The organism is Nocardia terpenica (assembly GCF_013186535.1).
GTDB lineage: Bacteria > Actinomycetota > Actinomycetes > Mycobacteriales > Mycobacteriaceae > Nocardia > Nocardia terpenica.
In genome coordinates, this window is the sequence record NZ_JABMCZ010000001.1 from 1,370,558 (window position 1) to 1,484,855 (window position 114,298).

The 114,298-nt window shown below is 67.3% G+C and carries 115 protein-coding genes, 1 tRNA gene, 1 pseudogene and 1 riboswitch (2 of these 118 cut by a window edge); of the genes and pseudogenes, 78 read left to right on the forward strand and 39 right to left on the reverse strand.

Annotated elements, in window-relative coordinates; translation table 11 throughout:
- On the reverse strand, positions 1–502 hold the 5' portion of the coding sequence (locus HPY32_RS06435) for a hypothetical protein (RefSeq protein WP_156674646.1). It extends 101 nt beyond the left edge of the window; only the first 502 of its 603 coding nucleotides appear in the window; it begins with the start codon at positions 500–502; the stop codon falls past the left edge of the window.
- On the reverse strand, positions 499–825 hold the full coding sequence (locus tag HPY32_RS06440) for a hypothetical protein (RefSeq protein WP_231951816.1): 327 nt from the start codon (positions 823–825) through the stop codon (positions 499–501). The genes HPY32_RS06435 and HPY32_RS06440 overlap by 4 nt, the downstream gene beginning before the upstream one ends.
- 170 nt (positions 826–995) lie before the next feature.
- Here HPY32_RS06440 and HPY32_RS06445 point away from each other — a divergent pair, with 170 nt between their 5' ends.
- Both HPY32_RS06445 and HPY32_RS06450 read left to right on the forward strand, forming a co-directional pair.
- Positions 996–2,348 carry an NsdA family TPR-like regulatory protein gene (locus HPY32_RS06445; RefSeq protein WP_067596147.1) on the forward strand — a complete coding sequence of 451 codons (1,353 nt, stop codon included), beginning with the start codon at positions 996–998 and terminating at the stop codon, positions 2,346–2,348.
- A 372-nt stretch (positions 2,349–2,720) separates the two neighbouring features.
- Positions 2,721–4,085, forward strand: a complete 1,365-nt coding sequence (locus HPY32_RS06450) for an NsdA family TPR-like regulatory protein (RefSeq protein WP_067592616.1) — start codon at positions 2,721–2,723, stop codon at positions 4,083–4,085.
- On the opposite strand, the gene HPY32_RS06455 is transcribed toward HPY32_RS06450, so the two are convergent.
- The 5 genes from HPY32_RS06455 to HPY32_RS46065 all read right to left on the reverse strand — a co-directional run bounded on the left by HPY32_RS06455 (position 4,069) and on the right by HPY32_RS46065 (position 7,345).
- Positions 4,069–4,605 (reverse strand): NUDIX hydrolase, encoded by a 537-nt coding sequence (locus tag HPY32_RS06455; RefSeq protein ID WP_067592613.1) that lies wholly within the window; start codon positions 4,603–4,605, stop codon positions 4,069–4,071. The genes HPY32_RS06450 and HPY32_RS06455 overlap by 17 nt on opposite strands.
- A gap of 90 nt (positions 4,606–4,695) precedes the next feature.
- Positions 4,696–4,953 carry a hypothetical protein gene (locus HPY32_RS06460; RefSeq protein ID WP_067592611.1) on the reverse strand — a complete coding sequence of 86 codons (258 nt, stop codon included), beginning with the start codon at positions 4,951–4,953 and terminating at the stop codon, positions 4,696–4,698.
- A 42-nt stretch (positions 4,954–4,995) separates the two neighbouring features.
- The gene (locus HPY32_RS06465; RefSeq protein ID WP_067592609.1) at positions 4,996–5,520 is read right to left on the reverse strand and encodes an XRE family transcriptional regulator; all 525 of its coding nucleotides are present in this window, start codon (positions 5,518–5,520) and stop codon (positions 4,996–4,998) included.
- A gap of 1,040 nt (positions 5,521–6,560) precedes the next feature.
- Entirely contained in the window at positions 6,561–7,028 is a 468-nt protein-coding gene (locus HPY32_RS06470; RefSeq protein ID WP_067592606.1) for a hypothetical protein, read from the reverse strand.
- Between the two features lie 116 nt (positions 7,029–7,144).
- Entirely contained in the window at positions 7,145–7,345 is a 201-nt protein-coding gene (locus tag HPY32_RS46065; RefSeq protein ID WP_231951963.1) for a hypothetical protein, read from the reverse strand.
- On the opposite strand from HPY32_RS46065, the gene HPY32_RS06475 reads away from it, so the two are divergent.
- From HPY32_RS06475 to HPY32_RS06675, 41 genes are all read left to right on the forward strand, one after another.
- Positions 7,301–7,465 carry an HNH endonuclease gene (locus HPY32_RS06475; RefSeq protein ID WP_231951953.1) on the forward strand — a complete coding sequence of 55 codons (165 nt, stop codon included), beginning with the start codon at positions 7,301–7,303 and terminating at the stop codon, positions 7,463–7,465. The genes HPY32_RS46065 and HPY32_RS06475 overlap by 45 nt on opposite strands.
- Before the next feature lie 44 nt (positions 7,466–7,509).
- A tRNA-Trp gene (locus HPY32_RS06480) sits at positions 7,510–7,583 on the forward strand.
- 110 nt (positions 7,584–7,693) lie between these two features.
- Positions 7,694–8,221, forward strand: coding sequence for a phage terminase small subunit (locus HPY32_RS06485; protein ID WP_067592600.1), 528 nt, complete (start codon positions 7,694–7,696; stop codon positions 8,219–8,221).
- A 6-nt stretch (positions 8,222–8,227) separates the two neighbouring features.
- The gene (locus HPY32_RS06490; protein ID WP_067592597.1) at positions 8,228–9,931 is read left to right on the forward strand and encodes a terminase large subunit domain-containing protein; all 1,704 of its coding nucleotides are present in this window, start codon (positions 8,228–8,230) and stop codon (positions 9,929–9,931) included.
- A 19-nt stretch (positions 9,932–9,950) separates the two neighbouring features.
- Positions 9,951–11,477 (forward strand): phage portal protein, encoded by a 1,527-nt coding sequence (locus tag HPY32_RS06495; protein ID WP_067592594.1) that lies wholly within the window; start codon positions 9,951–9,953, stop codon positions 11,475–11,477.
- Positions 11,477–12,526: a hypothetical protein gene (locus tag HPY32_RS06500; protein WP_067592591.1), complete on the forward strand. Its 1,050-nt coding sequence runs from the start codon at positions 11,477–11,479 to the stop codon at positions 12,524–12,526. Before HPY32_RS06495 ends, HPY32_RS06500 begins: the two co-directional genes overlap by 1 nt.
- 101 nt (positions 12,527–12,627) lie before the next feature.
- Positions 12,628–13,323 carry a hypothetical protein gene (locus HPY32_RS06505; protein ID WP_067592589.1) on the forward strand — a complete coding sequence of 232 codons (696 nt, stop codon included), beginning with the start codon at positions 12,628–12,630 and terminating at the stop codon, positions 13,321–13,323.
- 19 nt (positions 13,324–13,342) lie between these two features.
- The gene (locus HPY32_RS06510; protein ID WP_067592586.1) at positions 13,343–13,738 is read left to right on the forward strand and encodes a head decoration protein; all 396 of its coding nucleotides are present in this window, start codon (positions 13,343–13,345) and stop codon (positions 13,736–13,738) included.
- Between the two features lie 49 nt (positions 13,739–13,787).
- Complete coding sequence (locus HPY32_RS06515; RefSeq protein ID WP_067592583.1) at positions 13,788–14,825, forward strand: major capsid protein; 1,038 nt, start codon at positions 13,788–13,790, stop codon at positions 14,823–14,825.
- Positions 14,826–14,838: 13 nt separating this feature from the next.
- Positions 14,839–15,084 (forward strand): hypothetical protein, encoded by a 246-nt coding sequence (locus tag HPY32_RS06520; RefSeq protein ID WP_067592578.1) that lies wholly within the window; start codon positions 14,839–14,841, stop codon positions 15,082–15,084.
- A 5-nt stretch (positions 15,085–15,089) separates the two neighbouring features.
- Positions 15,090–15,473, forward strand: a complete 384-nt coding sequence (locus HPY32_RS06525) for a Gp19/Gp15/Gp42 family protein (protein ID WP_067592575.1) — start codon at positions 15,090–15,092, stop codon at positions 15,471–15,473.
- Complete coding sequence (locus tag HPY32_RS06530; RefSeq protein WP_156674644.1) at positions 15,470–15,823, forward strand: hypothetical protein; 354 nt, start codon at positions 15,470–15,472, stop codon at positions 15,821–15,823. Before HPY32_RS06525 ends, HPY32_RS06530 begins: the two co-directional genes overlap by 4 nt.
- A gap of 10 nt (positions 15,824–15,833) precedes the next feature.
- On the forward strand, positions 15,834–16,298 hold the full coding sequence (locus tag HPY32_RS06535; protein ID WP_156674643.1) for a hypothetical protein: 465 nt from the start codon (positions 15,834–15,836) through the stop codon (positions 16,296–16,298).
- Positions 16,295–16,684 carry a phage tail termination protein gene (locus HPY32_RS06540; RefSeq protein ID WP_067592565.1) on the forward strand — a complete coding sequence of 130 codons (390 nt, stop codon included), beginning with the start codon at positions 16,295–16,297 and terminating at the stop codon, positions 16,682–16,684. The genes HPY32_RS06535 and HPY32_RS06540 overlap by 4 nt, the downstream gene beginning before the upstream one ends.
- A 3-nt stretch (positions 16,685–16,687) precedes the next feature.
- On the forward strand, positions 16,688–17,059 hold the full coding sequence (locus HPY32_RS06545; RefSeq protein WP_067592562.1) for an endonuclease VII domain-containing protein: 372 nt from the start codon (positions 16,688–16,690) through the stop codon (positions 17,057–17,059).
- 47 nt (positions 17,060–17,106) lie between these two features.
- Entirely contained in the window at positions 17,107–17,769 is a 663-nt protein-coding gene (locus HPY32_RS06550) for a phage tail tube protein (protein WP_156674642.1), read from the forward strand.
- A gap of 59 nt (positions 17,770–17,828) precedes the next feature.
- Entirely contained in the window at positions 17,829–18,083 is a 255-nt protein-coding gene (locus HPY32_RS06555; protein ID WP_156674641.1) for a hypothetical protein, read from the forward strand.
- Positions 18,084–18,141: 58 nt separating this feature from the next.
- Positions 18,142–18,534, forward strand: coding sequence for a hypothetical protein (locus HPY32_RS06560; protein WP_067592554.1), 393 nt, complete (start codon positions 18,142–18,144; stop codon positions 18,532–18,534).
- A 158-nt stretch (positions 18,535–18,692) separates the two neighbouring features.
- On the forward strand, positions 18,693–19,007 hold the full coding sequence (locus HPY32_RS06565) for a hypothetical protein (RefSeq protein ID WP_067592551.1): 315 nt from the start codon (positions 18,693–18,695) through the stop codon (positions 19,005–19,007).
- A 31-nt stretch (positions 19,008–19,038) separates the two neighbouring features.
- Entirely contained in the window at positions 19,039–27,597 is an 8,559-nt protein-coding gene (locus tag HPY32_RS06570) for a transglycosylase SLT domain-containing protein (RefSeq protein ID WP_156674640.1), read from the forward strand.
- A 51-nt stretch (positions 27,598–27,648) separates the two neighbouring features.
- On the forward strand, positions 27,649–28,539 hold the full coding sequence (locus HPY32_RS06575) for a phage tail protein (RefSeq protein WP_197696584.1): 891 nt from the start codon (positions 27,649–27,651) through the stop codon (positions 28,537–28,539).
- Positions 28,536–30,179: a Gp37-like protein gene (locus HPY32_RS06580; RefSeq protein WP_067592545.1), complete on the forward strand. Its 1,644-nt coding sequence runs from the start codon at positions 28,536–28,538 to the stop codon at positions 30,177–30,179. Before HPY32_RS06575 ends, HPY32_RS06580 begins: the two co-directional genes overlap by 4 nt.
- Positions 30,180–30,207: 28 nt before the next feature.
- Positions 30,208–30,648, forward strand: a complete 441-nt coding sequence (locus HPY32_RS06585) for a phage gene 29 protein family protein (protein ID WP_067592542.1) — start codon at positions 30,208–30,210, stop codon at positions 30,646–30,648.
- A gap of 159 nt (positions 30,649–30,807) precedes the next feature.
- Entirely contained in the window at positions 30,808–32,139 is a 1,332-nt protein-coding gene (locus HPY32_RS06590; protein WP_067592539.1) for a peptidoglycan DD-metalloendopeptidase family protein, read from the forward strand.
- A gap of 23 nt (positions 32,140–32,162) precedes the next feature.
- The gene (locus tag HPY32_RS06595) at positions 32,163–32,372 is read left to right on the forward strand and encodes a holin (RefSeq protein WP_067592536.1); all 210 of its coding nucleotides are present in this window, start codon (positions 32,163–32,165) and stop codon (positions 32,370–32,372) included.
- A 3-nt stretch (positions 32,373–32,375) separates the two neighbouring features.
- Complete coding sequence (locus HPY32_RS06600; protein ID WP_156674639.1) at positions 32,376–32,789, forward strand: hypothetical protein; 414 nt, start codon at positions 32,376–32,378, stop codon at positions 32,787–32,789.
- Positions 32,786–33,622: a hypothetical protein gene (locus HPY32_RS06605; RefSeq protein ID WP_067592530.1), complete on the forward strand. Its 837-nt coding sequence runs from the start codon at positions 32,786–32,788 to the stop codon at positions 33,620–33,622. Before HPY32_RS06600 ends, HPY32_RS06605 begins: the two co-directional genes overlap by 4 nt.
- A 3-nt stretch (positions 33,623–33,625) precedes the next feature.
- Positions 33,626–34,009: a hypothetical protein gene (locus HPY32_RS06610; RefSeq protein WP_067592527.1), complete on the forward strand. Its 384-nt coding sequence runs from the start codon at positions 33,626–33,628 to the stop codon at positions 34,007–34,009.
- Positions 34,002–34,319, forward strand: a complete 318-nt coding sequence (locus tag HPY32_RS06615; protein ID WP_067592525.1) for an LtfC-like domain-containing protein — start codon at positions 34,002–34,004, stop codon at positions 34,317–34,319. Before HPY32_RS06610 ends, HPY32_RS06615 begins: the two co-directional genes overlap by 8 nt.
- Before the next feature lie 6 nt (positions 34,320–34,325).
- Positions 34,326–36,104 carry a phage upper tail fiber protein gene (locus tag HPY32_RS44430; protein WP_156674638.1) on the forward strand — a complete coding sequence of 593 codons (1,779 nt, stop codon included), beginning with the start codon at positions 34,326–34,328 and terminating at the stop codon, positions 36,102–36,104.
- Positions 36,104–36,646, forward strand: coding sequence for a hypothetical protein (locus HPY32_RS06625; protein ID WP_156674637.1), 543 nt, complete (start codon positions 36,104–36,106; stop codon positions 36,644–36,646). The genes HPY32_RS44430 and HPY32_RS06625 overlap by 1 nt, the downstream gene beginning before the upstream one ends.
- Positions 36,647–36,683: 37 nt before the next feature.
- A complete protein-coding gene (locus HPY32_RS06630) occupies positions 36,684–37,382 on the forward strand; it encodes a hypothetical protein (protein ID WP_156674636.1) in 699 nt (232 codons plus the stop codon).
- A 137-nt stretch (positions 37,383–37,519) separates the two neighbouring features.
- Positions 37,520–38,239, forward strand: coding sequence for an FAD-dependent thymidylate synthase (gene thyX / locus HPY32_RS06635; RefSeq protein ID WP_171982729.1), 720 nt, complete (start codon positions 37,520–37,522; stop codon positions 38,237–38,239).
- Between the two features lie 36 nt (positions 38,240–38,275).
- On the forward strand, positions 38,276–38,779 hold the full coding sequence (locus tag HPY32_RS06640; protein ID WP_067592515.1) for a hypothetical protein: 504 nt from the start codon (positions 38,276–38,278) through the stop codon (positions 38,777–38,779).
- 98 nt (positions 38,780–38,877) lie between these two features.
- Complete coding sequence (locus HPY32_RS06645) at positions 38,878–39,024, forward strand: hypothetical protein (protein ID WP_156674634.1); 147 nt, start codon at positions 38,878–38,880, stop codon at positions 39,022–39,024.
- 35 nt (positions 39,025–39,059) lie between these two features.
- A complete protein-coding gene (locus tag HPY32_RS06650) occupies positions 39,060–39,482 on the forward strand; it encodes a hypothetical protein (RefSeq protein WP_067592508.1) in 423 nt (140 codons plus the stop codon).
- Between the two features lie 71 nt (positions 39,483–39,553).
- A complete protein-coding gene (locus HPY32_RS06655; RefSeq protein ID WP_067592505.1) occupies positions 39,554–40,453 on the forward strand; it encodes an SPFH domain-containing protein in 900 nt (299 codons plus the stop codon).
- Complete coding sequence (locus HPY32_RS06660; RefSeq protein WP_156674633.1) at positions 40,450–40,608, forward strand: hypothetical protein; 159 nt, start codon at positions 40,450–40,452, stop codon at positions 40,606–40,608. The genes HPY32_RS06655 and HPY32_RS06660 overlap by 4 nt, the downstream gene beginning before the upstream one ends.
- Position 40,609: 1 nt before the next feature.
- The gene (locus tag HPY32_RS06665; protein ID WP_067592502.1) at positions 40,610–40,942 is read left to right on the forward strand and encodes a hypothetical protein; all 333 of its coding nucleotides are present in this window, start codon (positions 40,610–40,612) and stop codon (positions 40,940–40,942) included.
- A complete protein-coding gene (locus tag HPY32_RS06670) occupies positions 40,929–41,630 on the forward strand; it encodes a hypothetical protein (RefSeq protein ID WP_067592498.1) in 702 nt (233 codons plus the stop codon). The genes HPY32_RS06665 and HPY32_RS06670 overlap by 14 nt, the downstream gene beginning before the upstream one ends.
- 40 nt (positions 41,631–41,670) lie before the next feature.
- Positions 41,671–42,195, forward strand: a complete 525-nt coding sequence (locus tag HPY32_RS06675; protein ID WP_067592497.1) for a hypothetical protein — start codon at positions 41,671–41,673, stop codon at positions 42,193–42,195.
- 35 nt (positions 42,196–42,230) lie between these two features.
- Here HPY32_RS06675 and HPY32_RS06680 read toward each other — a convergent pair whose 3' ends face one another.
- From HPY32_RS06680 to HPY32_RS06695, 5 genes are all read right to left on the reverse strand, one after another.
- The gene (locus HPY32_RS06680) at positions 42,231–42,572 is read right to left on the reverse strand and encodes an XRE family transcriptional regulator (RefSeq protein WP_067592488.1); all 342 of its coding nucleotides are present in this window, start codon (positions 42,570–42,572) and stop codon (positions 42,231–42,233) included.
- 337 nt (positions 42,573–42,909) lie between these two features.
- On the reverse strand, positions 42,910–43,467 hold the full coding sequence (locus tag HPY32_RS06685) for a DUF2637 domain-containing protein (protein WP_067592486.1): 558 nt from the start codon (positions 43,465–43,467) through the stop codon (positions 42,910–42,912).
- Between the two features lie 193 nt (positions 43,468–43,660).
- A complete protein-coding gene (locus tag HPY32_RS06690; RefSeq protein ID WP_067592484.1) occupies positions 43,661–44,986 on the reverse strand; it encodes a site-specific integrase in 1,326 nt (441 codons plus the stop codon).
- A 313-nt stretch (positions 44,987–45,299) separates the two neighbouring features.
- Positions 45,300–45,479: a hypothetical protein gene (locus HPY32_RS43800; RefSeq protein ID WP_067592482.1), complete on the reverse strand. Its 180-nt coding sequence runs from the start codon at positions 45,477–45,479 to the stop codon at positions 45,300–45,302.
- Positions 45,480–45,556: 77 nt separating this feature from the next.
- On the reverse strand, positions 45,557–46,528 hold the full coding sequence (locus HPY32_RS06695; RefSeq protein WP_197696583.1) for an MFS transporter: 972 nt from the start codon (positions 46,526–46,528) through the stop codon (positions 45,557–45,559).
- Positions 46,529–46,628: 100 nt separating this feature from the next.
- Between HPY32_RS06695 and HPY32_RS06700 the strand changes: the two genes are divergently transcribed.
- Both HPY32_RS06700 and HPY32_RS46070 read left to right on the forward strand, forming a co-directional pair.
- Positions 46,629–47,147 (forward strand): ArsR/SmtB family transcription factor, encoded by a 519-nt coding sequence (locus HPY32_RS06700; RefSeq protein WP_082871660.1) that lies wholly within the window; start codon positions 46,629–46,631, stop codon positions 47,145–47,147.
- Positions 47,148–47,434: 287 nt separating this feature from the next.
- Positions 47,435–48,832 (forward strand): lipase family protein, encoded by a 1,398-nt coding sequence (locus HPY32_RS46070; protein WP_067592466.1) that lies wholly within the window; start codon positions 47,435–47,437, stop codon positions 48,830–48,832.
- 10 nt (positions 48,833–48,842) lie between these two features.
- On the opposite strand, the gene HPY32_RS06710 is transcribed toward HPY32_RS46070, so the two are convergent.
- A complete protein-coding gene (locus HPY32_RS06710) occupies positions 48,843–49,304 on the reverse strand; it encodes a hypothetical protein (protein WP_156674631.1) in 462 nt (153 codons plus the stop codon).
- A gap of 104 nt (positions 49,305–49,408) precedes the next feature.
- Between HPY32_RS06710 and HPY32_RS06715 the strand changes: the two genes are divergently transcribed.
- Positions 49,409–50,050, forward strand: coding sequence for a LysE family translocator (locus HPY32_RS06715; RefSeq protein WP_067596144.1), 642 nt, complete (start codon positions 49,409–49,411; stop codon positions 50,048–50,050).
- A gap of 7 nt (positions 50,051–50,057) precedes the next feature.
- On the opposite strand, the gene HPY32_RS06720 is transcribed toward HPY32_RS06715, so the two are convergent.
- Both HPY32_RS06720 and HPY32_RS06725 read right to left on the reverse strand, forming a co-directional pair.
- Positions 50,058–51,674, reverse strand: a complete 1,617-nt coding sequence (locus HPY32_RS06720) for an amidohydrolase (protein ID WP_067592461.1) — start codon at positions 51,672–51,674, stop codon at positions 50,058–50,060.
- Between the two features lie 37 nt (positions 51,675–51,711).
- Positions 51,712–52,251 carry a winged helix-turn-helix transcriptional regulator gene (locus HPY32_RS06725; RefSeq protein WP_067592459.1) on the reverse strand — a complete coding sequence of 180 codons (540 nt, stop codon included), beginning with the start codon at positions 52,249–52,251 and terminating at the stop codon, positions 51,712–51,714.
- 94 nt (positions 52,252–52,345) lie between these two features.
- Between HPY32_RS06725 and HPY32_RS06730 the strand changes: the two genes are divergently transcribed.
- The 5 genes from HPY32_RS06730 (at position 52,346) to HPY32_RS06750 (ending at position 61,398) form a co-directional block, all read left to right on the forward strand.
- Positions 52,346–53,740 carry an MFS transporter gene (locus HPY32_RS06730; RefSeq protein ID WP_067592457.1) on the forward strand — a complete coding sequence of 465 codons (1,395 nt, stop codon included), beginning with the start codon at positions 52,346–52,348 and terminating at the stop codon, positions 53,738–53,740.
- A 426-nt stretch (positions 53,741–54,166) separates the two neighbouring features.
- Positions 54,167–55,978 carry a hypothetical protein gene (locus tag HPY32_RS06735; RefSeq protein WP_156674630.1) on the forward strand — a complete coding sequence of 604 codons (1,812 nt, stop codon included), beginning with the start codon at positions 54,167–54,169 and terminating at the stop codon, positions 55,976–55,978.
- A complete protein-coding gene (locus HPY32_RS06740) occupies positions 55,972–58,782 on the forward strand; it encodes an ATP-binding protein (RefSeq protein WP_067592455.1) in 2,811 nt (936 codons plus the stop codon). Before HPY32_RS06735 ends, HPY32_RS06740 begins: the two co-directional genes overlap by 7 nt.
- Complete coding sequence (locus HPY32_RS06745; protein WP_067592453.1) at positions 58,779–60,398, forward strand: hypothetical protein; 1,620 nt, start codon at positions 58,779–58,781, stop codon at positions 60,396–60,398. The genes HPY32_RS06740 and HPY32_RS06745 overlap by 4 nt, the downstream gene beginning before the upstream one ends.
- Positions 60,391–61,398, forward strand: coding sequence for a nucleoside hydrolase (locus HPY32_RS06750; protein ID WP_067592451.1), 1,008 nt, complete (start codon positions 60,391–60,393; stop codon positions 61,396–61,398). The genes HPY32_RS06745 and HPY32_RS06750 overlap by 8 nt, the downstream gene beginning before the upstream one ends.
- Here HPY32_RS06750 and HPY32_RS45595 read toward each other — a convergent pair.
- Positions 61,392–61,514 (reverse strand): hypothetical protein, encoded by a 123-nt coding sequence (locus HPY32_RS45595; protein WP_269456522.1) that lies wholly within the window; start codon positions 61,512–61,514, stop codon positions 61,392–61,394. The genes HPY32_RS06750 and HPY32_RS45595 overlap by 7 nt on opposite strands.
- A gap of 172 nt (positions 61,515–61,686) precedes the next feature.
- On the opposite strand from HPY32_RS45595, the gene HPY32_RS06755 reads away from it, so the two are divergent.
- Positions 61,687–62,679 carry a hypothetical protein gene (locus HPY32_RS06755; protein ID WP_067592449.1) on the forward strand — a complete coding sequence of 331 codons (993 nt, stop codon included), beginning with the start codon at positions 61,687–61,689 and terminating at the stop codon, positions 62,677–62,679.
- Here the strand turns inward: HPY32_RS06755 and HPY32_RS46490 are convergent.
- The 3 genes and pseudogenes from HPY32_RS46490 to HPY32_RS46075 all read right to left on the reverse strand — a co-directional run bounded on the left by HPY32_RS46490 (position 62,659) and on the right by HPY32_RS46075 (position 65,577).
- A complete protein-coding gene (locus HPY32_RS46490) occupies positions 62,659–64,548 on the reverse strand; it encodes a glutaminase domain-containing protein (RefSeq protein WP_331713398.1) in 1,890 nt (629 codons plus the stop codon). The two genes, HPY32_RS06755 and HPY32_RS46490, sit on opposite strands and share 21 nt — an antisense overlap.
- A pseudogene (locus HPY32_RS46495) lies at positions 64,525–64,698 on the reverse strand (DUF4964 domain-containing protein); the annotation flags it as partial. The pseudogene HPY32_RS46495 and the gene HPY32_RS46490, both read right to left, overlap by 24 nt.
- Before the next feature lie 30 nt (positions 64,699–64,728).
- The gene (locus HPY32_RS46075; protein WP_067592444.1) at positions 64,729–65,577 is read right to left on the reverse strand and encodes a toprim domain-containing protein; all 849 of its coding nucleotides are present in this window, start codon (positions 65,575–65,577) and stop codon (positions 64,729–64,731) included.
- Between the two features lie 189 nt (positions 65,578–65,766).
- Between HPY32_RS46075 and HPY32_RS06770 the strand changes: the two genes are divergently transcribed.
- Positions 65,767–66,363 (forward strand): GNAT family N-acetyltransferase, encoded by a 597-nt coding sequence (locus HPY32_RS06770; protein WP_067592442.1) that lies wholly within the window; start codon positions 65,767–65,769, stop codon positions 66,361–66,363.
- Here HPY32_RS06770 and HPY32_RS06775 read toward each other — a convergent pair.
- The gene (locus HPY32_RS06775; RefSeq protein WP_067592441.1) at positions 66,326–67,267 is read right to left on the reverse strand and encodes an EamA family transporter; all 942 of its coding nucleotides are present in this window, start codon (positions 67,265–67,267) and stop codon (positions 66,326–66,328) included. The genes HPY32_RS06770 and HPY32_RS06775 overlap by 38 nt on opposite strands.
- A 38-nt stretch (positions 67,268–67,305) precedes the next feature.
- On the opposite strand from HPY32_RS06775, the gene HPY32_RS06780 reads away from it, so the two are divergent.
- Positions 67,306–67,836, forward strand: a complete 531-nt coding sequence (locus tag HPY32_RS06780; RefSeq protein ID WP_067592440.1) for a CGNR zinc finger domain-containing protein — start codon at positions 67,306–67,308, stop codon at positions 67,834–67,836.
- A gap of 7 nt (positions 67,837–67,843) precedes the next feature.
- Here the strand turns inward: HPY32_RS06780 and HPY32_RS06785 are convergent, their stop codons facing one another.
- Positions 67,844–68,431: a TetR/AcrR family transcriptional regulator gene (locus tag HPY32_RS06785; RefSeq protein ID WP_067596142.1), complete on the reverse strand. Its 588-nt coding sequence runs from the start codon at positions 68,429–68,431 to the stop codon at positions 67,844–67,846.
- A 68-nt stretch (positions 68,432–68,499) separates the two neighbouring features.
- On the opposite strand from HPY32_RS06785, the gene HPY32_RS06790 reads away from it, so the two are divergent.
- Both HPY32_RS06790 and HPY32_RS06795 read left to right on the forward strand, forming a co-directional pair.
- Positions 68,500–69,336, forward strand: coding sequence for an alpha/beta fold hydrolase (locus HPY32_RS06790; RefSeq protein ID WP_067592439.1), 837 nt, complete (start codon positions 68,500–68,502; stop codon positions 69,334–69,336).
- A gap of 107 nt (positions 69,337–69,443) precedes the next feature.
- The gene (locus HPY32_RS06795; protein WP_067596141.1) at positions 69,444–70,628 is read left to right on the forward strand and encodes a MarP family serine protease; all 1,185 of its coding nucleotides are present in this window, start codon (positions 69,444–69,446) and stop codon (positions 70,626–70,628) included.
- Positions 70,629–70,631: 3 nt separating this feature from the next.
- On the opposite strand, the gene HPY32_RS06800 is transcribed toward HPY32_RS06795, so the two are convergent.
- Entirely contained in the window at positions 70,632–71,177 is a 546-nt protein-coding gene (locus tag HPY32_RS06800; protein WP_067592438.1) for a hypothetical protein, read from the reverse strand.
- 70 nt (positions 71,178–71,247) lie between these two features.
- Positions 71,248–72,207, reverse strand: a complete 960-nt coding sequence (locus HPY32_RS06805) for an SUKH-4 family immunity protein (RefSeq protein ID WP_082871653.1) — start codon at positions 72,205–72,207, stop codon at positions 71,248–71,250.
- 393 nt (positions 72,208–72,600) lie between these two features.
- On the opposite strand from HPY32_RS06805, the gene HPY32_RS06810 reads away from it, so the two are divergent.
- From HPY32_RS06810 to HPY32_RS06820, 3 genes are all read left to right on the forward strand, one after another.
- Positions 72,601–73,968: an APC family permease gene (locus HPY32_RS06810; protein WP_197696582.1), complete on the forward strand. Its 1,368-nt coding sequence runs from the start codon at positions 72,601–72,603 to the stop codon at positions 73,966–73,968.
- A 147-nt stretch (positions 73,969–74,115) separates the two neighbouring features.
- Positions 74,116–74,757 (forward strand): helix-turn-helix transcriptional regulator, encoded by a 642-nt coding sequence (locus tag HPY32_RS06815; protein WP_067592436.1) that lies wholly within the window; start codon positions 74,116–74,118, stop codon positions 74,755–74,757.
- The gene (locus HPY32_RS06820; protein ID WP_067592433.1) at positions 74,754–75,188 is read left to right on the forward strand and encodes a hypothetical protein; all 435 of its coding nucleotides are present in this window, start codon (positions 74,754–74,756) and stop codon (positions 75,186–75,188) included. The genes HPY32_RS06815 and HPY32_RS06820 overlap by 4 nt, the downstream gene beginning before the upstream one ends.
- Positions 75,189–75,404: 216 nt before the next feature.
- Here the strand turns inward: HPY32_RS06820 and HPY32_RS06825 are convergent, their stop codons facing one another.
- Together HPY32_RS06825 and HPY32_RS06830 are read right to left on the reverse strand one after the other, a co-directional pair.
- Positions 75,405–75,962: a flavoprotein gene (locus tag HPY32_RS06825; RefSeq protein WP_067592420.1), complete on the reverse strand. Its 558-nt coding sequence runs from the start codon at positions 75,960–75,962 to the stop codon at positions 75,405–75,407.
- Between the two features lie 22 nt (positions 75,963–75,984).
- Positions 75,985–77,142, reverse strand: a complete 1,158-nt coding sequence (locus HPY32_RS06830; RefSeq protein WP_067592417.1) for a helix-turn-helix domain-containing protein — start codon at positions 77,140–77,142, stop codon at positions 75,985–75,987.
- 93 nt (positions 77,143–77,235) lie between these two features.
- On the opposite strand from HPY32_RS06830, the gene HPY32_RS06835 reads away from it, so the two are divergent.
- The 7 genes from HPY32_RS06835 to HPY32_RS06865 all read left to right on the forward strand — a co-directional run bounded on the left by HPY32_RS06835 (position 77,236) and on the right by HPY32_RS06865 (position 80,634).
- Positions 77,236–77,454: a hypothetical protein gene (locus HPY32_RS06835; protein ID WP_156674628.1), complete on the forward strand. Its 219-nt coding sequence runs from the start codon at positions 77,236–77,238 to the stop codon at positions 77,452–77,454.
- 7 nt (positions 77,455–77,461) lie between these two features.
- The gene (locus tag HPY32_RS06840) at positions 77,462–77,626 is read left to right on the forward strand and encodes a hypothetical protein (protein ID WP_156674627.1); all 165 of its coding nucleotides are present in this window, start codon (positions 77,462–77,464) and stop codon (positions 77,624–77,626) included.
- 343 nt (positions 77,627–77,969) lie between these two features.
- Entirely contained in the window at positions 77,970–78,311 is a 342-nt protein-coding gene (locus tag HPY32_RS06845; RefSeq protein ID WP_156674626.1) for a hypothetical protein, read from the forward strand.
- Position 78,312: 1 nt separating this feature from the next.
- The gene (locus HPY32_RS06850; protein ID WP_098693885.1) at positions 78,313–78,723 is read left to right on the forward strand and encodes a hypothetical protein; all 411 of its coding nucleotides are present in this window, start codon (positions 78,313–78,315) and stop codon (positions 78,721–78,723) included.
- The gene (locus tag HPY32_RS06855; RefSeq protein ID WP_067592414.1) at positions 78,720–79,175 is read left to right on the forward strand and encodes a hypothetical protein; all 456 of its coding nucleotides are present in this window, start codon (positions 78,720–78,722) and stop codon (positions 79,173–79,175) included. The genes HPY32_RS06850 and HPY32_RS06855 overlap by 4 nt, the downstream gene beginning before the upstream one ends.
- 154 nt (positions 79,176–79,329) lie before the next feature.
- The gene (locus HPY32_RS06860) at positions 79,330–79,710 is read left to right on the forward strand and encodes a hypothetical protein (RefSeq protein WP_067592411.1); all 381 of its coding nucleotides are present in this window, start codon (positions 79,330–79,332) and stop codon (positions 79,708–79,710) included.
- 60 nt (positions 79,711–79,770) lie between these two features.
- Positions 79,771–80,634 (forward strand): NmrA family NAD(P)-binding protein, encoded by an 864-nt coding sequence (locus tag HPY32_RS06865; protein WP_067592408.1) that lies wholly within the window; start codon positions 79,771–79,773, stop codon positions 80,632–80,634.
- 2 nt (positions 80,635–80,636) lie between these two features.
- Here the strand turns inward: HPY32_RS06865 and HPY32_RS06870 are convergent, their stop codons facing one another.
- Positions 80,637–81,113: a VOC family protein gene (locus tag HPY32_RS06870; RefSeq protein WP_067592405.1), complete on the reverse strand. Its 477-nt coding sequence runs from the start codon at positions 81,111–81,113 to the stop codon at positions 80,637–80,639.
- An 89-nt stretch (positions 81,114–81,202) separates the two neighbouring features.
- On the opposite strand from HPY32_RS06870, the gene HPY32_RS06875 reads away from it, so the two are divergent.
- On the forward strand, positions 81,203–81,817 hold the full coding sequence (locus tag HPY32_RS06875; protein WP_067592402.1) for a TetR/AcrR family transcriptional regulator: 615 nt from the start codon (positions 81,203–81,205) through the stop codon (positions 81,815–81,817).
- On the opposite strand, the gene dxs is transcribed toward HPY32_RS06875, so the two are convergent.
- The 3 genes from dxs to HPY32_RS06890 form a co-directional block, all read right to left on the reverse strand.
- The gene (gene dxs / locus HPY32_RS06880) at positions 81,749–83,671 is read right to left on the reverse strand and encodes a 1-deoxy-D-xylulose-5-phosphate synthase (protein WP_197696651.1); all 1,923 of its coding nucleotides are present in this window, start codon (positions 83,669–83,671) and stop codon (positions 81,749–81,751) included. The genes HPY32_RS06875 and dxs overlap by 69 nt on opposite strands.
- A gap of 109 nt (positions 83,672–83,780) precedes the next feature.
- Positions 83,781–85,181, reverse strand: coding sequence for a metallophosphoesterase (locus HPY32_RS06885; protein WP_067592395.1), 1,401 nt, complete (start codon positions 85,179–85,181; stop codon positions 83,781–83,783).
- Positions 85,182–85,479: 298 nt separating this feature from the next.
- On the reverse strand, positions 85,480–86,073 hold the full coding sequence (locus HPY32_RS06890) for a TetR/AcrR family transcriptional regulator (RefSeq protein ID WP_067592392.1): 594 nt from the start codon (positions 86,071–86,073) through the stop codon (positions 85,480–85,482).
- 95 nt (positions 86,074–86,168) lie between these two features.
- Between HPY32_RS06890 and HPY32_RS06895 the strand changes: the two genes are divergently transcribed.
- Genes HPY32_RS06895 through HPY32_RS06905 form a run of 3 tightly spaced genes read left to right on the forward strand, consistent with a single transcriptional unit; the run spans position 86,169 to position 88,634 of the window.
- A complete protein-coding gene (locus HPY32_RS06895; protein ID WP_082871651.1) occupies positions 86,169–86,603 on the forward strand; it encodes a nuclear transport factor 2 family protein in 435 nt (144 codons plus the stop codon).
- A complete protein-coding gene (locus HPY32_RS06900) occupies positions 86,596–87,417 on the forward strand; it encodes an NAD(P)H-binding protein (RefSeq protein WP_067592388.1) in 822 nt (273 codons plus the stop codon). Before HPY32_RS06895 ends, HPY32_RS06900 begins: the two co-directional genes overlap by 8 nt.
- Complete coding sequence (locus HPY32_RS06905) at positions 87,414–88,634, forward strand: alpha/beta hydrolase family protein (protein WP_067592385.1); 1,221 nt, start codon at positions 87,414–87,416, stop codon at positions 88,632–88,634. The genes HPY32_RS06900 and HPY32_RS06905 overlap by 4 nt, the downstream gene beginning before the upstream one ends.
- On the opposite strand, the gene HPY32_RS06910 is transcribed toward HPY32_RS06905, so the two are convergent.
- Positions 88,618–89,265, reverse strand: a complete 648-nt coding sequence (locus HPY32_RS06910) for an MBL fold metallo-hydrolase (RefSeq protein WP_067592382.1) — start codon at positions 89,263–89,265, stop codon at positions 88,618–88,620. The two genes, HPY32_RS06905 and HPY32_RS06910, sit on opposite strands and share 17 nt — an antisense overlap.
- Positions 89,266–89,294: 29 nt before the next feature.
- Entirely contained in the window at positions 89,295–89,966 is a 672-nt protein-coding gene (locus HPY32_RS06915) for a Clp protease N-terminal domain-containing protein (RefSeq protein WP_067592379.1), read from the reverse strand.
- A gap of 371 nt (positions 89,967–90,337) precedes the next feature.
- Between HPY32_RS06915 and car (HPY32_RS06920) the strand changes: the two genes are divergently transcribed.
- Together car (HPY32_RS06920) and car (HPY32_RS06925) are read left to right on the forward strand one after the other, a co-directional pair.
- Complete coding sequence (car, locus tag HPY32_RS06920; RefSeq protein ID WP_171982731.1) at positions 90,338–93,841, forward strand: carboxylic acid reductase; 3,504 nt, start codon at positions 90,338–90,340, stop codon at positions 93,839–93,841.
- 437 nt (positions 93,842–94,278) lie between these two features.
- Positions 94,279–97,782: a carboxylic acid reductase gene (gene car, locus HPY32_RS06925; RefSeq protein WP_067592375.1), complete on the forward strand. Its 3,504-nt coding sequence runs from the start codon at positions 94,279–94,281 to the stop codon at positions 97,780–97,782.
- On the opposite strand, the gene pnuC is transcribed toward car (HPY32_RS06925), so the two are convergent.
- The 7 genes from pnuC to HPY32_RS06960 form a co-directional block, all read right to left on the reverse strand.
- Positions 97,783–98,412, reverse strand: coding sequence for a nicotinamide riboside transporter PnuC (gene pnuC, locus HPY32_RS06930; protein WP_067592368.1), 630 nt, complete (start codon positions 98,410–98,412; stop codon positions 97,783–97,785).
- 101 nt (positions 98,413–98,513) lie between these two features.
- A riboswitch (FMN riboswitch) is annotated at positions 98,514–98,642 on the reverse strand.
- A 358-nt stretch (positions 98,643–99,000) separates the two neighbouring features.
- Positions 99,001–100,287: a dihydrolipoamide acetyltransferase family protein gene (locus tag HPY32_RS06935; protein WP_171982732.1), complete on the reverse strand. Its 1,287-nt coding sequence runs from the start codon at positions 100,285–100,287 to the stop codon at positions 99,001–99,003.
- A gap of 16 nt (positions 100,288–100,303) precedes the next feature.
- Complete coding sequence (locus HPY32_RS06940; RefSeq protein WP_197696581.1) at positions 100,304–101,308, reverse strand: alpha-ketoacid dehydrogenase subunit beta; 1,005 nt, start codon at positions 101,306–101,308, stop codon at positions 100,304–100,306.
- Positions 101,309–101,331: 23 nt separating this feature from the next.
- Positions 101,332–102,411 carry a pyruvate dehydrogenase (acetyl-transferring) E1 component subunit alpha gene (gene pdhA / locus HPY32_RS06945; RefSeq protein WP_067592364.1) on the reverse strand — a complete coding sequence of 360 codons (1,080 nt, stop codon included), beginning with the start codon at positions 102,409–102,411 and terminating at the stop codon, positions 101,332–101,334.
- Positions 102,412–102,420: 9 nt separating this feature from the next.
- A complete protein-coding gene (gene lpdA, locus HPY32_RS06950; protein WP_067592362.1) occupies positions 102,421–103,875 on the reverse strand; it encodes a dihydrolipoyl dehydrogenase in 1,455 nt (484 codons plus the stop codon).
- Positions 103,876–104,023: 148 nt separating this feature from the next.
- Complete coding sequence (locus HPY32_RS06955) at positions 104,024–105,214, reverse strand: PucR family transcriptional regulator (protein ID WP_067592359.1); 1,191 nt, start codon at positions 105,212–105,214, stop codon at positions 104,024–104,026.
- A gap of 31 nt (positions 105,215–105,245) precedes the next feature.
- The gene (locus HPY32_RS06960) at positions 105,246–105,632 is read right to left on the reverse strand and encodes a RidA family protein (RefSeq protein WP_067592345.1); all 387 of its coding nucleotides are present in this window, start codon (positions 105,630–105,632) and stop codon (positions 105,246–105,248) included.
- A gap of 155 nt (positions 105,633–105,787) precedes the next feature.
- Between HPY32_RS06960 and HPY32_RS06965 the strand changes: the two genes are divergently transcribed.
- Entirely contained in the window at positions 105,788–108,007 is a 2,220-nt protein-coding gene (locus HPY32_RS06965) for a UvrD-helicase domain-containing protein (protein WP_067592342.1), read from the forward strand.
- A complete protein-coding gene (locus HPY32_RS06970; RefSeq protein ID WP_067592339.1) occupies positions 108,004–108,915 on the forward strand; it encodes a tellurite resistance/C4-dicarboxylate transporter family protein in 912 nt (303 codons plus the stop codon). Before HPY32_RS06965 ends, HPY32_RS06970 begins: the two co-directional genes overlap by 4 nt.
- Positions 108,916–108,925: 10 nt before the next feature.
- On the opposite strand, the gene HPY32_RS06975 is transcribed toward HPY32_RS06970, so the two are convergent.
- Positions 108,926–110,425: a PucR family transcriptional regulator gene (locus HPY32_RS06975; protein ID WP_067592337.1), complete on the reverse strand. Its 1,500-nt coding sequence runs from the start codon at positions 110,423–110,425 to the stop codon at positions 108,926–108,928.
- A 207-nt stretch (positions 110,426–110,632) separates the two neighbouring features.
- Here HPY32_RS06975 and HPY32_RS06980 point away from each other — a divergent pair, with 207 nt between their 5' ends.
- The 4 genes in view from HPY32_RS06980 to HPY32_RS06995 are tightly spaced (each overlapping or abutting the next) and all read left to right on the forward strand, a layout consistent with a single transcriptional unit that may run on beyond the window.
- Positions 110,633–111,502 (forward strand): FAD binding domain-containing protein, encoded by an 870-nt coding sequence (locus HPY32_RS06980; RefSeq protein WP_067596137.1) that lies wholly within the window; start codon positions 110,633–110,635, stop codon positions 111,500–111,502.
- On the forward strand, positions 111,502–111,987 hold the full coding sequence (locus HPY32_RS06985) for a (2Fe-2S)-binding protein (protein WP_067592335.1): 486 nt from the start codon (positions 111,502–111,504) through the stop codon (positions 111,985–111,987). Before HPY32_RS06980 ends, HPY32_RS06985 begins: the two co-directional genes overlap by 1 nt.
- Positions 111,984–113,336: an 8-oxoguanine deaminase gene (locus tag HPY32_RS06990; RefSeq protein WP_171982733.1), complete on the forward strand. Its 1,353-nt coding sequence runs from the start codon at positions 111,984–111,986 to the stop codon at positions 113,334–113,336. The genes HPY32_RS06985 and HPY32_RS06990 overlap by 4 nt, the downstream gene beginning before the upstream one ends.
- Positions 113,333–114,298: the start of a molybdopterin cofactor-binding domain-containing protein gene (locus tag HPY32_RS06995; protein ID WP_171982734.1), read on the forward strand. Its footprint extends 1,365 nt past the window's final position; only the first 966 of its 2,331 coding nucleotides appear in the window; it begins with the start codon at positions 113,333–113,335; the stop codon falls past the right edge of the window. Before HPY32_RS06990 ends, HPY32_RS06995 begins: the two co-directional genes overlap by 4 nt.

Consider the following 114,298-nt stretch of genomic DNA (forward strand, 5'->3'; position numbering starts at 1 on the left):
GGTCCGCCGCTCGTTGCCGTGGACTGAGGGTCGCCGGCTTGACCCTCCCTGCACCGACGAGCGTCTTCAGCGCGGCGGCTTTCCGCGAGCAATGCATGGCTCGGCAGGTGATGTGTACCTGCATAGTTCGGTGAGCGTCCTTCACCGTCATCTCTTCGCACGGGTCGCTGTGGAGAGGCAGCGCGCGTGCCCAGGTTTCTTCGGGGAACACGGTGATCAGGTCGCACAGGTCGCAGACAAGGCCCGGCTGGTTGTCGACATGTTCCAGGTCGGGAACGATCACCGCGGCGGCATCCAATCCCGCGGCGATACCGAGTACGTGTCGAAGCGGCTCCGGCACCGACTGCGGCCACAGCCGCACGATGTAGATCAGCTGATAGCCCATTCGTCGCGCCAGAAGCGCGATCTCGTTGGCATGCCTGTCCAGGTGGTGACCGGCCACATCGCCGCGGATGTAGCCAACTGCCTTGGGCCTCCGCGGTTTCGGCCCGGTAGCCGTCATCGCTGCGTCTCGTTCAGGTCGGGCACGTCGCCGGTTGCCCTGCGCGCGTAGGTGCCTTCCGGGTCGACGGTGACCACATCGGCGATCTGCACGATCTCGACGGGAATCCGCTGACCTTCGAAATGTTGTGGCCCGGGGACGAATACCGCTTCCGCCCCAACCTTGCGAACCGTCTCCACGAGCTTCTCGATCGGCTGGTCCTGGCGGTTGCTGAACGCCACAGTCTTGGCGAGCTTGTAGCCCAAACGCGCTGCGCGGTTACGCATTCGGGTTTCATCCCATTGCTGGTGTTGTCCGCTGATGTCGGTGCGGAGATACCCCACAGCGGTTGGTGTGTCCCTCATTGTTGCCCCTCTTGTGCGGGCTGGGCGGCCTGCCTACCCCCAGCCAGGATTATTTGAGTGTGGAAGGTGTGACCTGCGACGAGTAAGTTCTTTGGGGGTGTTGAAGAGGTGTTGAATCTGCCGGCCGCGAGATCTGAACAGGTGGTGTGATGAAGGCTCCGAATGTGAAGCTTTCGGACTGGCTGGCTCGCTCGGGCTGGAGCCGTGGCGAGTTCGCGCGCAAGGTGCGTGCCCTCGCGATCGAATGGGGTGAGCCGCAGATTCGGCCGGACACCTCGAGCGTCCGCCGTTGGGTGGAGGATGGGGAACAGCCTCGGCCGCCGGTGCCGGCGATCCTTGCGGATTTGTTCTCGTCCCGGTTTGGCTACCGGGTGACCGTGGCCGATCTCGGCTTCGCCGATCCGTATGCGGTTGACCGAGCCCTTACCTACAGCCCATCGTTGACACGAACGATCGAAGCAGTAACCGACCTGGGAAGGGCCGACGTGGACCGCCGCAAATTCCTCACTGCCGCACCCTTCGCCTTGGCGGCTGTTGTCGAGCCCTCGCGCGATTGGCTGCTCAACACCCTCGACCAGCTGCCTGACGAGCGTCAGAAAGTGCGACTCGAAGACGTCACCGCGGTGAAGAACATGTTCAGCACCTTCCAGGAGATGGACATCTTCCAGGGCGGCGGCTCCGGTCGGCTGGTCCTGGCCGCATACATGAACGAGCATGTGTATCCCCTTCTCGGGCGGACACACACCGAAGAGACCCGCCGTGCGCTGTGTGGCGCAGCAGCCGAGCAGACATACTTGCTCGGCTGGATGGCATTCGACAACGGGGAACACGGGACCGCGCAGCGGTACCTGATCCAAGCCCTTCGATTCGCCGAGGAATCGCGCGATCCCGCCCTTGGCGCTCATGTGCTTGCGGGTATGGCGGACCAGGCAACGCTGCTGGGCCACCCCGAAGAAGGCCGCCGCCTCGCCCAAGCCGGTCGGCAAGGTCTCGCGCGAGCGAATTCCCCTGCATGTCTGGCAGATCTGTGGACGCTGGAAGCGCGAGCACTCGCAACCTTGGGCGACAAGTCCGGCACCAGCCATGCGGTCAACGAGGCCGAACGCGCCTTCTCTTCCGTAAATCCGGAACAGGAACCGGAATGGGCTCGATTCATCGACCAGGCGTACATCTGCGGCGAGTGGGCCAATGCGTTCCGCGACCTCGGTTTGCCGGATCACGCTGAGCCACACGCCCAAAGGTCGATCAGCTACGCCCGAAACCAGAACCGGGCGCGTCGCGGCGCCCTGTCGCACGCTGCATTGGCAGTCGCTCAGATCCAGAAGCGCGACCTTGAGGCCGCGTACGCCGCCGGCGTGCAGACCCTCGATCTTTCCCGGAAGGTCAAGTCCTCGAGGTCGATTGAGGCCGTCCGTGATGTGCAGCAGAAGATGAACTCGTTCGGCGCACACCCGCTGGTGGCGGAGTTCAACGAGCGGACGCGGGTTCTGCTCGCGGCGTAAGGGACTCCGGCGGGCGGGGCTTCCGTTCACTGCATCCGTCCCGAGCCTGGTCCCCCTTTGTCTGGCTTGCCTTCCGGCGGAACGTCACTCACGCGGCGCTTCCCCGGGGGCCCGGTCACATTCATCGTCATTTCCTGCTCCGAATCCGGTTGTGAGTCGACAGCGCGTTGCTGAAGCCGTTGGGACATCTGCGTTATGGCTTCACGAAGGATCTGCGCCACGTCCATGCGCTATAGGAGACGCGCAACGGGCCCGTCGCCGTAACGGGTGGGGCGGGGGTAGTTGTGCGTGTTGGGGGTGGGGGTGTGAGGAGGGGGCGTGGGATACGAACTAGAGATGGCGCGATCGTGTAGCCCGTGCAACACTCCCGCTATGGGACGCCCACCCAAGCAACCCAACGTCGAGCTAAACGACTTGCTGTGTGAGTCCGGGATCAGTCGTGGAGCGCTCGCGCGAATGGTGGTCGACCGGGCTTCCGCTGTTGGAGTGGAGCTGGCCTACGACTACCGATCGGTCGGGCGGTGGCTCGACGGTGAAAAGCCTTATCCCCCTGGACCGGTGCTGATTGCGGAGGTGATGACCGAAGCGCTCGGACGCCGGATAACCCCGCTTGAGTGTGGAATGGCCGGCGACCAGGAACCAGCGGACCTGGGACTGGAATTCTCACTGAGCTTGGTCGAAGCAACAGCGTCGGTGACGGCGCTGTGGAGGAGTGATGTGGAGCGCAGAAGGTTCCTGATCGGAGCCTCGTACGCGGTGGCGGTGTACCCCGCGGCATCAATGCGATGGCTGACGCTGCCTGGCCCGGAACATCCGGTATCCATGGGCGTGCGTCGAGTGGGTCAGAGCGACATCGACTCGATACGCATGATGACCGCTGCATTTCGCGAACTGGACAACAAGGCTGGCGGCGGACGAGTACGGGCGACAATCGTCCAGTACCTCCACGGATCGGTAGCCCCGCTTCTGCGCGGAAATTACGCCGAGCCGATCGGCCGCCAACTCTTCGCGACCACAGCCGAGTTAACGAAGCTGGCCGGCTGGGCAGCATATGACCAAGAAGAACATGGGCTTGCGCAGCGATACCTAATCCAGGCGCTGCGTCTTGCACGAGCAGCCGGGGACGCAGGACTCGGAGCCGAAATCCTCGCCGCCATGAGTCACCAGGCCACGTACGTCGGTCGCCCAGGCGATGCAGTCGACCTGGCCCGTGCAGCACAGATCGCCGCGCGCAGCGCGGGGTTGGCGGCGCTGGAGTCCGAATGCCACATGGTCGAGGCGCATGGTCATGCCGCCCGGACGGATGACTCGATGTGCGCCAAATCCATCAATGCCGCAGAGCGCGCCTTTTCCAAGGACGTGGCCTCTGATCGACCGGCCTGGCTGAGCTATTTCGACGGGGCGTACATGTCCGCGAAGGTCGCTCACTGCTTCCGCGACTTGGGCGACGATGCCCGCACAGCGCATTTCGCCGAGCAATCGCTCGATATGTCGGACGGCTACCTCCGAGGTCGAGCCTTCAACCTCGCCCTGCTGGCCTCCGCACGCGTAGAGGCCGATCCACACGAAGCTGTGCGAGTCGGACGGCAAGCACTCGACATCGCCACTGGTTTGGCTTCACGCCGCAGCTATGCCTACCTGCGGGAACTGAGGACCCGCTTGAGTCCGTACACTCAGCTCCCGGACGTGGACGACTTCCGGAACCAGGTCCTTGAGCTGACTAAACGTCGAGAGTGAGAGCCCGGTACACCGCGACTACGGTAGCGGCGCCGACAATTTCGCCGCGCTCGATCATCTTCGCGGCCTCGCTGAGGGGGAACCAGCCGAGTTCCTCCGCCTCATTGATATCCGGTTCGCTGCCAGTTGGATCGGCACCGCGTGCGAGGTAGATCTCCTGGGGCTGGTCGAGACTGCCGATTGAGGGCTGGTAGGTCACCAAGTGTTCCATCGACCTCGGGCGCCAGCCTGTCTCTTCCTCGACTTCGCGGGCTGCTGCCGCGGCTACATCCTCGGCGCCGTCGACATATCCGCCCGGCAACTCCCACACCCACTGGTCGATGATGAACCGGTGCCGGTACATCAGCAGCGCCTCGCGATTGTCATTGAGCACCAACGTCATTGCGCAGCGCGGCATCCGCGCGACGTACTGGGTGAACCGCACTCCATCGGGAAGCTCAACATCGACGGTCGTCAGTCGGATATGCCGGTTCTCGTCCACCAGGTTTTCGCCATGGATCTTCCACTGGGTGCGCCTCACACCCTCGACCGTATCGCGGAGAGTCGGGGCAAGCCTGCGCGACGCGAAATCTGGTCTGTGAACGAGCCGGACTACGCAGCCGGGTCGCCGCTAATGGTCATCCGCACGGGTCAGCACCGTGGGTTGATGGCCCTGGTCGGGCCGAATTGTCGCGATATAGACGCCTGCGGCCGGGGCGCGGCATTCCACCAGGCATGCAACCACTCGATTGGGTTCGGTCGGATGATGGTGCACGCTGACCACCCGTCCCGAGCGGAGAACCGCCTTGGGATCGTGGGCTTCGACACCGCGACCGTGGCTGTCCGCCCACCAGGCAACGCTGTCGCCGACCGCGAGTTTATCGAACATGCATTCGAGAATAGCTGGTCGATCCTCGCGCTGGCGTGGGGCTCAAGCGGAGCGGGCGGCAGGCGATGCGGTGATGTCGACCTGGAGGCCGAACCTTGGGGCGTAGTCGATCAGAGTGTCCAGCTTGAAGCGATCCAGGCGCCGATTCTTCAGGGTGGAGATCGTCGACCGCGGCAGCCCCTTCTGGATGGCGAAGTCAGATTGCTTGAGGGGCGACGTTTCGATCTCGTCGGCGATGGTGTTGCCCAACTGGCGGATCAACCGCCCGGCCTCGGTGTAGTCGGTCTCTGGGATTGCCTTTGTGCTCAATCGCGTCGACGGCCCCGACACCTTCGATCTGTCGTTCCGCCCGTCAACGCGCATCCGAAGCTTCAGCCCGAATAGGTGGCAGTAGTTCACGAGTCGCTCTGCGGAGAAATCCTCGATGAGCCGGTTTGCAAGACGGCTGACGTCCCCCTTGTCGATGCCGACCTGGAGAGCGATGTCCTGGTACTGCTCACCGCGTTCGGCGATGACATCAGCGATAGCGCCGATGAGCTGCTCGCGGAGTTCCAGGCTGGAGGGCACGCCCGACAGTGTAGCCCGATTCCCATTTGACCAGCTCGACTCCAGCAAGCGTTCCATCCTATCCGCGTTCCATGGAATGCATGGTACGGTTGTTGGCGCGCCACGGTCTATGGCGCGCCCCTCTGCGCCCGTAGGGATCCAAACGGGTGGGACGCCTCACCAGCGTTGCGGAGCCGTTAAACGGGGACTCTGCACCTATTTCGATCCAGGCAGGTCCACCCGGTAAAGGCAGACTCGAGCGGGCGCGGCGTGGTAGCCGCAGCTGACCGCCTGGGATAGCTCCCAGTCCTGGGGCTCCGAGTAATTCCCGCGAGCCCGTTGCTTAACCAGGCCACACCGTTCCGACCGACCGGGCGAACCCGCGTTAGGCATCCCGTAACCCTTGCAGTTACGGGGTTACTCTGCCCGCAACCTCCCGAACGCTCGGTCCCAGGCGATTCCCGGATGGGAAGGTGCGGGGCTGATTCAAGCTGCCGAGCGTCAGACTCGGGGGTGAAGACCGTACTGCGTTCCAAACACCAAGGTCTGCCTGGAACGTAGAAACTGGCCAGGGGGCGATAGGTGCAACCAATCAATCAAGCCGGGCGGGCGGGGTGTAAACCCGGGGGGTGTCGCTGCGGGTGGCTCGTAAGGTTGGTGTCGCGGCTGGAGCTTCGGCTCGGGCGCGCTTCCCCGGTCGGGCGGCTGCTACGACCAGCCGGGGCGCTTCTCCTTCGGTGTTTGGGACGCAGAAAGGCCCTGGCGGTTCGGTGGATCCGCTGGGGCCTTTCTGTATCCGCGGCCGGCCGCGATCGAATCGGTGGCGTCGCTGGTTGGGTGAGCGCTCGGTGCCGACATCCGAATGCCCCGCGCCTGCAATGTTCCGCGGGTGCTATGCGTCGACCGCGGCGGTTTGCTTGTGGCGCTGATGTGGGGTTTCATTGAGGAGTGAATTGCCCGCTGCTTCAGCATCTTTCGATGTGATTCGGGGAAAGTGGGATCATTTCATCTGATTCGCTATGAGATGATTTCACTTCGGCGGATTCCCGTGGTTTCCGGCGTCAGGCCGCGCCCATTCGGATGAACGTCTGTAGGCCGTTCGCGGCGGCGTCGCTGCCCAACCTGGAGATGCTGCACGCTCCGATCGAGTCCATTCCGCCAATGACGAGGCACCCGGTGTTGGTCATGCTGGTGTGGATGCCGAGGAAGTTGGTCATGGCCTGCTCGGCGTCGGTCCGGGTCTTGTTGGCGGGCAGCTGCTTGACGTCGGCGAGCATGGTGTTGACCTGCTGGGCCTGCCAGTTCGCGCAGCTCGCGAATTCGTCGCCTTGCTTGGCTTTGCAGTCCGCGGTGAGGAAGTGGTCGTAGGCGGTCCGGAAGGTGTTCCAGGTGTACTCGGCCGGCGCGGTCGTCGTCGCGGTCGTGGTCGCTGCGGCGGGGGTGGTGTGGTCGCTGCCGCAGCCGGCGGTCGTGCTGGCGATGGCGGTAGCGGCGAGGACGGTGCCCACGATGGCCGGGATGCGCTTCACATTCTTCTTTCGGTTCAGCTCTTGATCTTGGAGACCAAATCCTAAAGGCCGCACCCACGGCGAGTCATATCATCTGGAAACCGTGCGAGCCGCTGGGACAATGCCAAATAGATGATTCAGGCGGTGGTGTTGTGGCTTGGGGTTCCGGGGGCACCCGCGAGGTAGGTGCGGAGTACCGGCGAAATCGGCCGGATGTATTGGAGCGCGACGAATTTCAATGTCAGCTCCGCTTCCCTGTGTGCGTCGGCCGTGCCACCGAAGTCGACCACATCGTGAACTTCGCCCGGCATGGCTCCGATGAAATCGACAACCTCCAAGCGGTGTGCGCTCCATGCCATCGGGTCAAGACCGCGCGCGAATCCGCCGAGGCGCGCGCGGCATCCAGGCTCGCCGCACGGCATCCGGATTCCCTGCGTAAGCACCCGGGGTACTGCTGATCATCTTGCGCTCTCCCATGGTCCCCATACCGTGGGAGAGGTAGTGGGGCGTAGCTCAATTCGGTAGAGCAGCGGTCTCCAAAGCCGCCCCGTGCAGGTTCAAGTCCTGTCGCCCTGGCTCTTTCCCCGAATCCACAGCTTGGCAGGGGCGCGTCTGCCAGCTCGCGTGTGTGAAGCGGGTGAAACCAACGCGCGAATCCGTACCGCCGTATCGCAGGTGGCGCCGCCATGGTGGCTGCCCGCGGTGGGGAGCGGCTCTACCCCGACACGGGAGCACAACTCAATATGGCTGGACGCAGAAGCGGTCCACCGCCGAAGAACCCGGACGAGAGGCTGCGGCGCAACGCCGATCCGTTCGTCACCGGTGACGGCTGGACCGAGATCGACCCGACCCCGCACGACGGCGAGATCCCCGAGATCCCTGAGTGGATCACCGTGGGGCCGACCGGGCGTGCGATCTACGAGCACCTCGCGGCGCTGCCGCAGGCCCGCCTGTATGGCGCCGGCACCTGGTTCCAGCTGTGGGTGACGCTTCCGCTGATCGAACGCTATCTCTCGCGACCCGGGAGCGAAAACTATAAGGCCGTCACCTCGACTCTCGGTGCGGCACTTCGTCTTACAGAGGATGACCTCGCGCGGGCGCGGGTTCGAATCAAGCCGGTCATCGACGAGGAAGACGAGGATGCGCCGACTGCCGGGAAGCAGGTGGTCAGCTTCGCCGAGGAGCGACGGGCACGGCTGCTGAAGGGCGCGTGAGCCCGGGTGCCGCACGACATCGTCACCCACCCCGACCACGACCGCGAACGCTCCCTCGGTTGGCTTGCAGTCGCCTGGCTCGAGCACTACGCCGTCCATGGCCCCGGCGACGTCGGCGGTGAATCCGTCGCGCCGATCGTCGATGAGTACGTCCGCTTCGTCGTCGACACCTACGCCCTCGATCGCGACGGCCGCCGGATCTACGACCACGTCTTCCTCAGCCGCCCAAAAGGGTGCGCAAAGTCCGAAGTCGCTGCTCTCATCGCGCTTTTCGAAGCCATCGGCCCTTGCCGATTCGCCGGGTGGGCACGCGGTGGCGAGGTGTTCCGCGACGACTGGGGCGGGGATTTCACGTACACGTACGCGCCCGGTGAACCCATGGGCAAGCGGCTCAAGAACCCCTATATCCGTTGCGTTGCAACAGAAGAGGGGCAGGCGGGGCTCGTCTACGACACCGTCCACCTGAACCTGACCGAGGGGCCACTGCGCCGTGCTCTGCCGCGCCGGGACGACGCCGGCCTGACCCGCATCCTGATTCCCGGTGGCGGAGAGATCATTCCGTCGACCAGCTCGGCGGCGTCCAAGGATGGCGGCAAGGACACGCTGACCCTGTTCGACGAGACGCACCTCTACAACAAGCCTGAGCTACGGCAGACGTACAAAACGCTGACTCGAAATCTGCGTAAGCGTCGACGGTCCGCGCAGACTTTCGCGGTCGAGACGACCACGATGTACGCGCCGGGCGAGGACTCTATCGCCGAGCAGACCTACAAGCTGATCCAGGACACCCTCGCAGGGAAGCTCAAATCCCATCCCCGCCAGCTGTTCGACCACCGATACGGAGCGATTACCCCCGAGGAGCTCGACGACGAAGAGCTGGTGCGCAAGGCGCTGCTGGACTCTTACGGCGACTGCGCGGCGTGGAACGACGTCGACGGCCTGGTGGAGGCGATTGCCGACCCGCGAAACGACGTAATCAGCAGCTTCCGCTACTGGTTCAACTCGCCGACCTCCGCGGAGAACGCATGGGTTGTCGCCTACGAATGGGACGCGGTCGGCCCGGACAACATGCCGGTCGAGCCTCTCGCCGCTGGCGATGTGATCACCCTCGGATTCGACGGTTCCCGGCGCCGCCGCCGCGGCGTCACCGATGCCACCGCTCTCGTGGCGTGCCGGGTCCACGACGGCCTGGTCGTGCCGATCAAGATTTGGGAACAGCCCCCAGGCGCGTTCACCGACGGATGGGAAGTCCCCGAGCACGAGATCGAGGCCGCGCTGCTCGAGACCTTCAAGACCTACAAGGTGGTGGCGTTCTACGCCGACCCGGCCCGGTGGGAGGCGAACGTCGCTGCATGGGAGGCCAAGTATGGTCCTCACTTGCTGGTGAAGTCCTCGGCGAGCCATCCCATCGAATGGTGGATGACCGGCAGCCGCGCATTCAAAACCGTTGAGGCGCTGCGGGAATTCGTGGAGGCGATCCTCGACCGGAAGCTGTGCCACGACGGCAATCTCACGCTGCGGGCGCACGTGCTCAATGCCCGGCGCGCGGAGACGCCGAAGGGCATTCAGATCCGCAAGGAGAACCCGGACTCGCCGAACAAGATCGACGGCGCTGTTGCCGCGGTGCTGGCGTGGCAGGCCCGGCTGGATGCGGTGGCCAAGGGAATCGGAAAGAAGAAGCGCCGCCGGATCGCCGTGCGCGTGCGATGACTGAAGGACCTAACTGAATATGGCTCAGCAGCAGCAGAAGACGCAGCCGCCGGAGTGGTGGTTCGAATACCTCATGAAGCGGTTCGACGAGAAGCTCGAATGGGAGCCGCGCGTCACCTCCACCAACACCCCCAAGACCAGGCGAGAGCGCCTGGACCTGCTGTGGAGCTACTACATCGGGGACGGCCCGCTGCCGTTCATCAACGAGAAGTACCGAGAAACCTTCAGGGAGCTGCTGCGCAAGTCGCGCCCGAACTACGCCATCATGGCCATCGACTCCATGTGCGACCGCAGCGTGCTCAAGGGCGTCTACACCGAGGCCGACAAGGATCTCGACGGCGACGACATCGCACGCAAGGTCCAGGAGGTGTCGGGTTTCGCTGCGTTGCAGCGGGACATGCAGACCTGGCTGTACACCCTCGGCGAGTCGTACGTGACGATCGTGCCGCCGCTACCGGGCGCACCCACAGGCAGCGTGCCGATGCTGCTGGCGGAGAACCCCAGATTCTGTGTGGGCGAGCCAAATCCGCTCATTCCACGGCAGCTGATCGCCTTCGTGAAGGTGTACCGGGACCGAATCGCCAACTGCCAGAAAGCCTTGCTGTTTCTGCCTGGCCAGCGGATCGAGTTCATCCGCGAGGAAGGCCAGTTCGGCACCAAGTTCATCCTCGACCAGTGGTCCAAGGGCGAAGTCGCAGCAATGGCCGGCCTCGAAGAGTTCGGTGGGATCCCCGTCGTCCGCTTCGAGAACAAGATGGGACTGGGGGAATTCGAACCCCACCTCGATACCCTCGACCGGATCGCCGACGGCATCCTGCACAGGAAGATCATCACCTGGTACCAAAGCTTCAAGCAGCGGGCCATCAAGGGGGACTTGGACGGCGGCGAGGACTTCAGCGACGACGAGAACTCGCTGATCCGCTCCCTCGGCGACGCCAAACTCGAGGACATCTTCCAGGCCGACCCGGGCACCCTGTGGATCGTGCCCGAGGGTGTGGAGTTCTGGGAAAGCGGCGCAACGGATTTGACGCCACTGCTGCTGGCCGAGCGTGACGATGTCAAGGAATTCGGTGTATCCACCCGTATCCCCATGCACATGCTCGCTCCGGACGGCAACAACCAGACCGCCGAGGGCGCCTCGATGCTTCGCGAGGGCCTGACCGACAAGATCAACGACCGCCAGGCGCGCCAGGAGCCGCAGTGGATGCTGTTGTGGCAGATGGTGTTCGCGCTGTCCGGGCAGGCCGCCCGCGCGGTGAACGTGCGCCTTCAGTGGGGCAGCACCGAACGCACGCCGCTGGCAGTGCGCGCGGACGCGGTACAGAAGACCCGCGGCGTGCTATCGCGCAAGCGGCAGGTGGTGGAGCTGATGGAGATGGATCCGCTGGTCGCCAAGCTCAACGAGACAGAGCTGATGGAGGAATCCATGGCCATGGACACCACTTCCGGTGGTGCGGTGCCGGCCGCGAATCCGGCTGCCGCGCAAAGCGCTCCCGCCGAGCCGGGTACGGACGCGGGCGGCGACGAGCTGGCGGTGGCCGCCTAATGGGGTCGGAGCTGTTGCTGCGGATCCTGCTGTCGCATTCGCAGCGGCGGCGTCTGCTTCTGCTCGATGCCCAGGACCGTGTGCAGGCGCTGTGGCGGATGACCGACCCGTTCGACGGGGCCGCGGTGGAGGACTTCTCTCAAGCCGCAGCGGATATCTCGATCGCCGCCCAGCGCAAGGCCGTGACCATGGTCGCGGCAGCTCAACGCCGCTATCTCGCCGAGATCGACACCGACCTCGGCGATTTCGTACCCGAGGTGCCCGACGAGGTGCGGATGTACTCGACGACGCGCCCCTACCGGTACGCGAAACCGAAGACGGTCCGCACCCGGGCTGGGGCGTCCGAGCGGTTGCCTGCCGCCGAGCCGTTCAACCGCCCTGCACGCCGGTATCGGCATGAAGTCGCTGGTGGACGTGATTCCAGTGATGCTCTGGACGCTGCGGCGAACCGTGTGAAAATGGAGCTAGCCACGAACGTCGCCCTCGCTGAGAGGGAGGCGGAGATGCAGATCATCGGCCAAGCCGGTGTCGTGGATCTCGACGTGATCGGATACCGGCGAGTCATCCGGCCCGAACGCTCCCGCACCGGTGTGTGCGGATTGTGCGTGGCGGCCAGCGACCGGATCTACAAGACCGACGAGCTCAAGCCCATGCACACGGGCTGCAACTGCACGGTCATGCCGGTCAAGGAAGACGCGGATCCAGGACTTCGACTCAACCGCGAGGACCTGACCAGACTGTATGACGATGCGGGTGGCACCGGCGCAAAGCTGTTGCACCGCACCAAGTACGGCGTCGACGAGCATGGCGAGCTTCAGGCGCTGCTGGTGCCCAAACGCCGCGGTGAGCCTGTGCCGCGTTTCCGGGATCCGGAAGTGCCCGCGGTGGTGGACCTGGATGCCGACTTCACCGAGGTCGCGCGACGCCAGTTGCCGCTGATGCGTAAGGAGTTGGCCAAGACGCGTTCCCAGGGCGTGCCGGACGACGATCCGCGTCTGCGCTGGCAGCAGTCGCAGGTGTACGCGTTCGAACAGCTCCTCGCGCTCTAGAACTTCCCACCTCCTGGGGTGGACGAGAACCGGGCCGGGTTCCGCCAAGGAGCCCTTGCCCACCACCAAACCATTTACCCGACAAGGGATCACAACTGAATATGAGCAAGCAGCAGCGCGCCGACACCCTTGCCTCCTCCGCTCCCGACGACGTCACTCCCGACGACATCGAGACGGTCGAAACTGCACCGGAGGCAGGCGAATCCGATGGTGTCGGCGAGGAGCAGGCCGTGAACAAGCACGGCTACCCCGACAACACGCCGCTGACGGAAATGACCGTCGAGCAGCAGGCCGCCTATTGGAAGGCCAAGGCCCGCATGCACGAATCCCGGTCGCGCGCCAAGGCCGGTGGCCTGAGTGCCGAGGAAGCCGACGCGCTGCGCAACGAACTTCAGGAGCTGCGCGACGCACAGCTGTCGGAAACCGAACGCGCCCAGCAGGACGCAATCGAATCCGCGCGGGAGGCCGGCCGCAGCGAGGCACGCGATCAGCTGATGCCGATGCTGCACGAGGCCCAGCTGCGCGGCTATGCATCCACGGTCATCAAGGGCGCCAAGCTCGACGGTTTCGTCTCCACGGTCAACATCACCGCGTTCAGCGCCGAGGACGGCTCGATCGACGGCGAGAAGGTCGTCGCGCACCTCAAGGCCATGTACGGCGAGGAACCGCCCTCCTCCGCCGCTGCGAGCACCTACCCGAATTTCGGACAGGGCAGCCCGGGGGCGACCTCCCAGAAGAGCACCCGCGCTGACGGCCTGGCCGAAGCGAAGCGGCGCGGATTCTCCCCGGCCGCCTAACCCATCTCTGGAGCCATTCATGAGCAACATCGCTACACGCAAGACCGGTACGTTCCGGGGTGATTCGCGGGCGTTCGTCTACGCCGACATCTCCGCGCAGGCGGGCCGTGCCTCGGTCACTCTCGACATGAGCAAGTTCACCTCGGTTCAGATGCCGGAAGGCTATCTGCCCTCGGGCATCGTGCTCGGCAAGATCACCGCGACCGGCAAGTACGGCCCCTACGACAAGACCGCCGCCGATGGCCGCGAGACCCCGGCCGGATTCCTGTGGGACGCCTTCGCTCCCACAGGTCCGGATGAGGCCGCCCCGCTGTGGTTCGGCCCCGGCGCGATCAAGGAGAACAAGCTGCCTGCCGGTAATGGCCTGGATGCGCAGGCCAAGAGTCTGCTGGCCGCTTGGTTCAAGTTCTTCTGAAACCTGGTCTCTCACAACTGAATACACAACTTAATACGGAGGCCATCCCATGGCTCTAGTCTTCGACGCGCCGGTCCATCCCGATTCGGCGACCGTCTTCGCGCGCGAAATTCCGCTGCCATCCGACCACAAGCTGGCCGCGTTCCTGCCTGACCAGCTGGTACAGGAGCAGACGATCAAGCTGGTCAACACGACCCGGGTGAATCGGACTGCCAGCTTCAGGTCGTTCGACGGCAACATCCCGCAGCTCGAGCGGGACTTCTTCGAGACCAAGGAAGTCGACCTGCTTCCGATCTCGGTGCAGGGCATGAAGGGCGAGCTCGAGCGGCTCCAGCTCGAGCGTGCTCGGCAGAAGGGTGGCTCGCTCTCGGCGATCACCTCGGCGATCTACAACGACATCGAGCTGGCGGTTCGCGCGATCCGCAATCGCATCGAGGTCGCGCGCGGCGAGTTGCTGCACACCGGCAAGATCGACCTGGCCGGCGAGAACGGCCTGTACCTGAAGGCCGACTTCGAGGTCCCCGGTGATCACTTCGTCACCGCGGGCAAGGTATGGACCGACACCGCCGCAGCCCAGATCGTTTCGGATCTGGCGACCTGGACCGAGAAGTACATCGCCGACAACGGTTTCGCCCCGGCAGGCATGATCATCTCCCGCAAGACCGCCTCGCTGCTCCAGCGCAACGCTGAGTTCCGCACCTACGCGGCCTCGATCGCCGGTTCGCCGCAGATTGTGTCCCGTTCGGTGGTCAACAACGTGCTGGAGGATTACAACCTGCCGCCGATCGCCGAGGTCTACGACACGGTGATCCGCGTCGACGGAGTCGACAAGCGTGTAATCCCCGAGAACAAGGTGATTTTCGTGCCGCCGGCCGGTCGCCTGGGCGGGGTGAAATGGGGCGTCACCGCCACCGCGCTCGAGCTGGTCAATGCCGCGCAGTCGGACATGACCTTCGAGGACGCTCCGGGCATCACCGGCGTGGTCGTCAAGAGTGGTCCTCCGTTCAAGGAGACCACCGTGGTCGACGCGTTGACTCTTCCGGTCCTCGAGGATCCGAAGAGCCTGTTCGTCGCAACCGTCTACTAGGCCGGGTGTTGTTGTGGCGAAGCTGATTTCGTGGGTGGCCGCCTACGACGAACACGGCGCGGCGCGCTGGTTCGGCCCGGCCGATGAAGTGCCGGAGTGGGCGGCCCGCCAGATCACCAACCCCGCCGCCTGGGACACCGTCCCGGCCCCCGCTGTCGAAGCGGGGGCCGGAGACGGCGCTACCAGTGGCGAGTCCGAGCCCGAGGCCGAGCCGGTCGCGCCCAAGCGGCGTACCCGCAAGCCCGCCGAGGGGGCATAACCGCGATGGGTGTCTTTGCTGGCCGAACCGATCTGATCGCCTCCTACGAGGGTCAGCTGACCGAACGGCAGCTGGTCTTCGCGGAGACCAAGATCCTCGAGGCCGAAGCGATGCTGATGTCGCTGGTGCCGCGGCTGGCCAGCAACCCCGCCGCGCTGCCGGAGCTGGTGCGCTACAACGCGCGTCGTGCCGTCTGCGCGGCCGTGCTGCGGGTGGTGCGAAACCCCGCCGGCGTCGCCTATCAGGCCGTCGGCGGGTCAACCACCCGGCTGCACGACAACGTTGCCTCGGGTGAATTGCATTTCACCGCAGAGGAACTCAAGCCGCTGCGCGCCCGAAAGAAGCGGTTCGGAGTCCTCGGAATCGCGCCGGTGAGGTGGTCGGCGTGATGCTGCTGCCAAACCTGCACGGCGACACCGTGATCGTGTGGCGTCGCCCGGCCCGCGACCGGTTCGGCGACACCTCCTACGTGGAGCACCACACGATTCCCGAAACGGTGATCGAGTACGGCTCCCAGGATGAACCCAACGCCAACGGCGCACCGACCGCCGATCGTGAGCTGGCGCGCTACGACGTGACCCTCTACTGCCCGGTCGGCGCCGATGTGCTGGCCAACGACCTGATCGAACTCCCCGACGGTGACCAGTACCACGTGGTCGGCCGCCCCCAGCGCCCCAAGCATCCGGTCACCGGATGGACCCCGGGCGTCGTGGTGCGGCTGCGGCGGATCGAAGGATAGAGACAACACAGTGCCTCGCTACAGCCGAATGGGTGAACTCACCTGGTACGGCGAACAATCCAAGCCACCGGTCAACCCCGCGGTCGAGGCCGTCGTGAACGGTCCGGTCATGGGCGGCATCCTCCAGGGCATCGCCCGCGAAGGCCGACAGATGTGGCGGTCCCGCACTCGCTGGCGGACAGGCCAATTGGCCAACTCCACCACCATCTCGCTCGAGATGCGCAAGAACGCCGGCTCGCTGCGCCCGCGCCGCGTGGCGGAGTTGACTGCCGACACCGACTACGCCGCAGCAGTCGAGTTCGGTCGCTGGAATCTGGCGAAGACCTTCCGCCGCCCGGCGGTCCGTGAACGGGTCAAGCCCGGCCAGTACCCACCACGCAACAGCCGCTACGCCCGCCACACCATGGGCGGCGACAACAGGCGAGTGCGCTCGATCGTCGCTGACCTCGAACGGCTCTACGGCGGCCGCAAATGAGCGAACCACTCGACTTCCCCGATGCCGAGCTGGTCACCATGGCCTTGCTCGACGATCTGGGCTGGACCTGCACCGCGCTCCCGGATCCTGCGGAATGGGCGAAGCTTGGCACCATCATCGCCATCAATCGCGTCGGCGGTGGCTGCGACGACGGCATCACCGACCGGGCCCTGATGTCGGTGGTGGTCGTCGACGCCACCCGCCCCAAGGCATGGGCCACCGCCGCCAAGGTGCGCTGCCGCATCCTGGGCGCCGCCCGGTCCCTTGCCGGCGGATTCCTCATCGACAACACCCGCGAGGAAGTCGGCAACACCCAGGAACCAGACCTCGCTGGCGACAACCGGTTCGTGGAATCCAGCTACTGGATCAGCTTCCGAGCGCAGTAGGCGATGACCCCACAATTTCAAACCTGCTCCGGCTGCCTGAAAAACAAGCCGACCGGTCACTTCCATCGCAACCCCAGCAAACGCCTCGGCATCGAGCGCCAATGCCGCGATTGCGCCGCCGACCGAAAGCTGCGGGGCCGCTACGGCATCAACCGCGACCGGTACATGCAGCTGCTCGACGACCAAGGCGGCGTGTGCGCGATCTGCGAAACCGACGACGCCGCACTCGTGGTCGACCACCAGCACGGCGGCACCGGACAGGTCAGGGGCCTTCTCTGCCACGGCTGCAACACCGGGCTGGGCCTGCTCAAAGATGACCCGGCGACGCTGCACCGCGCCGCTGAGTACCTCGAGTCGCGCTCGCAGGCGGCTTGAAAGTTCCACCCCCACAACTGAATACACAACTGAATAGGGAGGCCGGGATGCCGGATCTCAACGTAATGCGCGATCTGAAGCAGTCGCTGCTGCTCAAGCCGCTCTCCGGTGCGGTGTTCGTCGCGCCCATGTCGGTGGATGTCCCGGCCGCATTCACCACGGGCGCCACCGCGGACCTGCTGGACCTGAAGTCCGCGGGCTTCACCTCGCTGGGGCACGTCTCCAAGGAAGGCGCGCCCACCTTCACCCCGGAGACCGAGACCTCCGAAGTAGAGGCGTGGGGTCTGCTCGAGTCCGCGCGAACCGACGTCACCAAGCGAACCACCAAGATCGCCTGGACCGGCCAGGAAACCCACCGACACAACCTTCAGCTGTTCCACAACCGGGACCTGTCGAACGTGAAGTACAACCCGATCACCGGTGAGACCGAATTCGCGGACCCGACCGCGCCCTCGATCACCTACCACCGCGGCATCTTCATCGGCGTCGACGGTGCCGGCCCGACTACCACCTACGTGATCAAGGTGGTGCCCAAGATGACCATCACCGAAGTGAACGAGCAGTCCTGGAAGCAGGACGAGGTGATCTCCTACGGCTTCACCGCCTCGGCCAAGCTCGACGAGTCCACCGGCTACGCCATCAAGACCGTCCTGGCCGGCCCCGGCTGGAAGGCCCTGGCGGGTAAGGCGGGCTTCACCGCCGCGGCGTAATCCGCCCCCGCCCTGCCCGGAGCCGCACACGCGTTTGTGTGCGGCTCCAGGTGGGGCGTATGTCAATCACCCCCAAATCCTTTACGTACGAAAGGTTTCCGCTTCTCATGAGCGCTTTCACTCCCGTTGTCATGGTTCACCCCGACGGTATCGAGGTGACCGCCCACACTCCGACCTCGGTCAATGATCTGGCGTGCGCCGGATATGTCGCCAAGATTGGTAACAGCGCTGTCGCGCCGGTCGCAGATGTCGAGACCGATTCCAGCGACCGCAAGCCCAAGCCCAACACTGTCCGGCCTGCCGCCGGAAAGTAAACGGGCTCAAGGCAATCCACAACTAAATACATAACTGAATACAGGAGCCGCTCAAACCATGGCTGCCACCAAGGCCCAGAAGAAGTCGTCCGCATCGTCCGAGTCGAACTGGGCTCGCCTGGTCCGCGAGGCCACCAAGGACCGTAAGCAGTTCGAGCCGTACGTGTTCGACGCCTACGACCCGCCGGTGCTGATCACCCCGCCGACCGGCCTGGAGCGGCAGCTGATGCTGGCTCGCCTGTCTGACGAGGCCGGCAGCGTCGAACCCGATGACCTGCCGGAGATGCTGGCCGCGCTCGTCGGTGAGGCCGCCTTCGCCAAGGTCTGGGACGCGCTGCGCGACCAGCCCCTCGATGTCACCCTCGCGCTGATCGAGGACATCAACCGGCATTTCAACAAGGGCGCCGATGGCGGTGCCGAGGAATTCCCGGGGGGCGACTCGGCCTCGTAGCGCTCATCGAGAAGCACTACGAGGCCATCGAGTGGGATCTGCACGCCTACTGGGGCGTTGACCTGCTCGACTTCTTTCGCGGTGAGCTGCCGTGGGCCAAACTCTCCCGTTTCCTGCGGCAGCTCCCCGATGGCTCTCGCTACCGCGCCTCCCAGGCGATGGACATGGACCTGGCTGAGCACCTGGTCCGTCTCGAGGAAGCCAACGAAGCCCAACAGGCCGGGGCCACATCCGAAGACGCCGACCCGGTCATGCGGTCCTCGGCTGGCTACGACCTCAACGCTCACCTTCTGCTGACGATCGCGGATCTGTTGCAGAACCTCAACACCACTCTCATCGCGGTCAACCTGCCGCCGGGCAAGACCCCGCCGCGGCCCGAGCCGATGCCACGCCCGGTCTCCGCAGTCGACGTCATCCACTCCCGCCGCGAACGCGAACGCGCGAAGGCTGCCGAGGCCGCGTTCGGGTTCTGACCCAATCTCCCACTGCCACAAAGGGTTCGACATGTCTCTGATCGCTGGTCACGTAAAGATCGCTGTCGGCGCAGACATGACCGACTTCCTCAAGGACGTGGAGCGCGGTGTCAAGAACACCCCGGTCGCCAACGAAGGCAAGAACAACCGCGACCGCGAGGCCGCCGCCCGGAAGCAGGCCGACCGCGAGGGCGACATTGCGGGAAAGGCTCGCAGCGACGCCGACCACGCCAGGTCCAGCCGAGAACGCGAAAAGCATCTCGGCGACGAGCTCTCGCGTATCCGCCGCGACGCTTCCACCGAAGGTGACCTATTCGGCCGCACTTTCGCCAAGGCGTGGTCCAAGGCATTCAAGGACGAGGTCCGCAAAACGACGGGCAAGGGCCTCAATGTCCAGAGGATCCTCGCCGACGACCTGAAGATCAAGCAGGGCAAGGCGGCCAACACCACCAACGCCGCGAAGAACCGCGCGACCGGTCGTGAACAGATCAAGGCCCAAGAGGATCGCAACGACCAGGCCCGCCGGGCCGCCGCACGTGCAGCTCGGCGCGCTGACTCGCGTGCAGCGCGCCAGGAACGCTACGCCGACGAAGACGTCCGGGCCCAGAAGAAGAAGACCACCCGCACCCGCGAAGCGAACGACTTCGCCGAAAAGGTCGCGGGCAGGGAGAAGGAGCTTCGCGAGGCGCTTAAGCCCGCCGGCAAGCGCGCCGCCAAGGCGCTGCGCGGCTACGAGGCCAAGGTCGAAGACGAGATCGCCGGTGCCGGCAAGCTGACCGAAACCACCGAGCGCCGCGCCAAGGCATGGTCCAAAGCTGCCCGCACGCAAGACAAACTCGTCCGCGAAGCCGCCGTTGCGTGGACGTCGGTCAAGAAGGCCGATCACGCAGTCCGCCAGACGATCCGCGGCCTGGCAGAAGCTGAGGTCAAGGGCGACAGCGCCAAGCTCTCCAAGGCGCAGGCCGCATTCGACCGCACAAGCGACGCTGCTGCGGCCTCGCGCAAGCGCGCCACCGAAACCCAAGCCGCGCTCGTACAGGCCCGCAAGGACGCCGACAAACTGCGCGACCAGTTCCGACAGTCGGTGTCCACCAAGGACATCGACAAGAAGGCGATGGCGAAAGCCCGCCGCGACACCGAAGCCGCCATGCGCGCGCAGATGGGTCTCGTTCCCGCCGACGGTGACCCCAACGAGAACCTGCGCAAGATCTCCCAACGCGAGAACGCGCTGCGCACCAAGAGCAACGGCAAGAACCGACGGCTCAGCGGCGCTGACTACTACGCCATCAACCGCGCCAAACAGGCCGCCGCCGACCTCGATGTCCTTGAGCAGGAAGCCAAACTGCTCGAAGACCGCGTCAAGACCGCCAATGAGCGCGTCGCAGCCGCATCCCTGACCAAATACCAAGTCGACAACGACGCCACCTCCTCGATCACACGCCGCACTGCCGCTGAACGCGAGCTGAAGGCGGCCATCCTCGACCGCGACAAGGCCGACACCAGCCTCAAACGCAACGTCTCCCGTACTGCTGTCGCCCGGACCCGATACAGCGAAGCCAGCGGCGGACTCGACCGCCGCGAACGGTCCAACCCATTTCTGCGGCTCACCGAACGCCTCGACGCCGGTACCGGCAATTGGCTCGAAGAGCTCAACAGCAAACTCATCTACGCAGGTCGCTACCTGTCGTCGATCGGCCAGATCGCCACCACTTCCGCTGCGGCGCTGGCTGCCATGGGCGCAGTCAACCTGCTGCCCCTGATCTCCTCCGCCGCGCAGGCCGCCTCCGCACTGGCCACGCTGCCCGCCATCATCACCGCCGCCGGTGCCGGTATCGCCGCGTTGGCCGTCGGCGGCAGTGGCATCATCGGCGCGTTCAAGGCCGCCAAGGACGCGGGCGAATCGGCCGCTGATGTCGCCAACAAGCAGCAGGACGCCGCCGAAAAGGTGGCCGACACCTATGACTCGCTCGCGGACGCACGCGAAAACGCCGACCGCACAGCAGTTTCCGGCGCGCGCCAGATCGCTTCGGCCGAGAAGTCGGTGCAGTCAGCACTAGACCGCACGAAGACCGCGCAGGAGAACCTGAATAAGGCGCGAGAGAACGCGGCGGAAAAGATCCGCGACCTCAATGACGCACTGCGCGACAACTCCCTCGACGAACGCAGCGCCGCCCTGTCCGCGCTCAAGGCCGGCCAGAACGTCATCAAGACCGCCGCCGATCCGAACGCCAGTTGGATCGACATCGCCCAGGCGCAGATCGACGCCGAGCAGGCCAGCTTCAACCTCGAAGAAGTCCAGAAGAACAACAAGAAGGAAGTCGACGCCGCCGCCAAGGCCAACAAGGACGGCATCGAGGGCGACGAAGACGTTATCGCCGCTCGGAAGGCACTGGTTGACGCGAATGGCTCGCTGGTTGAGTCTCAGCAGCGGCTCAAGGACGTGGCCGAGTCGGTCGCCCAAGCCAACGAGGACGCCAACAAGCGCGCCGAACGGGCCGCCCGCAACTACCAGAACGCTCTCGACGACCAGAAACGAATCCTCGAGAAGCTCGGCAACTCCGGGCTCGGCGAGCAATTCGAGAAGGTCTACAAGAAGCTCTCGCCCAACGCGAAAGACCTCGTCGACCAGATCCGCGCGCTCGGCCCGGAGTGGACCCAGCTACGCAAGACCTCGCAGGACGCGCTGACCAACGGCCTCGGCAAGGCCATCGCCGACGTTTCGCGCAAGCAGCTGCCGACCCTGAGTCTGGGCCTGGCCGCGATCAACTCCGAGATCAACGGCGGAATCAAGAACTCGCTGAAGGTATTCAGCGAGCCGAAGTCGATCAACGACTTCAACACCTTCCTGTCGAACACCTCCGGCATGTTCCGCGGTCTCAGCAGCGCCGCCACCCCGCTGACGAAGATCTTCGTCGACCTCACCACCGCGGGTTCCGCAGTCCTGCCGAGCCTGGGCCAGGCCATCAACACCGTGGCTACGCGCTGGTCAGAAAAGATCGACCTCAAGCGCCAGACCGGCGAGCTGAACTACTCGATCAACCAGGGCATCGAGAAGATGCAGCAGCTCGGCCAGGTCGTCGGCAACACCTTCGGCGGCGTGCGCGGATTCTTCGCGGCACTGCGCGGCGAGGGCGACTCCATGATGGGCAGCCTTGTCCAATCGACTGCCCGATTCGAAGAATGGACCAAATCCGCTGAGGGCGCGGCGAAGATCCAGTCCGTCTTCGGGCGTGTCTCGGAGATCCTCGCCGATATCCGGCGGCTCGTCGGCGGCATCGCAGGGCTGTTCAACGCGCTGTTCGGCGACGCCATTCAGACCATGGGCGGCCAGACGCTGAAGGTCCTGGCCGACGTCGCGAACGCCTTCGCGACTCTCGCCACCGCCGTCATGAGCGTGACCGGGCTCGGCGATGGCCTCAACGCCCTGCTGACCGTGCTGGTCGGGTTCTTCGCGCTGCGCACCTTGACCGGCGTCTTCCAGAACCTCGGCCGCACCATCGTCGGATTCGTCAAGACCACCGAGGACTCCTCCCAGCGAGTTAACGGCCTGCCCGCGGCCGACGCCGACGCCGACGGCTCGCGCGACGGCAAGAAGAAGAAAAAGAAGAAGGGCAAGAAGAACAAGGACGACGCCGAGGGCGCCGGCGGCGAGCCCGGTTCCGTCCTGGACCTCGCTCTCGAATCCGAAGCCGAAGACAGCGACGACAAGAAGAAGACCTCCGCGGAGGCCGGTAGTGCTGGCGGTGCAGCCGATGGTGGAGACGACAGCGCCTCGTCGCCAACTGCCGACCAGAACGACCGCAAGAAGCGGACACCCCGCACCCCCCGCAAGAGCGGACCCAGCCAGACCCAGCAGGCGCAACGGCGTCGCCGGGGTCGCGCGGTCCGCCGCGGCCAGCTGCCCAAGAAGTTCGAGCCGGTCACCTTCATACCGACCGACTCCGCCGCCGGCCGGGCCGATGAGTTCGACACCAGCGACATCGTTACCGGCGTCCAGGGAACCGATGGACAGACCCCTCGGGGTGGAACTGGCACCGCACAACCCAATCCCGCTGCGGCACAGGCGAAGGCTGATCTGGACAGCACCAGCGGTGCCGCCAAGACCGCATCCGAGTCTGTTTCCCGGCAGGCCAGCACCGCATCCCAGGCGATCAACCAGCAGGCGGCAGCCGCATCCGAGGCAACCCGTAAACAAGCCGAGGGTGCCAGTCAGGCTGCCGAAAGCCAGGGCAAGCGGTCCAGCAAGGCCGTGCAGAATCAGGCCGACGCTGCCTCGCGGACGGGCCGCCGTCAGGCTGCCGAGACTGCTGCGACCGGCCGCCGCGAGGGCGCATCCCTCGGTAGCGCGATGGGCAGCGCGGCGCGCGACACCGCAAACGCTGCCACGAACGCCGCCCGCAGCGCCAGGAGCGGCCTTTCGGGGCTGCTGAGCGACTTCAAGCGCGTTTGGAGTGAAAGCCACACCGCGGCGCAGAATTCGTTCGACCGCACCACCAACGGCTACGACACCTTCCAGCGTGGCGTCCTCACCCGCGCCACCGCCATGCGCGATACCGTTGGCCGCAGCTTCGATGCACTGCCCGGCCGGGCCGCATCTGCGCTGTCCTCGGTGAGGTCCGGGCTTTCCGGTGTGGTTGAAACCCTCGGTGGCCCATGGACTTTGGCGTTCACCGCCGCGGCGGCCGGGTTCTCCTACTTCACGGGCAAGCTCGACGAGCTGAACCAAAAGGAAGCGGACTTCAAGCAGTCCATCAAGGACCACGCCGAGTTCCGCAAGACCTACGCCACCGACATCAAGAGCGCCCTGAACAACTCCGATGGACTCGTCGACGACGGCGTCCGCGGCACCCAGCTCGGCGCGGTCAAGGATTTCCGCGCCGAGATCGACGACCAGATCAAGGGCAAGTACAGCAACAGCGACCAGTTCTGGGACAACCTGCGCCCCTCGCACTGGATCGAGAAGCAGGAGGACTACCAGAAGCGCCAGCAGTTCTACCGGGACCGCAACAAGTCCGCGAAGGAAAACGAGGACATCAAGGGCGTCCTCGACGACTACAGCGACACCGAGATCAACGACGCGATCCTCGGTACCCAATCGAGGTTCAACGAGTTCGTCGCGGGCCTCAAACACGACGGTGACACCGACCAGGCGGTCAAGAACGCGACCGACCGGCTCTCCAAGCTCCGAAAGGAGTTCCTGGACAACCAGTCCGCGGCCAGCCGCCTCAAGGACACCATCGACAAGCTGCGCGACGGCAACCTCGAAGCCTCCGACGCGGTCGCGAAACTCGCTGGCGAACTGGCCAAACAGCGCGGCAACACCAACATCTTTCAGAACAGCCGCGCCGGCGCGTTCGCCGCGCTCGACAACCTCAAGGGCCTCCAGTTCGAGGACTCGGGTGGCGCTTCCTACACCGGCGGCAACCTCGTCAACGAGGAGTCGGCGAACGGTCGCGCCCTTCTCGAAGCGATCCAAGCCGCGCAGACCGGCCTGGACACGATGGCCTCCAGCGAGATCGTGCAGGCCCTCAACGCCGACCCGACCCGCAACGTCGAAGCCGCCATCAATACCGCCGAGGCCAAGACGCGGACCCTGCTCGCTGGCTACCAGGCGCAAATCGGCGCGAAGACCGGCATCACAGACGAAACGCAGCTCAATGCGCTGCTGGCCGCATACGGCCTCGATGACGCGTCACTGCGAAACCTGTTGACCGCCAAGGCAGGTAATGCCGCAGCACAGAACAACCCGCTGGGCGTGCCCGGGGGCCTGCCCGCCGTGGCCGCCCCGGCGGTCGGCACCGTCCCGAACGGTCAGCAGCAGCCCGCGAATGGTCAGGTCGCCCCGGCAGTCGATCCCAAGACCGGGCAGCCTGCCCCCGCGGTCGACCCCAAGGCCAGCCAGCCCGCCGCACAGCAGCAGCCCGATCTGGCGCCGACCACCAAGGCGTACAACGAGCTGCTCGACGTGGTCAACAAGCTCAAGACCTCGTTCGGCGACGTCGCCACCGAAATGGGCAAGGTCGCAAAGGGACTCGACGACACCAAGACCGCAACCGAGAACGCCAAGCCGAAAGTCGACGATCTCAGCGGCGCAATCGCGACGCTGCAAACCAAGTTCACCGAACATCTCGGCGAGACCGGAGCACTCAAAGCGTGGCAGGGCCTGGTCACCGGAATCGACGGCCACGTCAAAAATCTGACCGACACCATCCTGCCGACCCTGACCAAGGCCGTCGGCGACATGGAGACCAAGTTCTCCTCCGCGCCGACCAACATCACCACCTCATTCGCCGGGGTGAAAAAGGCAGTGGCAGATCCGATCAGCTGGATCATTACCACCGCGTTCGTCGCGCTGAAGAACGCCTGGAATTCGGTGCGCACGGTCCTGCCATCGCTGCCGCAGTGGGACGCAGAGCTGACGGGGATCAGCGGCGGCTACTGGACCGGCGGCATCATCCCCGGCTACACCCCGAACCGGGACACCACCACCATCGCTGTCGGCGGTGGTGAGGCGATCATGCGCCCCGAGTTCACCCGGGCGGTCGGGTCGGACTGGATCCACGGCATGAACGCCGCGGCCCGCGCTGGCGGCGTGCCCGCAGTCCAGGCTCAGATGGCGGGGACCACGTTCGGTGGTGCGTTCGCCACCGGCGGCATCGTCGGCTCGATGGAATCGGCCATCAAGGAACGGTTTCCCGGGATGCAGCTCACCTCGGGCTACCGCAACGAGCCCGGTTCATTTCATTCGACCGGGCAGGCCGGCGACTTCAGCGACGGCACCACCGACACCCCGGCCATGCAAAAGCTGGCGGCGTGGATCGCCTCCAACTTCTTGACCAGCACCCGCGAGCTGATCCACTCGCCGTTCAACCACAACATCGACGACTTCACTGATGTCGGTGACGGCATGGCCAGGTTCGGCGCCGACACGATGGCTCAGCACGTTTCCCACGTGCACTGGGCGTTGGAGAAGGCCCTAGGCGATGTGTCGGGCTCGGTCATGCCTACTGGCGACGGGTCCGCGCTCACCGCGGCGACGGGCAAGATTCAGGAGCTGCTGCTCCAGCCCATGGAGAAGGTCAAAGCGCAGATGCCCAAACTGGGCAACTCGGGCATCGAGCAGATCGCTGGAGCTGCGTTCTCGACCGTCATGGACGCCGTCTCTTCTGCGGTCGGCAAATCGCAGGATGCCGGAGTCACCCCGTTCGACATCAGCGCCGGCGTAGAACAGTGGCGGCCCAACGTTATCGCAGCGCTCGAGCGCGAAGGCTTCACCGCCGATGAGCGGAACATCCGCCTCACCCTGGCCCAGATCCAGTCCGAGTCCAGCGGCAACCCGAACATCATCCAGCAGATCAAGGACGTCAACTCTGGTGGAAACGAAGGCGTCGGCCTGCTTCAGCTGATCCCGGGAACCTTTGCCGCATACCGCAATCCGTCACTGCCGAACGACCGAACGAACCCGGACGCGAACATCAGCGCCGCGCTGCGCTACTACCGTGCCCGCTACGGCGACGACCTCGGCGCGCAGTGGGGCCAGGGTCACGGCTACGACCAAGGTGGCTGGTTGCCGCACATGGGTTGGGGCTGGAACATGTCCGGCAAGCCTGAGCCCGTGTTCACCAACGACCAATGGCAGACCATGGTCAGCCAGCTGAATGCGCTGGCGGGCTCGGTCACAGGGCTTGAGGGCTACACAACGCCCACCGGTCCGGCCTCGTTCGTGGAGATGCTGTCCAAGGTCATCGGGGCCGCGGCGAAGGCCCTGAAGAAGTCGGCCAAGCTGATCACCAAGCAGCAGGGCAAGCCGAAGCAAACCGATCCGAGCCAGTCCAAGGACACCAGCGGTGCGAGCGCCAGCAACGGCGGCAGCGGCGCGTCGGGCAAGGCGAACGAGACCGGTACCGGCGCAGGAACTCCCGCGACAGTGGACGCCGATCAGGGCCTGGTCACCGGCGAGCTGGAGAACGGCGAAACACCGACCGGTGACAGCAACGGCGATATCCAGCCCGAGAACCCGGATCCGAACGCGACCACCCCGGTGCTCAACGCCGACGGCACCACGACCGACGAGAACGGGAACACCGAGCAGCCGGCCACGGACACCCCGGCCACGACGGAAGCCCCGGCAAAGTCCGCGGATCAGCTGGCCGCCGAGGCGTACCAGAAGGCGGCCGAGACCACCCGCGACCCGGCGCACTACCAGGCGATCTGGAGCAAGGCCGGAAGCTCTGCGACCAAGGCGATCTGGGACCAGTTCACCAGCGACCTGGGCATCAGCGGCTCCGGATTCCTCTCGCAGGCGTACTCCGCGGCCACCGACTCCGACAACCAGCTCAACCAGGTCATCAACTACGAGCTGGGCAACCGGGTGCCCGGATACAAGGACGCCCGTGCGGCGCTGGCGAATCCGGGCGCAGCGATCACCACCGCCGCGCAGCAGGCGAGCGCAAATGCCCAGACCGCGGTGCAGAACGCCCAGAAGGTCGTGGAGGAGCACATCCACTACCACGTCACCAACATCGACGAGGCGCTCCGCAAGAACGCGTTGCGTCAGCAGCAGAAGGCCGCGGGGTTCATGACCCGCTGAAACCGCAACGCACACAACTGAATACGACAACTGAATAGGCGGCAACCCGCTGTGGAAGACAACCGAACGCTGGTCGAGGTGGAAGGCTGCATGGGCAGCTGGTTCACCTTGTCCGGCCCCGGCATGGGCGAGCAGGGCGTGATCCTGGGTACCGACGTCGACGGTATCTGGGATGCCCCGGTCAAAACCATCTGGACCGAACACGCCCATCAGATCGGCGGCAGCTACGCCGGGCACCGATACCTCAAGCGCGACATCGTGTTCGGCGTCTGGATCGACGACATCGACACCGGCTCGTGGCAGATCAACGACTCGGAATGGCGCAAGAACTGGGCCTACGATCGCGACTCCAAACTGTGGATCACCACCCCTGACTCCGGCCGGCGCTACCTGAACGTGCGGCTGCTCGAACAGCCGAGCTTCAAGCCGGAGAAGGACCCGAACCTGATCCGCTCGGGCAAGGTCGTGATGACCGTCTGCGCCGGCGATCCCTGGTGGTACGAGGAACAGCCCTACACCGACACCTGGGTGCTGGCCTCGGGTACATCGGGGTCCGGGTTCGTCACCATCGACAACCCCACCGATCAGCCGGTGTGGCTGGAGTGGATCCTCCAAGGCGGCGCCCGCTGGACCATCCCGGACTACTCGTTCGGAGACAACAGCTTTGGACGCGCCGAGGCCGACGCCGCCCGGCGGATCAGGATGCCCAAGCAGAAGCCGGGTCAGACGTTCTGGATCAACACCGATCCGTTCGAGGACATGTTGCGCGATCCGGCCGGGTCGCAGGTGTGGTCGCTGATGAACGGCGTGACCTACAACTACGCGATCCCGCCCTACACCAAGGCAATTCAGTTGCCGGTGTCGGTGGAGGAAGCCAGCCCGGGTGCGTCGGTGCAGGTGCGGGTCAAGCGCAACTGGTCGCGCCCGTGGGGCCTGGAATGAGCGCGCCCGCATTCGATTTCGAACTCGAGTACGCGAATTTCGTTGCGCAGAAACAGGACGAGCGCCGCCGCCGTCTCGCGCCGCCGCTGGTGCGGCTGTGGGACGGCGACTACAACCTGCGCGGCAAGGTGACTCGGATCCTGTCTGCGGCCATCACCGAGGTCAACAACGACACGGGCATGGCACACCTCGAGCTACCCATGGACTACTGGCTGGCCGAGTGGGTCGTCAACGTCGACGGCCGCGACACCTCCAACATCCACCTGACCGTCGACAAAGACGGAATCCGCTGGTCAGGGCGCATGGAATCGTTCTCGGTCCGGGTGGCTGACGACGGCACACGGTCACTGGCGATGGCCTTCAAGCACGACTACGAAGAGCTCAAACACATCGTCTGCTACCCAAACCCGTTCTTGCCCCCCGAATTTCAGTTCCCGCGCTGGTTCTTCCTGTTCGGTCCCTCCCGCTGGGCTCTGAAACTTCTTCTCTTCTTTAATATTTGGCGCTTGCAAACGCGGGCCTGGACGTTCCTGCCCGACGATCCGCTCGACCCAGCTACCTATGGGCACTTCGATCAGTCGCAGTGGACCATGGTCGTCAAACCCGACCCGATCGGCCTGGACACCTCGATGCCGGCGCTGGTGATCGCGCGCATGAAGACCGTGCACGACGCCAGCAAGAAGATCGTCGCCGACGCCCAGCTGACCTGGACGTTCCGCCGATACCTGCCCGGTGATCCACCGCCGTGGCCGGGCGCGGTGCTGCGTCCGGGCTGCTTGGTGATCGACCTCGAAGACAAGAGCTCCGCCTACAAGTCGACGTCGTTCTTCGGTGACCTGTTCGGCGGCCTGATCCACGGCGTGCTCGGTATCGACAAGGACGGCCTGGACAAGGGCATCGACATCGTCGCCGACCCGAATATCCCGCCGGAGTACTACGACCCCGAATGGCGCGGCACCCTCGCCCAAGCCCCCTGGGTCATCTACCGAGACTCCCCGCACACCGGAATCCAGACCGCGGACTTCACATTTCGGCCCGCCACCGACGTCGGCGTCATCGCGGGCGGCCACAGCGCCCCGGGCGTGAACGAGGTCATCGGAGCGGCGATCCAGACCGTAGGTGACCTGATTGCTGCTGCGGTCGTAATCCCGCCGGTTGGTGGGGCTTTGGACCGGCTGCTGGCGCCGCTGTACACGGACGTGCTGGCCGCGTTCGGCAAGTGGCGATTCCAAAGCCGCGCAAGGAAATTAGGCTACCACTTCTACCATGAAAAGTTTCAGGAAGGAGCTGATCGCGCCTACAGTCTCGGCTGGTTGCTGGCAATGCGCTCGGGGCAGTGGAGCACCCGCGAAACCACCAGCCACGAGCTGGTCGTCGCCGACGGCGCTCCCTTCCTCATCGGCGCTCCCGGCTACGGTCACTTCTACCTGGGCGACCGCATCGGCTCCACGATCCGCGGTATGCCCCCCGGTAGAGTGTTCGTCGACCGGGTATCGCAGATCGAATTGGCTTGGGACCGCGAGCGGGCACCCAGCTGGAAGATCACCATCGGTCAGCGCGAGATCCAAGACCCCGCTGTCAAGGCGTGGGAGCAGCTGCGCGAAATCATCTCCCTCATCCAGGATCTCGGCGTGCTGTGATGAAAACTGAATTAAGGAATCAACTTTCGTGTACTCGACCTTCGACACCGTCGACTTCAACGACCCCGAGCAGCACTTCGCCGCGGCCCTGATCAACGTGCCCGGCCTCGGTCCCGGCGGCGTCGGTATCCCGCCGGCCTGGGCGGCGATCATCTCCAAGCATCTCGTCGAGATCGGCTACGTGTGGGCGCCATGGCTGGCACGGTTGGCTGACGCCAACGGCAAGATCGACATCAACGATCTGCCCAAGCAGACCAAGAAGCTGCAACGGCCCATGCGTGGACCGGTCAATGTGTGGAACCCCGCCACCCAGTGGGTACCTATGGACACCCCCGATCCAGAGCTGATCGTGCTTCCCAGCCCGGACGCCATGACCGTGCAGGAACGCTCGGCCATGCTCGATCTGTTCAAGGCCGGCGGCTACCTACCCGAGCCAGAAGAGCCCACCAACTTCGCCGAAGAGCTGTAAGGCCCGCAGGCGGAGATCAAACATCTACCGTGGCCGAGCAGGGCGGGTGACAATCAGGACTACCGGCGTTGGGGGCGCGGGTTTCCTGATTCGACACGCGTCGCGCAGATGCGCGCGGCTGCGTCTGCCCTGGTGGGAGTTTCCTCGTTGGTTCGCTGCATGCCCCTCAAGCAGGGGACCTACTCGATCGCGTCCGGATTCGGGCCACGCTGGGGCACCAGCCATCTCGGCCTGGACTTCGCCGCGAATGACGGCACTCCGTTCTACGCCGCCCAATCCGGCACCGTCGCCTACATTGGCGCCGCGTCCGGGTTCGGCCAGTGGATCGTGATCGACCACCCAGCCGAATCCGGGGGCGGTACCACGGTCTACGGCCACATGTGGGACGCCGGCGCGACCGGGCTGAGCCGCGGTGACCGGGTCGAAGCAGGGCAGCTGATCGGCTACGTCGGCTCCAACGGCCAATCCACCGGCCCCCACTTGCATTTCGAGGTGCATCCCACCGTATGGGCGGCCGGCTCCCAGATCGACCCGCAGCCGTGGCTCTTGGGTGCCACCGAGCCCGGCAGCCCGGAGCCAGAACAACCCCAGGTTGGAGATCGCGTGCAGACACATTTCGGCATCGACATCGCGTCCTATCAGCGCGGCCTCGACATGGCCCGAGTGAAGGCCGAGGGTTTCGCCTACGTCATCGCCAAGGCGACCGAGGGCAGCGACTACGTCAACCCCGAATACGTCGCTCAGCGCGATGGAGCACGGGCCAACGGCCTGCTGTTCGCGGCCTATCACTATGTCCGCGAAGGCATCTCGGCGCGTGAGCAGGTCGACAACTACGCCGCTACCGAGCCGGACCGCGCCATTCCGGTGATGCTCGACGTCGAAGTCGGCTCCGGGGGAGTCGAACTCACCCGCGCGGTGGTCGACGAGTTCACCGCCCGCGGCTACCGCGTGATCCTGATTTACCTGCCGCGCTGGTTCTGGCACGGCCACATCGGGCGCCCGGACCTGTCCGGTCTGCCGCCGCTGATGTCCTCGCACTACGTCGACGGCACCGGCTACGCCAGTGAGCTCTACCCCGGCGAGGACCACCCCGGCTGGAGCGGCTACGGCGGCAACGTCGTAGCGGTCTACCAGTTCTCCGAAAAGGGGCAGGTCGCCGGATACGTACTCGACGTCAATGCGTTCCGTGGCACCCGCGCGGGACTAGAAGCGCTATTCAGCACACAGGAGGATGACTTGCCTTACTCCCCAGAAGCACTCAAGGCCCTGATCTACGAATGCCTGGCCACCTACGTCGGCCCCGTCGTCAACGACGTCAAGGACGTTCGTGAACAGCTGTGTGGCGCAGGCCAGCGCGACGCCGGACAGTACGGTGGCTGGCCGCAGCTGGGCAACAAGACCGTGGTTGACAAGCTCGCCGAGCTGTCCCCGCCCGAGTGCGCGCGTACCTGCGCGGTCACCGAGTGCCCCAATCGGGTTCCGACCAACTGAAACACCAGTAAGGACAACTGAATATGGCTGATGTATTTACCCGTGACGGTCTGCTCGACGTCGGCAAGCGGGCGGTGAAGACGTTCGCGCAGTCGCTGGCCGGTTCGCTGGTGGTGTTCACCGGCGTGCTCGACGCCGATTGGACTGCCAGCGTCAGCGCCGCCGGCCTGGCCGCGCTGATCTCGCTGCTGACCAACGTCGCTGGCGACCAGCTGGCGGACAAGGTTCGGTAACTGATGCCGGTAGACGGTCACCCCTGGGTGGTGTGGGCGTCGGTCGCCGTTGCGGTCCTCACGATCGCGGCGGCGGCCGTGCCGAAGGTCCGCGAGATCCTGCGCCCGGTCATCGAATTCGTGGCCGGGGCGCGGGTGCGGCGCATTCAACGCCAGGCCCGCATCGAGGCCGCTGCCGCCATCCTCAACGATCAACGTGTCGAGCTGCTATCGCTCCAGCTCTCCGGCGTCGCCGCACAACTCGACAGCGTGCTGGCCCAGGCCCGCGAAGACGCCGCCCGCTATCAATCCCAGATCGCAGAGCTACGCACCGAGCTTGCCGACACCAAGGCCGAACTCACTGCCAGCCGCGTCGAGATCGCCGAATTGCGTTCCGCGCTCGCCGAATACGCCGAGAAGCGAGGGATCACCCCGTGAGCTTCCCTATCGGCAATCCGCCCGACGGTGCATTCCGGTTCGGCACCAAATACGGCTTCGACATCGACAAAGACAAAGCCACCGCGTTCATGACCGGCGGTGTGAAGAAGTCCTACGCCGACGCACGCAGCGCCATGAAGCAGAACGTCGACGACCCGCTGTCGGACAAGCCCTCACTGTCGCAAGTGCCGATCAACTCGCCCATGTGGCAGTCACTAGGTGTCAACGAAGACACCACCTTCCCGCGCTCCCAACTCACCTTCGGTGCTGCATCGTCGACCTCCACCGGCGGCGGAAATAGCGGCAGCCACTCCCACTCGCTACGACAGGTCCCCGACTACCAGCCCGCCGGTCACGGATTCAACAGCCTCGAAATCGGATACATACAGGCGCAACGGGATCGGACCTACAAGGAAGTCGGGTTCATCACCGGCGGCTCGATCACCGCGTTCGGCATCAACGGCTTCTACATCGGCGTCTATTCGGTCGACACAAAAACCGGGAATCTGACACTGCTCAATCCCATCTCGGCCGCAGTAGACATGCGCGGAAGCTTCGGCGCCACCAACACCGAGTACCGATTCAACCTGGGCACCGCGATCACCGCCAAGCAGGGCGACGTGTTCGCGGTCGCCACGTTGCAGCTCACCGGCATCGGGCAGACATGTTCATCCTTCCTGTGCATCACGATGAACAAGATCAACCCCGCAGCTGGTCAAGCGTTCCCGCGCGCCCAGTACTGCTACTGCGGCGGCGGCATGGCGGCCTCGATCGAGGAGAAGGCGCTCAACTACAACGAATCGACGAAAGTCCCCTTCTACGTACTGCGATAGGCCATGACCGACAAGCTCAAGCACATCAAGGAATTCTTCGTCGCCAACGCGCTCGACGGATTCGGTTCGCGCCGCTACATCGGATTCCACGACCTCGAATCGGCGCGCAAGTACATCCACAACTACGCCGTACCCGGCCTGTATGCGGCGATCAAGTCCGACGACCCCGACTATGACCCCCAGGGCGCACCCACCGAGGCCGCGACCAACGCCGCCACCATCGCCTTCACCCGCCACATCGGCCGCGATATGGAGGCGCTCGAACGCATCGACAAATACGGCGACCTCTATCTGATGATGTGCACCCCCGGCCAAACCGGCTGCTTCATGGACGAGCTGCACGACGCGCTCACTGCCGATGACCCCGACTGGAGGACCCGTGGCTGACAAGTGGGAAATCGGTCTCGGCGTACCGAAACTCGTCGTACACATCAAGAAATACTCCGGGCTCGTATGGCAATTCCGGTGGGCCGCAGGCAATTACCCTCCCGGCTGCGAGCTGTACCTGCTTGTCGGCTCCGGTGCCTCACCCGTGCGGTGGCCGTTCACCATTCAGGAAGACCTCGCCACGCTGACCGTGAAACAGGCTGTGGCCGCGGCGATCCCGGACCGCTCCCCGGTCTATCTGATGTTCAAAGCCAACGCTGCCGCCGAACCTGACAACCTGGCGGCCGGGCAGGTCAAGGCGTGGAAGTGAAACCCAATGACTGACGTCATCATCGGCGTACCGCCGAACATCCCAACTCTTGGCGCCGCACCGACCCTGCCCACCGGGGGCGTGCTGGTCCCTGTCGCCGGCCGCGACGGTCACGGCATCGACCTCAACGGCGTCAAGAACCTCTACACCGAGCTACCCACCGGCCTCGGCCCCGACGACAACGGCCGCTGCTACCTCGTGCTGGAAGACAATCTGGTCTACTTCTGGAACGGAGCAGCCTGGCCCGCCAAAGGCAAAGGCTCACCGCTACGCGGCGACAAGGGAGACCCCGGTCGCGGTATCGACGCAATTGCGGCCACCTCAACCGGATTGCGGTTCAACATGTCGACCGCACCCACCGCCGTCGACGTGCCGGTCCCGGCACTGACCGTCGCCACCGACGCCGCAGCGACCGCCACCCGCAAGGCCGACGAATCGCTGATCAACGCCGGGGTTGCCGCCAACGCCGCCGCAGCGTCCGACACCTCCGCCAAGGCCGCCGACGCTTCGGCGAAGTCCGCAAGCACCGCATCGGCCACCGCCGTGACCGCACGCGACCAGGCTGCATCGTCAGCAACTGCGGCAGCCAGCTCGGCGCGCAACGCCGCTGACTCCGCCAATGCCGCAGCAGGCTCAGCCAGCGCCGCCGATGCCTCCCGCGCCGCCGCACGCACTGCCGCCGACGACGCGACCGCATCGGCGAACTCCGCAAGCGCCGCGCGCTCGGAAGCACAAGCCGCACGTGACACCACCCGCGCGGATGCCAGCGCCGCCGCGGACTCCAAGACCAAAGCAGGCGACCACGCCGCCACCGCGAAGTACTGGGCAGAGCACGCCAGCGAAACCGTCGGATCCGGAATCCCGAACGCCGACAAGACAATCAAGGGCGGCATCATGCTTCCCGGGGCCAACCCAGGCGAGTTGGGCGGCACCTTCGAACATCCCGTGGTGGTCGGCTGGAATACCAAGGCCGATGTCGCCGCGCTGGACAGCAAGTACGTAAAGCCTTCCGCTGGCATCCCGAAAGCCCATCTCGACACCGCGGTGCAGGCCGGCCTGGAGCGGGCCGCGACCGCCTATCAGAAGCCAGGTGCGGGCATCCCACGTACGGAACTGGATTCGGCTGTGCAGTCCTCATTGGCCCGCGCGGACTCCGCGGTGCAGGTCGACGGCACCGGCAAGCTGCCCGAGGCGCTCATCCCCGCGGTGGCTATGACCGACTTCCTCGGAGCCGTCGCGAACCAGGCCGCAATGCTGGCGCTGTCTGGGCAGCGTGGCGATTGGTGCACCCGCACGGACAAAGGCACCGACTGGCAGTTGATCGCCGAACCGGCCAGTCAGCTCACCAGCTGGCGAGAGCGCACCTATCCGGCCTCGCCAGTGTCGAGCGTCAACGGCCGGACCGGCGCCGTGACGACCGGCTCCGCCGACATCGTCGACGCCACCAATATCGGTCGTGCGGTGCTGACCGCCGCAACTGCCGCCTCTGCTCGTTCCACCCTCGGCGCTGGCACATCGAGCCTCACCCTGGGGACCACCTCCGCCACCGCCGCTGCGGGCGACGACCCACGCCTCTCCGATCAACGAGTACCGACCGACGGCAGCGTCACCAACGCCAAGATCGCCCCTGGTGCAGCCATCGCGCTGTCCAAGCTCGCCCCGGGGTACCTGTCCGGGCAAGACGCTGCGGGGCCAAGAACACTATCGCTGTGGGTGGGCACCGAGGCCCAGTTCAACGCAATCCCTACCAAGGACACCAACACCATCTACCTACGGACTGCCTGATGCCGACGAGCCTCGCGGCGGTCGAGATCGCCAAAATTGCAGTTGGCAACAACGATATTCAGACAGTAAGCCTCGGAGCTACACAGCTGTGGACCGCAGTCCAGTTCGTCCCAGCCGGAGCGGTCCTCGGCTCCAGCGCATCCTCGGGTACGTCATACGCGCCGGTTCAGGGCTGGAAGGCGGACACGAAATACCCCGGCTCCGCGGTGGCGACCAACAAACTCGTCATCCCGGCTGCCGGCAAGGGCGTCACCATCACGGCGTCGATCGTGTGGGGCCCAGCGAGTTCGTACACCTTCGACATCACCATGCGGCTAACCCTCGACGGCAAGACCATCGCCACAGGTTCCAAGTTCACCGTCCCCACCTTCGGCAGCGCTACCGCATCGGTCACCGCCACCGACGTCGACGTCAAAACGGGCAGCTTGATAGGCGTTGAAGCGCAGGGTAATTCGATGTTCAACTCCGGCCCCGCCGCGGCGGCGAGCCCTAACTCCTACGTACGCGCGTTCTTACCCGAAGGTACGAAGCGGCGCACCTGACCGAGACCCGAACTCCTCAACCTCAAGGATCGACGCGATGCCCGTCTCCACGGAATCTTCGGCCATCACCAAGGTTTCCATCGGATCAGCTGCCATCCAAAAGGTCAGCATCGGCGCAGATCTGCTGTGGTCGTCTGCAACCGAAATCCGCGACGACTTCAACCGCGCAAGCTTGGGCGGCAACTGGACTGCCAAGGCGTTCGGGACCAGTGGCAGCCCAATCCTGGCTTCAAACCGTCTGCGTGCCGGCGCGCCACCCGGAGGCATAAGCAATGCGTCTGAGCAGGTCGTCGTCTATACCGCCACCGCGGTAAGCACTGACGACCACTTCGTCCGCGCCACGCTCGCTGGAGCCCCCACCGATATCGCGGCCGGCCTGGTGGTCCGAGCCAACACAACGCTGCGAGAACTCGTCATTGCCAAGATCTGCACGGACGCGGAGAAGTCGGGCATCTTCACGGTGACCGCGGGCCAACAGAAGCTCCAAAAAGGCGGAGTCACATCGAATTTCAAATCCGGCGATATCGCTGAGTTTCGGGTATCGGGCAACGTCTACCAGCTCATCCGCAACCCAGACTCCTCACCAAAGGTGGTTGTCGCCTGGACCGACATCGAAAACGTCGCCACCCCGTCACCATCGCAGCGATACGGCGGCTTGGTGGTGTCGGCATCGAACAACTGGTCTGACGATCAGCTCTCGCCAGACTTGGACGACTTCAGCTTCAAGGACATCTAGCTTCCCACTCAGCGTTCCATTGATAGACGCCCGGCCATATACGTGGCCGGGCGTCTTCTGCATTGCAACACATAGACACGTCTTCAGGGTGTAAAGCCATCCGTTCCAAGCGTTCCATGGGATATAGGGTTCTGGCCGTGAGTTTGTTCGTGCAGCCCCATGTAGCCCTGATCGCCACCACCAGCCTGTGGCTCCCGGATACCCCGGACTACAGCCTCGGAGAGGACTCCCTCGACGACGGCGAAGAGCTGGCGGTGTTCGCTGGACGCACCTGCTACCAGTCCTGGGAGCGCCCGAACCCCGAGACCGCTACCACCCGCGGATACCTGAAAAATATTCTGCGCCAGAAGCATTGGAGCGTCCTTGAGCACGCAAACGCCACCTTCTATATCACCGGCGTCTCCCGCTCGCTGACCCACGAACTGATCCGCCACCGCCACATCCCGCGTTCGGAACTCTCCCAGCGCTACGTCGACGCCGATGAGATCAACTTCGTCATCCCGCCGCTGTACGAGAACGACCCCGAGGCCATCCACGACCTCGAACAGAGCGCCCGCGCAGCTCTGTCGAAGTACCACAAGTGGGTCGACATCTACCGAGGCCGCGGCGCGAGCCACAAGGAAGCCCGCGAAGCCGCACGCGCCCACCTGCCCGGCAACGCCGAAACCCGCATCGTTGTCACCGGCAACTACCGGGCCTGGATCGACTTCCTCATCCAGCGCGATGCCGACGGTGTCGATAAGGAAATGCGCCGCATCGCCGCATGGATCGGCCGCGAGCTACGCGACCAGGCCCCCAACGTCTTCGGGCCATCCGCCCGCGAAATCTGGCAGCCCAGCAGCACCCAAGCCGCCTGAGCCTCACCACATCCCCGCCACCGAAGGACCATCCGAATGAGTACGCCCACCGCCAAGGAACTCGAAACCGTCATCCGCTGGCTAGAAACCCACGCTGACAACGACCACACCAGCGTGCTGAAGGACTACCTCGCCACGGCCAAAGCTGACCTGTCCCAGGCAACCGCTGAGGAAGGGCGCGAATTCGCTTTCGCCAAAGCCATTTACGAAGCAGCGCCGCACCTGCACGCTCGCCCGTGGGACCTCGGCCTGCCCCGCAAGTGGGCGGACCTGACCGACACCGACCGCCGCAACCATGTGCGCCGCTCTGCGCCGCTCGCCGAAGCGCTCGTGAAGGCTGGCTGGACCAAACCGGCCACCAAGCCGCGCACCTGGGAAAACCTCGCAGACATACCGGCCAACGTCATCGTCGTCGACCAAGAAGGCGACCGCTGGGAGAACCGCAACGGCAAATGGGGCCTGGGCACCGGCGGCAACTGGGGAACCTACGTCTTCGGCCCCACCGAACAGTTCGGTCCCTTCCGCGAATACCTCGGCTAATGCTCGAGTCCCAAAAGCCCAGTGGGCCATGGGAAGTCGAAGAAGACCTCACTTTCGGTGAGATCGCTGCACGGCGTCACCGAGGTTCGGGGCCGCCAGTGACCAACGGCGCCACGGCGGGCGTGTTCGAGGACGAGTACGCCCACATCCGCTCATTCCGGGTGACCGACACAGAGCGCCTGGCCGCCTACTTCGGTCTCAACGTCAAATCCTTCGAAAAGCGCATTCACCGCGCTGCCGCCTGAAACACCCACCCCACCAAACGAACTGGAGCACAACCATGGGCACTTTCCCCTCGCCGTACACAATCCAGACCAAGTCCACGGCCCTGGAACTGCTCGAACAGGCCCGCCAGGCGGGCATGAAGCAGTCCGACGCATGCGTCATCGTCGCCGAGGAATTCGAGAACGGACCAGCCGTATCGACCCTGCACGCCTGGGCTCGCGAAGCCGGAATCTTCAAGTCGCACCGCGGCAAGCGCAAGACCGTCACCGCCTCCACCAAGACCCGCGCCGCCGTCGCGGCGCCGATCGCTTCGGACCCCACCCCGGTGCCGGCGTCGGGCCAGACCATTGCTCACCTCGAGGATGTCGCCGTCCTCATGCAGGTGAACAAGGAGCTCACCGGTGAGCTCGAGGCCAACAAGCGCGAGATCAAGGCCCTGCGCGGCCTGGTCGTGCACTACCTGCGCCCCTCTGCCTGAACCATCGCTCGACCCACGCCGATTATCCGGAACCCTCCGGATAATCGGCCCTGATCCCCGAAAGCGATTACGTGCCTTTCCTCTTCTCCCTCGCGTGCTTCATCGCGGTCGTCGCTACACTCTCAGTGTTCGTGGGTGTGTACCTGCGGGCTACCGGCCAGGGCCTCGCCAACGGCGGCACCCTGACCGCCGCCATCTCCGGCGCCATCGCCGTGCTGCTATTTGCCCTGTCGTCGTTCACGATCGTGTCCACCCGCAACGTCGGCATCACCACGTCGTTCGGCAAGCCCACCGGCACCTTGTCGAACGGCATCCACCCTGTCGCTCCCTGGCAGAAGGTCATCGAACTGTCGGGCACCATCCGAACCGACTCGCAGACAGGCGGATTCGCCGACGGCAAATGCGACGGCGGCACCGCGGTCCGACTTGCCAACAATTCCACAGCCTGTGTGGATAACACGGTCAGGTACCGGATCGTGCAGACCGCAGCCGACGAGCTGTACCGCGACTACCAGTCCGACGAAAACATCAAGAACTCGCTGGTCACCCGCGAACTCAACGCCGTCATCAACGGAGTGTTCGCCAGCTACAACCCGCTCTCGGCCGAGGCCGCCGACGCCCCCAAGCTCGACCAGCTCTCCGGCCAGGTCACCGACAAGCTCAAGGCCAAGATCGGCAAATGGATCGACGTCCAGGGCGTGATCATCAGCCTGGTCCACTTCGACCAGGTCACCCAGGACAAGATCAACGCCTACCAGGCTCAGATCGCCTCCACCCGCATCGCCGAGGAATCCCAGCGCACTGCGGCTGCGCAGGCCCAGGCCAACCGCGTGCTGTCGGACTCGGTCTCGCGCGACCCCAACGTCCTAGTCGCCAAATGCCTGGACCTCGTGTCCTCCGGCAAGGCACTCCCAGCCGGATTCCAGTGCTGGCCCGGCACCGGGCTGGCCAACACCGTACCCGTGCGATGAAAGACGCCACTACACGCGCCGAGTTGGTCGAGGCCGTGAAGAAGATCCAGGCCGGCGACGCCGATGCCGCCCTCGCGATGGCCTGCGCCATCGCCGAGGGGTCGGTGTCGCTCGACGACATCGTGGCCGCCGCCCGCGCCTCGCAGGAGCACTGAGATGCCACTCGTCACCTATCCCGTTGCCGCGGACGGCAACATGCGCGCCTACGTCTCCGCCTGGGACCGCGACATCGAATGGCGCGAGAACACCCCGTTCACCGCCACTCTGAGAGTCTTCGACCTCACCCGCGGCCGGTCGTCGATCAAGTACCTGTTCACCGACGACTCGACCGGTCGCCAGTGGGAGATGTTCGCGACCGACATGCTGGAACTGTTGACCAGCCGGACCATCGACCGAGGTCAGATCCATGGCCGCTGGCAGGTCGTCAAGCGCGGGGCGAACTACGGACTTGCCGCGGTCACTCAACCGGAACCCAATGAGCCTGCCTGACCTGCATCTGCACGCGGAGGGGCTGTTCTCCAAGCACGGGTTCCGCGACGGCGAGTTGATCACCGAATGGCTGTGGAGCATCGAGGAGCTCGGCTACTACATCGACGCGTGGGACCACGTCGATGATCACGCCGTCCTCCGCCAGCTCGTGCGCGACCACCTACTCCCCGCTATCCCAGGCGAGTTCACCGTGTGTGATTACTCCACCCATCACAACCCGATTCGCATCGACACATGGCGCGGCCAACCGTGGGACGACCACACCACGGCCGCACCGCCGACCATCTGGGACATCGCCATCGACGTACCCGCCACCGCGGTGATCTCCGCCTTCAAGCACGCCGCGGGCGGCATCCCGGTCCGGCACGCCCGCGACATCCCAGACCGCGAGTTCCTCGACGCCGTCACCTACGCCATCGACTGGTGCCAAGGCCGCTGGGCTCTGCTCACTGACCTATGCGCCATCCTCGAAATGCGCGGCTACCGAATCGAACGCGGCCCAGGCAACCATGAACAGCCGGACATGCCCAGCAAGCTCGTCCGCGCCAAGGCTCAACGCCTCATCGACCGCGGCTGGCTCGAAGGGTGCACCTGCGGCTGCTACGGCGGATTCGATGTCACCGACGAGGGCTGGGCATTTCTCGACCGCGCCGAACTTCCTCACGGTGCGTACCCGGAGAACGAATGAAGGACAAGCAAATCGACTTTCGGACCGTTAGCGTTCTCGTATGGGCGACGAGGCAACCGCGCTGTGGGACAGAAGTATTCGCCACGCCGAAGGTCTAGTGCAGTGGCTGATTCCGGAGAACCCGGGCTGGTGGAAACGAGCACATGAGCGATCCATCGACGCCGAAACGGTGAGCGAGCTGCTGGCGTATGGGATTTGGCAAGCGACACAGACCTTGGCTGCGGTTCGCTCGATAACCCGTCCCGGCGAATCGGTGACGGTGGATGAGGTCGGGTTCACTCGTGTGTCCGATGAACTGTCCCTCGACCCGCTCACGGACGAACTGCGTTCGATCGCTTTGACTCCTGAGCGTTGGGAAGTGCTCCCGCATCCTACGGCGCTCACCAAAATCCTCGCCCTCGTGACAGACCCCGAGCGCGATCAGGAGTGGAAGGCCCTGGTTCGGGTCACTCAAGGCGTGCTTGTCGGACACGTGGTCCGCAGCGGAATCGGTCCGGAAGAAGCACTGTCGCTGGGTGATCGGCGCAACGTGTGGGAGCAGGGGGCGGCTCCGGATGGCGGTTAGTGGGCGGTTTGCGACTCGCCCGGCCGTGCTGTCGGCTACTCCTCGAGCTGCGCAACCCGCCACTGTCGAAGCTTCTCGGTCTTGCTCGGGTCCGCAGCGAGGGCGAATTCGATCGTCATCCCGACGGCCTGGGCGGCGCGCAGAAGCCACTCGACGCTGTACTTATTCAGGCGACCCATCATTAGATGGGACAGGTTCGTGGTGCCGTTGAGGCCGAGCACGGTGGCCAGTTCGGCGCGGGTGAGGCGCAGTTCGTCTGCCTGGTCGACAATGGCCAGGGCGGCAGTGACGCGCAGATCCGCCAAGCTGTCGTCCCTGTGAAGGCTGAGGTACTCGCGGATCATCGTCCGGGTGCCGTCGGTCTTGTCGAAGATCATGCCTATTCCATCCTCGTGTTCGGTGTGGAGCCTTTCATGTGGATTGCGGTGCGCCGAATCCGATCTGGGCGCGTTTGGTCGACGGCGCTCTCCGTGGATGAGTCCGTTCATGTGTGCTGTGGCATGTCGGCTACCCATGCGGCGGCGGCCGGGGGTCCTGGTCGTGGTGGCGCTGGCGGGAGACGGACTTCTGGGTGGGGTTGCGGCCAGCCGGCAAGGCGGCCAGCTGGCCCTGGGAACCGATGCCGACCGGACGCACAGCCACACCGCGCCGCACCGGGATGGCGCGTACGGCCACCGGTGTGCGCGAAGTGTCTGTGTGCCCGGCCGGGCGCAGTCAAGCGGCGGGGGCGGCCTCGACGGAGTCGATGTGTGCTGCCTCGGTGGTGCCGTCGGGCGCGGTGCGAGTCCAGAACTCCGGTGCCAGGTCCGCAGCCGGCGCGTTCACCGTGTCCATGACCGGCTGTGCGGCTTCTACTGTGGCGACCGTGGACTGCTTCTCCTCGCGCAGCATCAGGGTGAGGTGGACAGCGAGCATCAGGATGACGGGCATGCCGCCATGGAGGACCTGGGCTACCGTGCCCCCGCCGATTTCCTTGGCGTACTGGACGTTCCCAACAATCGACGCGATCGACGCCATGAGGAAGACGCCGATCGAGTACCACCATGCCAGGCTCTTGGTCTTGAAATGGGCGGTCGCGATGATGGCGCCGATCGTTAGACCTTCGAGAGCAATCGGCAGGTTCGACGCGAGATCAGGATCGACCTTGTTGTTCACCGCCAAGCCGCACAATGCGGCGTACGACATCTCGAACGCCTTCCAGGCCACCACGACCGAGATGGCTGCGGAAGCATGGACCGGGCGGATTCGGACGTCGCGGATCTTGGCTAGCATTGACGTGCACCAACCTCTACTTGGTGTTTTGAGAACCCCCGCGGAGTGGCGACTCTGCGGGGGTTCGTGCATTTCAGGTGGTTTCGGCCGGCGGGAGCGGGCCGGGTAGGATTTGCGTTCTCAGGGGGATCTCCCATCTCCCCTGGGGTGGTGACCCCCGCAGCCCGGTGAAAATAGCTGCGGGGGTTTTGCTTTAGGCAGCCATGTCGATCCCGAGGAAGTTGTCCAGATTGCGTAGCGCTGCTGCGGCGACGTTCTGACCGATGTGGGTGTAGATCCTGGTGGTCGCGATGCTGGCGTGCCCGACGATCATCTGGATTACCTCGGCGTCGACGCCTGCCTCATGGAGCAGCGTCACAGTCGTGTGCCGCGTCTCGTGCACCACCAAGTCCTCCGGGAGACCGGCCGCGACCGCGCACTCCTTGAACATCACCCACCCGGCGCGCGGAGGAAGCGGTCGCGCGATCGGGTAGCGCGGATCGGTGAACACCAGGTTGTGCTCGTTATCCACGCGGTTGCGCGTCTTCTGTGCCTGGAGCATCAGGAACGCCGCGAGCTGCGGCGTGACGGGAAGCTTTCGAATCGAAGCGCCGGACTTCGGGCGGGTCAGGTGCAGGCTGTCGCATAGGTGCTTGTGCTCGTAGTCCAGAGGGAAGTCGAAGAAGCCCAACGGGCAGGCCGAGCCCCGCTTGCGGCCACACGGCCAGCTCTTGTCCGCGTGCTGGTTGCCGCATCCGTGACTCTTGGTGTGCGACTGGAGCTGCCAGGTCACATCGATGAATCCGCCTGTGCCGTCCGCGGACTCGGGAAGGAAGACACGATCCCATGTCAGCCCGAGCACCTCGCCCAGACGGACCCCGGTGAAGAGCAGGACGGCCAGCGCGCTGGTGTAGGGGTGCTCATTTTGGTACGCCACGCGCAGCAGGTGCTTGGCCTGGTCGGCGGTCATCGCACGCCGCGACTCTTTGTTCGAGGACGGCGGCTCCGCGTGCTCAGCAACGTTGCGCGCCACCTCATCACGGCGATACGCGGCCCGCAGCGCGGTGTGCACGATGCGGTGAGCTAGTCGGGCCGAGCCGATCCCGTCGTAGCGCCCATTGCTGTCCTCGCGGATCCTCACAATGATCTTGTCGTACATGTCGTTCAGATCGTCGGGGGTGAGGTGACGGAGCTTGATGTGGCCGATGAGCGGCTTCACGTGGGTGTCGATGATCGACTTGTGCCCGCGGTAGGTCTTGGGCGTCAGGTTCCGCTTGGCGATGTTCTCCAGCCAGTGGTCCATCCAGGCGGCGACCGTCTGGGTGCCGGTGACGGCCGGCATGCCTGCGCGGGCGCGTTCGACCATGACACGGAGCTTCTCGAGCGCGTCGTCGTAGGTGGAGCTGTAGGCGTAGAGGCGACGGACGCCGTCGCGGGCGCGGTTCGGGTTCGCCTGCGACGCCTCATAGACGCCCTTCCTCTCGCGCCACTTGCAGCTCGGAGCGCCGTTGGGAACGCGAGCAGTCTTGGTTTTCGCCACGGGAATCCTTCATCAGGTCTTGATGACAGAGACTGGCCGGGAGCGCCCTCCGGGGGCACTGCCGACAACTTTCACTGCCAACAAGTACTGCCGACATCTACTTGCGCGCAACTGCTTGGCATTGCAAGCAAATATGCGTCTGACCTGAGCATATGTCGGAGAGGTATCGCAGGACGGGGGGCTTTACACCCCCCAGCAACTGCCTGTTAATCGGCAGGTTTCTGGTTCGAGTCCAGATGGGGGAGCTCACGTAGGCCCCTGATCAGCGCTTCAGTGTGCATGGTCGGGGGCCGGTTTCGTATCCGGCCTTCCGTTACGTCTCCAGAGAGTCGGAGTGCTGCCGGACTTTGTGGATCGTGGTTGTGCTGGTGCGTGCCAGTAGGGCGGCGGTGGTGAGGGCGAGTAGGCCCGCGGTGATGGTTTGGGTGCGGTAGTTCAGGGCGGCTATCAGGGCCGAACCGGTCAGTAGCGCAAAGCCGTTGGGGGCGAACATGATTGTGTTGGCTGTTGCGGCTACGCGGCCGAGTAGGGGGTTTGGAGTGTTGCGTTGGATGGTGGTTATTGCCGCGATCAGGGGCAGGGGAGGCCGAGGCCGATCAGTAGGGTGCCGCCGAGTGCGGACGGGAGCCATGGGGTTGCTCGGGCGAGGACGCCGAGGCCGAACAGGGTCAGTCCGGTTGTCGCGAAGCGGCGTTCGGAGGTTCGGCGCAGTAATGCACCGGCCGCTAGGCCGCTGACGATCGATCCCGCTCCTTGTATCGGCATCAGCACACCGGCGAAGGTCGGGGAGCGGTGTAGTCCGGTGTCGAGCATTGCGTAGGTGGCGGTGCTGCTGAGGCTGGACAGCGTGATCGCGATGCCTGCGGAGACGACGATTGCTCGCGTCGCCGGTTGCTGCCACAGGTAGCGAAGACCTTCGGTGGTGTCGGTCGTCCATCGTCGGCGGGAGGCGCTGCGGGGGTGCAGTCGCGGGACTCGCAGTAGTCGGAATGCTGCCGCGGCGGCGACGAAGGTGAACGCGTCCAGTAGTGCCACCGCCGGTCCGCCGATCGCGGTGAACAATCCCGCTCCGGCCACGGGCGCAAGCAGTTTCATGCTTTCGATGGCCGTGCGCACCAGACCGTTGAAGTCGCCGCGCAGCTCCGGCGCGATGGCGGTGGCCACGAGTGCGGTCTCGGCGGCATCGGTGACCACCATGCCGATGCCGACCACCAGCAGCGCGACGAACAGCAGCCACACCCGTCCGGGCGAGCGCAGGGCCAGCGGTGTGGTCATGACCGCGGCGAGAGCCAGATTGGTGACGACCAGCAGCCGACGGCGCGGCACCCGATCGGCCAGGATGCCGAGCGCGGGCCCGGCGATGGTCGGCGCCCAGAGACAGAATCCGACGAGCGCGGCGAGGCTGTTGGAACCGGTGAGCGTCTTGACCCAGACTCCGGCGGCCAACATCATCGCCGTATTGCCGAATCCGGAGACGATCACCCCGCCCAGATACAGACCGGCATTGCGGTCTCGCAGGACTTTCAGTGCGCCCCAGCGCATTTGCCCCCCTCGGATCGAGTTCCGTGCCCGACACCCTACCCCCAACCAATTCATTGGGAGTAGGGAATGCGCCGCCCCGCCATGCGCTTTACTGGCTCAGGTGACCGGAACCGATCCCGTGCTGCGCGCCCTGGCCCACCCGCTGCGTCTGCGGATGCTCAACCTGATGTGGCCCGGACCGATGTCGGCCGCCGAGCTGGCCCGCGAACTGGACATCTCACACGCCCTGTCCAGCCAACACCTGCGCCGCTTGGCCGCCGCGGGCCTGGTGGAACTGGCCGAGGAACGCGCCCGCCGCGGCGGCCGGGAACGCCGCTACCGCACGATCCGCGGCACACCCCTGTCCGACCAGCACGAGGGCACCGCCCTGCTCGCCGAAGCGATGGCCCGCACCCTGGCCGACCGCGCCACCCGCCGCACCCCCGACGCCGACGGCGTCACCGTCGACGCCGAACTCTGGGTCGACCCACACACCTGGAACACCGCCCGCCTGCGCTTGGCCGAACTCGCCGCCGACCTCCACACCGCCGCCCGACCCCCGCACACCACCGGCACCATCCCCATCGCCGTCACCATGCTGGCCTTCCCTGTGCAACCGCCCACCCACCGGAACCCCTGAATCCCGCACTGCCCCATCCATATCTCTCCGCCTATGCCCAGGCGATTCGATCGGCCCGCCACCGCGAGCACCACCACCGCGACGGACATCGGACGGCGACTCACCGTGCGCCGACGCCGAACTCCTGGCCGCCGCTCACGCCGTTCTCCCGCACACCGACACTCGATAAATCCGCTGAATTGTCCGGTTCCCGGGGTATCTTGCGGGAAGGTGTTCGCCGGATTACCCGTTCGATCCAGGCCCTGCACGATCCGCTTTTCGGGTGCCAACTCACAGATGGGTGTGTCGTGAAACGTGTACGGAGTATCGCGGTCGCGATCGCGCTGGGGTGTTCGTTGGCGCTGGGGCACATACCTGCCGGGGCGGACAGCGATCTGCCCGCCGATGCGGATCACGGGCCGACCAGTTTTCAGAAGTGGATCGACGACCATATTCCCGCGCCCGGGTCGGTGCTGCGCAAGACCGGGCCCGCTCCGCAGACGCCCGAATCGACGTTGTCGCCGGATACGGCGACGCTGTGGAAAGCGATTCAATCCGGTCCGACCGGTGATCCCTTCTTCGACGTCCGGCCCGAGAATCTCGAGCGGTACGCGCCCGGCGACATCATCGAATCGCGCGACATCACCTGGCCCGCGGTGCCGATGGTGCTCACCTCGGTGCTGACGCCGTTTCAGCGGGCGATTCTCATGAAATTCCGGTCCACGAATTCGGCGGGCGAGCCCTCGGTCGGCACCGCGACGCTGTTGCTGCCCTTCACCCGGTGGACCGGGCCCGGAGACCGCCCGGTGGTCCTGAACGCGACGCCGATCAATGCACTCAACCGGCGCTGCACCCCCGGTTACCTGCTGTCGCACGGGTACAGCCTCGACGGCGTCAACGGCAACGACTTCGTCCCCTCGCCGAGCATGTGGGCGGCGATTCAGAATTACGCGGTGGTGATCCCGGACCACGAGGGCCCGATGATGGCCTATGCCGAGCCGACCGTGGCCGGTCACCTGATGCTCGACACCGTGCGCGCGGTCCGCAAACTGATGCCGGATCAGTTCGGCGAGAGCCGTTTCGGCATGACCGGCTATTCCGGCGGCGCCATCGCCACCTATGGCGCCGCGATGCTCACCGATGAATACGCTCCGGAATTGGCCCCCTATCTCGCCGGGGCCGCCATGGGCGGTCTGGCCACCGACTATCGAGCCTTCGCCGACACCTTCGACGGGACCTATGCCTCGGGGCTCCTGCTGAGCGTCACCCTCGCGACGGCGCGCGAACATCCCGAAATACTCGAGCACATGAATCATCTGGCGCAGTGGGCGGCGACCTCACCGATCAAGGAGGTGTGTAGCTCGACCACGGCGACGCTCGGAGTGTTCGGTATCCCCTTCGAGGCGCTGGCGAACATGCACGACCCGCTGCACACCGAATTCGCCGAAATGATGTTCCGGAGACTGAGTTTGAAGGGCAAGAAGGCCGGTATGCCGATCTACATCTACAACGGCATCCACGACCCGTGGATGCCCGCCGCGAATGCCAGGAAACTCTACGAGGAACAGTGCGCGCTCGGCGTCTCGGCCACGGTCAGCATCGTCGGCGGTGAGCACCTGCTGGGCTACCTGAACGGCTATCTCGGCTCCACGCACTGGCTGGGCGAGCGGCTGTCCGGAGACCCGGCGCCGCACAACTGCAAGTAGGCCGATCGCCTCAGCTCTCGGCCTGTTGCCGCTTGCGCGCCTCGAGCATGCGTCGATCCTCCTCCTCGCACTCCTGCAGCAGCGCCCGGTGTTCCGCGACATCCTCGGCGGTCACCGGTTTATGGGTCAGCTTGGCGGTCATCGACACCAGGGCGGTGCCGTCGTCGTCCTGCAGGAGCACCGACACCACGCCGACGGGTTCGGGCGCGGGCCGACCCTCCACGTGCGCGTCCAGAATGGCGTCCCGAGAGCGCTCCAGCGCGTCGTAACACGCCTGCTCGAAAAACGCACTGCCGACCTCGAAGTGGTTGTCCGCGACGTCCCCCGTCCACGGATGCTCGTCGTCCAGGCTCATCCTGCCCTGGTCCACCACCCTGTCGTCACGCCGTATCTCCCAGCGGTACTCCGCGTCCCGCTCGTTCGACACCTGGGACGCTCCGGCCGCACTCGAGTCGCTGCTGTTCGTAGGCACAACCACGATTGTTCCCCAATCTCGGTCCGCCCGTGGCCGAGTACGCGGTGCCACCGCGCGAAATTCGCTCGCCGCGCGGGGATCGCCGTGGCAGCATCGCGAGGATGCCGCACTGGGTGTCCGTCCTTCCCCAATTCCTGCCTGCCTGTTTGATTCTCGCCGTGCTGCCCGGCCCGGCGACGGCATTGTTTCTACAGCGGTCGGTGCGCGACGGGCGGGCCGCCGGACTGGCGGCGGTGGCGGGGAACGAGATCGGCATATTCGGGTGGACGCTGGCGGGCGGGGCGGGATTGTCGGCCCTGCTGGTGGCCAATCGGATGCTCTACACCGGGGTGCACGTCGTCGGTGCGGTGGTACTGATCTGGCTCGGGGTGCAGGCGTGGCGCGGGGCGCGGCGCGACGAGGGTTTCGGTGCGGCCATGATGAAGGCGCTACCGGCGGGCCATACCCCGGCGGCGGCGTTCCGCGCCTCGTTGATCTCGATTGCCGCCAATCCGAAGGCGGCGGTCTTCGGGCTGACGATCCTGCCCCAGTTCCTGCCGAGCGCCGGGCCGGTGCTGCCCACCGTCCTGATTCTGGCCGCGATCCAGCTCGTCGTGGACACCGCCTGGTGCGTCGGCATTGTGCTGGCCGCCGACCGGGCCGGAAACTGGCTGCGGCGCACGGGCATCCGTCAGCGGATCGAGCGTGCTCTCGCCGCCGTCCTGATCGCCCTCGGCTTCGGGCTGGCCGCCGACGCCCGGTGACGGGGGTTCACTCGCGGGCCCAGACCGGTGTGCCGCCGACCCAGGTCTGCACCACCGATGTCGTCCCGACCCGATCCGGATGGTCGACGATATCGGTGTCGAGCACGGTGAAATCGGCGAGCATTCCCGGCGCCAGCCTGCCCTTGAGATGCGATTCGCCGGTGGCGGCCGCCGACCCGACCGTGTAGATCGCCAGCGCCTCCCGCACCGAGATGCGGTGTTCGGGGCCGAGGACCGTGCCGTCGGCCGCCGACGCGCGGGTGAGCAGGGATTCGATGGCCGCCAGCGGTTCCGCCGGAGTGGTCGGATAATCCGAGGATCCGGCGACGGTGATCCCCGCGTCGAGAAAGGCGCGGTGCGGCAGGATGCCGGTGGCGCGCTCGGCGCCGTAGTACCTGACCAGCTGCGGGGCGTGCTGGCGAATTCCCCCGCTGAACGGGACCGGGGTGACGTCGGCGGCGCGAATCCGGTGCAGCAGTTCGGCATCCACCATGCTGCAATGCTCGATGCGGTGATTGATCCGATTGCCCGGATTGCCCGCGCGGGCCGCCTCGATGGCGTCCAGCACCTCCGACACCGCCCGATCACCATTGGCGTGCACGCAGATGCGGCTGCCCGAATCGTGCACGCGCCGCACCAGATCCGCGAACTCCGCCCGATCGACGAGCCGAATCCCGTTGTCCGCGCCGGTACCCGCCGCATACGGGTGGCGGCACAGGCAGGTCCCGCCGAACAATCCGCCGTCGTACATGGCCTTCACACCGACGAACCGCAGCCGCTCGTCCCCGAAACCCGAACGCAGGCCCAGCTGTTCGGCCGAGTCGAAGTAGGTGTTCCACAGCAGCATGCCCACCCGCGGGGTCAATGTCGCTGCGCTGCGGGCGATCTCGTAGACCCGCCAGACCTGCGGGGTCACGATCGCATCGGTGTAGGAGGTGATGCCGACCGAATGCAGGTATTCGTTCTCCGCCAGCAGCGCACCGGCCAACTGCTCGTCGTCCAGCTCCGGAATCCATGGTGTGCGACCGGTTCCCGAGAAGTACGGATTCAGGAACGCCTGTTCGAACAGCCACCCGTCCAGCCGCCCCGCGTGGTCGCGCCCGAACTCGCCGCCGACCGGATCGGCCGTGTCGTCATCGATACCCAGCAGCCGTAGCGCCGCCGAATTCACCACCGCCGTATGCCAGTTGAACAGCACCACGGCAATGGGTTTCGTCACCGAGATCCGGTCGAGCAGGTCGCGGGTCAGCCGCGGGTCCGCGCCGGGCATCCGCTGGGGGTGATATCCCGCCGCGAAGATCCACTCCCCGTCGGCCACCGTCGCGGCACGCTGCGCGATACGGGTGGTCAACGCGTCCACGTCGGCCGTGGTCGCGGGCGAGACATCCAGGCGCAGACGGGTTTCCGCCGTCACCGACGGATGACAGTGCGCGTCGTTGAACCCGGGCACGATGTGGTGCCCGCCGAGATCGACGATCCGGGCGGCCGCGAATCGATCGCGCAGGTCGGCGAGCGACCCGACCGCGAGAATGCGATCGCCGATCAGCGCCATGGCCTCCGCGTCGGGGCCGTCGAGAGTGGTGATGCGCGCCGCGGTGACGAGCAGCGGCTGGCGTTCGATCATTGAATGATCCTGTCCGATAACCCGGTTCGACGAAAGGCTATTTCGTCGTGCCGCGGGCGTGTGCGCGGGTGTCCAGCGGCTCGAGCAGCCGGTGCGGGGTGCGCATCGCGATCGACACCGCATCGGTGCGGCCCGGACGCATGCCGGGGCCGGGGTGCACCTCCAGTTCCTCCGGACCCGGGCTGTACCGGCAGGGCGCGCAGTATCCGGCTGCGTCGACCCGGGTGCCGCACTCGGCGTGAAAGAACAGCCGCTGCGCCGAGGGCGGGTCGGTCTGGTGCTCGCCCCACCGCATGAGCGCGTACAGCGCGGGCCACAGCGACCGCCCGCGCTCGGTCAGCACGTAGTCGTCGTGGCCGCCGCTGCGCTCCCGGACCAGGATGCCCTGCTCGATCAGCATGGAAAGCCGCTGGGTGAGAACGGCTTTCGAGATATCGAGGTGATCGGCGAAGTCGGTGAACCGGCGCACGCCGTAGAAGGCGTCGCGCAGGATCAGCATCGTCCAGCGCTCACCGACCGCCTCCAGCGCGCGGGCCAGCGAGCAGTTCTGTTTCGGATAGCGGACTCCGAGTGCCATGGCCACCAGTCTACGCACACTTGGTCTGTTGACCGAACCTGACGGTCGCGCTTAGAGTCGAACGGTTCTATCACCAGACCAAAGGAGCCTGCCGATGGGAACGCAGCAGACGCGTACCCTCGCCGTCGCCGCCGCCGGAACGCTGCTGACGCTGGTCGCGTTCACCGCCACGCTGGCCACGATCAACCCGACGGCGGTGGACCTCGCGGCCGATACCGCCGGGCGCACCTGGATTCTCAGCTCGATGAGCATCGGCCTGGGCGCGGTGCTGCTGTCGGCGGGCACCCTCGCCGACGACCACGGGCGGCGGCGCGTGTTCGTCGCCGGGGCCATCGTGCTGGCCGCCGCCTCGGTGGTGGCCGCGCTCGCACCGGGGGTGCTGCCGTTCGTGCTCGCCCGCGTCGCGCAGGGGGTGGGTGGCGCGGCGCTCATCGCGTCCTCCCTCGGCCTGATCGCGCACGCGTTCCCGGTCGGTCCCGCCCGCGCCACCGCCAGCGGGGTGTGGGGCGCGGCGGTCGGCGGCGGAATCGCGCTGGGGCCCTTGCTCGGTGCCGGATCCGATCGTGTCGTGGACTGGCGGGCCGCGCACTGGGTGATCGCGGGCGGCGCGCTGATCCTGGCCGTCGCCGCGCATCGGCTGGTCGCCGAATCGCGGGCCGAGCACGGCCGCGCCCTCGACATTCCCGGTACGGTGCTGCTCGCGGCGGGGATGAGCACGCTGCTGGCGGCCCTGATCCTCGGCCGGTCGGGGTGGACGCGGCCGGTGGTCGTCGCCTTGGCGATCGTGGCCGCGGTGCTGCTGGCGGCGTTCGTGCTCGTCGAGCTGCGCAGCCGGTCGGCCATGCTGGACCTTCGCCTGTTCGCCGCGCCCGCGTTCCTGGCCGCGACCGCCGCGGCGTTCGCGACCGGCGCCGGAGTCATCGCGCTCATGTCGTATCTGCTCGGTTTCGCCGTGACGGCACTGGGCTTTTCGACGCTCGGCTCGGCCTGGCTGATGTTCGGCTGGTCGGCGACCAGCATGGTCACCGCGTTGATCGCGCGCCGCATCCGGGTCTCGGGCCGGATGCAGCTGGCGATCGGGCTGGCGGCGGTCGGGCTGGGGCAGCTGAGCCTGCTGGGCATCGACGGCGGCGCCGGGTGGCCGCGGTTGCTGCCGTGCCTCATCGCGACCGGCGTGGTCAGCGGGGTCGTGAATGCCGCGCTCGGCCGCGAGGCGGTCGCGAGCGTGCCCGCCGGGCGCGGCAGCCTGGGCAGCGGCGCCAACAACACCGCCCGCTACGTGGGTTCGGCCATCGGCGTCACCGTCGTCGCCGTGCTCGCGGCCCGGCCCGCCGGTGCCGCCGAGGCCGAGCTGCTGGCCGGGTGGAACCATGCCACGATCGTCACCGCGCTGGTGTCGTTCGCCGGTGCGCTGCTGGTGCTCGCCTGCCGCCCGCGGCGGGTGCCCGACCCGGCCCCCGCCGCGGTGCCGGTCGAAACCGCCTCGTAACGAACGGGATTCGCCGGGCCGGTGCGCGGGACGCCGGTTCGGCTCCCGCCCGGTTCGAATTCACGGCCGCCGGAACCGATTTCGAGGACCGGTCGGATTCGGCGTGTGCTTTCCGATATTCGTTCCGTCGAACACGCACCTGCAATTGCACCTGAGAAATTATCGGACCGGCCGGAGTGTCGCGGAAATAGCAAATATCCGGCGCTGCTCGATGACGACCGTAAGAAATGCATTTCGAAGATCGAAACAGGACTCGCTGCTAACCATTCGTAACCACGGGCCGTGCCGCCGCTGGCACGGGGGTGGACGGTCGGTCCAATCATTTTCGGAAAATCTTGGGTCACGATCCCGCAATACGATTGCGAATGTCTCGTATTCTGTATTTCTCAGGTTCGGTAGTGCCACGTCCAATAATTGGGGTGTGTCGTGGATCAGTTACCGGTGTGGGAATGCCGTGATCTAGCGGCGCGATTACTGGCGTCACGTCAGCGGTGGGGATGGGAGTTCGTTGTCCCCGACCCTCCGGTGCCGAGCCCGCTGCGCGATCATGCCCCGCGATGGGTCGAGGTGCCGCCACCCGAGCCGGTCGCGCGCGACCGGCGGCGGATGCGCAGCATTCCGGTCGTGCTGAGCGTCGGCGTGGTCGTCGCGGCGTGGGGATGCGTGTTGGCCGCGGCGTGGGGGCTGATGTTCTGGCCCGCGGTCGGCGGCGGCGTGCTGACCATTCCGGTCGCATGGTCGCTGCTGGTCGCGGCCCGGTATTCGGCCTCGCGCCGCCTGCACGAACAATGGCGCGCGGGGGAGTGGGCGCGGTTCCAGCGGGCGCTGGCGGACTGGAATGCCCGTGTCGCCGAACATGATCGCCACGAACAGGAGCGGGTGTCGTCGACGCTGCTGTGGCACCCGCTGCATCCCGAACCGGGGTCCCGGCGGGTCAACGTATTCGGCGGCACCGCCGACGGGTGGGCGAGTCTGCTTGCCACACTGGGCCTTTCGATACTGTCGGAGGACTCGGGCCTGCTGGTGCTCGACTTCACCGAGCGGGCCGTGGCGGCGGATCTCGCCATGCTGGCCCGCACGGTCGGATTCCCCGTCGCCCTCGACCGCCTCCCCGGCGACGGCATCGGCGGCCTGGACGACCTGTCCGCCGCCGAATCCGGCGAACTGCTGGCCGAGGCGCTGATCAGCGCGCGGGGCGCGCAGGCCGACGCGGCGCGGGCGCGGGCGGTGGATGCCGAGCTGATCGCGGCGGTGATCGCGGAACTGACCCCGCCGCACACGTTCGACCGCATCGCCGCCGGGTTGGCCGTGGTCTTGCGCACTCTCGACGTCGAGGCGCAGACCCTGCTGTCCGCCGACGAGGTCCGCCGCCTGAATCCGTTGCGGGACATGGTCGGAGCCTCCGCATTCGCCGTCGAGGAACTGCGCTTCGCCGCCGCCGCGCTCCGCTTGCTGGCACACCCCCGGCACGACGCGACACCACCGCCGGGGTCGTGGTGGCCCCGCGGCGGGTTGCGCGTGCTGGCCACCACCGATGCCCATGCGCGGCGCAAGGACCTGCTGGACCGATGGGTGTTCTTCCGGGTCCTGCACGCCATCCGATCCGCCGCCACCGGGGTGGGCGCGGTGGCGCTCGCGGGCGCCGATCGCTTCGGCATGGCCGAGCTGGAGGCGCTGGCCCACCATGCCGCCCGTCTGGGGGTCCGATTGATTCTGTTGTTCGAGCATCTGCGCGGGGAACAGGCGCAGCTGCTCGGTGGTGCGGCGAGCGCCGGACTGCTGATGCAGCTGGGGCCCGCGGCGGAGGCGGGGGCCGCCGCGGATTTCGTCGGTCGCGGTTACCGTTTCGTGCTGTCCCAGCTGACCGAGCAGGTCGGCCGCGGCTTCACCGACGGCACGTCCGACACCACCGGCGATTCGGTGACCGCGACCAGCACCGACAACTACTCGCCCAGTTCCGCGGGCCGATCCGATTCCCGATCGCGCGCGGTGACCTGGTCGCAGACCAGCAGCTGGTCGCGGTCGAGCTCCACCTCGACCTCGCACACCTGGGCCCGGGCCTACGAATACGCGGTGGAGCCCACCACCTTTCAGTCGCTGCCGCCGACCGCGTTCATCCTGGTGGAAACGACCCCGCGCGGGCGGCGGGTGGTGGCCGGGGACTGCAATCCCGGGATCGCGCTGCTGGACCGGGTGGCGACGCGTCCCCGCGGTGATTCCGAGGTCGTAACATGTTGAACGGCTTCGGTTTTCACCAGGTGCTCAGCACGCCCACTCCACCCGTGAACGGCGACCGGACGGGCGGCCCGGGCGAGGGCGGCACGCGGGCGGCGCTGTTCGCCGCCCTCGCCGCCGCCCACGCCGAACTGTCCGCCGCCGGGCCGGGCGCGGGCCTGGCGGTCGCCTGGGACCGGCTGGGCCACGGGCGGCGGGTGCGGGTCCTGATCGGGGGTACGCCGCGATTCCCCGCCGTGACCGTCTCCGGCGAATCGCCCGTGGCGGTGATGTATCCGCCGGGAACCATTGCCCGCCAGGTCGATTCGGCGTCGGTGCGGGAGCAGTGGCGGCGGCTGCCCGCTTGGACGCGGTGCACCGGCCGCGCGGACGCGCTGTGGCTGCCGCAGCGGCCGACCGTCGACGGACGATCGCGGCGCGGCGGATTCGAGGACTATGTCGCGCATCTGCCCGACCGGTTCGTCTGGCTGATCCTGGCCTTCCCGGTGCCGGTGCCGCAGGTCGACGACGAACTCGCCGACCTGGAGGTGCGGCTGCCGCGGCTGCGGACCCGGGAGGATTCCGAGCCCGCCCGGATCGCGGTGCAGCGCGGGGAATCCCGCTACCGGGAGCTGTCTCGCGCCCGGGCCGCCGGACTGTGGCACGTGCACGTCCTGGTCGGTGCGGCCGACCCCGCCGCGGCCCTGCGCGCGGCCGGATTGCTGTGCAGCGCCGCCGATCTGGACGAACTGCCGTATGTGCTGACCCCGCAGCCGATCTCGGGCGGCGCCGAGCAGATCTGGTCCGCGCCGGTCACGGGCCGCGACGACGGTGACCGGTCGCCGTTCGTGGCCGACGCGGAACTGCTGGCGGCACTGGCCCGCCCACCGCGGCGCGAGCTGCCCGGGATACGCACGGTGGAGGCGGTCGGGTTCGATCTGACGCCCGAACGCGAGGGCGAGATCGATGTCGGCGCGGTGCTCGACGACGGCGACCGGCCGGTGGACCGGTTCACCGTCACCCGCGCCACCCTCAACCGGCACGGATTCGTCACCGGCGCAACCGGATCGGGGAAATCGCAAACCGTGCGGCACCTGCTCGAGGGGTTGGGCGCGATTGCGGTGCCGTGGCTGGTGATCGAGCCCGCCAAGGCCGAATACGCGGCCATGGCCGGTCGGACGGGCGCGCCCGTCACCGTGATCCGTCCCGGCGACCCCGCCGCCGTCCCCGCGGGCATCAACCCGCTCGAGCCCGAGCCGGGATTCCCGATTCAGACCCACATCGACCTGATCCGCGCCCTGTTCCTGGCCGCGTTCGATGCCGTCGACCCGTTCCCCCAGGTACTTTCGCACGCCCTCACCCGCTGCTACACCGACCTGGGCTGGGACACCGTCACCGGCGACGCCCGGCGGCCCGGTCGCCCGCCGCGCTATCCGCGCCTGAGCGACCTGCAGGCCACCGCGCTCGCGGTGGTCGACACCATCGGCTACGGGCGCGAGATCACCGACAATGTCCGCGGTTTCATCGATGTGCGGCTGGGCGCCCTGCGGCTCGGCACCCCCGGCCGGTTCTTCGAGGGCGGCTACCGGCTCGACATGGCCGCGCTGCTGCGCCGGAACACGGTCATCGAGATCGAGGACATCGGCAGCGACTCGGACAAGGCGTTCCTCATCGGCGCGGTCCTGATCCGGGTCGCCGAACACCTACGCGCCCACCGCGATCGGGACGAGGCCGAGCTGGCCCACGTCACCGTGCTCGAGGAGGCGCACCGCCTGCTGCGCCGCGCCGAACCCGGCACCGCGGTGGCGTACGCGGTGGAGCTGTTCGCCGCGCTGCTGGCGGAGATCCGCGCCTACGGCGAGGGAATCCTTGTCGCCGAACAGATCCCGAGCAAGATCACCGCCGATGTCGTCAAGAACACCGCGCTGAAGATCGTGCATCGCCTGCCCGCGACCGAGGATCGCGAACTCGTCGGCGCCACCATGAATCTCGATGCCGCGCAGTCGCGGCACGTCGTGTCCCTGCCGCCGGGCCGGGCGGTGGTCTTCGCCGACGGCATGGATCGGCCCATCCGCATCGAGGTCCCGCTCGGCCGGGCGCGCGAGGCACGGCGGCCGACGCCGCTGCCGCCGCTGTCGCCGAGCCCGGCCCGCCCGCCGCTGGCGCTGCGGGACCTGCATCGCGCGCACCGGTTCGCCGAGGACCCGCGCCTGCTGCTGTGGATCGAACTGCTGCTGCTGGCGCACCTCGTCGGCCGCCCGGCCGCGCGCCCGGACCCGGCATGGCTCGCGGAAGCGGAGGACGCGGCGACGCCGCTGCTGTTCGCCGAGGCCGTCGACCACCTGATCGCGACCGCGGTCGATCGCCGATACATCGGCCTGAGCGCCTATTTCCCGCCCGACGAATTCGCCGACCACCTGCGCGCCGCCGCGGCCGAGCCGTGCTCCGGCGCCGAAACACACTGGCAGGCAGGACGATACCGATGGATCGACGTCGAACAGGCGCTGCGCGCGCCGGGCCTGCCGCCGGACCGCCCGCACCCCGACACCGAGCGGTGGGCGCGGCGCGGGCTGCACCTGCCCGCCACCACTCTCGCCGAGCAGATCGACACGCTGCACGCCCATCCGGACAACTTCGCCGACCGCCGCATCGTCACCGGCCCCACCCCGAACCTGCTGGCGGCGACCATCGCTCGGCGCAGCCGCGCCGACTCACCCGAACGCCGCCTCCGCCACGCCACCACCCACCTGCGCGATCTGGGCCGCTGGCCCCTCGCCCTGCTCGGCGAGGACGACAGCGCCGCGCCACCGACCGGGAGCGACCCGTGAGAATCGACAGCCATCCACCGCCCGAGCCCGCCGACCGGTCCGACCTCCCCGCCGAACCGGACCGTCCCGCCGCCGAGAACCACCAATGGCGCACGGACACCGAACGATTACTGCGGATCGACAGCGAAACCGCTGCCGACCAAGTCATTTCCGATGCCCCGGATACCGACAGCGCGCGTCTGGTGGACGTGGACCCCGCGCCGGATCGGTCGTCGGCCGCGCCGGTGACCGGTGACCGATCCGAAGACCCAGCAGGGGACCCTGACCACGCCCCGATCGTAACGTCCGGCGAGAGCGTCTCTGCCGCAACCAATTCCATCGAATCGCCCGCACCTCCCGACACCGCCGCCACCGTCGAGCGCACCGAGGTGACCGATGCCGCCGAGCGCCGAGACCTGGTCACCGACGCCGTCGCCACCCACTACGGCGTCGACAGCGACGAGGGGAGAGCCGCCATCGGGAAAGCCTACGACACGGTGCGGGAGCATCTGGCCCCGCTGATCGTGCACGCCACCGCCTCGATTCTCGAGGACTGCAAACAGATCGCCGCCGAACGTCCCGACACCCGGGTGGTATTCCTGGGGCGCGACGCCCACACCATGGCCCTCGCCGCCCGGGAACTCGACCCGGAGTTCTTCGAGGAGCACTGCACCGAGATGACCATCTCCCGATCCCTGGCCGACGCGGTGGTCCAGGACGTGGAAGCGCACAGCGACAAGACCTTCGACGAGCTCGAGACCTCCTTCCGCACCGCCCGCGACGGCGTCGACCCCGATGCGGTCCCCGGCGCCCGCGCGCAGATGACGCAGTACATGGAGTTGCGCGGCGTGCCCGTCGGCACCCCCGGTACCCCGATCGTGTTCGTGGACACCAGCTTCCGCGGCACCGTGCAGGAGTTGATCCAAGCCGCCTACCCGAACACCCGGTGCGAGGGCCACTACCTGATCTTCGGCGAGGCCGAGCGAGATCCGCACCCGCACACCAAGACCGGGCATCTGCTGCACCAATCCGCCGATGGCACAGTGGTTTCCCACGATCCCGCCGTGCCCGCCGAGCTGGCGCCGCAGCTGTCGGACAAGGACACCGTGCTGGCCATCGAGCAGACCCTGCGCGGGCCGTGGTCGAAGGCCGAGCGGTTCGGCTCCGGCGCGATCCCCGAGCAGCATCTGGAATCGCCCCCGCTCGATCAGATCGCCCCGCCGCGCGTGGCGCCCGAATACCAGGGCGCCACCGTGCGGCTCGCGGTCATGGACGCCAATCAGCACGCGGTCGCCGACTGCGCCCGCGACTACGCCGGGCGCGCCGAGGCCGGGCAGGACATCGGCGGCGAACTCGCCGCAAAGACCGAAGCGGGGCTGCGGCAGGTGCGATCATGGGCCACACGGTCGTCCGGCACCGACACGGAGCTGGCGGGGCTGCTCGATTCCTTCGTCCGCCGCAGCGACAAACACATTGTCGCCCAGCTGCATGCGGCCCTGGGCGATCGCGGCATGTCACCCACCGATATCGCCGATGCCTGGCAGGAGTTCGACAAGCTCGGCTCAATGGACGAAAAGCAAGCCTTCGCCAACACCTACGACCACACCACCGAGAGCACAGGAGACGAGCATGGGTGACATCGACGCCGGCGACCCCAGGGAAACGCCGCAGTCGGCCTGGGGGTCGTTACTGGGTTTCGCCGACCGCTACGCCGATCTCGGCTACCGATCCCTGGCCGAGCAGCTGCGCGCGGGCGGGCCGCCGCCGCCCTCCGTGCAGGGCACCCCGATCATCGTCGACTCCGATATCGGCGGCGACCCGGACGACGCCATCGCGGTCACCTGCGCCGCACGCAATCTGCCCGAGGTGGCGCTGATCCTCACCGCGGACGAACATCGCGGCCGCCGTGCCCGTTTCGCCCGCCACCTGCTCGACCTGATCGAGCGGCCCGACCTGCCCGTCGTCTCCGGCGCCGACCTCGGCAACACCCGCTATCACGCCGTCGACGGCCTGATCCCCGACACCGTCGCCGAGCAGCCCACCGACATCGTGGCCGCGGTGCGCGCGGTCTGCGCGGGCACCGAGGGGCCGGTGCGCTGGGTCGGCCTGGGACCGCTGAGCAATCTCGCCCACGTGCTGCGGTCCGCCCCGGAGCTCAACGCGCGGTTGGTCGTCACCCAGATGGGCGGCGCCATCCACTACCGCCGCCCGGACCGGGCCGAGCACAACTTCCGGCTCGATCCCGACGCCGCCCGGTATGTGGTGGCGACCGCGCGCGAGCTGCTGCTGGTGCTGTCGGACACCACGTTCACCGACGAGATCGCCATCGACTCCGGCACCGACATCTATCGCGCCCTGGCCGCCGACGCCGCCCCCGCCTGGGCCGCGGTGCTGCGCGCCCACCTGGACCAGTGGTTCGCCCGCTTCTATCCGGCCAGCCTGCAACACGATCCGCTGACCCTCACCGCCGCGCTGCAACTGCCGTTCATCGACTTCACCCGCCGTCGCATCAGCCTCGGCCCGGACGCCCGGATGACCGTGGCCGGAGACGATTCCGAGGGCCACCCCACCTGGATCACCACCGGCGCGGACTATCCCGCGTTCCGGGCGTGGCTGAGCAAACAGATCCACTACTGACCATCCCGCCGGTCGCGGGCGCACCACACCAGCACACCGAGCGCGGCGACCACGATCCCCACTGCCGCGACCATCACCCAGTCGAGCGGTGATTCGTTCCTGCGATGTCGTCCCATCGTCGTCGAACGCTCCTTCCTGGTCTCGAATCGCTATGTCCACCAACGCATATAGGGGTTCCACACCGCCACCTCGACGCTACAAGCAACACCTCGTTAAAACGGACCAGATTTTGGCCATCTGCGGCAAACCGGGTTGTTGTTTTCCGAGCGAGCGGAAAAATGCGGGGACATGACGAACTCCGCGCTGGAATCCGCTCTGGGAAGCTTCGGACGCCGGGTACGACGTCTGACCCCGGATACCATGCTCGTCGCCGACGAGTTGCTGATCGCGCTCGCCGGCCCGGAAGCCATCCACCAGCCCACCGATCGAGCTCACCTGGCCGAATGGGTCGTCGAGCAGCTGCACCATCTGATCGCCGCGCTCTCCGACGACATCGACCGCCGCATCGCCGAGGCCGTCCTCGCCACCCGCCCCGAGTTCTACGGCAAGGGCATCGGACAGGCCCGCGCCTATCTGCGCAGCCATCACGAGAGCTATGTCGACAGCGCCTACAAGCGGCGGCGCTCGGTGGTGATCGCGCAGCTGGCCGCGAGTCTCGACAAGGCATACCAGCTCAAGTGCGCGCCCCGCGTCTTCCTGTCCGGCCGTTACACCAGCGAGGACACCGGGCGCCCGATCGCCGACGCCCTCGGGGCCGCCCTGGCCACCCTGCCGATCACCCTCATCTGCGGTGGTTCACGCGTGGGAGCGCACACCGCCTACGCGATGGCCCGTGCCCTGCGCGCGGACGGCACCTATTCGCCCGACCGCACCACCCTGTACGTGCGCACCGAATCGACCCGGATCGCGCCGATCTATCAGCCGCTCGGTCATGTCATCCACGTCGACACCTGCCGCACCGAGACGCGGCGCACCATGCTTCGTAATGCGCAGCTGTGCCTGGTTTTCGGCGGCGGTGACTTCGGCGATGCCGACGGCAACGGCACCGCGGAGGAAACCGATCTCGCCCGCGAGCGCGGCATACCGATCGTCCCGCTCGCCACCACCGGCGGTGTCGCCCAACAACTCTGGCTGACTCACCGCGCCGACGCCCACCGCCACCTACCGGGCCCCCGCGTCGCCGACTACGACGATCTCGACCACCGTGACCCGGCCGTCGCCATCACCGCCGCACTGCACCTGGTCACCCATCACCTCGCGCTACCCGCGGTCCTCGCCTGAGGAGGGTCGATCGGCGAGGGTGAGCAGCGCGAAGAAGCCTCCGACCACCGGGCGGGCGGCGAATCCGACCCGGCCGCCGGAGACCGTGTCGTACCAGTCGGTGAGCGGCACCCGGTCGCCGGTGGTGTCGGCGAATCGAAAGACGCGCTGGATCAGCAGGTCTCGGGCATCCGGTTCGTCGGTGAGGAAGGCCGCGGTCCACAGTTCCCAGTCGGCCTTGGTGTAGGTGTGGCGGTTGTCCAGGGGGACCCCGGCGTCGTTCGCCCGCGCGACATACCAGGCCGCCTCCTGCGTGATCACCTGGCGCGGAACGAGATTCAGGCCGAGCGCACGGTCGGCGTAGCCGTTGTACTTCAGGCTCCAGGTGCCGGGGTCGTCGTAGGCGAGCTGGAGGTGGGGTCCGGTCGGGTCCTGAGATCTGGTGGCCCACTGGGTGATGTAGTCGCGGGCGAGGGAGTCGTAGCGGGTTCGGTCCTCGGTATTGCCGACGGCCCGGGCGATCAGGCTCATCGCGCCGAGGCCGAGGATGCCCTTGAGCGCGAGGTTGCTGCAGTGCGCGATCGGCCCGGCGAAGTCGTCGGTCTGATTCTGCAGGCCCGGGTCCAGCGCATTGGGCACCAGGTACTCGGCCCAGCCGCGCAGGACCGGGTAGTACTCGGTGAGCAGCGCCGTGGTCTGGTCGGCGGGCAGGCGTCCGATCAGGGCGGCGGACATGATCAGCAGATTGGCCGATTCCTCGACCGGCATGTTCTCCCCGCCACCGTCGTTGTGCCCGGTCGCATTCGGGTAGCTCGCGCCGAGATCGTGGGGCGCGAAGGGCTGCGGCCAGTGACCGGCCCGCACGTAGTCGAGCAGCGGATCCAGCAGCAGCCGAAGGTAATTCGGCCCGAGGTAGAGGAAGACGGGGGAGGCGGGATAGATGACGTCGACCGTCGATACATTGCCGTCGCTGGAGATCTCCTTCAGCATGGCCCAGGGCGCGCCGTCGCGGTCGACGAGTTCGGTGCCGCCGATCGCCTGGCGCAGCGCCAGCGCACAGAGCGCCGCGTACTGCTCGGCGGTGGGTGTACCTGCGCCGCAGATGTTTTCGGCGTCGGAGGTGAGGCGGGCGTCGAGGCCGCTCGCTTCGTCCAGGGCGGCGGCGTAATCGGCGCGGAACCAGGTCAGCATGTCGGGCCAGTCGGACCAGTACGTCCGCCACCACGGGTCCAGTGGGGTGCCGAGCGAGGAGATCGCGGGCGTGCGGACATGGCCGATGGTCACGACCATGGCCGGGCTCGGTGTCCCCGGTGTCAGGGTGCCGAGGTCGCGGGCGAACGCGAAAACCGGCCAGCGGTCATTGATTCCGCGCGGGCCGGGCTCCGCGGTATCGGGCAGCGGACCCGCCGCACCGGCCGCGCGGGCGACGGTGTCCTCGGCGATCTGCCAGGTGAGTTGCGGGTCGGCGTCGGTGGCGAAGACGACCGTCCCCCACGATGCCTGGTCCGCCGATTCGGCGAGGACGGTCGGGGTGGTCGGTGCGAAGCTCAGCGCGAACTGCGAGCCGACCTCTTGTGCGGCCCAGTCGATGTTCCGATTCCGGTCGCCGTGCGCCCATTCCCCCGAAATATCCAGGTAGACAGCGACATTGTGGGAGTTGCCGTCGGTGCTGGCCGCGGTCACCGTGATGTAGGACATCGGCACGCTCTGCCGTTGCAGATCGTTCGGGGAGACCGGGGAGAAGAAGGTCACGGTCAATTCGATGCCGCCGCCGTCGAAGCGGTAGATCGACCGGGTGGCGGTGACCGTCAGCGAAACCTGGTGCAGGGCAGGAAGAGCGGGCGAGCCGGGAGCCCCGGCGAAGAGCGAGGCGACGCCGTCGATGCGCACGATCCCGGTGATCGCGGTGGTCTGACCCGCCCAGAATGTCGGCCACTGTCCCGCCAGCGCGTCACCGGCCAGCCAGGTGGACAGGTACGGCGAGCGCACGACCAGGGGAGTGGCGGGCGGACGAATAGGCATGGCGCTCACCTCCGATAGTGCGTGCGCGTGTCGCCGCGATTTGGCGAACTATGGCACAACGCGGTCGGCAACATGCGGGAATTCGGGCGAATAATGGTCGTCCAGAATCGGAACCGGCTCCAGTTCTTCGACTTGATGGCCCGCATTGAAATGATCGGTGAGATCCTTCCCGTCGCTGGCCTGGACGATGCGGGTCGCGCCGACGAGCCCGCGCAGGCTCCGGGCGACCTCGGCCGCGTGCCGGTACCCCGGGGCATCGCGATCGGCGACGATCCAGACCCGCCGCGCCCCGCGCAACCACCGCGCGTGATCGGCATGCCAGCCCAGCGCCCCGCCCGCATTGGTGGTGGCGACCAGCCCCGCCCGGCACGCCACGAGCACATCCTGTTCCCCCTCGCAGACGTAGATATCCGCACCGTCGCGGACCGCGGGAACCACCTCGGGCAACCGGAACGGTATCCGCGCGAATCCCCCTTCGCGCCAACCGTTCTCGGTCATCCGCTCCTGCCAGAAGTGCTTCTCGTGCCCGTTGCGATGCGGGATGTGCACGCGCACCACCTTCCCCTCCCGCCGCCCGTCCGGCCACCGATAGACATAGGTGGCGACCACCCGCGCGGGCCCGACGGCCCGGCCCAGCTCGGCCTTGTGCCGAACCAGCGGCAGCCCCGCCGCCAACAGCGCCCGATCGACAAGCGACAGCCGCGCCCCTCCCCGCCGCGGCCCGTCCCCCCGAACCCCCATCGGCCCGTCGAACAAATCCCGCACCCGCAACCCGAGCCGTTCCAACACCGCCTCGTCCGAACACCCCGCGAAACACCGAACCACGGTCTTCCGCTTCCCCACGTTGTAGATCACCCCCAGCGAGGGATGATGCCGCCGCCCATCCCCCTCATGCACCGGACACAAATACCGAACCCAGTCCCCACTGACCCGCCCGGGCCCCGAAACCCGGTCCAACGCCCCAATGATCTTGTCCCAGGATCGATTGCCACCCATACCGGACACTTCCTCTCACTTCCGGTGTACCACGTGCCCTCTTCGCCGACCTGAGTTGCCGACCGCCCCCTTTACGGTCACCATCCCGGTATGGACCTGGAGATACGGCCCGCGCTTGCGCCGGGGGTCGGGCCGCCGGAGCGGATCGATCTGGGCGATGTGCTGATCCGCCGCTGGCGGCCGGGGGATCTGGTGCCGCGGTTCGAGGCGCTGACGGCGTCGTTCGCCCATATTCATCCCTGGATGGATTGGCTGTCCGAGCCGACCACGCTGGAGCGGCAGCGGGTGTTCGGCGAGGCGGTGGCCGCGAGCTGGCCCAGCGTGGACCGGGGCTTCAACTACGGGATCTTCGGGGGCGAGGGCGTGGTGCTCGGGGCGGTGGGCCTGCACGATCGGCTCGGACCGCCCGCGGTGGAGATCGGCTACTGGTGCCACGTCGCCCACACCGGCCGCGGCGTGATGACCCGCAGCGTGGCCGCCCTGACCCGCGCGGCCTTCACCCTGCCCGGCGTCGGCCGGGTCGAAATCCATTGCGACGCCGCCAATGTGCGCAGCGCGGCGATCGCGCGGCGGCTCGGCTACCGCCTGCACCGGATCCGGCCGCGCGAGAAACGCGCCCCCGCCGAATCCGGCCGCGAAATGTGCTGGGTCAAGGAGCGTCCGGCCGCTCGCCCGTTCGGACGGTGACGACTCCGACGAGAATCAGTGCGCCACCGACGAATTGGATGGGGCGCGGGGTCTGGGCGAGCAGCACCCACGCATAGACGATCGCGGCCACCACCTCGAGGAGCGCGGCGAAGGAGGCCAGCCGGGAGCCGAGCAGCCGCGTGGCGGCGATCCCGGAGGCATACGCGAGCGCGGCGGTGACCACGCCCAGGGCCAGCAGCGGCAGCCACCACGGCGCGGTGCAGTCGGCGAACACGGCCGGGCCGGTCCCCGCGTGCAGGGGAGCGATACCGGCCGCCCCGGCGAGCAGGAGGACCACACCGCCCAGCAGCAGCCCGCCGGTCGCCAGCACCGTGCCGGGCAGGCCGTCGGAATTGCGCGCCGACAGCACGAAATACACTGCCGCGCCGAACATCGCGGCCAGCGCCCACGCCGCCCCCACCCAGCTCGCCCCGACCCCGGACCGCAGATCCAGCACCAGAACCAGCCCGAGGACCCCCAGCACCGCGCCGAGAACCGTTGCGCGGCCGGGCTTCTGCCCGTGCCGCGCCCACAGCCACCCGATCACCACGATCGGGGCGGTGTACTCGATCAGCAGCGCCGCGCCGACGGCCATGTGCGCGACCGCGTAGAAGTAGGCCAGCTGGGTACCCGCCACCGCGATCAGCCCGTACGCCACGATCAGTCCGGCCTTGCGGCGCAACAGCTCCCAGTCGCCGCGCAGCTGCCGCAGCGCGATCGGCAGCAGCGCGACCCCGCCCACCAGCACCCGCACCGCCACGACGGCCGCGGGACTCCAGCCCGCGTCCATCATTCCGCGCGCCAGCGCCCCGGACAGCCCGAAGGACGATGCCGACAACAGTGCGAGGAACAGGCCGGTCCGCAGACGGTTCACCACCGGCGCGTCATGAGTCATCGCCGCCATGACTCATGACGGTAGGAAGCCGCGCGTAATATGTCAATATGCCTTTTGCCCATGACACGGTGGCCTCGCTGGCCGCGGCCGTCGACCTGGTCAATTCGGCGGACGAGCCGGATACCCTGACCGAGATCGCGCACCTCGACGAGTTCTTCGTCCGGCATCGCTACTCGGGCACGCGGACCCACGACGAGGCCGAGCTGGCGGCCGTCCGCGCCCTGCGCGCCCCGCTGCGCCGACTGCTGACCAGCGACCGGGACACCGCCGTCCGGCTCGTGAACGACACCCTCGCCACGTATCACGCGGTGCCGCAACTGGTTCGGCACGACGAGCTCGACTATCACATCCACGCCGTGCCGCGCGACGCCCCGCTGCCGGTCCGGATCGCCGTGGAAACCGCCATGGCCATGGTCGACCTCATTCGCGAGGACGAGCTGAGCCGATTGGCCGTCTGCGCCGACGACAACTGCGCGGGAATCGTTCTCGACCTGTCCCGCAATCGTTCCCGGCGCTACTGCAGCATCGCCTGCGGCAATCGCAATGCCGTGGCGGCCTATCGCGCCCGCCGTCGGTGAAAATCGGTCAGGCGGAGGCGTTCTCGGTGAGCAGGGCGTCGACGTAAGGGGCCAGGCTCCGGCCCGCCGCGTGCAGCGGTTCGGGCGACCGCAGCGTCCGGGCGAGCATGAACGCGCCCTCCAGCGCGCCGACCATCGCGATGATGAGCTCCCGGGCCGAGTCGGTCCGTAGCCCGCGCCCCGCGAGGTAGGCGGTGCCCTGCGCCACCCAGTCGGCGATCACCTCGGCGGCGACCTCCCGCAGCGCCGGTTCGCTGTCGGCGACCTCGCCCGCGACCGTGCCGACCGGGCACATGTTCATCCAGCCGGACCGTTCCATGTCGGCCGCCGCCGCGGCGAAGGCCGCGGGCACCGCCGCGCGCAGGTCCTCGTGCGGATCCAGCAGCAGCGGCAGCAGTTGGATGTAGGCGGCCCCGCTGGTGCGCAGCGCCTCCGCCGCGATCTGCTGCTTGCCCTCGGGAAAGTGGTGATACAGCGAGCCGATCGGCGCACCGGCCGCCGCCGTCAGCTGTTTCACGCTGGTCGCGCCGTAGCCCTGGCGGCGCATGAGCTCGGCCGCGGCCGTCACGATCCGCTCCCGCGTACCGGTTGACATCTTCTCCGCCATCCCTCCACACTAGAGCAAGCGCTCTAGAGCGACTGTTCTAGCGAAGGGGTGAGTCCATGCCTGTCGTCGATACCGCCGCCGGTCCCGTCCACTACGCCGAGCAGGGCGACGGCCCGCCGGTGGTGCTGCTGCACGGGCTGCTGATGGACCACACCCAGTGGGATTCCGTCATGGGCCTGCTGCCCAGCGGATTCCGCTACCTGCGTCCGGTGCTGCCGCTCGGCGCGCATCCCGAACCGATGCGGCCCGACGCCGATCTCGGCATGCGCGGCCTCAACCGGATGGTGGCCGATTTCCTTGCCGCCCTGGGCCTTCGGGACGTCACGCTGGTGCACAGCGACTGGGGCGGGGCGCTGTTCCTGACCGCCTACGGGCTCGACGAGCGGGTGGCCCGGCTGATCGCGTTGCCGTGCGAGGCATTCGACAACTTCCCGCCCGGACTGCCCGGCAAGATGGCCGTATTCGGCCTGCGGGTGCCCGGCGCGCTGCCGATCGTCCTGCGCCAGTTGCGGATCGGGTGGCTGCGACGGCTACCGCCGCTGTTCGGCCTGATGGCCCGCTACCCGCTGCCGGACGAACTGGTGCGCGGCTGGACCGCGCCGGGGCTGCGCGATCCCCGCATCGGCCGGGATGTGCGCAAATACGGTACGTCACTGCCACCCAAGGCCGAGCTGATCGCGAATACCGAAGCGCTGCGGCGCTTTCCGGGCGACGCGCTGGTGCTGTGGTCGTCGGCGGGCAAGGTCATGCCCCGCGAGCACGGCCGCCGACTGGCCGACCTGCTGCCCGCGGGCCGCCTCGTCGAGATCGACGACGCCTACGTGCTGTCCATGCTCGACCAGCCCGAGGCCGTGGCGAAGGCGATGACGGACTTCCTCGTCGGAGAACGCTGAACAATTGCCGGAGGGGATAGCCATCGGTAGGTTGGTCGGGGCACGATGGTGGGGCCGGTTTTCGAGCGGCCGTGCGCCTTTCGGCGCACCCGATGTGGGGAGTTTCGTTGACGCTGTCGAATTGGTTCGACCTCGTCGTGCTGCTGGCGATGGTGGTCGCGGGAGTGCTCGGATGGCGACGCGGTGCGATCGTCGCCGTGCTCGGTTTTCTGGGCGTGGTCGGCGGCGCGTTCGTCGGGACCGTCCTCGCCGCGGTCCTGCTGCCGCACCTGCCCGCGGGCACGGTGCGCCTGACGACCGTGCTGGCCGTGATCGTCGGCGTCGTGGCCATCGGGCAGGCGATCGGCGACCGGCTCGGCCAACGGCTGCGCGAGACGGTGCACGGGCCGCGCGCGCTGCGGGTGGACGCGGTGGCGGGCGGTTTCGGGCAGGCGCTGGCCGTGCCGCTCACCGTCTGGCTGCTGGCCGCCCCGCTGGCGGCGCCCGCCCAGTCGATTCTGGCGTCCACACTGGATCATTCGCGCGTGGTCCGGACCGTCGGCGACACCGTGCCCTACTGGTTGGCGAGCCTGCCCACCAACCTCGCCGGTCCGCTGCGCGACTCCGGGCTGATGTCGGCGGACGGCTGGTCGATGCCGGGATTGTCCACGGCCCCACCGGATACGGCCCTGCTCGGCAGTCCCGTACCCAGGGAGCTCCAGCGCAGCGTGCTCCGCATCAGGAGCATTGCCAGCGCGTGTGGGCTGGTGGAGACCGGATCCGGTTTCGTCTTCGCGCCCGAACGGGTGCTGACGAATGCGCATGTCGTCGCGGGCGGGACGAGCGTCTCGGTCGACACCCCCAACGGTCCGCTGAAAGCCGATGTGGTGGTGTTCGATCCGTCGAACGACCTCGCTGTGCTGCACATCGCCGGTCTCACCGCACCCGCGCTCACGCCCGCGCCGCGCGCCCTCGACACGGGGGCCGCGGCCTTCGCGCTCGGCTATCCGGGCGGCGGACGGTATGCCGCCGCGGTCGCCCGCATCCGCAGCCGCACGGTGGGACAGGTGCCCGACGCCTATCGCGCCGCCATGTCGGAACGGCAGCTGTACACGATTTCCAGCCTGATTCAGGAGGGCAACTCCGGCGGGCCGCTCATCGACACCGAGGGCCGGGTGCTCGGCATCGTCTTCGGCAGCGACCCGGACGACGAGCGCATCGGCTATGTCATGAATCTGCAACAGGCATTCGACCGTCTCGGCACCGCGGTGCAATCGAATCAGCCGGTGCCGAACGGACATTGCTCGCGCTAGGGCCTATTCAGAGATGGTGAGGGTGCCCTGGGTGGTCGCGTTTTGCAGGCCCGGGCAGGATTCCTTTTCCTTCTTCGTCAGGGTGTCCTTGTCTGTGGCGGTGTCGCCCGCGAAGTCGTTTCCGGCCCCGATGGTGAGTGTGAACTCACCGGTTCCATTACCCTTGGACTTGCCCTGCTTCACCGCCTTCTGCTCGAACGTGGTGGTGGATCCATCCGACCAGAACATCACGCCGTTGCCCTCGTGGCTCTCGACATCGTCACACGACGCGAGTTCGGTGCCGCCCGCGATGGATTCCTCCGGGTAAACCGGGGGTGTGGATTTGTCCGGCCGCACGCAGTTGGCGTAGTGCTTTTCGTTCTTCCACCTTACCTGGGCCTTGCTGTCGGTTATCCCGTTGAGCCAGGTGACGGTGCCCGTCTCGTCGCACGTCATGACAACGGTGTCGGGCCTGGCCGCCGCGGGCGCCCCCGGCGCACCGAACGAGGCGGCCCCGGCCAGCGCGCAGGCGAGAATCGCGCCGCCACGTCCGCGGTACTGAGTACGCAATCTGTTCCTTTCGATCCGGTGAATGCGACGCAGATGTCGATTCCGACAATGCATTCGTTGCCGACCTCGGTCACGGATTGGTCCGCGGATACACCTGGCGACCACCGGGAGACCGACCCACCCGCCTGGCCTCCCAATAGTCTTCGACCACCACCCGAGCATCCCGGCTCGGATACACGGTGATCGCCCCCGTCCCCGTATCGATCACCAGGCTGACGTGCGCCAGGCCCGCCCCCTCCATCTCCTGGACCAGCCAGCCGATTCCGAAGGGGTAGAGGCGGTATCGCCTCTCATCCGTTTTCCCGGCCCGCTGCGGCTCCTCCATTTTCCCGGCACGCTTTTGGCCGGGACCGAAGAACCACCCCAGATAACTCTCAACCTGAGCCCTCGTCTCCAACACCGGCCGAACCGAAACCGCGCACCACTCACCCCACCATCGGGCGAGATCGGAACCATCTACCCGCACGTCCGGCACTCCGCCCATATTGACGTGCACGCGAATCCCCGCATGCGGGCACACCTGTTCGAGCACATCCAGGCCCGAAACCTCGCGCAGGAGAGCCGGATCCACCCCCGCGGGCACTTTCCCCGGCGAGGTGAACACGTGCAGAACCCGTCTACCACCCTCCGGCCGAAGCGGCCAAACACGCTGTACCAGCGCATCATCCGGCGTCTGCACCACCAGAACCACACTCCGGCCGAATGTTTCGACGAACCGCCCGATCGGATCGAACCCCGAATTCACCCGCCACAGCACCCACTCGACCTCGTTGGTCAACTCCGCACCGGCGTAGCGGGCGGTGGGCACGAACTCCGGATTCAACCAGAATGCGGCGAACCCGCCCGCCGCATCGGCCAGCCGCCCCCCGATCACAGTGGCCCGCGCCAATTCCCGCCGATCGACCGTCGGATCCACGAAATACAGCCATCGCCCCGGATGCGCCCTCGCCCACTCCCGATCCCGCGCCGTCGGCTCGGGCAGCACCCGCTCCGGCGGGCACGGGTGATCGAAGATCCCGAGCGCCCCCATCACCGGGCGATACCGCCGCTACCAGGCCACCTCACGGTCGCGGAATCTACCCCGCAGGCGAACCGGAACCGATGCAGCCGCGCCCTGTCATCACCCCGCAAAACTTTTACAAGACCGACACGTACGGATTCCGTAGCAGGAATGGGCAGGTCGATGTCGATGTGCCACACTCGAATCGGTGAACGGCGACGAAATCGGTGGCGAACTGGGGGTTGCGTAAAGGTCTTTACGGGGTTTTTATGGTGTCCCGATCCCGGCCAAAAGCACGCCGGGAACACACACGTCGGGACCACAACCGGCGGCGTACCCGTCATCCCGGCGTGCTTTTGGCCGGGACCCTTCTCAGCTCCAGGAATGCCCATGGTTGAAGCTATTGTCCCCCAAGGCATTTCGGTGGCTCCCGCCACTGAACTCGGCACTGGGTCCGGGCCCGCCCGGCTTACCCGTAGTATCGGCGTGCTCGGTGGCACGCTGCTCACGCTGTCGTGTCTGACGCCCGCGTCGTCGTTGTTCGTCATCGTGCCGGGCCTTTTCACCACCCAGGGCACGGGGACGGTGCTCACGCTGGTGATCGCGGCCGTGCTGTGTATCGGTGTGGCGTTCTGTTATTCCGAATTGGGCACGCTCGCGCCGAGTTCGGGTGGTGAGTACGCCATGGTCGGCACCGTCGTCGGGCGCTTCCTCGCCTGGCTGGTGTTCGTCATCGCGCTGGTGGTGGTGCTGGTCATTCCGCCGATCATGGCGGTCGGCACCGCGGCGTATCTGTCTTCCGTACTCGCGGTCGATCATTCGCTCACCGGCGCGATCGTCATGCTGCTGTCGGTGGGGATGGGGTTGCTGCAATTGCGCACCAACGCGTGGGTCACCGGCGCGTTCATGGTGCTGGAGGTGGTGGCGGCGGCCGTGGTCGCCGGGCTCGGCTTCGCCCATGTGCATCGGTCCGCCGGGTCGCTGCTGCATCCGCAGGTGCTCGGTGCGTCCGGCCCCTCGCCGCTGAGCGGGCTGGTGCTGGTCTCCGGGCTGGCGGTGGCTTTGTTTGTGCTGCAAGGCTTTACGACGGCGGTCTACCTCGCCGAGGAGATGCGGCAGCCGCGCCGGACGGTGGTGCGCACGGTGCTGTGGACGCTCGGCGTCGGTGCGGTGGTGATCATCGTGCCCACCACCGCCGTGGTACTCGGCGCGCCGGATCTGAAGGCGCTCACCGATGGTGACCTGGTCGCCATGGTCACCGGCTGGAGCAATTCGGCGGTGGCCACCTTCATCAGCCTGTGTATCGCGCTGGCCATCGTGAACGCCACCATCGTGATGGTCATCCAGAATTCGCGCGTGCTGTACGCCTCGGCCCGCGACCGCGCCTGGCCGACCCCGGTCAATCGCGCGCTCGGCAACCTCAACCGACTGGGTTCCCCCTGGATAGCGACGCTCGTGGTGGGCCTGCCCGGCGCGGCCCTGTGCTTCGTCGACCTGACCCTGCTCAACCAGGTCACCAGCGTGGTCGTCGCCGCCCTGTACCTCGCGGTGGCGGTGGCCGCTCTGACCACCCGCCGCGCCCGACACCGCAATGCCTCGCCCTGGCGCATGCCCTGGTGGCCGGTCGTCCCGGTAGTCGTGATCGCGACCCTGATCTATGTGCTTACCCAACAACCGATTCCGGCCCTGCTCATCACCGCCGCGGTCATCGCGGTCGCCATCGCCTACTGGGCGGTGTACCTACGCCGCAGCCCCGCGGATCGTTGGGTGATCATGATGCCCACGGAGTGACAGTCGATCAGCGGGGCTATAACGCACGTCACCAGGTCTTATTTTTTACAGAGCTTTATTGTATAAATAGGTCGTGGCGTACGTGCTCGGCGAGCTCTGTGTGGATACCCCGCTAGTGGCGCGGCTTCCGAGACGGAGTGCGCAGCCGTGACGCCCGCATCGGCCGGGCGTCGCGGCGAGGTGCTGGCGGCGCTCCGGGGGTCGCGAATACCATTGAGCATCAATGATATTGCCGAGCAGCTGGGCGTCCATACGAATACCGTCCGCTTCCATCTGGAGGCGCTGGTGAGCACCGGGCAGGCCGAGCGAGTCGACCTGCCCAGCACCGGACCCGGCCGCCCGCCGCAGGCATTCCGGGCGCACCGGGGCATGGACCCGGCCGGGCCGCGCAACTACCGCCTGCTCGCGGAAATCCTTGTCGCCCAACTGGCCGACGACCCGAACCCCGCCGACCGTGCCCGGGAGGCCGGTCGCGCCTGGGGCCGACATCTCTCGGCCCCCGAGGTCTCGTCTCGAGAAGAGGCTGTCGACGGCCTGATTCGTCTACTCGACGACCTGGGCTTCGCCCCCGAGCCCGCCTCCGAAGACCGAATCCACCTGCGGCACTGCCCATTCCTGGACCTGATCGACAACCGCACGGCAATCGTGTGCCCGATCCACCTGGGCCTCATGCAGGGCGCCCTGGAACGCCGATCCGCACCGATCACCGTCGACCACCTCGCCCCCTTCGCCGAACCCGACCTCTGCCTGGCCCACCTGGCCCCCGCCCCGACAGGACCCGCCACATGACCTCCGCAACCGCCGTCATAGTCGCCGTGACCTTCGCCTGGCTCGGCATGGTCCTGGCCATCTCGTTCCTCGAAGCCCCCCTGAAGTTCCGCGCCCCCGACGTCACTCTCCGCATCGGCCTCGGCATCGGCCGCCTGGTCTTCCGCGCCCTCAATGCTGTCGAAACAGTACTTGCCGCAACGATTCTCATCACCGTGATCGTCGGCTCCCCATCCACGACCACCACCGTCGCCCTAGCCGTAGCCATCGCCTCCCTGGCCATCCAGCTGATCGCAATCCGCCCCCGCCTCACCCGCCGCAGCAACGCGGTCTTGGCTGGCCACGACGCGCCCCGCTCCCACGGCCACTATGCGTATGTAGCAGTGGAATTCGTCAAGGTCGCCGCATTGCTCACCGGCGGCATCACCGCATTGGCGAACGCCGTCGCCTGAATCGGGATCGACCGATGGGCGCAGAAATATCGAAACCCCAGGCACTGCCTGGGGTTTCGATAAGGATCTCAGTTATCGGCGACTCGGAGATCGCGTTCGAGCCGTCCCGGATCGCGGCAGCGCCGTGCGCATTGATGTCGCTGAATTCCGCTGCACGTAGCAGGATTTCGTCAGCATCGCTCACAAAGACACCTCGGGCAGGTCTCGCTCTTCGCACTAACTTGCGGCCCGCCATGGATGGCTGAGAACCGCTTGCCAGGCCAAATGCCAGGGGAACAGGTGTGCGTTTCCGCCCGCCCCCGGCTCCGGCTGGGGGTACACATCGTCACCGATGAGCATGGTTACGCCCCAGTCGGAAAGCTTGCGGATGGCGTCTTGGATTGCCGGAAAGCTGATCTGCGCTCGATTGGAAGACGGAACGGCCACCACAGGCAGCCGCTTGCCGACCGCTTCCACCAGCAATCCGAGCGGCAACGTGTCGGAGATCCCTGCGGCCCACTTCCCGAGCGAGTTGCACGTTATCGGCGCGACGACCATCGCCTCAGCGGGAGGAAGTACATCCGGCGTGCCCGGATCTTTGTACTCGCTACGCACCGGATGCCCGGTCTTCGCCTCCAAGGCGTCAGCGCCGATGAACCGGCGCCCGTACGGTGAAGCAATCACGCACACGTCCCACCCAGCGGCCTGAGCCAGGTCCACGAGCCTGCCGACATCGCGGGCTACGGGCGAACCAGTCACGATGGCGTACAAAACCGGGGCTCCTTGATCGTTCATGAGCCCATCGTGTCAGTTTCCGTCACAGGGTGGTGCCCACCCAGGACGCGAAGCCGAGCAATGACTCCGTGCGTCGCCGTTCGGCTTGCGCTATCGCGTACACAGTTTCACGCACCGAGGGATGCAACCGTGTTTGTTGCGGCGCGGCAGCGCGAGCCTTGTTCAGTGCGACGAGAGCCTTGTCGGCTTTCCCGGACATCAACCATGCGCGAGCATTGTCCTGCCAATGATGGGCAACACGTGTTGGTGAAGCTTCCTTCCCGTAGGCGAGTTTCGCGCCTTCGACGGCTGCCTTGTTGGGGTCTCCGGATTCCAGTTCGATTGCGTGAGCGTGGATTTCGACATTCAACGGACCGAACCAGGTCAGATACAGATCTGATTCGCCGGTCTGCCGGGCGAATTCGCGGGCAGCTTGCACGTGATCGTCCGCCCTAGCGTGGTTCAACTGCCTGGCGTCGTTCACCGCCGCAACGAGATGCGAATACCCAGCGAGAACCATGCCCGTATGGCTGCTATCGGCGCTGTTGATAGCGGTGTCAATCAGGTGACCGGCAACCTGCGACTCGCCGTAGAACGTCAGCAGGCGGGCTCTGGCGAGTGCGGAGAAAGCTCCGGCGTACGGGTCATCCGAGTACGCCGCGTAGGTATCGGCCAGGTCGAGGGCCGGAAGCGTCAGCGTTTGGTAGCCGGTGCGGCGTGCACATCCCTCAGCGAGACCGTATGCATAGGTGAGCAACGCATAGGCGTGTGCCTGCTCGTCTCCCCGCAAGTCCCGCACGGCACCGTGTACCCGTCGGATCAGATCCGGAAGGATCTCGATAGTCTGTCGCGTGTGATCCGCACGGTAAATCCGCTGTGCCTCAAAGATTTCCGCCTCGAGTTGTTCGAGAGGATCAGGGTCGGTGGCTCTAACGTACTTGCCTTCGGTGAGCAGTATGCGGAGCTCGTTGACTGCATCTGCCAACGGTTTCCCGTCATCGTACGGTGCCCCCGTCAACAAGTCCGGGGTGATGCACAGGGCTCGCGCCACCGCCGAGATCAGACCGGGTGATCCGGGTTCGCGGCCTTGCTCGACTGCTTTGATCAGAGGCAAGCTGTAGCGAGCGCGTTGCGCGAGCTGACGTTGGGTGAGTCCGGCAAGTTTGCGTTCGGCTGCCATGCGTTGCCCGACATGCGTCATGGCTTCAGGGTAGGACTACGCCACGTCTGCCGCAGGCGAACCTATCCCTGTCCTATCCCTTCAGGTGAGCGCGCCAGGGTGAACCTTGGCGGCATGAGCACCAGCGATGATGATCGTGAAGCCGAGTACCGCAGAACTCGCGACGAGTTCCGCAACGCCACCGACATCTGGATCTGGCACGGTAAGCCGCAACATGGCCCCATCCACACAAGGATGATCCGAGCCAGGCAAGCCTATCTCGATGCTCGTGCGGCCAACGACTCCAACCCTGACGCTCTCGAGCAGCCTCGCCGACCGCTCGGGGACGGATAGGGGTGCCATGACCGCACGTTCGAGAACGTTCGTCTTTCCGGGTGGGATGGTGCAAGTTGCCGCCTACGACGACGATTACGACGACAACCCAGGCATCTACTTCGAAATCCGCGATGACGTCAAGTCCCCGAGCAACGACCGCGACGACGACACGGACGCGGAGGCGGGGTGATGCGGCCCGTCGCGATCGGCTACCTACACCGAAGCATGAACGGTTCAGTAATCCCGAAACGAGTGATCGCCATATGAGACCGGAACCGCCGCCGTACTACGTGCCGGAGGGCACCGACCTTGCCAGCCTCTTCCATATGGAATGCCCCGACTGTGGGAATGAGGCTCGGGTGCAAGGCAACGCTATGCATATATGGATAGTTGGGCACAGCGGTAAAGATGGCGGATCTTGCTCTAGCTCTGACCGAAAGATACTTTCCGAAAGAATGCGAAAGTTCGAACAGGTCGATAGAGGCGTGCAGGAAGGCTAGCGCATGACCGGACCACATTGGCACCATGCCTGTATGGAACCGCCCGAAGGCGATAAGGGCGGGCATTTCAAATTCAGTCCTGAGCCCAAGACCGTTATCGAGGCGAAATCCGAACTCCTGCCGATAATCCTATCGGTCGTTGCCGGGCGGGTTGTTTCGCTGTCTGATTTTCACCGCAAGAGCGCTGAACTCGCTACACAATGGTTGTGTAGCGAGGATAAAGGGATGACGGTTGCGGGGTACCTCTTTGCGGTCTTGGAGTGTGACGGAAACTGTCGCGTCACGTACGCGGCGTTTCAGCGGATGGTTCAAGAACTCTGGCGCAAGGCGGGCCGTTCAACCGGAATCGTTACCGCAGAATCGAATAGGAATTGAAATGCGTTCAACGTATCTGACGGCTGTTGCCGCTACTGCAATGATCGGCACCGCCTTCGCTGCGCCTACCGCTCATGCGGACGCCGAACGTCAAGATGGCCCGGTAACGATCTACGTATCCGGAGACGGTTTGACCGTCTACAAGACGGCAACCACTCTGGCTGTAGGCAACGGCCATAGCGGCGACTTGCAGGCGTACTACATGATCGTTCCGCCGGGCGGTGATGCCTCCCGAGCAGAGAAAAAGTACAGTGAGCACGTATTCAAGGGTCCGTTGCGGCCGGGCGTAGCCCGCGACTCGTACGGGCCGACCGGCGGGTTCTTGGATGGCACGTTGCTGTGTGCCGGTTGGTGGGACCCGCTCGGAAAGGTCACCATTCCCGGCTACCCGTGTGTAAGGATTCATTCATGACGACGTTGGCAGATGATGGCTGGATACCGGTCACCTCCGAGCAGTCCGGAAACGGCTACAGGTGGCGCGTGTGGATCGACTCCGAACAACAGAACTTCACGTTTATTGAAGCCTTCAACGAGGCGGGCCAGATGTTCTCCGGCGGTGTCGGGAAACAAGACGTTCCGGATGAAGGGGTACGGTTCTGGGTGGGCAAAGACGAGGGGTTCCCGACGTTCGTTGGAGTATGGTTCGATGAGGCGTACCCAAGGATGACCATCGAGACGACACACCGCGCGGTAATCATCGGGGCCGAGCGCACCGAATCTCATTTCGGGAAGCGTTACTACGCGATGCCTCTCGAAGAGGGTGAAGGCTTGATCGCCGTTGTCGCTGGCGACGTCCGGAAGCAGTACGTTTCAGCTCCGGGCATAGGCTCAGGTGAGACCGGGTTCTATCCGTCCGATCGATAGCGCGCTAGACGGGCCGATCCGGCGCAGTCGATCACCACCCCGAGCGCACGGAGCATTCCGCGGGCATGGGACGAGGATTCCACCCACCTTGTCACCGCAAAAGGCGCCCCACCTATCTGTATAGGATAGGTGGGGTGGTTGGCGATCGGGGCCAGTGCTGGGTTCGGTTGTCGGCGACGGATTGAATCGGCCGCTGCTGATGCTCGGCAACGACAACCCCCGCTGGCTGAACCGGGAGAACTGGGAACCGTTCTGGCCGCACAATATCGGGGTGAAAATCCCGCTGCGGCTGTCGGGAACCGAGCACATGTCCTTCAATGACGAGCAGATCATCCTGCCCCAGCTCACCGCCGCCGGACTGCTCTCGCCGAGCACCACCCGTTCGATTCTCGGCAGCGTCGACCCGAACCGCTCCATCGATCTGCAACGCACCTACCTGCGCGCCTACTTCGACCTGGCCTTCGGCCGGACCGGCGGCGACATCGCCGGGACGATCGAGCGCCTGGCACAACCGGGTGTCTATCTGCACCCCTGACCTGGCATTTCCGGTGTTATCATCATTCTGATTCCACCGGAAATACCAGTTGGAGGTGCCATGATTATCGTGACCGGAGCTACCGGACTACTCGGGCGGCGGATTGTCGACAGCCTGCTCAGCCGCATGCCTGCCGATCGGATCGGTGTCAGCGTTCGTGAACCGCAGAAGGCGCAGGATCTCGCCGATCGCGGGGTGCGGGTGCGCCGTGGCGGTTTCGAGGACCCCGCCAGCCTCGCCGATGCCTTCGAGGGAGCCTCGCAGGTGCTCATCGTGTCCGTCGACAAGCTCGGTGACGAGGCCGTGAAGCTGCACCGGGCGGCGATCGACGCAGCCGTTGCGGCAGGCGCGCGGCGCATCCTCTACACCAGCCACATGGGTGCCAGCGCCTCGTCGCGCTTCCAGCCCGGCCGCGACCACGCCGCCACCGAGGAAGCGCTGCGCGCCTGCGGCGTGCCATTCACCGCGCTGCGCAATGGTTTCTACGGCACCAGCGCGATTCGGTTCCTCGCCCCGGGCCTGGAATCCGGTGAGGTCGCGCTCCCGGCGGACGGCCCGGTGAGCTGGACCGCGCCTGTGGATCTCGCCGACGCGGCCGCCGCCATCCTGGCCGACGAGGGGCGCTTCGACGGTCCCACACCACCGCTTACGGCGGGGCAGGCGCTAACCCTCACCGACGCAACCGATATCGCGGCCGACCTCACGGGCCGCACCATCACCAGGACCGTCGTCTCCGATGACCAGTTTCTGGAGCAGACGATCGGCCACGGCGTTCCGGCTGCGATGGCGGAGGCCCTGCTGGGCGGCTTCCATGCCTTTCGTGCCGGTGAGTTCGCCGCCGTAGACCCGACTTTGGCCACCCTGCTCGGCCGCGAGCCCGTCACACTGCGCGAAATGTTGCGAGACCACCTGTCCGGCAACTGACTTCACAGGTCGGCGGCCGGAAGGTTCAGGTAGTGGGCGAAAGCCGGTGCGCCGCGGCTCATCTCGACCAGTTCGAGATTCAGTGCGTCGCTGGTGCGGTGGTAGAAGACGCCCGGCGCGGTGTCGCCGTCGAGGGTCACCGCGGCGGCCTGAACCGGGAAGCCCTGCGCGGTCATGCGGGCGGAGTCGTTGTGGGCGTCGGCGGACCAGTAGCCGAGGTGATGCAGGCCCGAGCGCGACCAGACCGTTCCCGGGACGAGTTCGAGGAGTTCCAGGTAGGGCGGCCCCTGCCGGGACATGGTCAGCAGCGGTCCCGCCGCCGGATCCTCGATGACCGCGCCGTGCGGCCCGAGAGACTGGTGGCCGCTGCGAACCGCGGGCAACCACTGCAAGCCGAGCAGTTCGGTCAGTTCCGACATGGCCTTCTCGAGATCGGCGACGACAATGCCGATGTGATGCGGGGTGGGGATGGTCGACATGGCACGACTCCTTCCGAAGCGGTTCATCGAGCTATCGCCACGATAACAATCTGTCCGACTGGTCGGATAGTTTGTGTTAGATTGTTCACGTGTCGTCTTTCAACTCCTCCGACGGTCGGCGTGCCCGGGGCGACCGCACGCGGTCCGTGGTACTCGAGGCCGCGGTGCGGCAGGCGTCCACCGATGGCCTGGACGGGCTGAGCCTGGCTCGGCTGGCCTCCGGGTTGGGCATCAGCAAATCGGCACTGTTCACCCACTGGCCCGACAAACAGTCGCTACAGCTGGCGGTGATCGAGCAGGCCAACGACCAATGGAAGCGGCTCGTCGTCATCCCGGCGCTCGAAGGCCGGACGGGCCTGGCCGCCCTGCGGGCACTGATGGACAGCCGCCTCGCCTTCTACGCCGAACCCGTCCTGCCGGGCCGCTGTTTCTTCGTCGCTACCCAGGCCGAATTCGACGACCACCCCGGCCCGGTCCGCGACCGCCTGCGCACCCTGCTGCGGGACTGGGAAGCCCTGCTGTGCACACTGATTCGCGCCGCCATCGACGCCGGAGAACTGCCCGCCGACACCGATCCCGCCGAATTGGCCTACGAGCTGGACGCACTCGGCCAAACGGTCGTCACCCGATCCCGATTACTCGACAGCGACACCGTTTTCGCCCACGCCCGAGCCTCCCTGCACGCCCGCCTGAGCGGACGCTGACGACCTAGGACCGATCCAGCGCGTGATGCGCTGCTCGATGTCGTCGGCGGTGAGGCCCGCGTGGGCGAGGACCTCGGCGCGGGTGCCGTGCGGCTGAAACTGCTGGGGGAGTGCGAGATCCAGCAGGGGCACGTCGATGTCGGCGTCGCGGAGGGCGGCGGCGATCGCCCAGCCGATGCCGCCGTGACGGCCCGAATCCTCCACGGTGGCAACGTAACCGTGTTCCGCGGCCAGCTCGGGGATCTCGGCCGGGATCGGCAGGATCCAGCGGGGATCCACCACCGTGACGCCGATGTCGTGCTCGGACAACCGATGTGCGGTGCGCAGCGCCACGTCGGCCAGGCCGCCGACGGAGACCAGCAGCAGGTCCCTGCGTGCGCCCGCGACCGGTTCGTGCAGGATATCGACGCCGCCCACCCGGCGCACGGCGGGCGTGGCGGCGGGGGCGGTGCCGCGCGGGAAGCGCAGTACCGTGGGGCCGTCGTCCACCTCCAGCGCCTCGCGGAATTCCGCACGGAGAGTGTCGATGTCGCGCGGCGCGGCGGCGCGCAGGCCGGGAATCATGCCGAGCAGCGACAGATCCCACATGCCGTGATGGCTGGCCCCGTCGGGGCCGGTGATGCCCGAGCGATCCAGCACGACGGTCACCGGCTGGCGGTGCAGCGCGATGTCCATCAGCAGCTGATCGAAGGCCCGGTTGAGGAAGGTGGAATACAGCGCCACCACGGGATGCATTCCGCCCATGGCGGATCCGGCCGCCGAGGTGAGCGCGTGCTGTTCGGCGATGCCGACATCGAAACAGCGATCGGGGAATTCGGCGGCGAAGCGGTCGAGTCCGGTGGGGCACAGCATGGCCGCGCCGATCGCGATCACGTCCGGGCGCCGCCGCCCGGCCCGCACCAGCTCCTCGGCGAACGCCGACGTCCACGGCACGCCGGAACTCGCGCCCGACGGCGGCCCGACCTGGTGCATGCGGTCGGTCTCGTCGTTCTCCGCGGGTGCGTGACCGTGGCCCTTGTGCGTCACGGCGTGCACGATGACCGGGCCGCCGAATGCCTTGGCGCGCCGCAGCGCCGTCTCCAGCGCGCGCAGATCGTGCCCGTCCACCGGCCCGACGTACTTCAACCCCAGGTCCTCGAACAGCGGCTGCGGGGCCAGCAGGTCCTTGATGCCGCGCTTGGCGGCGTGCAGCAGCACATACGCGGTCGGGCCCACCATCGGCGTATCCAGCAGCAGCCGCTTGCCCAGCGCCAGCGCCTGCTCGTAGGAGCTGCGCAGCCGCAGCTGCGAAAGGTGTTCGGCGACACCGCCGATCGTCGGATCGTAGGAGCGGCCGTTGTCGTTGACCACGATCACCACCGGCCGGTCGGGCGCGGCGGCGATATTGTTCAGCGCCTCCCAGCACATGCCGCCGGTGAGCGCGCCGTCGCCGACCACCGCCACCACGTGCCGATTCTGCCCGCGCAACCGGAACGCCTTGGCCAGGCCGTCGGCATAGGACAGGGCGACCGAGGCGTGACTGTTCTCGATGAAGTCGTGCTCGGACTCGGCGCGCGCGGGGTAGCCGGACAGGCCGCCCGCCTGGCGCAGGGTGTCGAATTCGGCGCGGCGCCCGGTCACGATCTTGTGCACGTACGCCTGATGGCCCACGTCGAACAGCAGCGGGTCGCGCGGGGAATCGAAGACCCGGTGCAGCGCCAGGGTCAGCTCGACGACGCCCAGGTTCGGCCCGAAGTGGCCTCCGGTCCGGGACACCTTGTCGACCAGGAAGGTTCGGATCTCCGCGGCCAGCCGGATGAGCTGGTCGTGGGTCATTCGCTTCAGGTCCCGCGGACCGTGCACCTCGTCGAGCACCGACATATAACCTCCCGGACACCGGTGTCGCCCCCACCGAAGGCGGCAGAACCCCACCATAACCATTGGTCCGGAAACAGGCCACGGGACGTGTGCGGGGCCACTCGAATCAGGCGGTCAGTCCCGAGAAGTCGCGCAGCACCACGTGATTGCGGTCGGCGCAGCTGCCGAGCGCGTGATCGGGATGCAGGCCCAGGTACTGGCGGCGGGTGCGGGTGCTCCAGTGCCGCGCCGCCTCGGTCCGGGTCTTGTAGAAGTTCACCATGTAGCCGCCGGTGTAGACGCGTAGCAGCATGTAGCCGCCCGGATACTCCTTCGCCGCGGCGACCTCGAGGAATTCCGCGCCCACCGGCGAATCCGGGCGGCCGCGCCGATTGCGGTGGGTGTGCCCGCTGTGATGCAGGAACACCCCGGGCGCGCCGCGATAGAGGGTGTGCAGCGCGGCGGCCGTCGACCGATCGAGCACGAACCCGGGTCCGCCCGGATTGCTCACCGCCGCAGAGGAAGTCACCGGATGATGCCCGAAGACGAGGGTCGGCCGGTCCGGGTCGGCGGCCAGCCGGGTGCGCAGATGATCCAGTTGCGGGGCCACGATGGTGCCGCCCGAGCCGCGCAGCCGGGCGGTGTCCAGGCCGATGATGCGCAACTCCCCGACGCGATGCTCGGACAATCGCTGCCGCGGATGGAACACCGCGCCCCAGTGGTCCTGCCGATGATGCTGCGGCACATCGTGATTGCCGCGGCACACGAAGTAGTCGCGCCCGAGCGCGCCCCAGGCGTCGAGCCGCGCCCGCACCGCCCGGGACTGCTCCAGCGTGCCGGAGTCGGTGAGATCGCCCGCGACGACGAGTCGATCCGCGCCGCGATCGGGCCGCCGCAGATCGTCGAGCAGCGCCTCGAGCATGAGGTCGGGGTGCCGGTCGGTGTCGTGCCGCAGGCCGGTGGGCAGGCCCGCGACCAGCAGCCCGCTGGTGTGTTCGCCGATGTGCAGGTCGTTGGCCAGCGCCAGGGTGTGCAGCAGCGGGCCGGGCGGCGGCGTCAAAGTGGTGAATACCCCGGTGGTTTCGGGTGCGCCGGGGCGGCGGGTGACGAACGTGCGCGCCGAAACCGCCCGGCAGCCACCGGAATACGCCTCGAAGCGGTAGGCACGTCCGGGCTCCAGGCCGTGAATCTCCGCGTAGTGGTAGGCCGTTGGGTGATCGTCGACGTAGTGCGGCCGCGCCGGACCGAGCGAGTCGGCCGGGGCGAGCCGCACCTCGGTGTTCGCCGGTGCCGGGCGCAGCCGCCCGGCCCGGTCGCGCGCCCGCGTGGTCCAGGTCAGAATCACCGAGCGGTCGGTGACGGTCACCACCTCGAGATCGGTGGCCACCAGCTCGGGCCGCCGCGTCCGCACCCGATCCACCTCGTACACGGCATGGGCCGCCCGCGGCCGCAACGGCGTCCGCACCGTCACCGCCGCCGCACCCGACGCCACATTCGCCAACCATACGGTCCGAAGCCGTGCACTCATCAGCCCTCCGCTCCTACACAAGAACGGTAAATGACCAGGTTGAACGCCTAACGGCCCTCAGCTGACGAGTCGCCCTTCCACCCTGAACTTTTGGCGGCTACCCGATGTCCATCGGGCATCGGGACGGCCCCCGACGTCCTCTCCTTCGCCCCTTCTGGTCCCGGTGTGTGCCCCCTTCTGGTCCCGGTGTGTGCCCCCTTCTGGTCCCGGTGTGTGCCCCCTTCTGGTCTCGGTGTGCGTCCCTTCCTGGTCTCGGTGTGCGTCCCCTTCTGGTCCCGGCATGCTTTTGGCCGGGACCTCACACCTTGGCCCCCAGCGCCCGCAACAGCATGTCCGTCAGCGAATCCAAATACTCCGGCGGCTGTCCCGCCCCCCGCACCATGAATCGCCAATAGATCGGTGCCGCAAGCAGATCCAGTGCGATTTCCATGTCCAGATCGGCGGGCAACTCCCCGCGGTCGATCGCGCGGCGCAGCATGGCCTCCCCCTGTGCGCGGCGCGGCGCGCCGATGGCGGCGTCGAAGACCTCGTACATGGCCGGATTGCGAGCGCCCTCGGCGATCATGTCGGGCAGGATGCGGGAGAAGCGGGGGTGGGTCAGCCACCCCACGATCGCGGTCAAGGTCGCGTGCACGTCCTCGCGCAGCGAGCCGGTATCGGGCGAAACAGCCAGGCCCACACTGAATTCGGAAATCACCGCGAGGACCATGTCGTGCTTGGACGGCCAGCGCCGATACAGCGCGCTCTTGCCGACTCCGGCGCGCTTGGCCACCGATTCCATCGACAGCCGGGCGTGGCCCTGCTCGGCGAGCTCGTCGAGCACCGCCTCGGTGATCGAGCGGGTGACCTCGGGCTGCAGCACGGCGGCGCCGGTCGGTGTGCGTCGTGTCATGTGCCGCAGTATAGCGACTGGACGAGACGGTACCGTCCCGTCTATATTCGTCGTCGGGACGGCACCGTCCCGTCCGGCTTTCTTCAGGAGGCTTCGTGAACCCTCGCGAACTCGTCCAGCACGCCCTCGATCTGCTGCTCACCCACGACATGGCCGGTTTCGCCGGGCTGTGGGCGGTCGACGGCACCGCCGAATTCCCGTTCGCCCCGCCCGGCTATCCCACCCGCCTGGCGGGCCGGGCGGCGGTCGAGGAGTACCTGCGCGACTACCCCGACAAGTTCGACGTCCGGGAGGTCGACCACGTGACCGTCCACCAGACCGTCGATCCGGAGGTGGTGATCGTCGAATTCGAGGCCGCCGGGTTGGTGACGGCCACCGGCGCGCCCTATCGGCTCCGGTACATCGCCGTGATCACCGTGCGTGACAACGAGATTCGACACTACCGCGACTACTGGAATCCGCTGGCCGCGAGCGCGGCGCTCGGTGGGGTGGGCGCGCTCACGTCCGCGTTCGGCGGCGGCGATGCCTGACGTACTGATAACCGGTGCCACCGGCACCACCGGCAGCCGTGTCGCGAAACTGCTGCGCGCGCAGAGCATTCCGGTGCGGCTGGCCACCCGGACCCCGGGCGCGGAGCGGGCGCAGATCCGATTCGACTGGGACACCGGCATTTTCGATGCGGCGCTGGCGGGTGTCTCGGCGGTCTACCTGGTGGCGCCGACCGGCGTGGCCGACCCGGTGCCGCTGGTGACACCGTTCGTCGAGCAGGCGCGGCGCTACGGCGTGCGACGGATCGTGCTGCTGGGTTCGTCGGCGATCGCGGCCTCCGACAGCGGGCTGGGCGGGCTGTATCACCTGATCCGGTCGCTACCCGAATGGACGGTGCTGCGGCCGTCGTGGTTCATGCAGAACTTCCTCGGCGATAGTCCGGTGGCACAGGGGGTTCGGGACGGCGAGATCGTCACCGCGACGGGCGCGGGCCGCATCGGTTTCGTCGACGCGGGCGATATCGCCGCGGTCGCCGCGCGGGCGCTGACCGATCCCGAACCACACCCGGGGGAACTGATACTGACCGGCCCGCAGGCGCTGAGCTACGCCGAGGCGGCCGAGATCATCACCGATCGCATCGGCCGCCCGGTGCGCCATCGCAGCGCGAGCGTCGCCGAATACGCTGCGCGCCTTGCCGACTCCGGTATTCCGCCCGCCTACGCCGCGATGCTCGCCGGTCTCGACGACGACATCCGGCGCGGCGCCGAGGACCGCATCACCGACACCGTGCCACGGGTGACCGGCCGACCGGCCCGCGGCTTCCACGAATTCGTCACGAAGGAGATGACCCGATGAAGCAGTTGCTGTTCCCCGACGACGCACAGTTCTGGTTCGAGACCCTGCGCGTGTTCAGCCACGCGAGCTACGGCGGAGCGGATTTCGGCGAGGTGCTGGCCACCGCCGCCGGTATCACCGCCGGTGACTACGACAGCTGGCACGACCGCTGGCTGGCGACCGCGGAACGCGTTGCCGCCGAGGCGGAGAAGGCCCACCCGATCAGCGCCCGCGACGGATTCCTGCGCGCCAGCACGTATTTCCGGACCGCGGAGTTCTTCCTGCACGGCGACCCGGCCGATCCGCGCATCGACTACGCCTATGGGCGCAGCGTCGAATGCTTCCGCGCCGCGATCGCCGACGACCCATCCATCCGGCCGGTCGAGATCCCTTACGAGGGAACCACTCTCAGCGGCTACCTCTACCGCGCGCCCGGCTCCGGGCCGAAGCCGACGCTGGTGATGCACAGCGGATTCGACGGCTCCTGCGAGGAATTGCACTTCCAGGGGGCGCTCGCCGGGCAGGAGCGCGGCTACCACGTCCTCACCTTCGACGGACCCGGACAGTCCAGCGCCATCCACGGCAAGGGCCTGCGCTTCCGGCCGGACTGGGAGCATGTGGTCGGCCCGGTGCTCGACTTCCTCGCCGAGGATCCGGAGGTCGATCGGCGGCGAATCGCGTTGCTGGGTATCAGCCTCGGCGGCATGCTCGCCCCGCGTGCGGCCGCCTTCGAGCCCCGCCTGGCCGCGGTGGTGGCCGTCGACGGCGTGTACGACGCCAGCTCCGCGGTGACCGGACTCTTCGGCCTGCCCGACGACGAACTGCGCCGCCGCCTGCGCGCCGCGCACGATCCGGAACTGGACGCGATCATCGCCGCCGCCCGGTCGGCGAGCCCGGTGGCGCGCTGGGCCTGCGACCAGGGCCGCTACGTGATGGGCGGGAACACCGATCGCGAATTCATGGCCGTCTTCCTCGACTACAACGTCGCCGACGGTGTGGCGGAACGGATTTCGTGCCCGGTGCTGGTGTGTGAGGCGACCGAGGACCTGTTCTGGTCCGGCGACGGCGAGCAGGAGGCCGAACCGCGCCGCCTGTACCGCCACCTCACCGGGCCGAAGACGCTGCTGAGCTTCACCGCCGAGGAGGGCGGCGACGCCCACTGCCACGCGGGCGCCCAGCGATTGGCGTCGGCAAGGATCTACGACTGGCTCGACGACACGCTCAGTGCCCGCGCTTGATCCACTCCGACAGGTGCGGCGCCTCCGCGCCGACGGTGGTCGAATCCCCGTGCCCGGTGTGCACGACCGTGTCCGCGGGCAGCATGAGCAGCCGGGTGCGGATGGATTCGATGATGGCAGGGAAGTCGGAGTAGGAGCGGCCGGTCGCGCCGGGGCCGCCGGAGAACAGGGTGTCGCCGGTGAAGACGACACCCTGGGCGGCCAGGTACAGGCAGCAGCACCCGGGGGAGTGACCGGGCGTGTGCAGCACCCGAAGTTCGGTGTCGCCGACCGGGATTCGCTGCCCGTCGGTCAGCGGCCGGTATCCGACCCCGGGATGCACGGCCTGCCACAGCATGTCGTCGGCCGGGTGCAGCCGGATCGGCGCGCCGAGGGCCTCGGCCAGGGCGGGGGCGGCATTGATGTGATCGTTGTGGGCGTGCGTGCACACGATCGCGGCGACGGTCCGGTCGCCGACCGCCGCGACGATGGGCGCGATGTCGTGCGCGGCGTCGATCACCACCGCGGCGCGGTCGTCGCCGACCACCCACACGTTGTTGTCGACATCCCAGCTGCCGCCGTCCAATTCGAAGGTTCCGGAGGTGACGATCCGATCGATTCTCACGGCCGCACCACCGATCTGCTGAGACATGAACTCCTCCTTGCGCTGCGGAAGGTGGGCTACCCGGCCCGGCCCTCCCCGGTTCCGAGGATGGTAACCAGTTCGGCGCGTACGAGTTCGGGATCGGCCCCGGCCGCGTCGAAGACCCGGCGGCACAGATCGGGGTCGACGGCGAGCAGCGCCAGCAGCAGGTGGGCGGTCTCGACGTGGTCGTGATGGTGGTGCCGGGCCTCCATGCCCGCCCGCGCCAGCGTCTTGCTCGCCGTCCGCGACAGCGTGATGCGGGTGCGGCCCAGCGCGGTGCGCACCGGTTCGGCGTCGAGCCCCAGGGCCCGCACCGCGCGAGCGGCCACCGAGCCGGAATCGGCCTGTGCGGCACGAACAATGCCCAGCAGCAGATGGTCCGGCGTGATGGTGGTGTTGCCGAGCTCCAGCGCCTCGCGAAACGCGCTCTCCAGCGCGGATTTAGCCTCGGCGGTGAACGGAATGTGACCGGCCGCAGCGCCTTTCGTCGGGCCGGGTGTCATCGGAACTCTGGCGACGGCCTCGTCCGCGCCGAGCCCCAGCCGCTCGAGGGTCTGCGCGGTGGCCGGGGCCTCCTCCGCCGTGGCGACCCGGAAGACGCCGATCAGCAGGTGCTCCGCCCCGATATAGTCGTGATCGAACCCACGCGCCGCCTCCTGAGCGTGTACCACCGCGTGCTTGGCCTGGTCGGTAAACCTTTCGAACATCGCGCACCCCTTCCGGCGGGTGAGCTCCCGTCGTCCCCACCCAGGGTAGCCGTCCCCTCGAAAGACCCGCTCTACCTGCGATTTCCGCCTCCCGGATATTCCGGTGTGCTCAGTCGGAGTGGTCGAGGCGTCCAGATCATTTCCGCCCGAGCACGGAAAAGTATAAAACAGACAAAAAGGTCGGAGTGAGAAATTCCTCAATCCGCGCTGAGCTCGGTCGATGTCCGGGCGGCCGGTGGGTCTCTTGACACCGGTCGGACCGCGTACAACAGTTGAATAGTTACCGTAGGTAAATTAATTGCGAGGACACGCGGTTCCCCGCGCTTGTGCATATCAGAACATCGAACGAAGTGGATCGAGGAGCCCGGCGGATGGACGCTGAAGCGGAGTACGAGGAGCTGGCACGGCGTGCCGAGGAACTGATCGCGAGCGACGATCAGATCGCCGCCGCCGTACCGGACGAATCGGTGAGTACGACCCTGCAGGATCCGGGGCTGCGGCTGTCGCAGCTCGTCGCGACGGTCATGGAAGCGTACGCGGATCGGCCCGCGGTGGGGCAGCGGGCGGTGGAGTTCGTCGCCGACGAGTCGGGCCGCCGCCGCACCACGCTGCTGCCGCGGTTCGACACCATCACCTACGGTGAGCTGTGGCAGCGGGTGCGCGCGATCGCCGCCGCCTGGTATCACGATGCCGAAAGGCCGGTACGCGCAGGCGATTTCGTCGCGATTCTGGGCTTCACCAGCATCGATTACACCATTGTCGACGTGGCGTGCGCGATCACCGGCACCGTCGGGGTGCCGTTGCAGGCGGGGGCCTCGCTGGCGCAGCTGCGGCCGATCGTGTCCGAGACCGAGCCGCGGGTGTTGGCGAGCAATGTCGAACAGCTCGACGCGGCAGTCGAACTCGTGCTGGCCGCCGATTCGGTGCGCTCGCTGATCGTCTTCGACTACCACGCCGAGGACGACGTGCACCGTGCCGCCGTCGAGACCGCGCGCCGCCGCCTGGCCGACAGCCCGGTGCTGGTCGAAACCCTGGACGCGGTGCTCGCCCGGGGCCGCGAACTGCCGGCCGTGCCGCTGTACACCGGCGGCGCCGCCGACGACCTGGGCCTGCTCATCTACACCTCCGGCAGCACCGGAACCCCCAAGGGCGCAATGTATCCCGAGTGGCTGGTGAGCCGCTTCTGGCGGGTCGCCGGGGATATGCCGCTGCCGTCGATCGGCATGAGCTTCATGCCGATGAGCCACGTCGCCGGGCGGGCGTCGCTGCTGTCGTCGCTGGCGCGCGGCGGCACCGTGTATTTCGCGGCGAAGAGCGATATGTCGACGCTGTTCGACGACATCGCGCTGGTGCGGCCGACCATCCTGTTCTTCGTTCCGCGCGTGTGCGACATGGTGTTCCAGCGCTTCCAGAGCGAGACCGACCGCCGGGTGGCGGCGGGCGAGGCGCGCGAGCAGGCCGAGCGCGAGGTGAAAGTCGAACTGCGCGACCACTTCCTGGGCGGCAGGTTCATCGTCGCGCTGGTCGGCAGCGCCCCGCTGTCGGCGGATATGCGCGCGTTCATGGAGTCGCTGCTCGGGCTCGGGCTGATCGACGGCTACGGTGCCACCGAGACCGGCGGCGGCGTGCTGATGAACAACCAGCTGCAGCGGCCGCCGGTGACCGACTACAAGCTGATCGACGTCCCCGACCTCGGCTACTTCGGCACCGACAAGCCTTATCCCCGTGGCGAATTGCTGATCAAGTCGGCCACCCTGATTCCGGGCTACTACAAGCGGCCCGAGATCAACCAGGAGATCTTCGACGCCGACGGCTTCTACCGCACCGGCGACGTCATGGCCGAGATCGGTCCCGACCAGCTGGTGTACGTCGATCGCCGCAACAATGTGCTGAAGCTGTCGCAGGGCGAGTTCGTGGCGGTGTCCAAGCTGGAGGCGCTGTATATCAGCAGCCCGCTGGTGCGGCAGATGTATGTGTACGGCAGCAGCGAGCGCGCGTATCTGCTCGCGGTGATCGTGCCGACCGCCGAGGCGATCGCCGCGCATCCGAATGCCGGTGAGCTGAAGGCGGCGCTGAGCGAGTCGCTGCAGCAGGTCGCCAAGGACGCCGAGTTGAACTCCTACGAGATCCCGCGCGACTTCCTGCTCGAGACCGAGCCGTTCAGCATGGAGAACGGGCTGCTGTCGGGCATCGCGAAGCTGTTGCGCCCCAAGCTGAAGGAGCGCTACGGCGAGCGGCTCGAGCAGCTGTACGCCGAGCTGGCGGCCGAGCAGGCCAATGAGCTACAGGCGTTGCGCCGCGATGCCCGCGATCTGCCGGTGGTGGAGACGGTCGCTCGCGCGGCCCGTGCCCTGCTCGGCGTGACCGATGCGGAGCTGCGCGCGGACGCGCATTTCGCCGATCTGGGCGGGGATTCGCTGTCGGCGCTGTCGCTGTCGAATCTGTTGCAGGAGATCTTCGAGGTCGAGGTGCCGGTCGGTGTGATCGTCAGCCCGGCCAACGATCTGCGGCAGCTGGCCGATTACATCGAGTCCGAACGCGATTCGGGTGGGAAGCGGCCGACGGTGGGTTCGGTGCACGGCACCGGCACGCAGATCCGGGCCGCGGATCTCACGCTGGACAAGTTCCTCGACGCCGAAACCCTGTCCGCCGCCGGGGGTTTGCCGCGTCCGTCGCAGCCGCCGCGCACGGTGCTGCTCACCGGGGCGAACGGCTATCTGGGTCGCTTCCTGGCGCTGGAATGGCTGGAGCGGCTGCACGATTCGGGCGGCACGCTGATCTGCGTGATCCGCGGCAGCAGCGCCGAGGCGGCGCGTAGGCGGCTGGACGAGGTGTTCGACAGCGGTGATCCGGAGCTGGTGCGGCACTACGCCGAGCTGGCCGAGGGGACCCTCGAGGTGTTGCCCGGCGATATCGGTGAGCCGAATCTCGGTCTGGGCGAGCAGGAGTGGCGGCGGCTGGCGGAGACGGTCGATCTGATCGTGCATCCGGCGGCGCTGGTGAACCACGTGCTGCCGTACGGACAGTTGTTCGGGCCCAACGTGGTCGGTACCGCGGAGGTGATCCGGCTGGCGCTGACGGCGCGGATCAAGCCGGTGACGTACCTGTCGACGGTGGGTGTGGCGGATCAGATCGCGCCCGAGGTGTTCACCGAGGACGGCGACATCCGCGAGACCAGCGCGGTGCGGACGCTGAGCGACAGCTACGCCAACGGGTACGGCAACAGCAAGTGGGCCGGTGAGGTGCTGTTGCGGGAGGCGCACGATCTGTGCGGTCTGCCGGTGGCGGTGTTCCGGTCGGACATGATCCTGGCGCACAGCCGGTACGCCGGTCAGCTCAACGTCCCGGACGTCTTCACGCGCCTGCTGCTGAGCCTGCTGGCCACCGGCGTCGCCCCGAAGTCGTTCTACCAGCTGGATGCGCAGGGCAACCGGCAGCGGGCGCACTACGACGGCCTGCCCGCGGACTTCACCGCCGAGGCCATCACCACCCTCGGCACGCAGGTCGTGTCCGGCTTCGAGACCTTCGACGTGCTCAACCCGCACGACGACGGGATCTCGTTGGACGAGTTCGTGGATTGGCTGATCGAGGCGGGCCACCCGCTGGAACGAATCGACGATTTCGACCAGTGGTACGCCCGTTTCGACACCGCGCTGCGCGCCCTGCCCGAACAGCAGCGCCAGCACTCGCTGATCCCGCTGCTGCGCGCCTACCAGCACCCCGCACCCCCGCTGCGCGGAGCGGCCCTGCCCGCCAAGAAGTTCCAGTCCGCGGTCCAATCCGCCCACCTGGGCCCCGACAACGACATCCCCCACCTCACGGCGGCCCTCATCGAGAAGTACGCCACCGACCTGAAACTCCGCAACCTCCTCTGACCACCCCACCCGCCCGCCCAGCGCCGCGCGGGCCTGTCCCGTCATCCCGGCCAAAAGCACGCCGGGATGACGGGATTTTTCGTGCCGGGGGTGGCGGGATTTTTCGTGCCGGGATGGCGGGATCGTTCGTGCCGGGGTGGCAGGATTTTTCGTGCCGGGACGGCGGGATCGTTGGTGCCGGGACGACGGGATCGTTGGTGGCGGGATGGCGGGATCGTTGGTGCCGGGGACATATTTGTACCGCCGTGGCGGGACGGTTGACGTCTCACGTCTTCCCGGTGGTGGCCTCAATCCTTGTTCCCGGTGGGTCTTTTGCCGGGAAGAATTGGGGTTTCGGTCGTTATTCATCCTGGCTGTCGGTGGCGCTAACGTCGGAGTGGTAGGGATGTATCGTGCGGTGCGCCGCAGGTTGGGATGGTTGAGCGACCCAGGGAGGGATGGTCGTGGCGAATAATGCGTGGCAGGAGCAGCGGGAGCGGCGCAGAGTCGCGGTGCTGGAGGACGAGCAGGTTCGCCGGGCGGCACCGGTACCGGATGTGCTCGAGGAGTTGTTGCGGCCGGGGCTGGCGCTGGCGCGCATCGTCGCCATCGCGGCGGAACGCTACGGCGATCGGCCCGCTCTCGCCCACCGCGCCACCGAACTGGTCACCGACGAATCGGGCCGGACGATACGGCGATTGCTGCCCCGCTACGACACCATCACCTATCGCGAGATGTTCGAGCGGGTGCGGGATTTGGCGGCCGCCTGGCACCACGATGCCGAAAAGCCGGTGCGCTCCGGCGATTTCGCGTGCACCATCGGCTTCACCAGCAGCGACTACGCCATCGTCGACCTGGCCTGCACCTACCTCGGCCTGGTGTCGGTGCCGATGCAGGCGGGCGCCGCGGTGGCACAATGGAATTCGATCACCGCCGAGACCCGCCCGCGCGTGATCGCCACCTCGCTGGAACAGCTCACCTCCGCCGTCGAATCCATTATCACCGGCACCGCGCCGGAGCGGGTGCTGGTCTTCGACTACGAGCCCGGCGACGACACCCACCGCGCCACACTGGAATCCGCGCGCACCCGGCTGCGGGAGGCGGGCATCGCGGTGCTGCTGGAAACCTTCGGCGAGGCGCTCGAGCGCGGCCGCACCCTGCCCGACGCCCCGCTGTTCGAGCCCGAATCCGACGACGCGCTGCGGCTGCTGATCTACACCTCCGGCAGCACCGGCGCACCCAAGGGCGCCATCTACACCGACCGCCTCGCCGCCGCCATGTGGCAGTTCGTGGTCGGAAACCCGGTGCCCTCGATCAGCTTTCACTACATGCCGCTCAGTCACGTTGCGGGACGGCTGATCCTGGGCGGCACCCTGGCGCGCGGTGGCACCGCCTACTTCGCCGCCGCCAGCGACCTGTCCACGATATTCGACGATTTCGAGCTGGTGCGCCCCACCGAGCTGTACTTCGTGCCGCGGGTGTGCGAGATGCTTTTCCAGCGGTTCCAGAGCGACGTCGACCGCCGCGTGGTGGCGGGGGAGGACCGCGCGACGGCCGAGGCCGAGGTGCGCGCCGACCTGCGCGAGCGCGTGCTCGGCGGGCGGCACCTGGTGGCGCTGTGCGCGAGCGCGCCGCTGTCGGCGGAGATGCGGGCGTTCATGGAATCGGTGCTGGAACTACAGCTGCACGACGGCTACGGCTCCACCGAGGCCGGGGCCGGGCTGTTCGTCGACGACGTGGTGAAGCGCCCGCCGGTGCTGGACTACAAGCTCGTCGACGTGCCCGAACTGGGCTACTTCCGCAGCGACAAGCCGCATCCGCGCGGCGAACTGCTGGTCAAGACGACGCAAATGTTCCCCGGCTACTACAAGCGCCCCGAGATCACGGCGGAGATGTTCGACGAGGACGGCTTCTACCGCACCGGCGACGTGGTGGCCGAGGTCGAGCCGGACCGGCTGGTCTACGTGGATCGGCGCAACAATGTGCTCAAGCTGTCGCAGGGCGAATTCGTCACCGTCGCAAAGCTGGAGGCGATATTTTCTACCAGCCCGCTGATCCGGCAGATCTACGTGTACGGCAGCAGCGAGCGCGCCTTCCTGCTCGCGGTCATCGTGCCCACCGCCGAGGCGCTGGCCCTGGACCCCGCGAAACGCAAGGCGGCCGTGGGCGAATCGCTGCAACGCATCGCGAAGGAGGCCGAGCTGAACTCCTACGAGATTCCGCGCGACTTCCTCCTCGAGACCGAGCCGTTCACCACCGCGAACGGCCTGCTGTCCGGCATCGGAAAGGTGTTGCGGCCCAAGCTGAGGGACCGCTACGGCGAGCGGCTGGAACGGATGTACGCCGAGCTGGCGCGCGAGCGGGCCGACGAACTGCTCGCGTTGCGACGCGATGCCGCGGACCGGCCGGTGCTGGAGACGGTGAGCCGGGCGGCGCGGGCACTGCTGGGAGTCGCCGAGGCCGAACTGTCCCCGGATGCGCATTTCGCGGAGCTGGGCGGTGATTCGCTGTCGGCGCTGTCGCTGTCGAATCTGTTGCAGGAGATCTTCGCGGTGTCGGTGCCGGTCGGTGTGATCGTCGGCCCGGCCACCGATCTGCGGCAGCTGGCGGCCTATATCGAGAACGAACGCGAATCCGGCTCTGCCCGGCCGAGTTTCGCTTCCGTACACAGCGGCGGCACCGAGATTCGCGCGGCGGATCTGGCGCTGGACAAGTTCATCGACGCCGAAACCCTGTCCGCCGCCGCCGGTTCGACGCACGCTCCGCAGCCGCCGCGCACGGTGCTGCTCACCGGCGCCAACGGCTATCTCGGTCGCTTCCTGGCATTGGAATGGCTACGGCGACTACGTGATTCGGACGGAACCCTGATCTGCCTGGTGCGCGGCGGTACTGCCGACGCGGCCCGGCAGCGCCTGGACGCCGTCTTCGCCGACGACCCGGATCTCACCCGCGACTACCGGGAACTGTCCGACTCCCGGCTCCGGGTACTGGCGGGCGATGTCGCCGAACCGAATCTCGGCCTGGGCGAGCGGGAGTGGCGGCGGCTGGCCGAATCGGTCGATCTGATCGTGCATCCGGCGGCGCTGGTGAACCACGTGCTGCCCTACGACCAGCTGTTCGGGCCGAATGTGGTCGGCACGGCGGAGGCGATCCGGCTGGCGATCACCACGCGGATCAAACCGATCACCTACCTGTCCACGGTGTCCGCGCTCGCGCAGATCGATCCCGCCGTCTTCGACGAGGACGGGGACATGCGCGACATGAGCCCGGTCCGAGTGCTCGACGACAGTTACGCCAACGGGTACGGCAACAGCAAGTGGGCCGGTGAGGTGCTGTTGCGGGAGGCGCACGATCTGTGCGGCCTGCCGGTGGCGGTGTTCCGGTCGGACATGATCCTGGCGCACAGCCGGTATTCCGGTCAGCTCAACGTGCCCGATATCTTCACCCGGCTGATGCTGAGCCTGCTGATGACCGGTATCGCCCCGAAGTCGTTCTACCAGCTGGACGCGCGGGGCAACCGGCAGCGTGCCCATTACGAGGGGCTGCCAGCCGATTTCACCGCCGAGGCCATCGCCACGCTCGGCGGCCGAGTGACGGCGGGCTACGAATCCTTCGACGTGCTCAATCCGCACGACGACGGAATCTCGTTGGACGAGTTCGTGGATTGGCTGATCGAGGCGGGCCATCCGCTGGAACGGATCGATGATTTCGCGGAATGGTTCGCGCGCTTCGACACCGCGCTGCGGGCCCTGCCCGAACAGCAGCGCCAGCACACCGTGCTCCCGCTGCTGCACGCCTACCGTCGCCCGGCGCCGCCGACCCGCGGCACGGCGGTGCCCGCCAAGAAGTTCCGAGCCGCGGTGCAGCAGAACGGGATCGGACCCGACGGCGACATTCCGCACCTGACCCGAGAACTGATCGACAAGTACGTGCGAGACCTGCGGGTGCGGGGACTGCTGTGACTAGGCGGTGGCGGTCGTCGGCTCCGCCTGCCGCAGGCGGTATTCGCGCCGCCAGCGGTTGAAGCCGAGCAGGACCAGGACGAAGAACGCGCCGTACACGGCGCCGGAGACATACAGTCCGGATTTGAATGCCAGCGGAACCCCGGCCGCGTCGACGAGCATCCAGATGATCCAGAAGTCGACCAGCGCGCGGCTCTGGGCGAAGGTGGCGACCGCGCTGCCGACGAAGATATACGCGTTCACCCACGGTGACCAGGCGATGTGCAGCCAGGGCAGGTGCACGAACAATTCGGCCACGACCACCGTGCCCAGGACCAGGCCGGAGAGCAGGACCAGCCGCTCGCGTGCGGTCGCCGGGCGAACCAGCAGGCCCTGTGCGTCGCGATTGCCGCGGGTCCAGGCGACCCAGCCGTACACCGCGAGCACGCAGAACAGCAGCTGCTTGAGCGCATTGCCCGGGACGTGCGCGTGCAGCGAGGCGGCCAACAGCAGCAGGGCCCCGACGAACTGCACGGGCCAGGTCCACATGGTCTTGCGCATGGCCAGCCAGACCACCGCCAGCGAGGCGATATTGCCGATCAGATCGGTCCAGAGAATGTGTTCGCCGAACAGCGAGAATCCCGCATTCACGCGGCACCCCGGCTCGTCGGATGGACGGTGCGCATCTCCCGGACCTCCTCGATCCCCATTGGCTCCGGGGTACGCGAAAGATCCGAGCAGAACTCGGCCCCGCGCGCTGCCTCCCATCCGGACTCTCACCGTCGGTCCCGGAATTGCACCGGGTCGACCGGCCGCTGGCTGCGACCGGCTCGCGGACTGTCACCGCCGGTTCGGACTTCCACCGACCCCGGAGCACGCTTGTGGTGGGGAACCACCGTGGTGCGGGGGAATATTCCCGCAAGCGGGTTCCCGGCCAAAAGCATGCCGGGAACTGGAGTTGTGAGCATGCGGGGAACTGGAGTTGTGAGCATGCGGGGAGCTGGGGCGTGAGCATGCGGGGAGCTGGCGCGTGAGCGTGCCGGGAGGTGGAGTGTGAGTGCGCGGGGATGGAGTGTGAGCGCGCGGGGAGTTGGAGTGTGAGCGCGCGGGGATGGAGTGTGAGCCTGCCGGGAACTGGAAGGTGCCGGATGTCGGGCGGTGCCGAAATGCGCAGTGCCGCCGGTGGTTGGCCACCGGCGGCACTGCTCTTCCCGGGCCTCGCAAACCTGGGAGTCGGGGCTACGCGATGATGCGCAGGGGGTGTTCCAGGAGGGCCTTGAACTGTTGGAGGAAGCTTGCGGCTACCGCGCCGTCGATGGCGCGGTGGTCGGCGGAGAGGGTGACGCGCAGGATTTTTCGCGCGACGACGGTGTCGCCGTCGAGGCGGAGTTCGTCCTGGGCGGCGCCGACGGCCAGGATGGCCGACTCCGGGGGGTTGATGACCGCGGTGAACTGCTCGATGCCGAACATGCCGAGGTTCGAGATGGTGAACGTGCCGCCGCCCATCTCGTCGGCGCGCAGCTTGCGATCGCGGGACCGCTCGGCCTTGTCGCGGGACTCGGCGGCGATCTCGGACACGCTCTTGCGGTCGGCGTCGCGGATCACCGGCACCAGCAGACCGGCCGGGGTGGCCACCGCGATACCGAGGTGAATACCCTTGTGCCGCAACAGCTTGTCACCGGCGAAGGTGACATTGCAGGACGGATCGGTGCGCAGCGTCGAGGCCACCGCCTTCACCAGCAGGTCGTTGACGCTGACCTTGCCCTTGCCCGCGGCCTCCAGCGTCGCATTGATCTGCACCCGGAACGTCAGCAGGTCGGTGACGTCGATCGCGCTGGTCAGGTAGATGTGGGGGGCCTGCTGCTTGCTCTCGGCGAGCCGCTTGGCCGACACCTCCTGAATGCGGGTCAGGGGGATCTCGTCGTAGTCGGCGGAAGCGGGAGCGGGTGCCGCCGCCGGGGCCGTGGGCTGCGCCGTCGCAGGCTGAGCCGCGGCCTGCATGGGCGCGGAACCCGCTGCCCGCGCGGCGGATTCGATATCCTGCTTGGTGATCCGCCCGCCCGGACCGGTGCCCGTCACCGTCGCGATGTCCACGCCGAGCTCGACGGCGATCCTGCGGGCCAGCGGCGAGGACTTGGGCCGACGGCCGTTCGATGCGGTCGGACGATCCACGCTCGGGGCCGAATCGGTCTGTGCACCATCGTTTCCGGTGGTGGCACTCACCGGAGCGTCGGACTCGGGTGCCGTGGGAGTGGCAACAGGGGCTGGTTTCGATGCGGTGGCCGAGCCACTCCCATCACCGAGCAGCGCGATAGTCTCACCGATCGGCACGCGCGAACCCGCCTCGGCGAGAATCTGTTCCAGCACACCGTCGTCGTAGGCCTCCAGTTCCATGAGGGCCTTGTCGGTCTCGATCTCGGCGAGGATGTCGCCGCGCGCGACCGAGTCGCCGACCTGCTTGAGCCAGGACACGACGACGCCGTCCTCCATGGTGTCGGAGAGGCGGGGCATGGTGATTTCGGGCATGGGTATCGTCGTCCTCTCAGCCGCGGCCGGCGGCGGTCAGCGGCTTGCGGCCGACGGCCGCGAGCGTCTCGAGCGCGGCGGTGTACAGGGAATCGGCGGACGGCAGCGCGATCTGCTCCAGCGGCTTGGCATACGGCAGCGGCACTTCCGCCATCGCCACGCGGCGCACCGGCGCGTCCAGGTAGTCGAAGGCGCCGTCGGAGATCGACGCCGCGACCTCCGCGCCGATGCCGTAGGTGAGCCAGTCGTCCTCGCCCACCACGACACAGCCGGTCTTGCGCGCCGAGGCGACGAGGGTGTCCCGGTCCAGCGGCCGCAGGCTGCGCAGATCGATCACCTCCGCCGAGATCCCGTCGGCGGCAAGCCGTTCCGCGACCTGGGCGGCGACCGTGGCCATCCGCGAGTAGCCGATCAGCGTGATGTCGGTGCCCTCCCGGGTCACCGCCGCCTTGCCGATCTGCGCGGGCGGAAGATCCTCGGGCACTTCGCCCTTGGTGTTGTAGAGCGCCAGGTTCTCCAGGAACAGCACCGGATCGTCGTCGTCGATCGCGGCCTTCAGCAGGGCGCGGGCATCGGCCGGGGTCGCGGGCGCGACCACCTTCAGGCCCGGCACGAACGCGTAGTACAGCTCGATGTTCTGCGAGTGCGTCGCGCCGAGCTGCTGGCCGCCGCCGCCCGGGGTGCGGATCACCATCGGCACGCTGGTCTGCCCGCCGAACATGCCGTAGATCTTGGCGGCGTGGTTGACGATCTGGTCCAGCGCCAGCAGCGAGAAGTTGATCGTCATGATCTCCACGACCGGGCGCAGCCCGAGCATGGCGGCGCCGATGGCCGCGCCGACGAAACCCTCCTCGGCGATCGGGGTGTCGCGCACCCGCTTCTCGCCGAACTCGGCCAGCAGGCCCGCGGTGATCTTGTAGGAACCCTCGAAGACGCCGATCTCCTCACCGATCAGGAAGACGTCCTCGTCGCGCCGCATCTCCTCGCGGAGGGTTTCGCGCAGCGCTTCACGATAGGTCATGACAGGCACGGTGGTGAGATCCTTTACGCGGTGAACAGCGGGTCGGCGGGCAGGCGGCGGTCCTCGCCCGGCACCGGCGTGGCATAGGTGTAGTCGAACAGGCTCGACGGGTCCGGATGCGGGCTGGTGTCGGCGAATTCGACGGCCGCCTCGACACCGGCGCGCACCTCGCGCTCGATCTCCTCGGCCGCGGCCTCGTCCAGCAGGCCCGCCTCGATCAGCTCGGAACGGAAGCGCGACACCGGATCATGGTCGCGGGCGACCGAAACATCCTCGCTGCTGCGGTATTTCGCGGGGTCGACCACCGAGTGGCCCTTCAGGCGGTAGCTGATCGCCTCCAGCAGCGCGGGTTTGCCTTCGCTGCGGGCGGTCTCGATGAGCTGGGACGCGATGTCGCGCACCGCCAGCACATCGGTGCCGTCGACCTGCTCGCCGCGCATCCGGTAGGCGGCCGCGCGCTTGTACAGGTCGGGTTCGGCCGAGGAGCGCTCGACGGAGGTGCCCATGCCGAGCTGGTTGTTGATCACCAGGAACACCACCGGCAGGCCCCACAGCGCCGCGATGTTCAGCGACTCGTGGAACGCGCCGATATTCGTTGTGCCCTCGCCCATCTGGCACACCACGACGTCGTCGCCGTCGCGGTAGTCGATGGCCAGCGCCGCGCCCACGGCCAGCGGAATCTGGCCGCCCACGATGGCGTAGCCGCCCAGCAGCCGACTCGCGGTGTCGTACATGTGCATCGAGCCGCCCCAGCCCTTGGAGGTGCCGGTGGAGCGCCCGTACAGCTCGGCCATCACGCGGCCGGGCTCGATGCCCTTGGCCAGCGCGTAGCCGTGCTCGCGGTAGTTGGTGAACAGGTAGTCGGTGGGCCGCATGGCCGCGCCGAGCCCGACGACCGTCGCCTCCTCACCGAGATTCAGGTGGCAGTAGCCACCGATCTTGGCCTGCGTATAGCCCTGCGCGGTGCGCTCCTCGAACCGCCGCACGAACAGCATGTCGCGGTAATACCCACGCAGCGTCTCCGAATTCTCGCCCCCGGACGGACTTTTGGGCTTGGCTGCTTTGGAACGAGAGGTTTTGCGTGGCTCGGTTGTCGTCGTCATGCTGACTCCTCAGCGCTTCTTGCGCGGCGCGATGTGCACGGGCAGTCCCAGTCCGGCCAGGGCCGTCTCCATGCCGATCTCGCCGAGGGTGGGGTGGGCGTGGATGGTGTCGGCGAGCTCGTCGAGCGTCGCCTCCAGCGAAATCGCCAGGGCGCCTTCGGTGATCAGGTCGCTGGCCGACGGGCCGATGATGTGCACGCCCAGCACTTCCTGATGCCGCTGCCCGGCAACGATTTTCATGAAGCCCTCGGTCTCGCCGAAGGTCTTGGCCCGGCCCAGCGCCGCGAACGGGAAGCGGGTGGTGATCACCTCGTGTCCGGCCGCGCGGGCGGCGGCCTCGGTGAGCCCGACGCTGGCGATCTCCGGGTGGGTGAAGGTGGCCGCGGGGATCACCGTGTAGTCGATGCGGGCGTCGTGCCCGGCGATCACGTCGGCGGCGGTCAGGCCCTGATGCGAGGCGACGTGCGCGAGCAGCGCCTTGCCGGTGACATCGCCGATGGCGTACACGTGCTCGACGCCGGTGCGCAGCTGCTCGTCGACCTCGATGAATCCCCGGGCGTCCGTGGCGATTCCGGCGGCATCGAGGCCGAGGTCGGCGGTGTTGGGGCGGCGGCCGACGCCGACCAGCACCACGTCGGCGTCGATCTCGCGGGCCTTCGGGCCGTCGACGCTCACCCGCAGCGCATCGGTCTGCGCGATGGCGGTCACCGTGGAACCGGTGAGCACGGTGATGCCGCGCTTGCCGAAGGACCGGCCGAGCGCGTTGCCGATGTCCTTGTCCTCCAACGGAACCAGGCGGTCCTGCATCTCGACGACGGTGACATCGCTGCCGAAGGTGGCGAACAGGCTGGCCCATTCCGCGCCGACCGCGCTGCCGCCGATGATCACGATCCGCTTCGGCACCTCGGTCAGCCCGAACGCGCCGTCGGAGGTGATCACGCCCGGCAGATCGCCGCCGGGGATGGGCAGCCGCGCGGGCACCGAGCCGGTGGCGACAATGATGTCGCGGGCGCTGACCTGCTGGGTCGCCGCTCCCGACGGGGCGGCCGCATAGCGCGGGCCGTCGGGGAAGATCGGTGACGGACCGGCCTCGTGCACCTCGACGGTGGTGGGTCCGGTGAAGCGGGCGTGGCCCTCGATCACGGTGACCCCGTTGGCGGCGAGCAGCCCGGCGACGCCGTCGGTCAGCTCCTTGACGATGCCGTCCTTACGTGTGCGGACGGTGCCGAAGTCGTAGCGCACATTGTCGGCGTAGACGCCGAAATCCGCTGCGGCGCTGATGGTCTGGAAGACTTCGGCGGACCGCAGCATGGCCTTGGTGGGGATGCAGCCCCAGTTCAGGCAGACGCCGCCGGGCCGCTCCTTCTCCACCAGTCCGACCGACAGGCCACGCTGGGCGGCCCGGATCGCGGCCACATAGCCGCCCGGACCGCCGCCGATCACCAGAAGATCGAATTCCTGCACTCGTGGTGCTCCTCGAGCTCGAACGTTCTCGGCCCACGCCCGGATGTGGCGTGGGTCATCCGAGTCGAGTCTTGTCGCCACCGAATGCACAAACAATGACTTCGAAGCCTAGTAATCCGGACATGAAATTGGGCGCATCGCCCAATGGTCAGTCGGTCGCGCCGAGCTTCAGCGCCGCCAGGGCGAGGGAGAGCTCGAGGTAGCGCCGCTGCCCTTCCAGTGGCCGCCCGAGCAGTGTCGATATGCGTTGCAGGCGGTTGATGACGGTGTTGCGGTGGCAGTGCAGGCGGGGCGCGGCGTTGGCGGCGGAGCAGTTCTCGGCGAGCCAGATGGTGAGGGTTTGCAGCAGGATGTCGCGTTCCTTGGCGGGGAGCGCGAGGACCGGGCCGAGGGTGTGGGTGCGCAGGAGTGCGGTGAGGTCGGGGGAGCGCACGAGCAGTGCCTCCGGGTAGCGCTCGTCCAGGGAGACCAAACCCGTTGCGTCCGAGGGTAATGTCTCGAGGGCGACCAGGGCCAGTGCGTGGGCGGTGCCGATCTGCGCGAGGCCGGGGACGGCGGGGGAGGCTCCGGCCCGGCCCCGCATCTGCGGCCGAAGCTGGTGCAGCACATCGGATCCGGCGCGGTGTTCCAGCGAGACCAGGCCGATGGTGGTGTCGATGCGGTCGTGCCAGACGGAGCGGATTCCCCACGCCGCCAAGGCCGTTTCCGCGCCGGTGCGCAGCGGGCGTCCCTCGCCCTGGGCGGCGACCACGAGGTAGTCGCCGTGGGCGGGCAGGGTGAGTTCGCGGGCGGCGCGGGCGGCGAAGGTGGCGTCGTGGGCGCGCCCGGCGAGCAGGTCCTCGATGAGCGCGTGGCGGCGGCGTTCGTCGCGGCGCACCTGTTCGAGTTCGGTGTTGCGGTAGGCGGTGACCAGGGCCGAGGACAGGCCGTCGATGACCGTCCACATGGCGGTGCCGGTTTCGCGGATTTCCTGCGGGGCGACGTTGTCGGCCTTGTCCAGCAGCGCTTCCCAGACGATGCCGCCGCCGAGCCGGAAGGTGCGCAGCATCGCCTCCAGCGGCACGCCCTGTTCGGCGCGGTGGCGGCCGATGGCGGCGGCGACGTCGTCGCGTTCGGGGTCGGTCGCCGCGCCGCCGAGCAGGTCGAGGATGCGGGTGAGGTAGCGGCGGCAGCCGTCGCGCAGGTCGGCCCGGGGCACCGAGGTGTAGTCGGTCCATTCCGGGTTGTCGGTGAAGATCGCCGAGATCAGTCGCCCGGTCAGCCCCGGAATATCGGCTCGGCACGCCGCGGCCAATTTGCGGGTGCCGGGCGTGGAGAGGGCGGGGTGGGGCGCTGCCACGGCATTCCACGCTACCGGTGGCGGCGCCCGGTCAGTGCGCGACCGCCGCGACGGCCTCGATCTCGATCAGCACGTCGGGCCGGAACAGTCCGGCGACCTGCACGAGGGTGCTGGTCGGCGGCCGGGTGGTGTCGATGAATTCGTCGCGTACGGTGCGCACGATGGTCAGGGCCGAGGTGTCGACGACGTAATAGGTCAGTTTGAAGACGTCGGCCCAGGTGGCTCCGGCTCCCTCGAGCGCTTTCCCGATATTGCGGAATGCGAGCCGGGTCTGGTTCTCCCATCCCTGCGCCACGGTGCCGTCGGTGTCGATGGGGACCTGCCCCGAGGTCCACACCAGCCTGCTGCCCGCCGGAATGGCGGCGACGTGGCTGTATCCGTTGGTCTGTGGCATGCCTGCCGGATTGGTCAGCTCCATGGGCTCATCCTGCCGAATCCGGCAATCGAATTCGAAATCGGGAGCGCACGCGGAGGTTCCGATGACAGATCGGAGATTCCCTCTACTATGGATAGAGGCTCAACTGAAGAATGCGAAAAACCTTCTCTGACTTATTATTTCACAGCGAGGTTCTCTTGTCAAATTTCGACTACGAAACCGAATTGTCGGCCGAACGTGAGTACGTCGCATTCCTGTACGAGCGACTGGATGCGGCCAGAAATGCGGCGGCCGACAGGCGTGCCGATGCGCTGGGCGGGAATGGGGCCGCGTCCCCGGAGGAGCGGTGGCAGCGCGAGGTGGCGGTGGGCACGTGGACGACCGCGGTCGGCAGGTACCACGCGGCCGAGAACGGTTTGTGTTTCGGGCGTCTGGACCGCGCCGCCGAGCGGCCGACCTATATCGGGCGCATAGGACTGTTCGACGAGGCCAACGATTTCGAGCCGTACCTGCTGGATTGGCGCGCCCCCGCGGCGCGGCCGTTCTATACGGCCACCGTGGCATGTCCGGAGGGTGTGGTGCGACGGCGGCACCTGCGGACCCGGGGCCGCGACGTCACCGGTTTCCACGACGACGTGTTCGATCTCGGTGCGGCCGGGGCGGATTCGGATGCGGCGCTGCTGGCGGCGCTGGACGCGCCGCGGGAACCGACGATGCGCGATATCGTCGCCACGATCCAGGCCGAGCAGGACGAGATCATCCGGCTGCCGCATGCGGGCATCGTGGTCATCGAGGGCGGGCCCGGCACCGGGAAGACGGCGGTGGCCCTGCATCGGGTGGCGTATCTGCTCTACTCGCGGCGGGAGCGGCTGTCCCGGCACGGCGTGCTCGTCGTCGGTCCCCATCCGGTGTTCCTGACCTTCATCGGCGATGTGCTGCCGTCGCTGGGCGAGACCGATGTCGTGTTCGCCACGCCCGGCGAGCTCATGCCCGGGGTGCGCACGACCGCCGAGGACGCGCCGGAGGTGCAGCGGCTCAAGGGAAGTCTGGTCATGCTCGAGGTGCTGGCGGCGGCGATCGCGGACCGGCAGGAGCTGCCGGATGATCCGATCCCGGTGGAGTTGAGCGATGTGACCATCGACATCGATCGCCGGGTGGTCGCGGCGGCGCGGGACGGCGCCCGCGCAACCGGCCTGCGGCACAACGAGGCTCGCCGCGTCTTCCGCGATCGGCTGCTCGACGGGCTCGCCGCGCGGGCGGTGGCGAAGATCGGCGCCGGGTGGTTGACCGCGCGCGATACCGTCGTCCGGGCCGAGCTGAGCGCCGATGCCCGCGCGGAGCTGGCCGCTCACGTCGTGGTGCGCGCGGCGGTGAATCGGTTGTGGCCGAACCTGACTCCGCGGCGGCTGCTCGCCGAGCTGTTCGCCTCGCCCGATCGGGTGGCGGCCGCGACCGCCGCGCTGCCGGAGCCGGATCGGGCGCTGCTGCTGCGCGAAGACGGTGCGGCATGGACGATCTCGGATGTGCCGCTGCTGGACGAGGCGGCCGAACTGCTCGGCGTCGACGACGGCGCGGCGCGGCGGGCGGCGGATCGCGCCCGCCGCGACCGGATCGACTACGCCGAGGGCGTGCTCGCGATCATGGACACCGACGAGGATCCCGACGGCGAACTGCTGCGCGCGGTCGACGTGATCGATGCGGAGGAACTGGCCGAACGTCATGCGGGACGCGATCACCGGACGCTGGCCGAACGCGCCGCCGCGGACCGGGAATGGACCTACGGCCACATCGTGGTGGACGAGGCCCAGGAACTGTCCGCCATGGACTGGCGGGTGCTGATGCGCCGCTGCCCCGGCAAATCCATGACCATCGTCGGCGACCGCGCCCAGCGCCGCTCGCCCGCGGGCGCCCGCACCTGGGCGGATATGCTCGATCCCTACGCGCCGAATCGCTGGGTCTACCGCACGCTCACCGTCAACTACCGCACCCCCGGCGAGATCATGGATATGGCGGCCCGAGTGCTCGCCGAGGTGGATGCGACGGCTGTACCACCGAAGTCGGTGCGTCGCGCCGGAATCCGCCCCACCGTGTCCCGAACGGATGAATTGTCCATGGCCGTCACCGAACTCGTGCGAACGGCGACGCCGGAGGCGGGCTCCGTCGCCGTCATCGCACCCGAAGGTGTCGACTTGCCCATCGAACCACCCGTTCTCACTCCCTCGGCCGCGAAGGGCCTGGAATTCGACGTCGTCATCGTTGTCGAGCCGGGCATGATTCTGGAAGGCTCCGCATACAGCGCGGCAGACCTATATGTCGCCCTCACCCGCGCGACCCGCCACCTGCACATCATCCACTCCGGTCCGCTACCAACGGCATTGGCGGACCATCGAGACCGCGAGCACAGGGAGACACGGTGACGAGGAGGCGCTTCGGGTGGCGAGAATTTCCTCCGGCGGCCGGGTCGTTCGTCATGGCTACCGGGATTGTTTCGGTGGGGCTGCACACGGTCGGGTTCGAGGTGCTGTCCTGGGGCCTGCTCGGGCTCGCCGGTGCGGTGTGGCTGCTGTTGGCCGTGGACTTTTTCGTCCGGTTGGTCGGGGATTTCGGGCGGTGGCGGGTGGAGGCCGGTAAGCCGCCCGCCCTCACCGGTGTCGCCGCGACCACGGTGCTCGGTACCCGGATCAGCCTGCTGGGCTGGCATTGGCTCGCGGCCGCCCTGCTGGCGATCGGGGCCGCGGCCTGGCCGGTGCTGTTGATCGCCGTCCTGGGACACTGGCAGCGGCGGCTGCCCGGGGTGGCGTTCCTGGTGTGCGTGTCCACGCAGGGGCTGGCGGTGCTGAGCGTGACGTTATCGATCGCGGGGATGGGGGATTGGCTCGCCCCGGTGGCGCTGGCGCTGTGGGTGTTCGGGTTGTGCCTGTACGCGGTGGCACTGTGGCGCTTCGATATTCGTCAGGTGTGGACCGGCGCGGGTGACCAGTGGGTGGCCTCGGGCGCGCTCGCCATCTCGGCCCTCGCGGTCGCCAAACTCGTTGCCGCGCACCGCTGGGACGATGACGTTTTGCGGGCCGCCACGCTGGTGGTGCTCGGCCTGTGCCTGGCGTGGTACGCGGTCCTGCTCGTGGCCGAGGCGGTCCGCCCGCGCAAGCACTACGACATTCGCCGCTGGGCGACGGTCTTCCCGCTCGGCATGACAGCGGTGGCTACCCTGAGGACCGGTGCGGCGCTGGGAATCTCGTATCTCCACCCGCTCGGGGGAGCGTTGCTGGCGATAGCGGTCGCCGCCTGGGTGCTGGCCTCGGCCGGGCTGGTGGGGTCGAGATAGAGCGCCGGTCTCACCGCAGCGCCAGTGCGAGAAAGAAATCCACCCGATCCTCCAGCCGCGACAGGTTGCGACCCGTCAGCTCCTCGATGCGAGCGATCCGATACCGCAACGTATTCACGTGCACGTGCAGCAATTCCGCGCTGCGGGTCCAGGATCCGTTGGTCTCCAGGAAGGTTTCCAGGGTGTGTACCAGGTCGGCGCCGTTGTCCTGGTCGTAGCGGGTGAGCGGGTCCAGCAGGCGGAGGCGGAACATGCGGCGGACCTCGTCGGGGACGCTGGCGAGAAGCAGCATGTGCGTGGCCAATTCGTCGTGGCCGACGACGCTGGCGGGGCGCTGGCGACCGGCGGCCATGCGGCGGGCGTAGCGGGCCTCCTCGACCGCGCCGCGCAGGCCCTCGCCGTCGACGACGCCGCTGACCCCGATCGACAGGCGGCTGGCGCCGAGCCCGGGTTCCAGCGTGTCCAGGGCGGTGCGAATGAGATCCAGCACCGAATGGCCGGTGGGAATCAGCGCGATCGCCTCGCCGTCCACCACACCCGCGGCGGGCATTCCGCCGTACAGGATTTCGCGGAGCAGGGCGCGAAGTTCCCTGGGCCGCAGGCCCTGTTCGGCCGAGGCGGCCACCGCCACGTAACGGTCGGCGGACCCCAGCCCGGTCAGCTCCAGGCGCGAAATGATCTCGGCCGGTTTGGCATCGGAGACGATCAGCTGGATCAGCTCCTCGGCCAGGCGGCCCTCGGCGCTCTGCCGATCGTCCTGCCGCGCCCGCTCCAGCGAGACCACCGCGGCCAGCTCGCCCGCCAGCGCGCGGCGCTCCTCCGGCCAGTCGGCGCAATCGCCGTCGAACACCAGAAACCAGTCCGCCGCACGGGAAGTCCCGTGCTCGTCGATCGCGAACAGCGAAAAGGGCCGCCCCGCCGAGGTGATCACGCACGGCAGCCGACGGGCGCCCAGGAACGCGGCCGTGGTCTCGACCGGCGGCCGCTGCGGCGGGCCCGACACCACCCGCCCCACCGACGACATCACCCAGCAGCGCAACCCGAGATCGCGCTCGATCATCTCCAGCACCGACCCGAGCCCGGTCCCGGACACCAGCTGCCGATGCCGGTCCAGGATCGCGGCCAGATCCGCCGCCCGACCGGTCGACAGCGCCCGGGTGATCCGCTCGGTCACGGCGGCGAACGACACCTGCTCGTGCACCCGGAACAGCGGCAGCCGATGCCGCACGCACGCCTGGACCACATCCGGCGGCGGCGCGCCGTAGCGGGCATCGCCGGTGGCCAGCGCCGCGACCCGGGCGCGGGCGAGCGTCGCGACGAAGGTCTCGCTGTCCTCCGGCCGGGTGCGCCACTGCATGCCCGTCAGCACCAGTTCGCCGCCGGACAGGTAGCGGCTCGGGTCGAGCATGTCCTGGGTGACCACCCAGCGGACGAACCGGTCGAGCTCCTCTTCCCCCGTGACGAGCTCCAATCCCAAGTCCGTCATGGTGAGCAGGGAACGAAGACGCATGATTCTCGACGCTAACAGTCTGCGCAGCGCATGTCCCGCGTTACCCGATCGTCACACCGTTCGTACGCCGTAACACGCCCGTCACCGGGTTTGGAGATAAGCACAAACTGTCCGGTGTGAAGCAGGGCACAGTTCGGAGTTCCGGTCGTGGCCGCGGCGCCCTTCCGGCGGGTGTACTTGCCAGACGAGATTTCGGACGGAGTGATCATGGAATTCCTGCGACCCGGCACCTGGGCCCAGGCACTGGAATTGAAGGCCGCCCATCCCGGGGCCACCCCGATTCAGGGCGGTACGGATGTGATGGTGGAGCTCAATTTCGACAAGGGCCGCCCGGCCGCGCTGCTGGATCTGAATCCGTGCCGCGAACTGCTCGACATTGCGGAGATCGACGGGAAACTGCGCATCGGCGCGGCGGTCCCGTACGTCAAGATCATTCGTGAGCTGCATCGACAGGTGCCCGCCCTGGCGCAGGCGGCGCGCACGGTGGGGTCGCCGCAGATCCGCAATCGCGGTTCGGTGGGCGGTAATCTCGGGGCCGCGTCCCCGGCCGGGGACAGCCATCCCGCGCTGCTGGCCGCGAATGCCGTGATCGAGGCCGAATCCGCCGAACGCGGCAGCCGGATGATTCCGGTCGACGATTTCTATGTGTGGGTGAAGAAGAACGCCCTGGAACCGGACGAGTTGATTCGGGCGGTATGGCTTCCGCTGGCGACCGGGCCGCAATATTTCTCGAAAGTGGGTACCCGGAACGCGATGGTTATCGCGGTGTGCTCGTTCGCGATCGCGCTCCACCCGGAGGATCGCAGTGCCGGCACCGGCATCGGGTCGTCGGGGCCCACGCCGATGCGCGCCGTTCCGGCCGAGGAATTCCTGGCCGCGGCGCTGCCGTGGGACGATCCGGCGCCGCTGGCGGATTCGCTGCTGCGGGAATTCGGGTCGCTTGTTGCGGCATCGGCAAAACCTATCGACGATGTGCGCGGCACCGCGGACTATCGCAAACACGCCCTGTCGGTACTCGCGCGCCGCACGCTGACCTGGGCCTGGAACGACTTCGCGGCGCAGAGGAGGGCGGCCTGATGCGGGTGAGCGTCGAGGTCAACGGGTCCGCCGAGACCGTGGACGAGGTGTGGGAGGGCGAGAGCCTGCTGTACATGCTGCGCGAGCGGATGGGGCTGCCGGGCTCGAAGAACGCGTGCGAACAGGGCGAATGTGGTTCGTGCACGGTGTATCTGGACGGGGTGCCGGTGTGTTCGTGCCTGGTCGCGGCCGGGCAGGCGCACGGCCGGTCGGTGCGCACGGTGGAGGGGCTGGCCACCGCATCCGACACCGCGGAGCGGCTCGATCCCATGCAGCAGGCGTTCGTGGAGGCCGGTGCGGTGCAATGCGGTTTCTGCACACCGGGTCTCATCGTGCAGGCGCACGACCTGATCGAGCACAATCCGCGGCCCAGCGATGCCGAGATCCGCGAGGCGCTGGCCGGAAACCTGTGCCGCTGTACCGGTTACGAGAAGATCCTCGATGCCGTGCGGCTGGCCGCACGACGGAAGGCGGAGGCGCGATGAGCACGCTGATTATCGAAAACGCCTATATCGCACCGGTTGTGGGCGCGGAGATCACCTCCGGCCACGTGATCGTGGACGGCGGCCGCATCGCCGCGCTCGGCGCGGGCCCGGCCCCGGCGCGCGCCGGCGCGGAGCGTATCGACGCCGCGGGCTGCCTGGTCACGCCGGGTCTGGTCAACACCCACCATCACCTGTATCAGTGGGCCAGCCAAGGCCTGTACCAGGATTCGACGCTGTTCGAATGGCTGACCGGGCTGTACCGCACCTGGGCGCGCATGGACGCCGAGGTCGTCTACGGCGCGGCCGCGGCGGGGCTGGGCTGGCTGGCGCTGTCGGGCTGCACCACCTCCAGCGACCACCACTACGTGTTCCCGAAGGGGCGCGGTGACCTGTTCGAGGCCGAGGTGCGAGCCGCCGCCGAGCTCGGCCTGCGGTTCCACCCGTGCCGCGGCTCGATGGACCGCGGGCAGTCCGACGGCGGCCTGCCGCCGGACGAGGTGGTCGAGCGCACCGACGACATCCTCACCGGCACCGCCGAAACGATCGACAGCTACCACGATCCGTCGTTCGACTCCATGCTGCGGGTGGCCGTCGCCCCGTGCTCGCCGTTCTCGGTCAGCGAGACATTGATGCGCGAATCCGCGAAGCTGGCCCGCGACAAGGGCGTGCGGCTGCACACCCACCTCGCCGAGACCCTCGACGAGGAAGAGCATTGCCTCGAGCAGATGGGTTGCACCCCGGTCGAATACATGGAGAAGATCGGCTGGCTCGGCGACGACGTGTGGTTCGCGCACGCGGTGCACCTGCACGACAAGGACATTCGGCGCTTCGCCGACACCGGCACCGGCTCGGCGCACTGCCCGACCTCCAACGCCCGCCTCGGCGCCGGAATCGCCCGGGTGACGGATCTGCTGGCCGCGGGCGCGCCCGTCGGGCTCGGCGTGGACGGCTCCGCCTCCAGCGAGCTGACCTCGATGGCCGGAGAAATGCGGCAGGCCATGCTGTTCCAGCGCGCGGTGCACGGCCCGACCGCGCTGACCGCCCGGCAGGCGCTGGAACTCGGCACCCTCGGCGGCGCCCGGAACCTGGGCCGCCACACCGAGATCGGCAGCCTGGAGGTCGGCAAGCTGGCCGATATCGCCGTGTGGCGGGTGGACGGATTCCGCGCCGCGATCGCCGATCCGGTGTGCTCGCTGGTCTTCGGTCCGACCCCGCCGCTGGCGCGGCTGCTGGTCGGCGGCCGCACCGTGGTGGCCGACGACGAGTTGCGCACGGTGGCACAGGATTCGGTGGCCAGCGCCGGCGCCGCGGCCCGGCGTCGGCTGATGCGCGCGGAGGAGTCGCGATGACCTCGACACGTTCCACCCGCTTCCCCGGCGAGGTCGTCGCGCCCGGGCGGGGCGGCATCGGCGAGAGCCCGCTGCGCCCGGACGCCACGCTGAAGGTGAAGGGCGAGTTCGCCTATGCCTCGGACCTGTGGATGGACGGCATGCTCTGGGGCATGACGCTGCGCAGCCCGCATCCGCGGGCCCGCATCGTGCGCCTGAATCTCGCTCCCGCCCTGGCGATGCCGGGCGTGTTCGCGGTGCTCACCCACGAGGACGTGCCCGGCCGCAAGGTGTACGGGCTGGACCACACCTGGGACCAGCCGGTGCTGGCCATCGGCGAGGTGCGCCACCAGGGCGAGCCGGTCGCGCTGGTCGCCGCCGATCATCCCGAGATCGCCCGTCGCGCACTGGCGGCCATCGAGATCGAGTGGGAGGTGCTGGAGCCGATCATCGATCCCGTTGCGGTGGTGGACGATCCGGAGAACCTGACGGTGCAGGAGCGCGGCGGCATCGCCCGGCATCAGCCGGTGCGGGTCGGCGACCTCGAGGTGGGCCGCGCGCTCGCCGACGTGATCGTCGAGGAGCACTACGAGGTCGGCATCCAGGACCAGGCCTTCCTGGGACCCGAATCGGGCCTGGTGATTCCCGGCGAGGACGGTGGCCTGGACTTCTACGTGGCCACCCAGTGGATGCACAACGACCTGTCCCAGATCGGCCCGTGCCTGGGCCTGCCGGAGGAGAAGATCCGCATGACCCTCGCCGGGGTGGGCGGGGCGTTCGGCGGGCGCGAGGACCTGTCCATGCAGATCCACGCGGGCATGCTCGCCATGTACACCGGCAAGCCGATCAAGATGATGTACAACCGCGAGGAGTCGTTCTTCGGTCACGTGCACCGGCATCCGGCGCGCATGTGGTACGAGTACGGGGCCACCCGCGCGGGCAAGCTCACCTACGCCAAGGTGAAGATCGTGCTCGACGGCGGC

Bases quoted from the DNA above. Each gene is read 5' to 3' on its own strand.
- HPY32_RS06625 (WP_156674637.1), top strand. From the start codon at position 36,104: ATGCCGACGAGCCTCGCGGCGGTCGAGATCGCCAAAATTGCAGTTGGC.
- HPY32_RS06630 (WP_156674636.1), top strand. From the start codon at position 36,684: ATGCCCGTCTCCACGGAATCTTCGGCCATCACCAAGGTTTCCATCGGA.
- car (WP_067592375.1), top strand. From the start codon at position 94,279: ATGGTCGTGGCGAATAATGCGTGGCAGGAGCAGCGGGAGCGGCGCAGA.
- HPY32_RS06740 (WP_067592455.1), top strand. From the start codon at position 55,972: ATGTTGAACGGCTTCGGTTTTCACCAGGTGCTCAGCACGCCCACTCCA.
- HPY32_RS06580 (WP_067592545.1), top strand. From the start codon at position 28,536: ATGAGCGCGCCCGCATTCGATTTCGAACTCGAGTACGCGAATTTCGTT.
- HPY32_RS06850 (WP_098693885.1), top strand. From the start codon at position 78,313: ATGCGTTCAACGTATCTGACGGCTGTTGCCGCTACTGCAATGATCGGC.
- HPY32_RS06840 (WP_156674627.1), top strand. From the start codon at position 77,462: ATGACCGCACGTTCGAGAACGTTCGTCTTTCCGGGTGGGATGGTGCAA.
- HPY32_RS06500 (WP_067592591.1), top strand. From the start codon at position 11,477: ATGGGGTCGGAGCTGTTGCTGCGGATCCTGCTGTCGCATTCGCAGCGG.
- HPY32_RS06975 (WP_067592337.1), bottom strand. From the start codon at position 110,425: ATGCGTCTTCGTTCCCTGCTCACCATGACGGACTTGGGATTGGAGCTC.
- HPY32_RS06555 (WP_156674641.1), top strand. From the start codon at position 17,829: ATGTCAATCACCCCCAAATCCTTTACGTACGAAAGGTTTCCGCTTCTC.
- HPY32_RS06935 (WP_171982732.1), bottom strand. From the start codon at position 100,287: ATGCCCGAAATCACCATGCCCCGCCTCTCCGACACCATGGAGGACGGC.
- HPY32_RS06685 (WP_067592486.1), bottom strand. From the start codon at position 43,467: ATGCTAGCCAAGATCCGCGACGTCCGAATCCGCCCGGTCCATGCTTCC.
- HPY32_RS06785 (WP_067596142.1), bottom strand. From the start codon at position 68,431: ATGTCAACCGGTACGCGGGAGCGGATCGTGACGGCCGCGGCCGAGCTC.
- HPY32_RS06450 (WP_067592616.1), top strand. From the start codon at position 2,721: ATGGGACGCCCACCCAAGCAACCCAACGTCGAGCTAAACGACTTGCTG.
- HPY32_RS06900 (WP_067592388.1), top strand. From the start codon at position 86,596: ATGCCTGACGTACTGATAACCGGTGCCACCGGCACCACCGGCAGCCGT.
- HPY32_RS45595 (WP_269456522.1), bottom strand. From the start codon at position 61,514: ATGGGACGACATCGCAGGAACGAATCACCGCTCGACTGGGTGATGGTC.
- HPY32_RS06670 (WP_067592498.1), top strand. From the start codon at position 40,929: ATGAGCCTGCCTGACCTGCATCTGCACGCGGAGGGGCTGTTCTCCAAG.
- HPY32_RS06990 (WP_171982733.1), top strand. From the start codon at position 111,984: ATGAGCACGCTGATTATCGAAAACGCCTATATCGCACCGGTTGTGGGC.
- HPY32_RS06525 (WP_067592575.1), top strand. From the start codon at position 15,090: ATGGGTGTCTTTGCTGGCCGAACCGATCTGATCGCCTCCTACGAGGGT.
- HPY32_RS06680 (WP_067592488.1), bottom strand. From the start codon at position 42,572: ATGATCTTCGACAAGACCGACGGCACCCGGACGATGATCCGCGAGTAC.
- HPY32_RS43800 (WP_067592482.1), bottom strand. From the start codon at position 45,479: ATGTTCGCCCCCAACGGCTTTGCGCTACTGACCGGTTCGGCCCTGATA.
- HPY32_RS06460 (WP_067592611.1), bottom strand. From the start codon at position 4,953: ATGTTCGATAAACTCGCGGTCGGCGACAGCGTTGCCTGGTGGGCGGAC.
- HPY32_RS06985 (WP_067592335.1), top strand. From the start codon at position 111,502: ATGCGGGTGAGCGTCGAGGTCAACGGGTCCGCCGAGACCGTGGACGAG.
- HPY32_RS06910 (WP_067592382.1), bottom strand. From the start codon at position 89,265: ATGTCTCAGCAGATCGGTGGTGCGGCCGTGAGAATCGATCGGATCGTC.
- HPY32_RS06885 (WP_067592395.1), bottom strand. From the start codon at position 85,181: ATGAGTGCACGGCTTCGGACCGTATGGTTGGCGAATGTGGCGTCGGGT.
- HPY32_RS06675 (WP_067592497.1), top strand. From the start codon at position 41,671: ATGGGCGACGAGGCAACCGCGCTGTGGGACAGAAGTATTCGCCACGCC.
- HPY32_RS06445 (WP_067596147.1), top strand. From the start codon at position 996: ATGAAGGCTCCGAATGTGAAGCTTTCGGACTGGCTGGCTCGCTCGGGC.
- HPY32_RS06660 (WP_156674633.1), top strand. From the start codon at position 40,450: ATGAAAGACGCCACTACACGCGCCGAGTTGGTCGAGGCCGTGAAGAAG.
- HPY32_RS06545 (WP_067592562.1), top strand. From the start codon at position 16,688: ATGACCCCACAATTTCAAACCTGCTCCGGCTGCCTGAAAAACAAGCCG.
- HPY32_RS06550 (WP_156674642.1), top strand. From the start codon at position 17,107: ATGCCGGATCTCAACGTAATGCGCGATCTGAAGCAGTCGCTGCTGCTC.
- HPY32_RS06865 (WP_067592408.1), top strand. From the start codon at position 79,771: ATGATTATCGTGACCGGAGCTACCGGACTACTCGGGCGGCGGATTGTC.
- HPY32_RS06715 (WP_067596144.1), top strand. From the start codon at position 49,409: ATGCCGCACTGGGTGTCCGTCCTTCCCCAATTCCTGCCTGCCTGTTTG.
- HPY32_RS06570 (WP_156674640.1), top strand. From the start codon at position 19,039: ATGTCTCTGATCGCTGGTCACGTAAAGATCGCTGTCGGCGCAGACATG.
- HPY32_RS06835 (WP_156674628.1), top strand. From the start codon at position 77,236: ATGAGCACCAGCGATGATGATCGTGAAGCCGAGTACCGCAGAACTCGC.
- HPY32_RS06560 (WP_067592554.1), top strand. From the start codon at position 18,142: ATGGCTGCCACCAAGGCCCAGAAGAAGTCGTCCGCATCGTCCGAGTCG.
- HPY32_RS06755 (WP_067592449.1), top strand. From the start codon at position 61,687: ATGACGAACTCCGCGCTGGAATCCGCTCTGGGAAGCTTCGGACGCCGG.
- HPY32_RS06610 (WP_067592527.1), top strand. From the start codon at position 33,626: ATGACCGACAAGCTCAAGCACATCAAGGAATTCTTCGTCGCCAACGCG.
- HPY32_RS06855 (WP_067592414.1), top strand. From the start codon at position 78,720: ATGACGACGTTGGCAGATGATGGCTGGATACCGGTCACCTCCGAGCAG.
- HPY32_RS06825 (WP_067592420.1), bottom strand. From the start codon at position 75,962: ATGAACGATCAAGGAGCCCCGGTTTTGTACGCCATCGTGACTGGTTCG.
- HPY32_RS06980 (WP_067596137.1), top strand. From the start codon at position 110,633: ATGGAATTCCTGCGACCCGGCACCTGGGCCCAGGCACTGGAATTGAAG.
- HPY32_RS06505 (WP_067592589.1), top strand. From the start codon at position 12,628: ATGAGCAAGCAGCAGCGCGCCGACACCCTTGCCTCCTCCGCTCCCGAC.
- HPY32_RS06495 (WP_067592594.1), top strand. From the start codon at position 9,951: ATGGCTCAGCAGCAGCAGAAGACGCAGCCGCCGGAGTGGTGGTTCGAA.
- HPY32_RS06870 (WP_067592405.1), bottom strand. From the start codon at position 81,113: ATGTCGACCATCCCCACCCCGCATCACATCGGCATTGTCGTCGCCGAT.
- HPY32_RS06650 (WP_067592508.1), top strand. From the start codon at position 39,060: ATGGGCACTTTCCCCTCGCCGTACACAATCCAGACCAAGTCCACGGCC.
- HPY32_RS06515 (WP_067592583.1), top strand. From the start codon at position 13,788: ATGGCTCTAGTCTTCGACGCGCCGGTCCATCCCGATTCGGCGACCGTC.
- HPY32_RS06640 (WP_067592515.1), top strand. From the start codon at position 38,276: ATGAGTACGCCCACCGCCAAGGAACTCGAAACCGTCATCCGCTGGCTA.
- HPY32_RS06720 (WP_067592461.1), bottom strand. From the start codon at position 51,674: ATGATCGAACGCCAGCCGCTGCTCGTCACCGCGGCGCGCATCACCACT.
- HPY32_RS06725 (WP_067592459.1), bottom strand. From the start codon at position 52,251: ATGGCACTCGGAGTCCGCTATCCGAAACAGAACTGCTCGCTGGCCCGC.
- car (WP_171982731.1), top strand. From the start codon at position 90,338: ATGGACGCTGAAGCGGAGTACGAGGAGCTGGCACGGCGTGCCGAGGAA.
- HPY32_RS06830 (WP_067592417.1), bottom strand. From the start codon at position 77,142: ATGACGCATGTCGGGCAACGCATGGCAGCCGAACGCAAACTTGCCGGA.
- HPY32_RS44430 (WP_156674638.1), top strand. From the start codon at position 34,326: ATGACTGACGTCATCATCGGCGTACCGCCGAACATCCCAACTCTTGGC.
- HPY32_RS06695 (WP_197696583.1), bottom strand. From the start codon at position 46,528: ATGCGCTGGGGCGCACTGAAAGTCCTGCGAGACCGCAATGCCGGTCTG.
- HPY32_RS06510 (WP_067592586.1), top strand. From the start codon at position 13,343: ATGAGCAACATCGCTACACGCAAGACCGGTACGTTCCGGGGTGATTCG.
- HPY32_RS06890 (WP_067592392.1), bottom strand. From the start codon at position 86,073: ATGACACGACGCACACCGACCGGCGCCGCCGTGCTGCAGCCCGAGGTC.
- HPY32_RS06845 (WP_156674626.1), top strand. From the start codon at position 77,970: ATGGAACCGCCCGAAGGCGATAAGGGCGGGCATTTCAAATTCAGTCCT.
- HPY32_RS06665 (WP_067592502.1), top strand. From the start codon at position 40,610: ATGCCACTCGTCACCTATCCCGTTGCCGCGGACGGCAACATGCGCGCC.
- HPY32_RS06940 (WP_197696581.1), bottom strand. From the start codon at position 101,308: ATGACCTATCGTGAAGCGCTGCGCGAAACCCTCCGCGAGGAGATGCGG.
- HPY32_RS06750 (WP_067592451.1), top strand. From the start codon at position 60,391: ATGGGTGACATCGACGCCGGCGACCCCAGGGAAACGCCGCAGTCGGCC.
- HPY32_RS06485 (WP_067592600.1), top strand. From the start codon at position 7,694: ATGGTGGCTGCCCGCGGTGGGGAGCGGCTCTACCCCGACACGGGAGCA.
- HPY32_RS06540 (WP_067592565.1), top strand. From the start codon at position 16,295: ATGAGCGAACCACTCGACTTCCCCGATGCCGAGCTGGTCACCATGGCC.
- HPY32_RS06915 (WP_067592379.1), bottom strand. From the start codon at position 89,966: ATGTTCGAAAGGTTTACCGACCAGGCCAAGCACGCGGTGGTACACGCT.
- HPY32_RS06805 (WP_082871653.1), bottom strand. From the start codon at position 72,207: ATGGGGGCGCTCGGGATCTTCGATCACCCGTGCCCGCCGGAGCGGGTG.
- HPY32_RS06820 (WP_067592433.1), top strand. From the start codon at position 74,754: ATGACCTCCGCAACCGCCGTCATAGTCGCCGTGACCTTCGCCTGGCTC.
- pdhA (WP_067592364.1), bottom strand. From the start codon at position 102,411: ATGACGACGACAACCGAGCCACGCAAAACCTCTCGTTCCAAAGCAGCC.
- HPY32_RS06590 (WP_067592539.1), top strand. From the start codon at position 30,808: ATGCCCCTCAAGCAGGGGACCTACTCGATCGCGTCCGGATTCGGGCCA.
- HPY32_RS06960 (WP_067592345.1), bottom strand. From the start codon at position 105,632: ATGGAGCTGACCAATCCGGCAGGCATGCCACAGACCAACGGATACAGC.
- HPY32_RS06770 (WP_067592442.1), top strand. From the start codon at position 65,767: ATGGACCTGGAGATACGGCCCGCGCTTGCGCCGGGGGTCGGGCCGCCG.
- HPY32_RS06905 (WP_067592385.1), top strand. From the start codon at position 87,414: ATGAAGCAGTTGCTGTTCCCCGACGACGCACAGTTCTGGTTCGAGACC.
- HPY32_RS06730 (WP_067592457.1), top strand. From the start codon at position 52,346: ATGGGAACGCAGCAGACGCGTACCCTCGCCGTCGCCGCCGCCGGAACG.
- HPY32_RS06565 (WP_067592551.1), top strand. From the start codon at position 18,693: ATGGACATGGACCTGGCTGAGCACCTGGTCCGTCTCGAGGAAGCCAAC.
- HPY32_RS06595 (WP_067592536.1), top strand. From the start codon at position 32,163: ATGGCTGATGTATTTACCCGTGACGGTCTGCTCGACGTCGGCAAGCGG.
- HPY32_RS06600 (WP_156674639.1), top strand. From the start codon at position 32,376: ATGCCGGTAGACGGTCACCCCTGGGTGGTGTGGGCGTCGGTCGCCGTT.
- HPY32_RS06775 (WP_067592441.1), bottom strand. From the start codon at position 67,267: ATGGCGGCGATGACTCATGACGCGCCGGTGGTGAACCGTCTGCGGACC.
- HPY32_RS06780 (WP_067592440.1), top strand. From the start codon at position 67,306: ATGCCTTTTGCCCATGACACGGTGGCCTCGCTGGCCGCGGCCGTCGAC.
- HPY32_RS06790 (WP_067592439.1), top strand. From the start codon at position 68,500: ATGCCTGTCGTCGATACCGCCGCCGGTCCCGTCCACTACGCCGAGCAG.